Origin of the sequence: Stenotrophomonas maltophilia (assembly GCF_001676385.1) — a bacterium.
GTDB lineage: Bacteria > Pseudomonadota > Gammaproteobacteria > Xanthomonadales > Xanthomonadaceae > Stenotrophomonas > Stenotrophomonas maltophilia_J.
The window spans coordinates 1-114526 of the sequence record NZ_LYVJ01000002.1 but is presented as its reverse complement, the minus strand read 5'-3'; the positions used below and the strand labels follow the sequence as shown (position 1 = coordinate 114526).

Annotated in this window: 94 protein-coding genes, 3 tRNA genes and 3 pseudogenes (1 of these 100 cut by a window edge); 38 read left to right on the top strand and 62 right to left on the bottom strand. The window is 67.2% G+C overall.

Annotated features, from left to right (window positions below):
• Positions 1-839, bottom strand: the 5' portion of a protein-coding gene (locus A9K58_RS02850) for a polyhydroxyalkanoate depolymerase (RefSeq protein WP_065197897.1). 469 nt of this gene lie to the left of the window's left edge; 839 of the gene's 1308 nt are visible here — the first part of the coding sequence; it begins with the start codon at positions 837-839; its stop codon lies off the left edge, out of view.
• A 93-nt stretch (positions 840-932) separates the two neighbouring features.
• The gene (locus A9K58_RS02845) at positions 933-1523 is read right to left on the bottom strand and encodes a class I SAM-dependent DNA methyltransferase (RefSeq protein WP_065197896.1); all 591 of its coding nucleotides are present in this window, start codon (positions 1521-1523) and stop codon (positions 933-935) included.
• 149 nt (positions 1524-1672) lie between these two features.
• Between A9K58_RS02845 and A9K58_RS02840 the strand changes: the two genes are divergently transcribed.
• Complete coding sequence (locus tag A9K58_RS02840; protein WP_065197895.1) at positions 1673-2128, top strand: CopD family protein; 456 nt, start codon at positions 1673-1675, stop codon at positions 2126-2128.
• A gap of 284 nt (positions 2129-2412) precedes the next feature.
• Here the strand turns inward: A9K58_RS02840 and A9K58_RS02835 are convergent, their stop codons facing one another.
• The 18 genes and pseudogenes from A9K58_RS02835 to rpsB form a co-directional block, all read right to left on the bottom strand.
• The gene (locus A9K58_RS02835) at positions 2413-3372 is read right to left on the bottom strand and encodes an acetyl-CoA carboxylase carboxyltransferase subunit alpha (protein WP_065197894.1); all 960 of its coding nucleotides are present in this window, start codon (positions 3370-3372) and stop codon (positions 2413-2415) included.
• A 113-nt stretch (positions 3373-3485) separates the two neighbouring features.
• Positions 3486-4355: a hypothetical protein gene (locus tag A9K58_RS02830; protein ID WP_065197893.1), complete on the bottom strand. Its 870-nt coding sequence runs from the start codon at positions 4353-4355 to the stop codon at positions 3486-3488.
• A 64-nt stretch (positions 4356-4419) separates the two neighbouring features.
• A complete protein-coding gene (gene dnaE, locus A9K58_RS02825; RefSeq protein ID WP_065197892.1) occupies positions 4420-8010 on the bottom strand; it encodes a DNA polymerase III subunit alpha in 3591 nt (1196 codons plus the stop codon).
• A 237-nt stretch (positions 8011-8247) separates the two neighbouring features.
• On the bottom strand, positions 8248-8916 hold the full coding sequence (locus A9K58_RS02820; RefSeq protein ID WP_065197891.1) for a ribonuclease HII: 669 nt from the start codon (positions 8914-8916) through the stop codon (positions 8248-8250).
• A pseudogene (lpxB, locus tag A9K58_RS02815) lies at positions 8913-10076 on the bottom strand (lipid-A-disaccharide synthase); the annotation flags it as partial. The pseudogene lpxB and the gene A9K58_RS02820, both read right to left, overlap by 4 nt.
• A 92-nt stretch (positions 10077-10168) precedes the next feature.
• Entirely contained in the window at positions 10169-10960 is a 792-nt protein-coding gene (gene lpxA / locus A9K58_RS02810; protein ID WP_065197889.1) for an acyl-ACP--UDP-N-acetylglucosamine O-acyltransferase, read from the bottom strand.
• A 16-nt stretch (positions 10961-10976) separates the two neighbouring features.
• The gene (fabZ, locus tag A9K58_RS02805; RefSeq protein ID WP_012479607.1) at positions 10977-11435 is read right to left on the bottom strand and encodes a 3-hydroxyacyl-ACP dehydratase FabZ; all 459 of its coding nucleotides are present in this window, start codon (positions 11433-11435) and stop codon (positions 10977-10979) included.
• Entirely contained in the window at positions 11432-12454 is a 1023-nt protein-coding gene (gene lpxD / locus A9K58_RS02800) for a UDP-3-O-(3-hydroxymyristoyl)glucosamine N-acyltransferase (RefSeq protein ID WP_065197888.1), read from the bottom strand. The genes fabZ and lpxD overlap by 4 nt, the downstream gene beginning before the upstream one ends.
• A gap of 566 nt (positions 12455-13020) precedes the next feature.
• The gene (gene bamA, locus A9K58_RS02795; RefSeq protein WP_065197887.1) at positions 13021-15384 is read right to left on the bottom strand and encodes an outer membrane protein assembly factor BamA; all 2364 of its coding nucleotides are present in this window, start codon (positions 15382-15384) and stop codon (positions 13021-13023) included.
• 74 nt (positions 15385-15458) lie between these two features.
• Entirely contained in the window at positions 15459-16817 is a 1359-nt protein-coding gene (gene rseP / locus A9K58_RS02790; RefSeq protein ID WP_065197886.1) for an RIP metalloprotease RseP, read from the bottom strand.
• A 54-nt stretch (positions 16818-16871) separates the two neighbouring features.
• Positions 16872-18062, bottom strand: a complete 1191-nt coding sequence (locus A9K58_RS02785) for a 1-deoxy-D-xylulose-5-phosphate reductoisomerase (protein WP_065197885.1) — start codon at positions 18060-18062, stop codon at positions 16872-16874.
• A gap of 2 nt (positions 18063-18064) precedes the next feature.
• A complete protein-coding gene (locus tag A9K58_RS02780) occupies positions 18065-18901 on the bottom strand; it encodes a phosphatidate cytidylyltransferase (RefSeq protein WP_065197884.1) in 837 nt (278 codons plus the stop codon).
• Positions 18898-19665: a polyprenyl diphosphate synthase gene (uppS, locus tag A9K58_RS02775; RefSeq protein WP_065197883.1), complete on the bottom strand. Its 768-nt coding sequence runs from the start codon at positions 19663-19665 to the stop codon at positions 18898-18900. The genes A9K58_RS02780 and uppS overlap by 4 nt, the downstream gene beginning before the upstream one ends.
• Positions 19666-19670: 5 nt before the next feature.
• A complete protein-coding gene (gene frr / locus A9K58_RS02770) occupies positions 19671-20225 on the bottom strand; it encodes a ribosome recycling factor (protein ID WP_065197882.1) in 555 nt (184 codons plus the stop codon).
• A gap of 94 nt (positions 20226-20319) precedes the next feature.
• The gene (pyrH, locus tag A9K58_RS02765; protein ID WP_065197881.1) at positions 20320-21048 is read right to left on the bottom strand and encodes a UMP kinase; all 729 of its coding nucleotides are present in this window, start codon (positions 21046-21048) and stop codon (positions 20320-20322) included.
• Between the two features lie 117 nt (positions 21049-21165).
• Entirely contained in the window at positions 21166-22698 is a 1533-nt protein-coding gene (locus A9K58_RS02760) for a sensor domain-containing diguanylate cyclase (RefSeq protein WP_065197880.1), read from the bottom strand.
• Between the two features lie 258 nt (positions 22699-22956).
• Positions 22957-23832, bottom strand: coding sequence for a translation elongation factor Ts (gene tsf, locus A9K58_RS02755; RefSeq protein ID WP_065197879.1), 876 nt, complete (start codon positions 23830-23832; stop codon positions 22957-22959).
• Between the two features lie 126 nt (positions 23833-23958).
• Complete coding sequence (rpsB, locus tag A9K58_RS02750) at positions 23959-24765, bottom strand: 30S ribosomal protein S2 (protein ID WP_005408748.1); 807 nt, start codon at positions 24763-24765, stop codon at positions 23959-23961.
• A gap of 394 nt (positions 24766-25159) precedes the next feature.
• Between rpsB and map the strand changes: the two genes are divergently transcribed.
• The 8 genes from map to A9K58_RS02710 all read left to right on the top strand — a co-directional run bounded on the left by map (position 25160) and on the right by A9K58_RS02710 (position 35581).
• Positions 25160-25936, top strand: coding sequence for a type I methionyl aminopeptidase (gene map / locus A9K58_RS02745; RefSeq protein WP_065198133.1), 777 nt, complete (start codon positions 25160-25162; stop codon positions 25934-25936).
• Between the two features lie 20 nt (positions 25937-25956).
• Positions 25957-28566 (top strand): [protein-PII] uridylyltransferase, encoded by a 2610-nt coding sequence (locus A9K58_RS02740; RefSeq protein ID WP_475282631.1) that lies wholly within the window; start codon positions 25957-25959, stop codon positions 28564-28566.
• Positions 28566-29624, top strand: a complete 1059-nt coding sequence (dapD, locus tag A9K58_RS02735; protein ID WP_065197877.1) for a 2,3,4,5-tetrahydropyridine-2,6-dicarboxylate N-succinyltransferase — start codon at positions 28566-28568, stop codon at positions 29622-29624. Before A9K58_RS02740 ends, dapD begins: the two co-directional genes overlap by 1 nt.
• Before the next feature lie 2 nt (positions 29625-29626).
• Positions 29627-30493, top strand: a complete 867-nt coding sequence (locus A9K58_RS02730; protein ID WP_065197876.1) for a hypothetical protein — start codon at positions 29627-29629, stop codon at positions 30491-30493.
• 31 nt (positions 30494-30524) lie between these two features.
• Positions 30525-30896, top strand: a complete 372-nt coding sequence (locus A9K58_RS02725; protein ID WP_196769146.1) for an arsenate reductase — start codon at positions 30525-30527, stop codon at positions 30894-30896.
• Positions 30893-32020 carry a succinyl-diaminopimelate desuccinylase gene (dapE, locus tag A9K58_RS02720; RefSeq protein ID WP_065197875.1) on the top strand — a complete coding sequence of 376 codons (1128 nt, stop codon included), beginning with the start codon at positions 30893-30895 and terminating at the stop codon, positions 32018-32020. Before A9K58_RS02725 ends, dapE begins: the two co-directional genes overlap by 4 nt.
• A gap of 375 nt (positions 32021-32395) precedes the next feature.
• The gene (gene asnB, locus A9K58_RS02715; RefSeq protein WP_065197874.1) at positions 32396-34087 is read left to right on the top strand and encodes an asparagine synthase B; all 1692 of its coding nucleotides are present in this window, start codon (positions 32396-32398) and stop codon (positions 34085-34087) included.
• Positions 34088-34192: 105 nt separating this feature from the next.
• Positions 34193-35581, top strand: coding sequence for a cation:proton antiporter domain-containing protein (locus A9K58_RS02710; protein WP_065197873.1), 1389 nt, complete (start codon positions 34193-34195; stop codon positions 35579-35581).
• A 120-nt stretch (positions 35582-35701) separates the two neighbouring features.
• Here the strand turns inward: A9K58_RS02710 and A9K58_RS02705 are convergent, their stop codons facing one another.
• On the bottom strand, positions 35702-38029 hold the full coding sequence (locus A9K58_RS02705; RefSeq protein ID WP_065197872.1) for a penicillin acylase family protein: 2328 nt from the start codon (positions 38027-38029) through the stop codon (positions 35702-35704).
• A gap of 123 nt (positions 38030-38152) precedes the next feature.
• Here A9K58_RS02705 and bfr point away from each other — a divergent pair, with 123 nt between their 5' ends.
• Positions 38153-38641 carry a bacterioferritin gene (gene bfr, locus A9K58_RS02700; protein WP_065197871.1) on the top strand — a complete coding sequence of 163 codons (489 nt, stop codon included), beginning with the start codon at positions 38153-38155 and terminating at the stop codon, positions 38639-38641.
• A 334-nt stretch (positions 38642-38975) separates the two neighbouring features.
• Here the strand turns inward: bfr and parC are convergent, their stop codons facing one another.
• Positions 38976-41219 (bottom strand): DNA topoisomerase IV subunit A, encoded by a 2244-nt coding sequence (parC, locus tag A9K58_RS02695; RefSeq protein WP_065197870.1) that lies wholly within the window; start codon positions 41217-41219, stop codon positions 38976-38978.
• 59 nt (positions 41220-41278) lie between these two features.
• Positions 41279-42160: a helix-turn-helix domain-containing protein gene (locus tag A9K58_RS02690; protein ID WP_065198131.1), complete on the bottom strand. Its 882-nt coding sequence runs from the start codon at positions 42158-42160 to the stop codon at positions 41279-41281.
• A 172-nt stretch (positions 42161-42332) separates the two neighbouring features.
• On the opposite strand from A9K58_RS02690, the gene emrR reads away from it, so the two are divergent.
• From emrR to emrB, 4 genes are read left to right on the top strand one after another with little or no spacing between them, the layout of a single operon-like run.
• A complete protein-coding gene (gene emrR, locus A9K58_RS02685; RefSeq protein ID WP_053518351.1) occupies positions 42333-42776 on the top strand; it encodes a multidrug efflux system transcriptional regulator EmrR in 444 nt (147 codons plus the stop codon).
• Complete coding sequence (emrC, locus tag A9K58_RS02680) at positions 42773-44266, top strand: multidrug efflux transporter outer membrane subunit EmrC (RefSeq protein ID WP_065197869.1); 1494 nt, start codon at positions 42773-42775, stop codon at positions 44264-44266. Before emrR ends, emrC begins: the two co-directional genes overlap by 4 nt.
• An 11-nt stretch (positions 44267-44277) precedes the next feature.
• A complete protein-coding gene (gene emrA / locus A9K58_RS02675; RefSeq protein ID WP_065197868.1) occupies positions 44278-45456 on the top strand; it encodes a multidrug efflux MFS transporter periplasmic adaptor subunit EmrA in 1179 nt (392 codons plus the stop codon).
• Between the two features lie 7 nt (positions 45457-45463).
• Positions 45464-47050 (top strand): multidrug efflux MFS transporter permease subunit EmrB, encoded by a 1587-nt coding sequence (gene emrB / locus A9K58_RS02670; RefSeq protein ID WP_065197867.1) that lies wholly within the window; start codon positions 45464-45466, stop codon positions 47048-47050.
• Between the two features lie 144 nt (positions 47051-47194).
• Here emrB and A9K58_RS02665 read toward each other — a convergent pair.
• A tRNA-Leu gene (locus A9K58_RS02665) sits at positions 47195-47279 on the bottom strand.
• A gap of 50 nt (positions 47280-47329) precedes the next feature.
• On the bottom strand, positions 47330-48229 hold the full coding sequence (locus A9K58_RS02660) for a LysR family transcriptional regulator (RefSeq protein ID WP_065197866.1): 900 nt from the start codon (positions 48227-48229) through the stop codon (positions 47330-47332).
• 99 nt (positions 48230-48328) lie between these two features.
• Between A9K58_RS02660 and A9K58_RS02655 the strand changes: the two genes are divergently transcribed.
• Positions 48329-49075, top strand: coding sequence for a sulfite exporter TauE/SafE family protein (locus A9K58_RS02655; protein WP_065197865.1), 747 nt, complete (start codon positions 48329-48331; stop codon positions 49073-49075).
• Positions 49076-49131: 56 nt separating this feature from the next.
• Here the strand turns inward: A9K58_RS02655 and A9K58_RS02650 are convergent.
• Positions 49132-49216, bottom strand: a tRNA-Leu gene (locus A9K58_RS02650).
• 121 nt (positions 49217-49337) lie between these two features.
• Here A9K58_RS02650 and A9K58_RS02645 point away from each other — a divergent pair.
• Together A9K58_RS02645 and A9K58_RS02640 are read left to right on the top strand one after the other, a co-directional pair.
• Positions 49338-50162: an AraC family transcriptional regulator gene (locus tag A9K58_RS02645; protein WP_065197864.1), complete on the top strand. Its 825-nt coding sequence runs from the start codon at positions 49338-49340 to the stop codon at positions 50160-50162.
• Between the two features lie 112 nt (positions 50163-50274).
• Positions 50275-50625, top strand: a complete 351-nt coding sequence (locus A9K58_RS02640) for a cupin domain-containing protein (RefSeq protein WP_231109240.1) — start codon at positions 50275-50277, stop codon at positions 50623-50625.
• A gap of 55 nt (positions 50626-50680) precedes the next feature.
• Here A9K58_RS02640 and A9K58_RS02635 read toward each other — a convergent pair.
• Positions 50681-50765, bottom strand: a tRNA-Leu gene (locus tag A9K58_RS02635).
• Between the two features lie 23 nt (positions 50766-50788).
• Here A9K58_RS02635 and rnr point away from each other — a divergent pair.
• From rnr to rlmB, 3 genes and pseudogenes are all read left to right on the top strand, one after another.
• Positions 50789-53355: pseudogene (rnr, locus tag A9K58_RS02630) on the top strand (ribonuclease R).
• A gap of 80 nt (positions 53356-53435) precedes the next feature.
• The gene (locus A9K58_RS02625) at positions 53436-53918 is read left to right on the top strand and encodes a GFA family protein (RefSeq protein ID WP_065197861.1); all 483 of its coding nucleotides are present in this window, start codon (positions 53436-53438) and stop codon (positions 53916-53918) included.
• A gap of 158 nt (positions 53919-54076) precedes the next feature.
• Positions 54077-54820, top strand: coding sequence for a 23S rRNA (guanosine(2251)-2'-O)-methyltransferase RlmB (rlmB, locus tag A9K58_RS02620; RefSeq protein WP_065197860.1), 744 nt, complete (start codon positions 54077-54079; stop codon positions 54818-54820).
• A gap of 95 nt (positions 54821-54915) precedes the next feature.
• Here rlmB and A9K58_RS02615 read toward each other — a convergent pair whose 3' ends face one another.
• The 3 genes from A9K58_RS02615 to A9K58_RS02605 are packed head-to-tail and all read right to left on the bottom strand — an operon-like array spanning position 54916 to position 59545.
• Entirely contained in the window at positions 54916-56355 is a 1440-nt protein-coding gene (locus A9K58_RS02615) for a TolC family protein (protein WP_065197859.1), read from the bottom strand.
• The gene (locus A9K58_RS02610; protein ID WP_065197858.1) at positions 56352-58307 is read right to left on the bottom strand and encodes a MacB family efflux pump subunit; all 1956 of its coding nucleotides are present in this window, start codon (positions 58305-58307) and stop codon (positions 56352-56354) included. The genes A9K58_RS02615 and A9K58_RS02610 overlap by 4 nt, the downstream gene beginning before the upstream one ends.
• Complete coding sequence (locus A9K58_RS02605; protein WP_065197857.1) at positions 58304-59545, bottom strand: efflux RND transporter periplasmic adaptor subunit; 1242 nt, start codon at positions 59543-59545, stop codon at positions 58304-58306. The genes A9K58_RS02610 and A9K58_RS02605 overlap by 4 nt, the downstream gene beginning before the upstream one ends.
• A 204-nt stretch (positions 59546-59749) precedes the next feature.
• Between A9K58_RS02605 and A9K58_RS02600 the strand changes: the two genes are divergently transcribed.
• The 3 genes from A9K58_RS02600 to A9K58_RS02590 all read left to right on the top strand — a co-directional run bounded on the left by A9K58_RS02600 (position 59750) and on the right by A9K58_RS02590 (position 65097).
• Positions 59750-60478 (top strand): response regulator, encoded by a 729-nt coding sequence (locus A9K58_RS02600; RefSeq protein WP_065197856.1) that lies wholly within the window; start codon positions 59750-59752, stop codon positions 60476-60478.
• Between the two features lie 6 nt (positions 60479-60484).
• Entirely contained in the window at positions 60485-61894 is a 1410-nt protein-coding gene (locus A9K58_RS02595; protein ID WP_065197855.1) for an ATP-binding protein, read from the top strand.
• Positions 61895-62070: 176 nt separating this feature from the next.
• Positions 62071-65097, top strand: coding sequence for a ligand-binding sensor domain-containing diguanylate cyclase (locus A9K58_RS02590; protein ID WP_065197854.1), 3027 nt, complete (start codon positions 62071-62073; stop codon positions 65095-65097).
• Between the two features lie 322 nt (positions 65098-65419).
• Here A9K58_RS02590 and rnt read toward each other — a convergent pair whose 3' ends face one another.
• The 15 genes from rnt to A9K58_RS02515 all read right to left on the bottom strand — a co-directional run bounded on the left by rnt (position 65420) and on the right by A9K58_RS02515 (position 78504).
• Positions 65420-66004, bottom strand: coding sequence for a ribonuclease T (gene rnt, locus A9K58_RS02585; protein ID WP_065197853.1), 585 nt, complete (start codon positions 66002-66004; stop codon positions 65420-65422).
• A 221-nt stretch (positions 66005-66225) separates the two neighbouring features.
• A complete protein-coding gene (locus tag A9K58_RS02580; RefSeq protein ID WP_065197852.1) occupies positions 66226-66747 on the bottom strand; it encodes an HvfX family Cu-binding RiPP maturation protein in 522 nt (173 codons plus the stop codon).
• A gap of 22 nt (positions 66748-66769) precedes the next feature.
• Entirely contained in the window at positions 66770-67525 is a 756-nt protein-coding gene (locus tag A9K58_RS02575) for an HvfC family RiPP maturation protein (RefSeq protein WP_065198130.1), read from the bottom strand.
• Positions 67518-68393: an HvfB family MNIO-type RiPP peptide maturase gene (locus A9K58_RS02570; protein ID WP_065197851.1), complete on the bottom strand. Its 876-nt coding sequence runs from the start codon at positions 68391-68393 to the stop codon at positions 67518-67520. Before A9K58_RS02570 ends, A9K58_RS02575 begins: the two co-directional genes overlap by 8 nt.
• Complete coding sequence (locus tag A9K58_RS02565; RefSeq protein WP_065197850.1) at positions 68380-68766, bottom strand: HvfA family oxazolone/thioamide-modified RiPP metallophore; 387 nt, start codon at positions 68764-68766, stop codon at positions 68380-68382. The genes A9K58_RS02570 and A9K58_RS02565 overlap by 14 nt, the downstream gene beginning before the upstream one ends.
• Before the next feature lie 223 nt (positions 68767-68989).
• Entirely contained in the window at positions 68990-69697 is a 708-nt protein-coding gene (gene phoU / locus A9K58_RS02560; protein ID WP_053518201.1) for a phosphate signaling complex protein PhoU, read from the bottom strand.
• 76 nt (positions 69698-69773) lie between these two features.
• A complete protein-coding gene (gene pstB, locus A9K58_RS02555; RefSeq protein WP_065197849.1) occupies positions 69774-70604 on the bottom strand; it encodes a phosphate ABC transporter ATP-binding protein PstB in 831 nt (276 codons plus the stop codon).
• A gap of 19 nt (positions 70605-70623) precedes the next feature.
• On the bottom strand, positions 70624-71487 hold the full coding sequence (gene pstA / locus A9K58_RS02550) for a phosphate ABC transporter permease PstA (RefSeq protein WP_065197848.1): 864 nt from the start codon (positions 71485-71487) through the stop codon (positions 70624-70626).
• Complete coding sequence (gene pstC, locus A9K58_RS02545) at positions 71487-72455, bottom strand: phosphate ABC transporter permease subunit PstC (protein WP_065197847.1); 969 nt, start codon at positions 72453-72455, stop codon at positions 71487-71489. Before pstC ends, pstA begins: the two co-directional genes overlap by 1 nt.
• A gap of 82 nt (positions 72456-72537) precedes the next feature.
• Positions 72538-73623, bottom strand: coding sequence for a phosphate ABC transporter substrate-binding protein PstS (pstS, locus tag A9K58_RS02540; RefSeq protein WP_065197846.1), 1086 nt, complete (start codon positions 73621-73623; stop codon positions 72538-72540).
• Between the two features lie 409 nt (positions 73624-74032).
• Entirely contained in the window at positions 74033-75049 is a 1017-nt protein-coding gene (gene pstS, locus A9K58_RS02535) for a phosphate ABC transporter substrate-binding protein PstS (protein ID WP_065197845.1), read from the bottom strand.
• Positions 75050-75250: 201 nt separating this feature from the next.
• Complete coding sequence (locus A9K58_RS02530; RefSeq protein WP_065197844.1) at positions 75251-76462, bottom strand: OprO/OprP family phosphate-selective porin; 1212 nt, start codon at positions 76460-76462, stop codon at positions 75251-75253.
• 212 nt (positions 76463-76674) lie between these two features.
• A complete protein-coding gene (gene nth, locus A9K58_RS02525) occupies positions 76675-77364 on the bottom strand; it encodes an endonuclease III (RefSeq protein WP_065197843.1) in 690 nt (229 codons plus the stop codon).
• Positions 77364-77717: a hypothetical protein gene (locus A9K58_RS02520; protein ID WP_065197842.1), complete on the bottom strand. Its 354-nt coding sequence runs from the start codon at positions 77715-77717 to the stop codon at positions 77364-77366. Before A9K58_RS02520 ends, nth begins: the two co-directional genes overlap by 1 nt.
• A gap of 4 nt (positions 77718-77721) precedes the next feature.
• Positions 77722-78504, bottom strand: coding sequence for an enoyl-CoA hydratase/isomerase family protein (locus A9K58_RS02515; RefSeq protein ID WP_065197841.1), 783 nt, complete (start codon positions 78502-78504; stop codon positions 77722-77724).
• 167 nt (positions 78505-78671) lie between these two features.
• Here A9K58_RS02515 and A9K58_RS02510 point away from each other — a divergent pair, with 167 nt between their 5' ends.
• The 3 genes from A9K58_RS02510 to A9K58_RS02500 all read left to right on the top strand — a co-directional run bounded on the left by A9K58_RS02510 (position 78672) and on the right by A9K58_RS02500 (position 81201).
• Complete coding sequence (locus A9K58_RS02510) at positions 78672-79373, top strand: FKBP-type peptidyl-prolyl cis-trans isomerase N-terminal domain-containing protein (RefSeq protein ID WP_065197840.1); 702 nt, start codon at positions 78672-78674, stop codon at positions 79371-79373.
• 125 nt (positions 79374-79498) lie between these two features.
• A complete protein-coding gene (locus A9K58_RS02505; RefSeq protein ID WP_065197839.1) occupies positions 79499-80302 on the top strand; it encodes a CoA pyrophosphatase in 804 nt (267 codons plus the stop codon).
• A complete protein-coding gene (locus A9K58_RS02500) occupies positions 80299-81201 on the top strand; it encodes a sulfurtransferase (protein ID WP_065197838.1) in 903 nt (300 codons plus the stop codon). The genes A9K58_RS02505 and A9K58_RS02500 overlap by 4 nt, the downstream gene beginning before the upstream one ends.
• A gap of 376 nt (positions 81202-81577) precedes the next feature.
• On the opposite strand, the gene A9K58_RS02495 is transcribed toward A9K58_RS02500, so the two are convergent.
• Positions 81578-82144, bottom strand: a complete 567-nt coding sequence (locus A9K58_RS02495; protein ID WP_065197837.1) for an N-acetylmuramoyl-L-alanine amidase — start codon at positions 82142-82144, stop codon at positions 81578-81580.
• Positions 82145-82210: 66 nt separating this feature from the next.
• Here A9K58_RS02495 and A9K58_RS02490 point away from each other — a divergent pair, with 66 nt between their 5' ends.
• Complete coding sequence (locus A9K58_RS02490) at positions 82211-82738, top strand: alpha/beta hydrolase (RefSeq protein ID WP_065197836.1); 528 nt, start codon at positions 82211-82213, stop codon at positions 82736-82738.
• A 145-nt stretch (positions 82739-82883) separates the two neighbouring features.
• Entirely contained in the window at positions 82884-85022 is a 2139-nt protein-coding gene (gene rlmKL / locus A9K58_RS02485; protein ID WP_065197835.1) for a bifunctional 23S rRNA (guanine(2069)-N(7))-methyltransferase RlmK/23S rRNA (guanine(2445)-N(2))-methyltransferase RlmL, read from the top strand.
• 90 nt (positions 85023-85112) lie between these two features.
• On the opposite strand, the gene A9K58_RS02480 is transcribed toward rlmKL, so the two are convergent.
• The 6 genes from A9K58_RS02480 to aptA form a co-directional block, all read right to left on the bottom strand.
• The gene (locus A9K58_RS02480; RefSeq protein WP_065197834.1) at positions 85113-85442 is read right to left on the bottom strand and encodes a DUF3325 domain-containing protein; all 330 of its coding nucleotides are present in this window, start codon (positions 85440-85442) and stop codon (positions 85113-85115) included.
• Positions 85439-87073, bottom strand: a complete 1635-nt coding sequence (locus tag A9K58_RS02475; protein ID WP_065197833.1) for a PepSY-associated TM helix domain-containing protein — start codon at positions 87071-87073, stop codon at positions 85439-85441. The genes A9K58_RS02480 and A9K58_RS02475 overlap by 4 nt, the downstream gene beginning before the upstream one ends.
• Entirely contained in the window at positions 87070-87384 is a 315-nt protein-coding gene (locus tag A9K58_RS02470; protein ID WP_065197832.1) for a DUF3649 domain-containing protein, read from the bottom strand. The genes A9K58_RS02475 and A9K58_RS02470 overlap by 4 nt, the downstream gene beginning before the upstream one ends.
• A gap of 254 nt (positions 87385-87638) precedes the next feature.
• Positions 87639-88925 (bottom strand): DUF445 domain-containing protein, encoded by a 1287-nt coding sequence (locus tag A9K58_RS02465; RefSeq protein ID WP_065197831.1) that lies wholly within the window; start codon positions 88923-88925, stop codon positions 87639-87641.
• A 121-nt stretch (positions 88926-89046) separates the two neighbouring features.
• The gene (locus tag A9K58_RS02460) at positions 89047-89925 is read right to left on the bottom strand and encodes a ParB N-terminal domain-containing protein (RefSeq protein WP_065197830.1); all 879 of its coding nucleotides are present in this window, start codon (positions 89923-89925) and stop codon (positions 89047-89049) included.
• A gap of 62 nt (positions 89926-89987) precedes the next feature.
• Complete coding sequence (gene aptA, locus A9K58_RS02455; RefSeq protein ID WP_065197829.1) at positions 89988-91340, bottom strand: omega-aminotransferase AptA; 1353 nt, start codon at positions 91338-91340, stop codon at positions 89988-89990.
• Between the two features lie 104 nt (positions 91341-91444).
• On the opposite strand from aptA, the gene A9K58_RS02450 reads away from it, so the two are divergent.
• Together A9K58_RS02450 and A9K58_RS02445 are read left to right on the top strand one after the other, a co-directional pair.
• Positions 91445-92941, top strand: a complete 1497-nt coding sequence (locus A9K58_RS02450) for an aldehyde dehydrogenase (protein WP_065197828.1) — start codon at positions 91445-91447, stop codon at positions 92939-92941.
• A gap of 217 nt (positions 92942-93158) precedes the next feature.
• Positions 93159-94460: an MFS transporter gene (locus A9K58_RS02445; RefSeq protein WP_065197827.1), complete on the top strand. Its 1302-nt coding sequence runs from the start codon at positions 93159-93161 to the stop codon at positions 94458-94460.
• On the opposite strand, the gene A9K58_RS02440 is transcribed toward A9K58_RS02445, so the two are convergent.
• The 3 genes and pseudogenes from A9K58_RS02440 to A9K58_RS02430 all read right to left on the bottom strand — a co-directional run.
• Positions 94441-94902, bottom strand: coding sequence for a bacteriohemerythrin (locus A9K58_RS02440; RefSeq protein ID WP_065197826.1), 462 nt, complete (start codon positions 94900-94902; stop codon positions 94441-94443). The genes A9K58_RS02445 and A9K58_RS02440 overlap by 20 nt on opposite strands.
• A gap of 71 nt (positions 94903-94973) precedes the next feature.
• Complete coding sequence (locus A9K58_RS02435; RefSeq protein WP_065198129.1) at positions 94974-96326, bottom strand: GGDEF domain-containing response regulator; 1353 nt, start codon at positions 96324-96326, stop codon at positions 94974-94976.
• A 96-nt stretch (positions 96327-96422) separates the two neighbouring features.
• Positions 96423-96794: pseudogene (locus A9K58_RS02430) on the bottom strand (MASE1 domain-containing protein); the annotation flags it as partial.
• Between the two features lie 486 nt (positions 96795-97280).
• Here A9K58_RS02430 and A9K58_RS02425 point away from each other — a divergent pair.
• Positions 97281-97739 (top strand): hypothetical protein, encoded by a 459-nt coding sequence (locus A9K58_RS02425; protein ID WP_065197824.1) that lies wholly within the window; start codon positions 97281-97283, stop codon positions 97737-97739.
• Between the two features lie 159 nt (positions 97740-97898).
• Here A9K58_RS02425 and A9K58_RS02420 read toward each other — a convergent pair whose 3' ends face one another.
• Together A9K58_RS02420 and A9K58_RS02415 are read right to left on the bottom strand one after the other, a co-directional pair.
• On the bottom strand, positions 97899-99527 hold the full coding sequence (locus A9K58_RS02420; RefSeq protein ID WP_475282630.1) for an MASE1 domain-containing protein: 1629 nt from the start codon (positions 99525-99527) through the stop codon (positions 97899-97901).
• Positions 99528-99713: 186 nt separating this feature from the next.
• On the bottom strand, positions 99714-100991 hold the full coding sequence (locus tag A9K58_RS02415; RefSeq protein WP_065197823.1) for an NAD(P)/FAD-dependent oxidoreductase: 1278 nt from the start codon (positions 100989-100991) through the stop codon (positions 99714-99716).
• 160 nt (positions 100992-101151) lie between these two features.
• On the opposite strand from A9K58_RS02415, the gene A9K58_RS02410 reads away from it, so the two are divergent.
• The 3 genes from A9K58_RS02410 to A9K58_RS02400 all read left to right on the top strand — a co-directional run bounded on the left by A9K58_RS02410 (position 101152) and on the right by A9K58_RS02400 (position 104507).
• Complete coding sequence (locus tag A9K58_RS02410; protein WP_065197822.1) at positions 101152-101913, top strand: gamma-glutamyl-gamma-aminobutyrate hydrolase family protein; 762 nt, start codon at positions 101152-101154, stop codon at positions 101911-101913.
• A complete protein-coding gene (locus A9K58_RS02405; RefSeq protein WP_065197821.1) occupies positions 101910-103307 on the top strand; it encodes a glutamine synthetase family protein in 1398 nt (465 codons plus the stop codon). The genes A9K58_RS02410 and A9K58_RS02405 overlap by 4 nt, the downstream gene beginning before the upstream one ends.
• Positions 103308-103397: 90 nt before the next feature.
• On the top strand, positions 103398-104507 hold the full coding sequence (locus tag A9K58_RS02400; protein WP_065197820.1) for a polyamine ABC transporter substrate-binding protein: 1110 nt from the start codon (positions 103398-103400) through the stop codon (positions 104505-104507).
• Positions 104508-104546: 39 nt separating this feature from the next.
• Here the strand turns inward: A9K58_RS02400 and A9K58_RS02395 are convergent, their stop codons facing one another.
• Positions 104547-105911 (bottom strand): flavin-containing monooxygenase, encoded by a 1365-nt coding sequence (locus A9K58_RS02395; protein ID WP_065197819.1) that lies wholly within the window; start codon positions 105909-105911, stop codon positions 104547-104549.
• Between the two features lie 303 nt (positions 105912-106214).
• Between A9K58_RS02395 and A9K58_RS02390 the strand changes: the two genes are divergently transcribed.
• From A9K58_RS02390 to A9K58_RS02375, 4 genes are all read left to right on the top strand, one after another.
• The gene (locus A9K58_RS02390) at positions 106215-107351 is read left to right on the top strand and encodes an ABC transporter ATP-binding protein (RefSeq protein ID WP_065197818.1); all 1137 of its coding nucleotides are present in this window, start codon (positions 106215-106217) and stop codon (positions 107349-107351) included.
• Entirely contained in the window at positions 107348-108280 is a 933-nt protein-coding gene (locus A9K58_RS02385; protein ID WP_065197817.1) for an ABC transporter permease subunit, read from the top strand. Before A9K58_RS02390 ends, A9K58_RS02385 begins: the two co-directional genes overlap by 4 nt.
• Complete coding sequence (locus A9K58_RS02380) at positions 108277-109119, top strand: ABC transporter permease subunit (protein ID WP_065197816.1); 843 nt, start codon at positions 108277-108279, stop codon at positions 109117-109119. The genes A9K58_RS02385 and A9K58_RS02380 overlap by 4 nt, the downstream gene beginning before the upstream one ends.
• A gap of 82 nt (positions 109120-109201) precedes the next feature.
• Positions 109202-110566, top strand: coding sequence for an NAD-dependent succinate-semialdehyde dehydrogenase (locus A9K58_RS02375; protein WP_065197815.1), 1365 nt, complete (start codon positions 109202-109204; stop codon positions 110564-110566).
• Positions 110567-110686: 120 nt separating this feature from the next.
• On the opposite strand, the gene A9K58_RS02370 is transcribed toward A9K58_RS02375, so the two are convergent.
• The 4 genes from A9K58_RS02370 to A9K58_RS02355 all read right to left on the bottom strand — a co-directional run bounded on the left by A9K58_RS02370 (position 110687) and on the right by A9K58_RS02355 (position 114487).
• The gene (locus A9K58_RS02370) at positions 110687-111709 is read right to left on the bottom strand and encodes a magnesium and cobalt transport protein CorA (RefSeq protein ID WP_065197814.1); all 1023 of its coding nucleotides are present in this window, start codon (positions 111707-111709) and stop codon (positions 110687-110689) included.
• A 6-nt stretch (positions 111710-111715) separates the two neighbouring features.
• On the bottom strand, positions 111716-112966 hold the full coding sequence (locus tag A9K58_RS02365) for a lipoprotein N-acyltransferase Lnb domain-containing protein (protein ID WP_065197813.1): 1251 nt from the start codon (positions 112964-112966) through the stop codon (positions 111716-111718).
• Complete coding sequence (locus A9K58_RS02360; protein ID WP_065197812.1) at positions 112963-113844, bottom strand: HlyC/CorC family transporter; 882 nt, start codon at positions 113842-113844, stop codon at positions 112963-112965. The genes A9K58_RS02365 and A9K58_RS02360 overlap by 4 nt, the downstream gene beginning before the upstream one ends.
• A 64-nt stretch (positions 113845-113908) precedes the next feature.
• Positions 113909-114487: a hypothetical protein gene (locus A9K58_RS02355; RefSeq protein WP_065198127.1), complete on the bottom strand. Its 579-nt coding sequence runs from the start codon at positions 114485-114487 to the stop codon at positions 113909-113911.
• Between the last annotated feature and the right edge of the window lie 39 nt (positions 114488-114526).

The following is a 114526-nucleotide window of genomic DNA, read 5'->3' as shown; positions in this document are numbered from 1 at the left end:
TAGAAATCCCAGTGCGAGCTGAAATGGCGGCTCGGGTTCATCGACAGGAAGCCGGCGTGCTGCAGGAACCCCGGATACACGCGGCGGCCGGCACCGGGATAGCTGGCCGGCACGGTGTGGATGACGTTGTTCTCGAACCACGACAGCGGGTTCTGCGTAGCCAGGTTGTTCACGGCGGTCGGGCTGCAGCGCGCATCGATCGGGCCGCCCATCATCACCAGCGTGCGCGGCGTTGGTTCACCGCGGCTGGCCATCAGCGATACCGCTGCCAGCACTGGCACGGTCGGTTGGCAGACACTGACTACGTGCAGGCGCTCCACGCCGAGGTGGCGGATGAATTCCTGGATGTAGGCGACGTAGTCGTCCAGGCCGAACTCGCCTTCGCTGGCCGGCACCATGCGTGCATCCACCCAGTCGGTGACGTATACGCGATGGTCGCGCAGCAGCGTGCGCACGGTGTCGCGCAGCAGCGTGGCGTGATGGCCTGACAGGGGCGCCACCACCAGAACGAACGGCTGGTTGAGCATGGTGTGCAGCTGCTCGGCTTCATTGCTGTGGCGCTTGAAGCGCAGCAGCTTGCAGAACGGCTTGCTCACTTCCTCGTGCACGACGATCGGCACGCGCTCGCCTTCGACGTCGATTTCGTTGATGCCCCATTCGGGCTTCTCGTAATCCTTGCCGATGCGGTGGAACAGCTCGTTGACCGCCGCCAGGCGATCGGCGCCCGGCATCTGCGACCACCAGTGGCCCGGGTTGGTGAAGAACCTGGCGTTGGCCTGGGCCTGGTGCACCCAGGGGGCGAGCAGGTTGCGGGTCAGTTCGTGCAGTTGATAGAGCATGCCGACCGAATATGTATGGTCATATGTTGCCGCGCAGCATATCCCATCCGGGTGTCCCGCAGGTTAAGTCGGCTGAAAATAATGAATCCGGATTCACATCCGTTCCAACGCGGCCGCATCGCCTGCCAGGGCGGGGCCAAGCCAGCAGTGCGACCCGACCGGCAGCAGGCCGTGCCGGGCCAACGTCCGCCGGTACCAGCGCGCCGGGCGGGCCTGGAAACCGTCGTGGTCGCCCTCGAACGCATCCTCGGCGGCGAAGGTCTCCAGGAAGGCCACGCCGCCGGTCAGCTCAGCCACGCCGGCCAGGCCGGCGCGCAGCTCGCGGTCGGGCACGTAGTGCATCACGTCGGAGCAGACCAGCAGGTCGACCGGGGCGCAGGGCCGCAGCCAGGCGAAGTCGCCGAACCGGGCCAGGTGCAGGTTGCGGGTTCGGCCGTAGCGGCGCACAGCGTACTCGCTGCTGTCAAAGCCCAGGTATTCGACCTTCGGACGCAGCTTCAGCAGCGGCGCGCGCCAGGCGCCTTCGCCGCAGCCGATGTCCAGCACGCTGCGGATCGGCCGCTCGAGGTAGTACTCGGCACTGGCCACGGCCAAAGCGACCTTGCGTGCCAGGCGGGCGCTGCCTCCGATGTCGGCGCGGCGATACCAGCGCTGGAAGTAGGCGGCGTCGTAGGTCTTGTCCATGGGGCGGTGCGTGATCGGTGAAAACGGCGCCTATCCTAAGGCGTTGCGGGGCACCATGCGTCGACATGCCGCAGCGTGCGTGCCTGCGGCGGCTTCGCCATGGCATGCGAGAATGGCCGCCAACCTACGCCAGCCGCCGGAGCGAGCGCATGCAGAGCTACTACTGGGTCAAGACCTTCCACATCGTCTTCGTGGTGGCGTGGATGGCCACGGTGTTCTATCTGCCGCGCATCCTGGTGAACCTGGCCGAGACCGCAGGCCAGCCGGCGGTGACCGAGCGCCTGCAGCTGATGGGCATGCGCCTGTACCGCTTCGGCCACTCGATGTTCGGACTGGCATTCCTGCTCGGCCTGGTGCTGTGGCTGGGCTACAAGGTCATCCCGGATTTCCCGACCATGGTCGCGCCAGGGGCTGCCGGTTGGCTGCACGCCAAGCTGGGTCTGGTGGTGGTGCTGCTGGCGTATTTCATCTGGATCGGGCGCCTGCTCAAGGGCGTGGCCAAGGGCCGGGCGCTGCCGTCGTCGCGCGCGCTGCGCTGGATCAACGAGATCCCGCTGCTGGCCTTCATTCCGATCGTGTGGCTGGTGCTGGCCAAGCCGTTCTGAACGGGGCGCGCTGCGCGCGCGGCGCATCGCACAGATGCATCCACGCATGGCGTGGCTCTACTGGGTGCAGCTGTGGTTTTTGATGTTCAGGTCCGCCATGAGCGAGCCGAGCATCGCAGGTGAAACAGGGGCGAAGAGGCGCCGATGTGTGAGCGCAGCGAGTTCGGCGCCGTCCCCTGATTCACCGAGAAGCGCAGGGAACCGGTGCACAGCACCGGCTCGCGTTCGGCGGCGTGTTCTTTGGTTACTTTCTTGCACGAGCAAGAAAGTAACAAGCCGATGAATCAGGCTGCTTCGTACGTGCCGTAGCTGCGCAGGCGCGTGTAGCGCTGTTCCAGCAACTGCTCGGTGGACAGCTTGTCCAGCGCGTCCAGCTCGTTCAGCAGCACCGCCTTCAGCCGCTTGGCCATCTGCGTCGGGTTGCGGTGGGCGCCACCGGTCGGCTCGCGCACGACCTTGTCGACCAGGCCCAGGCTCTTCAGGCGCGGGGCGGTCAGGCCCAGCTGCTCTGCCGCTTCCTTGGCCTTGCCCGCGTCTTTCCACAGGATCGAGGCGCAGCCTTCCGGGGTGATGGTCGAGTACACCGCGTATTCCAGCATCACGGTGCGGTCGCCCACGCCCAGCGCCAGTGCGCCGCCGGAGCCGCCTTCGCCGATCACGGTGCAGATGATCGGCACCTTCAGTTCGGCCATCTCGATCAGGTTGCGGGCGATCGCCTCGGACTGGCCACGCGACTCGGCGTCGATGCCCGGCCAGGCACCGGCGGTATCGATCAGGGTCAGCACCGGCAGGCCGAAGCGCTCGGCCATCTTCATCAGGCGCAGTGCCTTGCGGTAACCCTCCGGCTTGGGCATGCCGAAGTTGCGCTTGATCTTTTCCTTGGTGTCACGGCCCTTCTGGTGGCCGATCACCATCACCGCACGGCCGTTGATGCGGGCCAGGCCACCCATGATGGCCTTGTCGTCGGCGAAGGCGCGGTCGCCCGCCAGCTCCTGGAACTCATCGCAGATGATGCGGATGTAGTCGGCGGTGTACGGGCGCGACGGGTGGCGGGCCAGCTGCAGGACCTGCCAGGACGTCAGGTTGCGGAAGATCTGCGCGGTGCGCGCGCGCAGCTTGTCCTGCAGCGCATTCACTTCCGCCTCGACATTGACCGCCGGCCCGGCGCTGGCGTTGCGCAGTTCCTGGATCTTGGCTTCCAGGTCGGCGATGGGTTGCTCGAAGTCGAGGTAGTTCGGATTCATCGGAAGCCGTCGTGTAAAGAAGAGGGCAATTCTAGCCGAATGCGTGCGGACCACCCGTACGCCTTCGTCTGGAAGGCGACGGTAGCGCAGCCGGGCGGGGCGCGCCAGTCAGCTCAGGGCACCACCAGGGCGCTGCGGCCCATCAGCTGGCTGCGTTGCGAGACAAAGTCGTTGTAGGCCTCGTTGGCGTCCCGCCCCAGCTTGGCTCCCAGGGTCGCGGTGGCCGAAGTGAAGGCCATCTGCGCGTCGAAGTCCTGCTTGCGCAAGGCCTTCTGTTCATCGGCGGTGGTGGCCTTCAGCCAGCGCGCGTAGACCTCGCGCAGGGGGCCGGCATGCGCTTCGAAGGCCGGGTCCAGGGCTGGCAAGGTGGCCGGGGCCCGCTCCAGCGCATGGACCGGGGCAACGTAACCTGCCGGCTGCTCGCGCTTGAACGCGCCAGGCTCGCCCATGCCTTCTTCCACGTAGGCAATGAAGTCCGGGGCGGTGAACACCTTGGCAACGATCTGGCCGCCACTGGAGTCGACATGGGCCACCACTTTTTCCTTCGGGAACGGCTCACGCACGCCGTAGGTCCAGGTCTTGTCGATGAACAGCTCGTGGCTCTTCTCGAATGGACCTTCGAAGCTGACGCCTCCCAGCTCGATGCCGGTGTTGCCGACGCCGAAGTTCTTCAGCTTGCTCTCGTCCGTGACATAGATCTCGCGGGCGATCACGTACTCGCTCAGGGTCGGGTTGATCAGGCCGCCACGACCGTCCACATAGACGATGAACCGCACGTCGCCGAGCCTGTCGGTGTGCAGGCGATGCTCGCCGATGGCAAGCGAGACCGGGCGCGAACCGTGCGCGGTCACCGGCAGGTCCTGGCCGTCGATGCTCAGCGCCAGCGGCGTGTCGGTCGGGTTGTCGATCTGGAACTCGATCTTCGACGGCGAGCAGGCGGCCAGGGCCAATGCGGCGGCAAAGGGGAACAACAGGGTCTTCATCGGCAATCGTCCTTGATATCGGGAACGCGAAAAGGGGCAGGGCAGGGAAACGACGGGGCCGGCCTCAGCTGGCCCACGGCGGGCTGTAACGCACCTTCAGCGTGCGCACGGCCGGGTCGGCGCGCAGCGCCTCCATCAGTCTGGAATCGATGCGTACCGCGCTCTGGCCAGAGACGTCGAGCATGCCGGCGACGCCGCCCTGTGGACCGTTGAGCAGCAGGTCCAGGCGAAGTGGCGTGCGGCCCGGGCGATGACGGTCGAGCAGCGCGTTGATGCGCTCCCACACCGGGCGCTGCTGGCGCAGGTCCAGGCGCAGCGAAAGGCGGGTGGCGTAGTTGGCGCAGACCTCGTCGAAGTCCCAGCACTGGCGGATGCGCAGCGCGTACCCGCCGTTGAACTCGTCTTCGCGCAGGCCGCCCTTGACGACCAGGATGCGGTCCTTGGTCATCAGGTGGCCGAATTCGGCCATCGCGTCGGAGAACGCGCTGCACTCGACACGGCCGCGTCCGTCCTCCAGCTGGATGAAGATCTGGCTCTCACCCTTGCGGCGCACGCCGACCACCTGGCCGGCCAGTACCGTCTGCACTTCCGGGCGCCAGCGTTTCTCGCCGCCACCACCGCCCCCACTGTTGGCGCTCCAGATCTTCTCCACCGAGCCCAGATCGTTGCCGACCAGGTCGCGCACATCGTCGCGCCAGGGGTCGAAGGGATGGCCACTGAGGTAGAAGCCGAGCGTGTCACGCTCACCGTTCAGGCGTTGCAGCAGCGGCCATTCGTCGGTTTCGGGCAGGTCCAGCTGGATCGATACCGTGCTGGGGTCCGGGCCACCGAACAACGAGTTCTGGCCGGAGGCGCGCTCACGTGCCATCTGGTCGGTGGCCTTGATCACTTCCGGCAGCTGCAGCATCAGCGATGCACGGTTGCGACCCAGCTCGTCCAATGCACCGCAGTTGATCATCGCTTCCAGCGTGCGCCGGTTGAGCTTGGCCGAGCCGACGCGGGTGCAGAAATCAAGCAGGTCCCGGTATGGGCCGCCCTTCTGGCGTTCTTCGACCACGGCTTCGCAGGCACCCTGGCCGACGCCCTTGATCGCACCAAGGCCATACTGGATGGTGTCCGGTGTCACCGCCTCGAACATGAAGGCCGACTGGTTCACCTTCGGCGGCAGCACGGTCAGTCCCAGGTTGCGCACCTCGTCGAGGAAGCCGACCACCTTGTCGGTATTGTCCAGATCGGACGACAGCGTGGCTGCCATGAATTCGGCCGGGTAATGCCGCTTCAGCCAAGCAGTCTGGTAGCTGACCAGCGCATATGCGGCGGCGTGCGACTTGTTGAAGCCGTAGCCGGCGAACTTCTCCATCAGGTCGAAGATCTCGTCGGCCTTGGGACCGTCGACACCGCCCTTGGCCGCACCCTCGCGGAAGATCTCGCGGTGCTTGGCCATCTCGGCCGGCACCTTCTTGCCCATCGCGCGGCGCAGCAGGTCGGCGCCGCCCAGCGAGTAGCCGCCGACGATCTGCGCCATCTGCATCACCTGCTCCTGGTACACCATGATGCCGTAGGTGTCCTTCAGGATGGCTTCGGTGCGCGGATCGGGATAGATGATTTCTTCCTGGCCGTGCTTGCGCGCGTTGAAGGAAGGAATCAGGTCCATCGGGCCAGGGCGGTACAGCGACACCAGCGCGATCAGGTCTTCGAAACGATCGGGGCGCGCGTCCTTCAGCAGGCGGCGCATGCCGGAGGATTCGAACTGGAACACCGCGCCGGTGTTGCCGTTGGCGAAGATGTCCTTGTAGGTGGGCGCGTCGTCGAGCGGGATCGCGGCGATGTCCACCGGCGGAATGCCCGCGCGTTCGTGGCGCTTGTTGATCGCCTTCACCGCCCAATCGATGATGGTCAGCGTGCGCAGGCCGAGGAAGTCGAACTTCACCAGGCCGACTTCTTCCACGTCGTTCTTGTCGAACTGGGTGACCGGGTTCTTGCCGAGGCCGTTCTCGTCGTGTTCGGCGTACAGCGGGCAGAATTCGCTCAGCGGCTCGGGACCGATCACCACGCCGCCGGCGTGCTTGCCGGCGTTGCGGGTCAGGTCTTCCAGCTGCAGTGCCAGGTCGATCAGGTCGCGGACGTCGTCCTCGGACTCGTAGCGCTGGATCAGTTCGGGCGAGGCCATTTCCGAGCTGGGGCCTTCCTTGCCCTTGCCCAGCGCATCCTTCAGGTGGATGCCCAGGATGTTCGGGATCAGCTTGGAGACGCCGTCGACCAGGCCGTACGGGAAGCCCAGCACGCGGCCGGAGTCGCGCACCACTGCCTTGGCCGCCATGGTGCCGTAGGTGATGATCTGGCTGACGCGTTCGCGCCCGTACTTGCGCGCGACGTAGTCGATCACTTCGTCGCGGCGGTCCATGCAGAAGTCGATGTCGAAGTCGGGCATCGACACGCGTTCCGGGTTCAGGAAGCGCTCGAACAGCAGGTTGTATGGCAGCGGGTCCAGATCGGTGATCTTCAGCGCCCACGCCACCAGCGAACCCGCGCCGGAACCACGGCCGGGGCCGATCGGGATGCCCTGGCCCTTGCCCCACTGGATGAAGTCGGCCACGATCAGGAAGTAGCCGGGGAAGCCCATCTTGATGATGGTGTCGAGCTCGAACTCCAGGCGCTCGAAGTAATCCTCGCGGGTCTTGCCCGGCGCCAGCGGATTCTTCGCCAGGCGTTCTTCCAGGCCATCGCGCGACATCTTCTGGATCCAGGTGTCCAGGGTCTCGTCGTCGGGCACCGGATAGTTGGGCAGGAAGTAGGTGCCCAGCCGCATCTCGATGTTGCAGCGCTCGGCCAGCGCCAGCGTGTTGTCGATCGCATCGGGAATGTCGGCGAACAGCGCGCACATCTCCTCGGCCGACTTCAGGTACTGCTGGTCGCTGTATTCGCGTGGGCGCTTGGGGTCGTCCAGCACGCGGCCGGTGGAAATGCACACGCGCGCTTCGTGCGCGCTGAAATCCGACGGCGACAGGAAGCGCACGTCATTGCTGGCCACCACCGGCAGGCCGCGCTGGCCTGCGGCCATCAGCGCGAACTGGTTGAAGGTCTCCTCGCCCTCGCGGCCGGTGCGGGTCAGCTCCAGGTGCAGGCCATCGCCGAATACCCGTTGCCAGTCGGCCAGCTGCTGCTCGGCCAGTTCATGCTTGCCATCCAGCGCCAGGCGCCCGGCCAGGCTCTGCCGCCCGGCCAGTGCGAACAGGTTGGCGTTGCCGGCCTTCAGCCAGTCCGGGTGGATGGCTACGCCGCCTTCGGGGCGATGGCCTTCCATCCAGGCACGGGTCAGCAGCCGCGACAGGCTCAGGTAGCCCTCGCGATCACGGCACAGCAGGGTCATCCGCCACGGGTCCTGGCCTTCCTCGGCGATCAGCACGTCGGCACCGGCGATCGGCTTGATGCCCACCCCTTCGGCGGCCTTGTAGAACTTGACCAGGGCGAACAGGTTGTTGAGATCGGTCACTGCCAGTGCGGGCAGGCCGAGTTCCACCGAGCGCGACAGCAGGTTGGCCTGCTTGGCCTTCTTCGGGTCTGCCTGATCCGGCTTGGCCGGCACGCGGATGGTCGAGTCCGCCAGCGAGAACTCGGTGTGGACGTGGAGATGTACGAAGCGGGAGTTGGACATGCCGGACCAGGTTGGAGCGCGCGGGCCCCGGGTGCTGACGGAGGTTCGTCGCCGGGGTCGGGAAGCGCTGGAATGCCCGGTCAGGGTAGCGAGGGCGGGGGGAGGCGACAAGCTCTTGACATGCCGGGGAACGCAGGCAGGTTCAGGCGTGCGGGAGAGCGTTTCCTGTAGAGCCGAGCCGATGCTCGGCTGCTGCGGACAGCCGAGCATGGGCTCGGCTCTACGATTCCAGCCGACTCAGGCAATGGCTGCGATGGCCGCCGCCTGCGTCAGGTCCAGGCACTCCCGCACCGGGGCGAAGCTGCGCCGGTGCTCGGCACAGGGCCCATGCTCGCGCAGGGCGGCCAGGTGGGCCGGCGTGCCGTAGCCCTTGTGCTGGTCGAAGCCGTACTGTGGATGCCGGGCGTGCAGGTCCTGCATGTAGCGATCGCGCGACACCTTGGCCAGGATCGATGCCGCCATGATCGCGCGGTCGATGCCATCCCCGCCGACCAGCGCCTGTGCCGGCAGCGCCAGGCCCTTGGGGACCACGTTGCCGTCGATACGCGCGAAGCCGGCGACATGGGCCACCGCGGCGGCCACCTCGCGCATGCCCTGCAGCGTCGCCTGGTAGATGTTCAGGCGGTCGATGGTACCCACATCCACCAGCACCACGTGCCAGGCGAGTGCACGCTCGATGATGCGGTCATGCAGCTGCTCTCGTCGGCTGGCGGCGAGTTGCTTGGAATCGTCGAGGCCGTTGATGCGTGGCCTGGAGGGGTCGAACACCACCGCGGCGACGGCGACGGGTCCGGCCAGCGGGCCACGGCCGGCTTCGTCGATGCCGGCGACCAGGCGACCAGGCTCGACCACGGCCGCGCCGTCGAACAGTGCCAGGCTGGCCGCTGCGGCGCGACGGCGGTTCATCGCTGTTCCTGGCCGCACATCAGCAGTTCGCTGACGGCGTCTGCAGCGCGGGCCGAGGCATTGCGCCGCAGGCGCTCATGCAGGTGGACGTAGGTGCCCTGCAGGTCGGTCACCCGTTGCGGATGGTCGAACCACTGCAGGATGGCGGCCGCCAGCCTGTCCGGCGTGCAGTCGTGCTGCATCAGTTCCGGGGCCAGGTCCTGGCCAGCCAGGATGTTGGGCAGGGCGAAGCGGTCCACCTTGATCAGGCCCAGTGCCTTGACCAGACGGTAGGTCAGTTCGTTGACCCGGTAGCCGACCACCATCGGGCGCTTGACCAGCATGGCCTCCAGGGTCGCCGTGCCGGACGCCAGAACCACGACGTCAGCGGCGATCATCGCCGTGCGTGCCTGGCCGTCGAGCACATGCGAGTACGCCACCGGCAATGCCGAGCGGGACAGCTGTTCCTCGATCAGCCGCTTGCATGCGGGATTGGCGGCAGGCACTACCACGTGCAGGCCCGGGATGCGTTCGGAGACCTGCCAGGCGGCTTCGAAGAACGGCTCGCCGAGCCGCGAGATTTCGCCCAGGCGGCTGCCTGGCAGTACCGCCAGTACCTTGGCCGAGGCGGGCAGGCCCAATGCCGCGCGGGCTTCGTCGCGGCTGCCCTGCAGGGGAATGTCGTCGGCCATCGGATGGCCGACGAAGCGCGCGTCGATGCCATGCCTGGCATAGATCGGCGGTTCCATCGGGAACAGGCAGAGCACCAGGTCGGCGCTGCTGCCGATTTTCTCGGCGCGCTTTTCGCGCCAGGCCCAGACCGACGGGCTGACGTAATGCACGGTGCGCACGCCACGCTGTTTCAGCCAGCGCTCGATGCCCAGGTTGAAGTCGGGGGCGTCGATGCCGATGAACACGTCCGGCTGCCATTCCAGCGCACGCTGGCGGAACGCGGAGCGCAGCTTCAGCAGGCGCGGCAGGTGGCGCAACACTTCGGTCAGGCCCATCACCGCCAGCTCGCTGGCATCGTGCCAGGTCTGGCAACCGGCGCTGCGCATGGCATCGCCACCGATGCCGGCGAACTCGGCGTTCGGGAAACGCGCCTTCAGTTCGCGTACCAGGCCGGCACCGAGCAGGTCGCCGGACGCCTCACCGGCGACCAGCGCGATCCGCAGCGGGCGCTCGCTGGACACCCGCTGCGCAGGACCGCTGCCGGCGACGGAAGCCAGTGGGATCACGGCGGCGCTGCCGGGCGCCTGGCCGGTCGTGCCGCTCATCGCAGCAGTGGCCTCTCGGCGTGTTCGATGAAGTCCAGCATCGCCTTGACGTCGTCGCTGTCGCGCGCCTGCTCGGTCAGCTGCTGCTTGGCCTCGGCCAACGGCAGGCCGGCCACGTACAGGGTGCGGTAGGCGCGCTTGATCGCGGAAATGCGCTCGGCATCAAAGCCACGGCGCTTCAGGCCCTCGCTGTTGATGCCGCGTGGGCGACCCAGTGAATCGGTGCCGACCATGGTGAAGGGGGGCACGTCACCATTGGTCAGCGCGCCCATGCCGAGGAAGGCATGGGCACCGATGCGGCAGAACTGGTGTGCACCGGCGAAGCCGCTGATGATCACGTAGTCGCCCACGGTGACGTGGCCCGCCAGCGTGGTGTTGTTGGAGAACACGCAGAAGTTGCCGACGTGGCAATCGTGCGCCACGTGCGTGTAGGCCAGCATCCAGTTGTCGTTGCCGATGGTAGTGGTGCCGCCACCGCCGCCGGTGCCGCGGTTCAGGGTGACGAATTCGCGGAACACGTTGCGGTCGCCGATCACCAGTTCGGTGCGCTCACCGCCGAATTTCTTGTCCTGCGGCTCGCCACCGACCGCCGCATGGCCAATGAAACGGTTGTCGCGGCCGATCCGGGTCGGGCCATGGATGCTGCAATGGGGCCCGATCACCGTGCCGGCGCCGATTTCGACGTCGGGGCCGATCAGGGTGAAGGCGCCCACCTGCACATCATCGGCCAGGCGTGCGGCCGGATCGATGACGGCGGTCGGGTGGATCCGTGGTGCGTTGTCAGTCATTGCAGCCTCCGCTGGGTCAGCCCTTGGCGCCGGCGCACATGACCTCGGCCGAGGCAACGACTTCACCGTTGACCTTGGCTTCGCCGTAGTACCAGCCCATATTGCGGATCAGGCGCTTCATCTGCACGTCGAGCATCAGCACATCGCCGGGCACGACCTGCTTGTTGAAGCGGGCGTTTTCCACCTTGACCATGTAGAACAGCTTGGACTGCGCATCGCGGCCCAGCGTGAGCTGGGTCATCACGCCGCCGGCCTGGGCCAGTGCTTCGATGATCAGCACGCCAGGCATGATCGGGCGGCCCGGGAAGTGGCCCTGGAAGAAGGGTTCGTTGATGCTCACGTTCTTCTGGGCCAGGATGCGCTTGGCCTCGATGTCGAGTTCAAGCACCCTGTCCACGAGCAGGAACGGGTAACGGTGCGGAAGCAGTTCCTGGATCTGGCAGACGTCGATCGGAAGCTGCAGCGTGTCGTTCATTCTTTCTCCTTGCCAGCGGCCAGGACGCGGCGGGCGAGTGCGTCCAGCTGCTTGAAGCGCGCGGCGTTCTTGCGCCACGTGCGGTTGTCGGTCAACGGGGTACCGGACGAGTACTCGCCCGGCTCATGGATGGAGTTGCGGACCACCGATTTGCCGGTGATCACGACCTTGTCGCAGATCTCGAGGTGGCCGACCACGCCGACGTGACCGCCGAGCAGGCAGTAGCGGCCGATCCTGGCACTGCCGGCGATGCCGGTGCAGCCGGCGATGGCCGAGTGCGCGCCGATCTGCACGTTGTGGGCGATCTGCACTAGGTTGTCCAGGCGCACGTCCTCGTCCAGCACGGTGTCTTCCAGCGCACCACGATCGACGCAGGTGTTGGCACCGATCTCGCAGTCATCGCCGATGCGTACGCCCCCCAGCTGCGGCACCTTGATCCACTTGCCGGCGTCCATCGCCAGGCCGAAGCCATCTGCGCCGAGCACGGCACCGGGATGCACGCGCACACGCTTGCCGAGCTTGACCCGGGTAACCAGGGTGACCCGCGCGATCAGCTCGCAGCCGTTGCCAAGGCTGCAGTCTTCGCCGATCACGCTGCCAGCACCGATGACGCAGTTCTCGCCGACCACGCTGCGTGCGCCGATCGAGACGAACGGGCCGATGTGGGCGCTGGCTGCAACCTGGGCACTGGGATCGATGACGGCGCTGGGGTGAACGCCGGGCGGGCGCGCCGGCGCGATATCGAACAGCGCAGCGATCTTGGCGAACGTGGTGTAGGGATCCTTGGCCACGAGCGCGGTGCCGGGGGCGGCCTCGGCATCGTCGGCGCGCAGCACGACCAGCGATGCCTGGCTGTCGGCCAGCTGGGCGCGGTAGCGCGGGTTGGCGAGGAAGGTCAGCTGGCCAGGACCGGCATGGGCGAGGGTGGCCACGCCGTGGATGGCGGTGGCGGGGTCGCCATGGACCTGCAGGCCGAACTGCTCGGCGAGTTGCTGGGCGGTGTAGGTGGGAGTATTCACGGCGGGAGTTTAACGTGTGACGCCACTGCGGTCATGCGGGGGGCATATGCAGCCAACGGCAGGGCCCCTCGCGGCCGGCAGAGCCAGTGTCATGGGCTGGGTCGGACGGGCGGGACTGCGGGGGGCGGCGCAAGTACGTCCATGTAGCCTTGGTCGCCGCTTGCTCGCATGCGCTGTCCTGCTCACGCGGCGAGACCTGGGTTGGGCGTCCTGCCCAACCCGCCCGAGGCATGCCTCGGGCCCATGCGGCTCACACCCCCGCAGCCCCACCCCGTCCGACCTGCGACGGCCTGGCGCGAGTGCCAGCCACGGAAAAACAGAAAAGATCAAAAGCAGAGCGGGCGCTTCCGGCATCCAGGCCAAACGAAAACGCCGGGCAATGCCCGGCGCTTCGCACCCCGTCTGGTGGAGAGCCCCCCCTTTGTTAAGGGGGCGCGCCCCTGGGAATCGCAGGAGCGATTCCCAACGTTGCTAAGCAACGGCCCGAAGGGCGCATGCCATGGATGGCATGCGTAACGGCGCGGGGGATATGCGCATGCGGTTCTGATGAACCGCAGGGCGGTTCGTCAGAACTGCCCACCGAACGTGAATTGCAGGCGCTCGATCTTGTCGCCGTCTTCCTTCTTCAGCGGGAAGGCATAGCTGATCGAGATCGGGCCGACCGGGGCGCGCCACAGCAGGGCGACACCGGTCGACACGCGCAGCTCGTTGGCCTTGAAGTTGTCCACGCCGGTGTAGACGTTGCCGAAGTCGACGAAGGCCGAGACACGCGCCGACGGGCTGTCGAACAGGCGTGGGAAGTAGGCTTCGACCGAACCGACGGTCTTCAGCGAGCCACCCAGCGGCTGGCCATCCGGATAGCCGTCCGTGGCCTCGCGCGGGCCCAGGGTGTTGTCCTCGAAGCCGCGCACCGAGTTGGTACCACCGGCATAGAAGTTCTCGTAGAACGGCAGTCCGCTGGCAGTGACCGAGCGCAGGTTGCCATCCTTGTCCGGCACCATCGCGGTCTTGTCCTTGCCGTAGCTGTCACCGTAGCCGATTTCGGCACGGGTGTTGATCACCAGCGACGGCATGATCGGCCAGTACTTGCTGATCTGGTAGTTCAGCTTGTAGTACTCGATGGTCGAGCCCGGCAGCGTGGTTTCCAGACCGACGCGCTGGTAGGTGCCGCGGGTCGGCATGAAGTAGTCGTTGCGCGAGTCGCGTGCCCAGCCCAGCTCGGTGCGCCAGGCATGGAAGGTCTTGCTGCCGAGCACGTTGATGTAGTCGATGATCGACTGTGGGGTTGAGCCCTGGTAGGTGGTGATCTGGTTGCTGTCGATGCCGAACATCAGCGAGACGGTATCGGTCTCGGTCAGCGGCACGCCGAACACCACCTGCGCGGCACCGTTGGTGCTGTTGTACTGCGCGGTATTGAAGTCGGAGTAGTCCAGTTCGCGCCAGGACAGGTTGTAGCCCAGCGACACGCCGTCATCGGTGAAGTACGGGTTGGTGTAGCTGAAGCCGTAACGCTGCAGGTAGCTGCTGCGCGAGGCTTCGACCGACACGCGGTTGCCGCCGCCGAGGAAGTTGTTCTGCGACAGCTGTACCGAGGTGGTCATGCCATAGGACTGCGAATAGCCCAGGCCGAACACGAAGCTGCCGGAGGTGGTCTCCTTGACGTTGTAGACAACGTCGACCTGGTCGTTGCTGCCGCTGACGGCCGGGGTTTCCACTTCCACCGACTCGAAGTAGCCCAGGCGCTGCAGGCGGATCTTGGAACGGTCGATCGCGGCCTGCGAATACCAGGTGTTCTCGAACTGGCGCATTTCGCGACGCATCACTTCGTCGGAGGTGCGGGTATTGCCGCGGAACAGGATGCGTCGCACCGACACACGCGGGCCGGGCACGACCTGCATGTTGATGGCCACCGTCTGCTCGGCGCGGTTGGTGGTCGGAATCGGGTTCACCCTGGCGAACGCGTAGCCGATGTTGGACAGCGAGTTGGTGATGGTGTCCGAGCTGAATTCCAGCAGCGCACGCGAGAACGTATCGCCGGGCTTCTGGACCACCATGCGCTCGACGTCTTCCTGCGGGAGGATGGTGTCGCCACTGACCTTGATCTCGGAGATCTTGTACTGCGCACCTTCGGTCACGCCGGCGGTGAGGAACATGTCGCGCTTGTCGGGGCTGATCGATACCTGGGTCGAATCGATGCTGAAGTCGACATAGCCGCGGTCCAGGTACCAGGAGTTGAGCTTCTCCAGGTCGCCGGACAGTTTTTCCTTGGAGTACTGGTCATCACGGCGGTACCACGACGCCCAGTTGTGCTCCTTGGATTCCCAGGTCTTCAGGATGTCCTCGCTCTCGAACTTCTCGGTGCCGACCAGGTTGACGTGGCGGATCTTGGCCGCCTTGCCTTCCTTGATGGCGATCGCGATGTCCACGCGGTTGCGGTCCAGCGGACTCACCGTCGGGGTGATCTCGACGTTGTACTTGCCGCGGTCGTTGTACTGGCGACGCAGTTCCTGGGTCACGCGGTCCAGGCTCAGCCGGTCGAAGGTGCCGCCCTCGGACAGGCCGATGTCGGACAGGCCCTTGAGCAGCTGCTCGGACTTGATGTCCTTGTTGCCGGTCACGGTCAGCTTGTTGATCGCCGGGCGTTCCTTGACCGTCACCACCAGGATGCTGCCCTGGCGGTCCAGCTGCACGTCTTCAAAGAAGCCGGTCTTGTACAGGGCGCGGATCGTTTCGCCGACCTTGCTGTCAGTGATCGTCTCGCCACGCTCCACCGGCAGGTAGGTGAACACCGTGCCCGAGCTGATGCGCTGCAGGCCATCGACGCGGATGTCGCTGACAGTGAAGGGCTCGGCTGCCTGGGCCAGGGCGGGGGCGCCGGTGACGGCGGCGAGGGCGAGGGCCAGCAGGCGGCGATTGGGGAGTCGCGTCATGTCACGTCCGGTAGGAAGGTCGATTTCATTGGTGCGGGATGCCGACGCTGTAGACGGCAACAACGTGGAAAAGTTCATCGCGGGACCAGGCCGAGGATGTCGTTGTAGAACGCCAACCCCATCAGCCCGGCCAGCAACGCCAGGCCGATGTACTGGCCGGCGGCGATGGCGCGCTCGCTCAGCGGGCTGCCCTTGACCAACTCGATAAGGTAATACAGCAGGTGCCCGCCGTCCAAGATCGGAATCGGCAGCAGGTTGATGATGCACAGGCTGAGCGAGAGCAGGGCAAGGAACTGCAGGAACCAGTCCAGGCCGCGCTTGGCCGAGACGTTGGCTACGCGGGCGATGGTGACCGGTCCCGAAACGTTCTGCAGCGAAGCCTTGCCGGTGATGATGCGGCCCATCATGCCCAGCGAATCGGCGGCCAGGCGCCCGGTTTCGCGCACGGCCGCGGTCACCGCATCCAGTGGCCCGTAGCGCAGCAGGGTGTCATAGGGAGGGCTGAACGTGGTCGGGAACTCCACGCCGATCTGCCAGGCCGGCTGACCCTGGGGGTCCTTGCCCTGGCGCGGGGTGACTTCCAGCGCAAGGCGCTCGCCGCCGCGCAGCACCTCGATCATGCCGGGGCGGCCGGTGCGACCGAGTGCCTGGATCCCGCCGACGACCTGTTCGGCGCTGTCGATGGGCTGGCCGTCGATCGCCACGATCAGGTCGCCCGGTTGCAGTTGCCCGGCCACCACCGAGTCCCGGGTCAGTGATTTCACCAACGCCGGCTGCAGCCATGATTTCCAGTGCAGGCCGGCCAGGATCGGCACGCGCCGCTCATCGAATCCAGCGGGCAGCCGCGACATCGGCAGCACGCGCAGCCGGACCTGGTCGTCGGCCGAGATGACCTCGAGCGTCACGTCGCGCCGGTCCATCGCCGCGGCGGTCAGTGCCATGCTGGCCTCGCCGAGGGTGGCCACCGGGCGCTCGTCCACGCGCAGCACGCGGTCACCGCTGGCCAGGCCGGCACTGGCGGCGATGCCGGTGACCCGGCCGAGGGTCGGCGAGTAATCCTGCTTGCCGATGACGAACATCGCCCACAGCAGCAGGATGCACAGCAGCAGGTTGGCGAGCGGGCCGGCGGCGACAATGGCGATGCGCTGCCAGACCGTCTTGTGGTTGAAGGCCTGGCCACGTTCGTGCGGGTGCACCTCGACCTCACGCTCGTCGAGGAACCTGACGTAGCCACCCAGCGGGATGGCGGCGATGGCGAACTCGGTGCCGTGCCTGTCGCGGCGTGACCACAGCGGCCGGCCGAAGCCGACGGAGAAACGCAGCACCTTGACCCCGCACAGGCGGCCGACCCAGTAATGCCCGAATTCGTGGAAGGTAACCAGCAGCCCGAGGCTGACGATCATCCACCAGACCGAACCGATGAAATCAGTCATGCAGGCTCACAGTGGTGGGCGAGGGCGGCGTCATGCTGGGCGGGATGTGGTCGTTCAGGCGGCGTCGATGGCGTTCAGGGTCAGCTGGCGGGCCCGCTGGTCGGCGGACAACAGGACCTCCAGTGTATCGGCTGGCTGGGCCGGCAGTGTTGAAAGTGCGTTAGCAACCAGCCCGGGAATCGTCAGGAAACCGATCCGGCCCTGAAGAAATGCTGAAACCGCCTCTTCATTGGCAGCGTTGAGCACCGCCGGGGCGGTGCCACCGGCCTGCATGGCCTGCCAGGCCAGGGCCAGGCACGGGAAGGCGTCGGTGTCCGGCGCCTCGAAATCCAGCCGGCCCTGCGCCAGCAGGTCCAGCCCTGCCACGCCCGATTCGATGCGTTGTGGCCAACCCAGGCCGACGGCCAGGGTCGTGCGCATGTCCGGCAGGCCCAACTGCGCCAGGGTCGAACCGTCGACGAATTCGACCAGCGAATGGACCAGGCTCTGCGGGTGCACCAGCACCTCGATCCGCTCGCCAGGCACGGCGAACAAATGATGGGCCTCGATCACCTCCAGGCCCTTGTTCATCAATGTCGCCGAGTCCACGGAGATCTTCGGGCCCATCGACCATTTCGGGTGCGCCACGGCCTGCGCCGGGGTCACCTGCGCCAGCTCGGCGCGGCTGCGGCCGCGGAACGGGCCGCCGGATGCGGTCAGCAGGATGCGGCGGACGCCGGCGCCGTCGATGCTGGCGTCGCGCGAACGCAGGCACTGGAAGATGGCGCTGTGCTCGCTGTCGATCGGAATGATCTCGGCACCGGCACGTTCGGCGGTGCGGGTCAGTAGCTCACCGGCCAGCACCAGCGATTCCTTGTTGGCCAGCAGGATGCGCTTGCCGGCTCCCGCCGCGGCCAGGGTCGACGACAGCCCCGCGGCACCGACGATGGCCGCGACCACCGTGTCGCACGCATCACTGGCGGCCAACTGGTCCAGGGCAGCAGCGCCGGCGTGGGCCTCGGTGGCGAGGCCAGCGTCGCGCAGGCCGTCACGCAGGTCGGCATACAGCGATTCATCGGCGATCACGGCGTGGGCCGGCCGATGCTGGCGGCACAGGGCCAGCAGCGCCTGCACCTGGCGTCCAGCGGCCAGCACGCTGGCCCTGTAGCGCTGCGGATGGCGGGCGATCACGTCCAGCGTGGAGGTGCCGATCGAGCCGGTGGCGCCGAATATGGCGACCCGGCGCAGGTCTGCGGCAGTATTCATGATCAGAACCCGAAGATTTCCTTGCCGAGCGCAAACACCGGCACGGCGGCCAGGACACCATCGACACGGTCGAGAATGCCCCCGTGGCCGGGGATCAGGTTGCCGGAGTCCTTGGCGCCGGCGTGGCGCTTGATCAGACTCTCGAACAGGTCACCCAGCACCGAAGCGAAGACGGCGATCACCGAAGTGGCCAGCAGGCCGGGCAGGTGGGCGGTATCGATGCCGGCCATCCAGCCCAGGCCGGCGGCAACGGCAACGCCGGCCAGCAGGCCACCGAACAGGCCTTCCCAGGTCTTGTTCGGGCTGATCCGCGGGGCCAGCTTGTGCCTGCCGAAATGGCGGCCGGCAAAGTACGCGCCCGAGTCCGCGGCCCAGACCAGCGCCAGCGCTGCCAGCAACCACAGATGACCCTGCTGGCCCGGCGGATCGCCACCGGCATGGATCAGCACCAGCGCGGCCCACGCCGGGACGATGGCGAGGGTGCCGGCCAGCATTTTCATGATCCGCGAGGGGGCCGTGGGCTCTGCGCCGAAATTGAAGAAGCGCAGCCAGGCCAGTGCCGCCAGCCACCAGCCGACACCGACCAGCGTGGTGATCTGGAACAGCACCAGGGTGCTGCCATCAGCCCATACCAGCAGCACCATCAGCAGCAGGTTCAGCACCAGCAGGACGGTACGCGCCAGGGTGTCTTCGATGCCGGCCAGCTTCAGCCATTCCCACAGGCCGATCAGCAGTACCGCGGCGGCCGCGGCGGCCAGCCATTGGGTCGGCAGCAGCAGGATCGCGGCAATGGCGACCGGCGCCATGATCAGCGCGGCGAGGACTCGGGTCTTGGTCATGGGCTGGAGGTCTCGGTGGCCAGTGCGGCGATCTGGGCGCTGGTCAGGCCGAAACGACGCTCGCGGCCCGCGTAGGCATCCAGCGCCAGTTGCAGCAGATCGGCATCGAAGTCGGGCCACAGGGCCTCGGTGAACCACAGCTCGGTGTACGCGAGCTGCCACAGCAGGAAATTGCTGATGCGGGTGTCGCCGCCGGTGCGGATGAACAGATCCGGTGGCGGCAGGTCAGCCAGGGCGACCTGGCTGCCCAGCAGCGATTCGTCGATCTGCTCGGGCAGCAGGCGACCGGCCGCCACTTCGGCGGCCAATGCGCGCGTGGCACGGGTAATGTCCTGGCGGCCGCCGTAGCTGGCGGCGATCGACAGGGTCAACGTGGTGTTGTCGGCAGTGCGCTGCTCGGCCAGCTGCATGCGGCTGACCAGCCCTGCGCCGAAGCGCTCGCGTTCACCGATGAAGCGTACGCGCACGCCCCGGCGGTGCAGTTCGTCCACTTCGCGGTCGAGTGCGCCGAGGAACAGCTTCATCAACGCATCGACTTCCTCCTGCGGCCGGCCCCAGTTCTCGCTGGAAAAGGCGAACAGGGTCAGCGCGGGAATGCCCAGTTCAAGGCAGCGCTCGATGGTGCGGTTGACCGCGCGCGCGCCGGCACGATGGCCGATGACGCGCGGGCGGCGGCGCTGCTGTGCCCAGCGGCCATTGCCATCCATGATGATGGCAATGTGGCGAGGCAGGGCGGCCGGCAACGGAGGCGGGGCTGAAGGCATCGACTTCAGACCGACAGCAGTTCTTTTTCCTTCTCGGCGACGACCTTGTCGACGTCCTTGATGTTGGCGTCGGTCAGCTTCTGGATGTCGTCTTCGCCGCGCTTCTTCTCGTCTTCGCTGATGGCCTTGTCCTTGACCAGCTTGGCGATTTCCTTGTTCGCATCCTGGCGGATGTTGCGGATCGCGATCTTGGCGCCTTCGCCTTCCTTCTGCACCTGCTTGACCAGCTCTTTGCGGCGCTCCTCGGTCGGCGGCGGCATGTTGATGCGGATCGCGGTGCCCAGGGTGTTGGGGGTGAACTCCGCGTTGTAGAGCCCCTTTTCGATCTCCTTGATCATGCCCTTGTCGAACGGGGTGACCAGCAGCGAGTGGGCGTCGGCGTTGGAGATCGACGCCACCTGGTTCAGCGGGGTGCTGGGGTTGCCGTAGGCGCTGACGGTGACGCGGTCCAGCAGGGCCGGGGTCGCGCGCCCGGTCCGGATCGAGGTGAGGGTGTGCTTAAGAGCGTCGATGCTCTTGGCCATGCGCGTCTGCGCGTTGTTCTTGATGTCGTTGAGCATCGCCCGGTCCTGGGTGTAACTGGAATCGGGCGATTATAGGCGAATATGGGAAGCTGCCGGGCCCCGATCGGCCCGGTTCCGCCCGGTGCCGGCCTCAGGCCGGGTCGCGGCCCTGGACCAGGGTGCCGATATTCTCGCCGTTGAGGATCTTCAGCAGCTCGCCGGGCTGGCCCATGTCGAACACGCGCATCGGCAGGTCGCTGTCGCGGGCCAGCGCGAAGGCGGCGGTATCCATGACTTCCAGGCCACGGCGGATGACTTCGTCGTAGCTCAGGCTGTCGAAGCGCACGGCGTCGCTGTGCTTGTTCGGATCCTTGTCATACACGCCATCGACCTTGGTCGCCTTCAGCAGCAGGTCGGCGCCGATCTCGATCGCACGCAGCGCGGCGCCGGAATCAGTGGTGAAGAACGGGCTGCCGACACCGGCAGCGAAGATCACCAGGCGGCCCTTTTCCAGGTGCCGGATCGCGCGGCGGCGGATGTAGTCCTCGCACACGTCGTTGATCTTGATCGCACTCATCACGCGGGCCTTGGCACCGAGCTTCTCGAGCGCGTCCTGCATGGCCAGCGCGTTGATCACGGTGGCCAGCATGCCCATCTGGTCGCCGGTGACCCGGTCCATGCCGCCGGCAGCGAGCCCGGCGCCCCGGAAGATGTTGCCGCCGCCGATCACCAGGGCCACTTCAGCGCCTGCCTGCTGGGCTTCGATGACTTCGCGGGCCAGGCGGTTGATCACCTTCGGGTCGATGCCGTAGTCCTCGTCTCCCATCAGCGCCTCCCCGGACAGTTTCAGCAGGATGCGGCGATAGGCGAGCTTGGACATGGGGACCTCGGGTGCGTGGAAATCGCGGGCGATTCTACGCGCATGCGGCGTCGGGCCAAAGTGTTTTGTGCACTGCGGCGCAGAATCGGCCGGCGGCCCGGCCATCGGGATTGCCGTTCAGCCCAGTTCGGCGCCGGCCGTGGCCGACAGCTCGTCCTGGCCGAGGGCCCCGGGCGAGCGGGCGATGACCCGGTTCCGGCCCAGGTTCTTGGAGCGGTAAAGCACGTCATCGGCCGCCCGCAGCAGGTCCTGCACGTCGGCGAAGCGCTCATATCCGCCCTGGGTGGCCACCCCGGCGGAGAACGTGACGAACAGTGGCCCGTCTTCCAGCTCGGCCATCGGCGTGGCAACGATGTTGGCCAGTACCCGGCGGATTACATCCAGCGCCACCGATTCACTGGTATTGGGCAGCAGCGCGACGAATTCCTCGCCACCGAAGCGGGCCACGGTGTCGCTGTTGCGCAGTTGGCCCTGCAGCTTGCCGGCGAAGGCGCGCAGCACTTCATCACCGGTCAGGTGGCCGTGGGCATCATTGATCTTCTTGAAGTCATCCAGGTCGATGAAGGCGACCGACAGCGGCCAGCCGTGGCGGGCGGCGCGCAGGAACTCCTGCTCCAGTACGGCTTCCAGCTGGCGGCGGTTGAGCACGCCGGTCAGTGCATCACGATGGGCCTGGTCGGCCAGGCGCTTGGCCCGGGCCTCGAACTCGTCGGCGCGACGGCGCGCCTGGTCGGCGTCCTGCAGCTCGCGCAGGTTGCGCAGGGTGGCCAGCTCCTGGGCGTGGTCGATCAGTTCACGCACCCGGGACGGCGAACTGAGGCCGGCCTCGAACAGGCTGGCGATGTCCGGCAGTGCTTCGCTGATGCGGGCCAGGACCTGGTCGAAGCGGGCGCTGTCCAGATCCAGGCGGTTGTGCACCTGCTGCAGGGCGCGCTCACGCGCGGCATCGGCATCATCGTCCAGCCAGATGTCGGCCACGGCACCGGACAACTGCACGCAGGCCTGGAACGGGGATTCCGCGGTGCCCTCGTCCTCGCTGTGGCTGATGCTTTCCACCAGGTAGCGTGGCAGGCCCCACTGTTCGGCCACCCAGGCACCGACGTCGGCGTGGCTGCAGCCCAGCACGTTGCGCTCGCGGGCGACGAGGTCGGTATTGTCGCGTGCCTCGCGCAGCAGCGGCAGGTAGCGCTCCGCTTCGGCCTGGGCCAGGCACAGCACGCCCAGGTCCTGCAGCAGGCCGGCCAGCATCAGTTCTTCAAGTCGGCGCAGGCCCCGGGCCTGGCCCAGCTGGCTGGCAGCCAGGGCACTGAGGATGCTGCGTTTCCAGGCCCGCTGGCGCAGGTCGTGGTCGGCGCCGCCGGTCAGGCCCTGGGTGACGGTGAAGCCGAGGGCCAGGCTGATCGTCGCATTCAGGCCCAGCATGGTCAGCGCCTGGCCAAGGTTCTCGATGCGGCGGCGGCTGGCGTACAGCGGTGAATTGGCGATGCGCAGCATGCGAGCGCTCAGCGCCATATCGATGGCGATGATGTCGGCGGCGGTGGTGATGTCCGCTTCCGGATCCTGGGCCAGTTCGATGATGCGCAGGGCAATACCGGGTGGCGAGGGCAGGTTGCGGCAGAGCGCCAGGGCAGCTGTCAGCTCGGGAGGCATGTCGGGTCGTTCAATTCCATTGGGACAAGAATACCTAGGAATGCATCACAGTCCGCGATTTTCGTTCCTGCTATGTGACCACTCATTCCGTGGGGCGAGTATCGGCTTGATTCGCGCGCAACGCAAAGGTGCCGGTTGTGCGCACCAACGGTGCGCACCCACCGATGGGCCATGGGTTAATCCCTGGGCCCATGCATAAAAAAAGAGCCGCGGTTTCCCGCGGCTCTTTCTGGTCGCTTCACGGCCAGCAGGCCGCAATCAGACCTGCATCGCCTTGGCAACTTCGGCGGCGTAGTCTTCCACCACCTTCTCGATGCCTTCGCCGACGATCAGCAGCTTGAAGCCGGCCACGTCCGCGCCAGCGGCCTTGACCACCTGCTCGACCGTGGTGTCGCCCAGCACGTAGGTCTGGCCGTACAGGGTCACGTCGCTGACGATCTTGTTGATCTTGCCGCTGATGATCTTTTCCAGGATCTCGGCCGGCTTCGCCTTGTCCTTTTCGGACATCTTGGCCAGTTCGATTTCCTTTTCCTTCTCGACGAACTCGGCCGGGACGTCCGCAGCCTTGTTGTGCGGCGGCTTAAGCGCAGCCACGTGCATGGCCAGGCCACGGGCCAGCTCGGTGTCACCGCCGATCAGGTCGACCAGCACGCCGACCTTGCCGTTGGTGTGGACATAGGCACCGATGTTGCCGGTGGTGTCGACCTTGACCATGCGACGGATCTGGATGTTCTCGCCCAGGGTCTGCACGGCAGTGGCGCGGGCTTCCTCGACGGTGCGGCCGTCGGCCAGCGTGGCGGCCTTCAGGGCTTCGACGTCGTTGGCGCCCGAAGCCAGCGCGGCAGCGGCGACGGCGTTGACGAAGGACTTGAAGTTGTCATCGTTGGCGACGAAGTCGGTTTCCGAGTTGACTTCGACCAGCACGGCCTTGCCGCCATCCTGGGCCAGGCCCAGGCGGCCTTCGGCGGCCACGCGGTCAGCCTTCTTGTCGGCCTTGGCAGCGCCGGACTTGCGCATGGCTTCGGCCGCGGCGTCGATGTCGCCGTTGGCTTCGGTAAGCGCCTTCTTGCATTCCATCATGCCGGCGCCGGTGCGCTCGCGCAGTTCCTTGACCAGGGAAGCAGTGATTTCCACGGGATTACCTCACGAAAGAAAGGGGTTGGGCCGGCATCGTGGCCGGCCCGTGTGACACGGTCCTGTCACGCGCCAGGGGCTGCGTGCAGGGAGGGTGGACGCCGGGCGTCCACCCCGGGGCCTGGATCAGGCCTGGGCGTCGTCGCCCTTCTTGGCAGCCTTCTTGGCCGGAGCGCGGCGGGCCGGCTTCTCTTCGCCTTCGGCAGCGGCTTCAGCGAACTCTTCCTCACGCACCGAAGCGGCGTGCGGGGCAGCGGCCTTGCCTTCCAGCACGGCGTCGGCAGCGGCGCGGGCGTACAGCTGCACAGCGCGGATGGCGTCGTCGTTGCCCGGGATGGCGTAATCAACCAGTTCCGGGTTGTAGTTGGTGTCGACCACGGCGATGACCGGGATGCCCAGCTTCTTGGCTTCCTTGATCGCGATGTCTTCGTGGCCGATGTCGATCACGAAGATGGCGTCCGGCAGGCGGTTCATGTCCTTGATGCCGCCCAGCGAGGCTTCCAGCTTGTCGCGCTCGCGACGCAGGCCCAGCACTTCGTGCTTGACCAGCTTCTCGAAGGTGCCGTCGGTTTCACCGGCTTCCAGTTCCTTCAGGCGGGCAACCGACTGCTTGACGGTACGGAAGTTGGTCAGGGTGCCGCCCAGCCAGCGCTGGTTCATGAACGGCATGCCGCAACGCTCGGCTTCTTCCTTGATGGTTTCGCGGGCGCTGCGCTTGGTGCCCAGGAACAGGACGGTGCCGCGCTTCTGGGCCACCGACGAGATGAAGTTCATCGCGTCGTTGAACAGCGGGACGGTCTTTTCCAGGTTGATGATGTGGATCTTGCCGCGGGCGCCGAAGATGTACGGAGCCATCTTCGGGTTCCAGTAGCGGGTCTGGTGGCCGAAGTGGACGCCGGCTTCCAGCATCTGACGCATGGTGACCTGGGGCATTGCAATACTCCTGATATGGAACCGGCGATTCCGCCCGCGGGTTTGGGTATGCGGGCGCGTGGAAGCGCGATCGGTTCCGGGGTTGGGCTTCCCAGCTGCCTCCGTGGCCGAACTCCTCGCGGAGCACCCCGGCACGGATGGGGGCAGCAGGTGTGGATTCACCGGTGACGTCCGGTGTGGACGGCCTCCCGCGCACGCAGGCGGCAGGAATCCGGTCGATTATAGCCCGCTCGGCGAGCGCGCTGCAATTGCCGGGCGGCCTGGCAACTGCACTGCGGTGCAGTCGCAGCCGGCCCTGCGACGCGCCGGGCGTTCCTCCGGCAGCGACCCTGCCTCCAACACCAGTTGGGCGGCGTTCGTTCAGATTGTGGCCGGATCGGCGATAATGGGTGCCATGAGCGTGAATCTGAAAACCCCGCAGGAAATCGAGATGATGCGCATTGCCGGCCGCCTGGCCAGCGAAGTGCTCGACATCGTTGCCCCCCACGTCAAGCCCGGCGTCACCACCGAGGAACTGGACCGCATCTGCCACGATCACATCGTGAACGTGCAGGGCGCCATTCCGGCCAACGTCGGTTACCGCGGCTTCCCGAAGACCGTGTGCACCTCGGTCAACAACGTGATCTGCCACGGCATCCCCAGCGAAGGGAAGGTGCTCAAGGATGGCGACATCATCAATATTGATGTCACTGTCATCAAGGATGGCTGGCACGGCGACACCAGCCGCATGTACTTCGTCGGCACCCCGTCGGTGATGGCCCGCCGCCTGGTGGAAACCACCTACGAAGCCATGTGGCGCGGCATCCGCGCGGTGAAGCCGGGCGCCACCCTGGGCGACATCGGCCATGCCATCCAGAGCTATGCCGAAGGCGAGCGTTTCAGTGTGGTGCGCGAGTACTGCGGCCACGGCATCGGCAAGGTCTACCACGACGAGCCGCAGGTGGTGCATTACGGCCGCCCGGGTCAGGGCCTGGTGCTGCAGCCGGGCATGACCTTCACCATCGAGCCGATGATCAACGAGGGCACCCGCTACAACAAGGTGCTGCCGGATGGCTGGACCGTGGTGACCAAGGACCGCAAGCTGTCGGCGCAGTGGGAGCACATGGTCGCGGTCACCGAGACCGGCGTTGACGTGCTGACCCTGTCGCCGGGCGAATCGCAGGTTTCCTGAGGATGTTGCCGGCGAGTTCGCTGCTGGACACGCCGGCCGCGTCGCTCAACGACCCGGACTGGGCGGCCGCTGCGCGCCAGGCGCAGCAGCAGGCCGACGCGCGCCTGTACCGCCGCTTCGACCAGGGCGACAACATCGAGCGCCTGCTGGCGTTGCGCGCGCGCGCGGCAGACCACCTCATCCGCCTGGCCTGGCAGCGCTGCCTGCCGGCCGACAGCGGCCTGTCACTGTTCGCGGTGGGAGGCTACGGCCGGGGCGAGCTGTTCCCGCACTCGGACATCGATCTGCTGGTGTTCGGCGAGCTGCCGGCGCAGCGGGGCCATGAGGCGGCGCTGGCGCGGTTGTTCGCATTGCTGTGGGATTGCGGCATGGCGATCAGCCACGCGGTGCGGTCGGCCGCGCAGTGCCGCGAGGCCGCTGCCGACCAGACCGTGCTGACCGCGCTGATCGAGGCGCGCCCGATCCTGGCCGACGACGCCGCGCGTCGCGCGCTGCGCGAGGCCATCGACGACCGCGAACTGTGGCCGGCAAGGGCGTTCTTCCTGGCCAAGCTGGAGGAACTGCGCAATCGCCACCAGCGCTTCGGTGATACTGCCGACAACCTGGAGCCGGACCTGAAGGATGGGCCCGGTGGCCTGCGTGACCTCAATACGCTGGGCTGGATGGCGCTGCGTGCGTTCGGCGTGCGTGACCTGGAAGCGCTGGTCGGGCTGGGCCATCTGGGTGCCGATGAAGCCGCTGCATTGAAGCGCGAGCGTGCCGTCCTGGCGCGCTTGCGCTTCGGCCTGCACCTGGTGGCGCGCCGTCCGGAAGAACGCCTGCGGTTCGACTACCAGAAGTCCCTGGCGGCACGCCTGGGCTTCGAGGACGATGCCGAGAATCTCGGCGTCGAAAAGATGATGCAGGGCTTCTATCGTGCCGCTTCCGTGGTGCGCCGGATCAGCGACCGCCTGCTGCAGCGCTTCGAGGAGCAGTTCGATGGCGAGGCCCAGCCGGAGCCGCTGACCGTGGGTTTTTCCCTGCGGCGCGGCTACCTGGCCGCGAACCAGGCCGAGTGGCCATGCGCTGACATCGGCCAGGTATTTTCCCTGTTTGCCAGCTGGGCCAACAACCCGCAGGTGCGCGGCCTGCATTCGCTGACCGCACGTGCGCTGGCCGAGTCGCTGCCGTTGCTGCCGGCCTATGACCAGGCCGATGGCGATGCGCGCGAGCAGTTCCTTGCGCTGCTGCGGGGCCAGCGCCCGGTCGATACGCTCTCGCGCATGGCGCGGCTGGGCGTTCTGGGCCAGTGGATTCCCGCCTTCGCGCAGGTCAGCGGCCGCATGCAGTTCGACCTGTTCCACGTCTACACCGTCGACCAGCACACGCTGATGGTCCTGCGCAACATCGGCCAGTTCGCCAGCAGCCGTGCCGATGAACGTTTCTCGATCGCGCATGAAGTGTGGCCCCGCCTGCGCAAGCCGGAGCTGCTGCTGCTGGCCGGCCTGTTCCATGACATCGCCAAGGGCCGGGGCGGCGACCATTCCGAACTGGGCGCGGTGGACGCGCGCGCATTCTGCCAGGCACATGCGCTGAGCGCGTCCGATACCGAACTGGTCGCGTGGCTGGTTGAACAGCACCTGCGCATGTCGGTGACCGCGCAGAAGCAGGACATCGCCGATCCGGAGGTGATCCATCGTTTCGCCACCCTGGTCGGGAGCCGCGACCGCCTGGATTACCTGTACCTGCTGACCTGTGCCGATATCGCCGGCACCAGCCCGAAGCTGTGGAACGCCTGGAAGGACCGCCTGTTGGCCGACCTGTACTTCGCCACCCGGCGCGCGCTGCGCGAAGGGCTGGAGCATCCGGTGCCGGTTGCCGAGCGGGTGGCCGAGGCGCGCGACAGCGTGCGCGCGCTGGTGCGCGAGCAGGGCTACGACGACGCCACCATCGACCGCCAGTTCGCAGTGATGCCGGACGAGGGCTTCATGCGGCTGCGCCCGGAGCAGCTGGCGTGGCAGGCCGCTGCGCTGGTACCGGTGAAACAGGGCCACACGCTTGTGAAGGTGCGCCGGATCAGCGTCGATGACCCGGCACTGGAAGTATTCGTGCACTCGCCCGACCGCGACGGATTGTTTGCCGCGATCGTGATGACGCTGGACCGCAAGGGCTACGGCATCCATCGCGCCCGCGTGCTCGATGGTCCGGCCGGCACGATTTTCGATACGTTTGAAGTGAGCCCGGCCGACAGCTTTGCCGATGGCAGCAGCGCCCACCTGGAAGCAGCGCTGCGCGAGGCATTGGGCGGTGACCTGGGCCGCCTGCGGCCCTCACGCCGGGCGGTGCCACGGCAGTTGCGCCACTTCCGCTTCGCCCCGCGCATCGAGTTCCGCGACGAGCCCGGTGCGACCCGATTCGCCCTGGTCGCCCCCGACCGCCCCGGCCTGCTGGCCGACGTCGCGTTCGTGCTGCGCAACCAGGGCCTGCGCGTGCATGATGCGCGCATTGCCACCTTTGGCGAACGCGCCGAAGACACCTTCGTGATCAGTGACGAACACGACCTCCCCCTTACTGAAACTGCCCGGCAGCAGCTGCATGACGCGATGCTGGCCTGCCTGGATCCTGATCGAAACGCCGGAGACCCCACCTGATGGCCACCAAGCCCGCCAAGAAGACCGCCGCGACCGCCAAGAGTACGGCGGCCCGGAAAACCGCTGCCACCCCGGCCGCGAAGAAGACCGCTGCGCCGAAGAAGGCCGCTGCAGTGAAGGCCCCGGCGAAAAAGGTGGCGGCGAAGAAGGCACCGGCCCGGAGCGTCGAAGCCGCACGTGCCGAAACCATCGCCCGCAAGTCGCTGCGCAAGCCGGCGGCGCCCGGCGTGGAAGAGTTGAAGTTCGGCATCGAGAGCGCGTTCGAACGCCGCGCCACGCTGACCCTGCACGAACTGGAAGGCTCGACCCGGCCGCTGGTCAACCGCGTGATCGATGGCCTGGAGAGCGGTGAGTTCCGCGTCGCCGAGCCGGACGGGCAGGGTGGCTGGAAGGTCAACGAGTGGTTGAAGAAGGCGGTGCTGCTGTACTTCCGCGTGAACGACATGGCGGTGGTCGACGCACGTCCGGCACCGTTCTGGGACAAGGTCGAATCGCGCTTCGCCGGCTACGACGAAGCGAAGTTCCGCCGGAGCGGCGTGCGCGTGGTGCCGGGCGCGATTGCCCGCCGCGGCTCGTACTTCGGCAAGGACGTGGTGTTGATGCCGAGCTTCACCAACATCGGAGCCTACGTCGGCGAAGGCACCATGGTCGACACCTGGGCCACGGTGGGTTCGTGCGCGCAGATCGGCAAGCACTGCCATCTGTCCGGCGGTGCCGGCATCGGCGGCGTGCTGGAACCGCTGCAGGCCAGCCCGACCATCATCGAGGACCACTGTTTCATCGGTGCGCGCTCGGAAGTGGTCGAAGGCGTGGTGGTCGGCCACCACAGCGTGATCGGCATGGGCGTGTTCCTCAGCCAGAGCACCCGCATCTACAACCGTGCCACCGGCGAGATCAGCTACGGCTACATCCCGCCGTACAGCGTGGTGGTGTCCGGCTCGCTGCCGAGCAAGGACGGTACCCATTCGCTGTACTGCGCGGTGATCGTCAAGCAGGTTGATGCCAAGACCCGCAGCAAGACCAGCGTCAACGACCTGCTGCGCGGCCTGGCCGACTGAAGATGACTGCGCCGGAGGATCTGGCGACGTCCGCGATCTACCGGCATCCGTCCGGCACCCTGTTCGGGCGGATGCTGCCGCGCCTGCTGCACGCCCCGCGCTGGACCCGGTTGCGCCGCGCGCTGTCGCGGCGCTGGCCGATGCCGGTGCTGGCCAGCGATGTGCGCGACGTGGTGTACGTGAGCTGGTGGGTCGACGTAGGGCACGCGCCAACGCCTCCGCCGGGCCACCATTACGTGGTGCATGCCGGACGCACGCCTTACACCATCCTCAGCTACCGGCACGGCCATTTCGGGCCAGCGCTGGCCGGGCCACTGCGGTCGCTGATGCCGTCGCCCAGGCAGAGCAACTGGCGCTGGTACCTGCGCCGTGACGATGATCCGGACGGGACGCCGGTGGTGCTGTTCGATCGCAACGTGATGGACCAGCTGGCCTTCGTCGCCGGCGCGCGCGCCTTCAGCGATGCCATGCAGCCACATCTGTCCACGCGCTTCGCGCATGTGGTGTGCGCCGATGGCGGTGGGCACACCGTGGTCGAAGGCGGGCAGGGCAGTGCGCCTGCGCTGCACCTGCAGTGGCAGGCTGCTGCAGGCTGGGAGGATGCAGCGTGGGGGGCGGCCTTCGGCGGCCACCAGGCCCTGCTGCGCTTCCTGACCTGCCAGCACCAGGCCATCGCCCGAACCTGTGACCGGCACTGGGCCAGCACCCGCATCGCGCTGCTGGTGGAAATCGCCCACCTGCAACCGTTGCGGCTGGACGGCGAGCCGCAGTGCCCGAGGCTGCAGGCAATGGGCGTGGCGTTGCACGAGGGGCTGGCCTTCCGGTTGCCCCAGGTCCCGTTCCGGGTCGTGTCCGAGCGCCTGTTGTGAGATTCTGGCCGTCTGTTTTCCAGCATCACGGATGGCCATGAGCACTACTGTCTACGGTTTGAAGAACTGCGATACCTGCAAGAAGGCGACCAGGTGGCTGGACCGCTTCGGTGTGCCGTACACCTTCGTCGACTACCGCGACACCAAGCCGAGCCCGGAGACGTTGCTGGCGTGGGCCGCGCAGCTGGGAGGGCTGGCCGCGATGGTCAACAGGTCCTCCACCACCTGGCGCCAGCTGCCGGACAACCGCAAGGCGGCCGAGTCCGATGCCGAATGGAAGCTGCTGCTGCGCGAGTACCCGCAGCTGATCAAGCGCCCGGTGGTGGTCACCGCCGACGGCATGGTCAGCCAGGGTTTCAGCGACAACGGCTTCAAGGCACGCTTCGGCGTCGGTGACGCATGAGCGCGGTCCTCGACCTGGCCTGCGAACTGATCGCACGGCCCTCGGTGACGCCGGACGATGCTGGCTGCCAGGCACTGCTGGCGGCGCGCCTGGAGCAGGCCGGGTTCCAGTGCGAGCACCTGCGGCTGGGCGAGGTCGACAACCTGTGGGCCACCCACGGCCAGGGGGCGCCGGTGCTGGTGCTGCTGGGCCACACCGACGTGGTGCCGCCGGGCCCCCGTGAGGCCTGGGCCAGCGATCCGTTCAGCCCGCAGATCCGTGATGGGGCGCTGTATGGCCGCGGCGCCGCCGACATGAAGGGCAGCGTGGCCGCGTTCGTGGTGGCTGCCGAGCAGTTCGTTGCTGCGCATCCGGATCACCCCGGCACGCTGGCGGTGCTGCTGACCAGCGACGAGGAGGGCGATGCCATCGATGGCGTGCGTCACGTCGCGCGCCTGTTCGCCGAGCGCGGCCAGCGCATCGACTGGTGCATCACCGGTGAGCCGTCCTCGACCGCGACGCTGGGTGACCTGCTGCGCGTGGGGCGTCGTGGCAGCCTGTCGGCCAAGCTGCGGGTGCAGGGCGTACAGGGGCACGTCGCGTATCCGGACAAGGCACGCAACCCGATCCACCGGGCGGCCCCGGCCCTGGCCGAGCTGACTGCGCGACGCTGGGACGAGGGGTATGAGAGCTTCCCGCCGACCAGCCTGCAGATCTCCAACATCCACGCCGGTACCGGTGCCAACAACGTGATTCCCGGCGAGCTCGAAGTGGATTTCAACATCCGCTACAACCCGCACTGGGATGCGCCGAAGCTGGAAGCGGAGATCACCGCACTGCTGGATCGCCATGGCCTGCAGTACGCGCTGAAATGGCATCGAAGCGGCGAGCCGTTCTACACCCCGGAAGGCACGCTGCGGGCCACCGCGCGCGCGGTGCTGGCCGAGCACATCGGTGGTGCCCCTGAGGAAAGTACCGGCGGTGGCACCTCCGATGCCCGCTTCATCGCGCCGTTGGGTGCGCAGTGCATCGAAGTGGGGCCGGTCAACGCCAGCATCCACCAGGTGGATGAGAATGTACGCGTGGACGAGCTGGAGGCACTGCCGGGGCTGTACCAGCGGCTGGTGGAGCGACTGCTGGTGTGAGGCATGGCGCCGGGCACGGCCCGGCGCTACCCCTGTGGGCGCCGACTGCTGGGTGCCGACCGTTGGTCGGCACACCTTCACCTGGTTGCCAACGCAACGGTTGCGCCGTGCCGGAAACCGGGTTAGGGTCGGTGCCATGTCGATCCGCCTGGCCACCGCCGTCAATAACAACAACCGCAATAATCTGCGCGCGAATAATCGTGCGTGGCCGATGCGGGACTGCGCCCTGGGTAGATAGACAGCAACACACGCCCGGACACCAGAAAACCCGCATCGGTCGATGCGGGTTTTTTTGTGCCCGGGCGCAGCCCCACCCGGGCCTGGATGGCCGGTCGAACACCCCCACCCGTGAAATCCCCAACAGGAGCTTCCCCCATGTGTTCGATCTTCGGACTCTTCGGCCTGCAGGCCGGTGACGATCTTCCTGCCCTGCGCCGCCACGCGCTGGAACTGTCGCAGCGCCAGCGCCATCGGGGCCCGGACTGGAGCGGCGTGTACCTCGACGATGGTGCGTTGCTGGTCCACGAGCGGCTGGCCATCGTCGATCCCGCGGGTGGCTCGCAGCCGCTGCTCTCGGCCGATGGCCAGCTGGCGCTGGCGGTGAACGGCGAGATCTACAACCACCAGCGGTTGAAGGCGGCACTGACCACCGCCTATGACTTCCAGACCGGCTCGGACTGCGAGGTGATCAACGCGTTGTACCGCCAGGGTGGATCGCCCGCGCAGTGGCTCGAGCAGCTCAACGGCATCTTCGCCTTCGCGCTGTGGGACCGCGACGCCGGTCGTGTGCTGGTGGCGCGCGACCCGGTCGGTGTGGTGCCGCTGTACTGGGGCCACGATGCCCAGGGGCGCCTGCGCGTGGCTTCGGAAATGAAGGCATTGGTCGACACCTGCGCCGATGTCGCGCAGTTCCCGCCGGGCCACTATTTCGACAGCGCCAGCGGAGAGCTGGTGCGCTATTACCAGCAACCGTGGCGCGACTATGCCGACGTGCAGGGTCGCCAGGCCGATCTGGGCGAACTGCGCCAGGCCTTCGAGCATGCGGTGGAACGCCAGCTGATGAGCGACGTGCCGTATGGCGTCCTGCTGTCCGGCGGCCTGGATTCGTCGCTGGTGGCGGCCGTCGCGGCACGCTATGCGCGTCGCCGCATCGAGGACGGTGGCCAGAGCGAAGCGTGGTGGCCGCGGTTGCACTCGTTCGCGATCGGTTTGAAGGGCTCGCCCGATCTGGCCGCCGCTGCCATCGCCGCCGAAGCGCTCGGCACCGTGCACCACGGTTTCGAGTACACCTTCGAGGAGGGCCTGGATGCGCTGCCGGAAGTGATCCGCCATATCGAGACGTACGACGTCACCACCATCCGCGCGTCGACGCCGATGTTCCTGCTGGCGCGGCGGATCAAGGCGATGGGAGTGAAGATGGTGCTGTCGGGCGAGGGCAGCGACGAGATCTTCGGTGGCTACCTGTACTTCCACAAGGCGCCGGATGCGCGTGAATTCCACGATGAGCTGGTGCGCAAGCTCGATGCGCTGCACAACTACGACTGCCTGCGCGCCAACAAGTCGATGATGGCCTGGGGCGTGGAGCCGCGGGTGCCGTTCCTCGACCGTGAGTTCCTTGATGTGGCAATGCGCTTCGATGCTGCGCACAAGATGGTGGATGCCGGCTTCGGCGGCCGTCGCATCGAGAAGGCGGTGCTCCGCGAGGCGTTCGACGGCTACCTGCCGGACAGCATCCTGTGGCGGCAGAAGGAACAGTTCAGCGATGGGGTGGGTTACGGCTGGATCGATGGGCTGAAGGCGCACGCCGAGGCGCAGGTCAGCGACCGCGTGCTGGCGGCGGCGGGCAAGCGCTTTCCGCACAACCCGCCGCAGACCAAGGAGGCGTATTACTACCGCCATCTGTTCGAGCAGTTCTTCCCGAGCCGGGCGGCCGCCGAGACCGTGCCGGGAGGCAAGTCCATCGCCTGTTCATCGCCGGCGGCCATTGCCTGGGATGCCAGCTTCGCCGCGGCTGCCGATCCGTCGGGCCGCGCGATCGCCGGCGTGCACGAGCAGGCCCTGGCCTGAGCCCCCAAAAGGGGACGGAGGGGATTAAGTCGTTTGTGGCATGAACGACGTGATGCTCTCCATCCCCTTTTTGCGACGTATCATCGCCCCCCTGCACATTGGGGAATGTTCATGGACGTACGGGCAGGCGGCGATGTGCCGCCGAAGAAATGGGGGAGGCGCTACCTGGCCTGGGCGGGTGCACCGCTGCTGGCCGGGGTGTTGCTGGCCCGCTATGCGGGCCCCGAAGCCCCCCGGGCGGTCGCGCGCGCGGCAGTCGCCTCCGAAGGTAGCTGGGCGCACCACCTGGCGTCACCGCTGGGCCTGTTCCTGTTGCAGTTGCTGGTGCTGCTGCTGGTGGCCAAGGGCGCGGGGGCGATGCTCAAGCGCCTTGGGCAACCGGCAGTGATCGGCGAGATGGCCGCCGGCCTGATGATGGGCCCGCTGGTGCTGGGGAGCCTGCTGCCACAGCTGCATGGCGCCCTGTTCCCGGCCAGCTCGCTGGGTCCGCTGGGCATGCTCAGCCAGCTGGGCGTGCTGATGTTCCTGCTGGTGGCCGGTGCCGAGCTGGACCTGGCGGCGCTGCGTGGCCGCCGGCGTTTCGCCTTCACGGTCAGCCATGCCGGCATTGCAGTGCCGTTCGTACTCGGCGTTGCCCTGGCGATCTGGCTGTATCCGCAGCATGGCCCGCAGGGCGTGGGCTTCACTGCATTTGCGTTGTTCGTCGGCATCTCGATGAGCATCACCGCGTTCCCCGTGCTGTTGCGCATCCTTGCCGATCGCGGGACCACGCACACGCCGCTGGGCCAGACCGCCATCGCCTGCGCGGCATTGGGCGATGCCACGGCATGGTGCCTGCTGGCGCTGATCGTGGCTGCCGCCCAGGCCAGCGGATGGCTGCCGGCCAGCCTCAACCTGCTGTGCGTGGTTGCATTCGTGACGCTGATGCTGGGGCTGGTGAAGCCATGGTTCGCCCGCCAGCAGATCGCGCCGGGACGTGAAGGCCGCTGGCTGCTGGGCATCCTGTTGCTGTCGCTGGGCAGTGCGTTGGTCACCGAGGTGCTGGGCATCCACGCGCTGTTCGGCGCGTTCGCAGCGGGCGTCGCGGTATCGTCCAACGCGCAGCTGCGCGACCTGCTGATGGCCCGCGTCGAACCGTTCGCGGTCACGCTGCTGCTGCCGTTGTTCTTCGCCATGACCGGGCTGCGCATGCGCGCCGACGCGCTGCAGGCCAGTGACATCGTGCTGTGCGTGGTGGTGATTGCGGTGGCCACGACGGGCAAGCTGCTGGGCACCTTCAGCGCCGCACGCAGCGCGGGCATGCCATCACGCGAAGCGTGGCGGTTGGGCGCGCTGATGAACACCCGTGGCCTGATGGAGCTGATCGTGCTCAACCTCGGGTACGAACTGGGCCTGCTCGGCGACCGCCTGTTCGCGGTGCTGGTGATCATGGCGCTGGTGACCACCGCGATGACTGGGCCACTGCTGAACCTGATCGAGCGGCGCAGGAGCTGACCCGGAGCGCCGCGGGCATTCTGTGGAGCCGAGCCCATGCTCGGCTCCGCGCCAGAAGCAGCCGAGCGTGGGCTCGGCTCTACAGCGTGCAGTGCGCCCCCGGCCTTTTGGGCGCCGCCGTCAACGGGTCGGCGCCAGCGTCATGACATGCTGCGCCTTGCCCGGCAGGAATGGTGTCGGCCGCCCGTGCGCCCAGTCCTCATGGCCGGCGCCCCAGTACGGTGACAGTGGATGACCGCTCTGGCCACCCGGCATGTTCACGATGCCGTCAGCCTCGTGCCCGGGCGAGACCACCATGCGCTGGGAGGCGCCGAAGCTCGGCGTCTGCACGCGCGGCATGTCGCGGTCGCCGGGCAGGTGGTCGGCGGGCATGCACAGCCAGTGCCTGGCAATCTCCGGCAACGCGCGAGCCATCGGATGGCAGATCGCTGCCGTGTTGCGTTCACCCCAGGTGCGCTGGGCCAGCGGGCCCTGCCTGGCAAGCTCGCCCTCGGTGCGGCGTGCGGCATCAAGCAACAGCGCGTCCCAGCTGTCGAAGGCCGGTGGCAGAAGGTTGGCGGGGCGCTGCTGCAGCATCGGCCAGGCCACACCTTCCAACTGCGCCAGGCGCGGGTCCAGGTAGTCATCGCCGAGCTGCGCGTTGGCCGGGGCCAGCAGTGCATCGGACAGGGTATCCATCACCTGCGTGCGGAACTCGCGCACCACCCGGTAGCTGACCGAGCTGGCCGAGGCGCGGCCGCTCCATTGATGGCTGGCCACCTTCAAGCGCCTCAGTGCGGGATCGTCGCTGCGATCGATGACATCGTGCAGCAGCGCCCACCAGCGCTGCAGGAACACCGCGCGGTCATCGAGCTGGATCGCCAGCAGATCGTGCTCGTCGAAGCGGTCCTGGCTGGCGAGCAGGTCGCGGATCTGCCGTGCTCGTGCACCCAGGTCATAGCCGCCGTTGCCAGCGTTGGCCAGTGCCTCGCCGTCGAGAACGCGGCCATTGGCGGTCCACAAGCGATGGTCGGGCGGATCGACCAGCGCCGGTGAAGCGTCGCTACGGATCGGCCAGGGCGCGCAGTCCTGGTTGTTGGCGGCGGTGAAGCCCGCCGGTGCGCAGCCTGGACCACGATCCGGGCGGGCGCCGATCAGGCGCCAGGCAATGCGCCCGCTGCGGTCACCAACCACCAGGTTCTGCGCGGGGATGCCGGCGCGGTCGGCGAACTGCAGTGCGCTCTCCAGATCGCCGGCACGGGCCAGATCGCCGAAGTCCAGGCGCACCGCGCCGGGCAGGTGGGCGACCCAGCGCAGGGCGTCACCGCTGCCATCGGCATGCGTGTGCAGGATGGGGCCCCAGGCGGTTTCGCGTACGGGGAACCGCACGTCGGCCTGGCCGGCTACCGCGATGCGTTCTTCATGCACGGTCACCGTGGCGTTGGCCGCTTCAGTGCGAAAGTCCGCTGTATCGATGTAGCTGTTGGTGAAGCCCCAGGCCACGTGCCCGTTGCTGCCGACGATCACTGCCGGCAGGCCGGGCAGCGAGAAGCCGGTGACATCGACCTGGCCGCCGGCAGCCTGCGGGTCGGGATAGCGCAGGCGCACGCGGAACCAGAGGCCGGGTGCGCGCAGGCCCAGGTGCATGTCGTCGGCGATGATCGCGCGACCGTCGGCGGTGAGTGCGCCGGCCACGGCGAAGTTGTTGCTGCCGACGGCGTCTGCGTCTTCCTGCTTGGCGCCCGGTTTTGCCCTCAATGAGCGCAGATCGAGCTGGCCCGCGTCGGGCAGCACGGCGTTCCCGGTGGGTCCGCCGAACAGCGGTGCGTCCCATTCGGTGCCGCCGTGGGCGACCAGTGCATGCAGCGCCGGCGGCACCACCGCGCGGATGCGGTTCAGCGCAAGCTCGGTCTGGTTGCCCGGGTCCTGCAGGTCGGCGTACATGGCCAACCCGGCCAGCACGCTGTCGCTGGCCTGCCAGGGCTGCGGTGACTGCCGCAGCAGCAGGTAGGGCCATGGGCGCACGGAGAGATCGGTCAGCCCTTCGTTGACACCGTCCACATAGGCGCGCACGGCATCACCGTTGGCGCCCAGCGCGGCGTCCAGGTGCGCTTCGGTGCGGGCGCGCAGGCGATGCACGCGCATGCGCTTGTCGGCGTCGATGGCTTTCGGCCCGAACAGCGCTGACAGTTCGCCGGCGGCGCTGCGGCGCATCAGGTCCATTTCGAAATAGCGCTCCTGCGCATGCACGCGGCCCAGTGCGCGCATCGCGTCGGCCTGGCTGCCGGCAGTGATGGTGACCACGCCCAGCGCGTCGCGCTCGAGGGTGACCGGCGCGGCCAGGCCCGGCAGGGCGTGCTCGCCGTCAAGGTCGGCCAGGCTGCCTCGCAGCAGCAGCCACAGGACCAGTGCGGTGACCAGTACGACGACGATCAACACGCCCAGCACCCAACGCCATGTACGTCGCATCGCACGTCCTTTCCACGCTTGTGGGTCGATTGTAGCCGCAGGCGCAACTGCGACTGATTCCGATTAGATCACCGTATTCTGAAATGCGGCACCCTAGGCCGCATCGATTCACAGGAGCCCCCCATGAAAGGCAACCCGGACGTCATCGCCTGCCTGAAGGAACTGCTGCGCGGCGAGCTCGCCGCCCGCGACCAGTACTTCATCCATTCCCGCCGTTACGAGGACCAGGGCCTGTTCGCGCTGTACGAACGCCTCAACCACGAGATGGAAGAGGAGACCCAGCATGCCGATGCGCTGCTGCGCCGGATCCTGTTCCTGGGCGGCGACCCGGACATGCGCCCGCATGCCACCGAGCCGGGCAGGACCGTGGAAGAGATGCTGCAGAAAGACCTGGATACTGAATACGCCGTTCGGAACAATCTGGCCGCCGGCATGAAACTGTGCGAAGAGAAGGGCGACTACGTGAGCCGCGACATCCTGCTGGCGCAGCTGAAGGACACCGAGGAAGACCACGCCTGGTGGCTGGAGCAGCAGCTCGGCCTGATCAAGCGGATCGGCCTGGAGCTGTACCAACTGAGCAAGATCGACGGCAGCGGCGCCCCGGCGCACTGAACCGGCACCCCGACCCGGTAGGGCCGACCGCTGGTCGGCCGCTTTTCGGTAAAGCAGCCGACTAACAGTCGGCTCTACCAGGAGCAAAGAGCAGCCGACCAGCAGTCGGCTCTACCAGGAGCAAAGAGCAGCCGACCAGCAGTCGGCTCTGCCGGAAGAAGCACAGCGTCCTGTCGCCCGCCAGCGCCGGAGCACCGCCCGCCAGCCTACGCCAGCCAGCCGCTCCACCGCCCGCCAGCCGACAACGAAGAAGCCGGGGAATTCCCCGGCTTCTTCGTGTCTGACGTCCGCGAAAGCGTGTCAACCAAGGTTGACACCTACCAGGAGCGGTGCCTCATTCCACCGACAACCCTTCCACCTTCTGCCAGCCGCGCGGCAGCAAGTGGCCGCGGGTGGCGCGGGCGCCGAGATAGGCGTCGAGCTCGTTGAACTTCAGGCCCATCGTGCGCTGGCCGCTGCGGACCAGCAGGGTCTGCCCCGGGCTGATCGCCACGACGGCGACCACGCGTTCGGTGGCGAGCTTGGCCTTGGGGATCTCGATGATCTTGTTGCCCTTGCCCTTGTCCAGTTCCGGCAGGTCGCTGGCGGCGATCGCCAGCAGGTTGCCCGAACTGGTCACCGCCACGATGCGGTCGGTCGCCACGTTGGCCACGGCCGACGGGGCCAGTACCGAGGAACCGGCCGACAGATTCAACATCGCCTTGCCGGCCTTGTTGCGGCCGATCAGGTTCTCGAAGCGGGTGACGAAGCCATAGCCGTGGCTGGAAGCCAGCACGAAGCGGGTGTCTGGTTCGGCGCTGGCCAGGGTCACGAAGCTGGTACCGGGTGCCGGCGAGAAGCGGCCGGTCAGTGGTTCGCCATTGCCACGCGCGGAGGGCAGGGTGTGCACCGGCGTCGAGTACGCGCGGCCTTCGCTGTCCAGGAACGCGACCTGCTGGGTGCTGCGCGCACGCACCGCACCCTGCAGGCCGTCACCCTCGCGGTAGGACAGCGCCGACGCATCGACGTCGTGGCCCTTGGCGGCGCGGATCCAGCCCTTCTCGGACAGCACCACGGTCATCGGCTCGCTCGGCACCAGCTCGGTCTCGTCGATGGCCTGCGCGGCCTGGCGCTGCACCAGCGGCGAACGGCGTGCGTCGCCGAACTTCTTGGCGTCGGCGGTCAGTTCGTCGCGGATCAGCTTCTTCAGCTTGGCCTTGCTGTCGAGGATGCCGAGGATCTTCTCGCGCTCCTTGGCCAGCTCGTCCTGCTCGCCGCGGATCTTCATCTCTTCCAGGCGGGCCAGCTGCTTCAGCTTGGTTTCCAGGATGTACTCGGCCTGTTCCTCGGACAGGCCGAATCGCGCCATCAGCGCGGCCTTCGGCTCGTCCTCGGTCCGGATGATGTGGATCACCTCGTCCAGGTTGAGGAAGGCGACCAGCAGGCCTTCCAGCAGGTGCAGGCGGCGCTCGACCTTCTGCAGGCGGTGCTGCAGGCGGCGGGTGACGGTGTTGCTGCGGAAAGCCAGCCATTCGCTGAGCAGCATCTTCAGGTTCTTCACCTGCGGACGCCCGTCCAGCCCGATCACGTTGAGGTTGACGCGGTAGCTGCGCTCCAGGTCCGTGGTCGCGAACAGGTGGCCCATCAGCTGCTCGGCGTCGACGCGGTTGGAACGCGGCACCAGTACCACGCGCACCGGGTTGGCGTGGTCGGACTCATCGCGGATGTCTTCCAGCCACGGCAGCTTCTTGGCGCGCATCTGCGCGGCGATCTGCTCGATCACCTTCGACGGCGACACCTGGAACGGCAGCGCGGTGACCACGATGTTGCTGGCTTCCCTGGTGAAGGTCGCTCGTGCGCGCACGCTGCCGTTGCCGGTCTCGTAGATGTTCCGCAGGTCGTTGGCCGAAGTGATGATCTCGGCGCTGGACGGGTAGTCCGGGCCCTGCACGTGCTCGCACAGGTCGCGCACGCTGGCATCGGGATTGTCCAGCAGGTGCAGCAGTGCGCTGACGATCTCGTTGAGGTTGTGCGGCGGCACGTCGGTGGCCATGCCCACGGCGATGCCGGTGGTGCCATTGAGCAGCAGGTGCGGCAGCCGCGCCGGCATCCAGGTCGGCTCCTGCAGCGTGCCGTCGAAGTTCGGCGCCCAGTCGGTGGTGCCCTGGCCCAGTTCGCCCAGCAGCACTTCGGCGATCGGGGTCAGCTTGGATTCGGTGTAACGCATCGCCGCGAACGACTTCGGGTCGTCGCTCGAGCCAAAGTTGCCCTGGCCTTCGATCAGCGGATAGCGGTACGAGAACGGCTGCGCCATCAGCACCAGCGCTTCGTAGCACGCGCTGTCGCCGTGCGGATGGTATTTACCGATGACGTCACCGACGGTGCGCGCGGACTTCTTCGGCTTGGACGCAGCATTCAGGCCCAGCTCGCTCATCGAATAGATGATGCGGCGCTGCACCGGCTTCAGGCCGTCGCCGATGAACGGCAGGGCGCGGTCCAGGACCACGTACATCGAGTAGTCGAGGTAGGCGCGTTCGGCGTACTCGCGCAGCGGCAGTTGTTCGAATCCGTGGAACACGGGGCGGGCAAGTTCGGTCATGCGGCGTTGTTACCTATGTCGGGAGGCGGCGACGGCAGTCGCCGCTCGCAATCCTGTGATTATCCGGATGCGGCGGGGGATGCCAAGCCGCGCGCGGGGTCGAGCCCGGTTTCCAGGCCGTGCCCGGCCCGCGCCAGGTAGCGTCCCGGCGGCAGCCCGAAGTGGCGTCGGAACACGGTGACGAAGGCGCTGGCGCTGCTGAAGCCCAGTGCGTGGGCGATGTCGGCCACGCTGCGGCCGTCGGTCAGCTGGCGCAGCGCCTCGGCCAGGCGGGCCTGCTGCCGCCACTGGGCGAAGCTGAGCGTGGTTTCGTCGCGGAAGTGGCGGGTCAGGCTGCGCGGTGACAGCCCGGCCCAGTGTGCCCACTCGGCCAGGCTGCGCTCGTCGGACGGATCGGCCAGCAGCTGCGAGGCGATCTTCAGCAGGCGCCGGTCGTGCGGCATCGGCAGGTGCATGCGCTGGCGTGGTGCCGCGCGGATCTCATCCTGTAGCACATGGATGATGTGCTGGCGCTCAGGCGTGGTGTCGTAGCCCGGCGGCCAGTCGCAGATGCGGTCGGCCAGCGCCTGCGCCAGCTTGGACAGGCCCAGCACGCAGGGGGCGGCGGGCAGGGTGGCGCACACCGGCGCCGCCAGGGCCATGCCCCAGCCGCGCAACGGGCCGTCCAGGGTGACGGTGTGGGGTTCCAGTGCGGGCATCCAGCCGGCCGAGCCCGGCGCCAGCGACCAGGTGCCATGCGAAGTGCGGGTGGTCAGCAGTCCGCGTTCGACACAGATCAGCTGCGCGCGCTGGTGGTGGTGCCAGTCCACTTCCCGGAGAAGCCCCTGCGGACTGTCGAAGCGGAATCCGACGACCGGTGGGCCGTCGTTGCGCTCGAACCAGTCCAGTGCCTCATCACGCAGCAAGCGCCTGGGAGCGGGAATTTCTGCCTTGTTCATCATCATTCACTGGCTGAAATATGTCATTCCATGGCTGGATTGTACTACCGGGCCACGCCGGGGGGCCATTAAGGTGGTGCCTTCATTGATCGAGCCCGTTGCTGCAACACAGCATTCGATGCCAGATCGAATATTTCCATTGAGAAATATTTTTTTTGGAAGAGAATGCTCCACCATGATCTGCCCTGCAACCACTCCCCCCAGCTTCGGCCTGCTGCTGCGCCAGGTGCGCGACGGCCTGGTCCGCCAGCTCGACGCCTCCATGGCTGAAGAAGACCTGGGGATCGGCTTCACCCATTACATCGGGCTGAAGGTGCTTTCCAACATGGCGCCGTGCACTGCCAATGAACTGGCCCAGGCCATCGACCAGGTGCCCAGTGCGGTGACCCGCCTGCTGGACAAGCTGGAAGCCCTGGGCTGCGTGCGCCGCGAAGCGCACGCGCAGGACCGGCGTGCACTGCAGATCGTGCTGACCGACGAAGGCCGTGCCTTGTGGGCGCGGCTGAAGCTGCGTGGCGATGCGGTGATGGATTACGCCCTGCGCGACCTCTCCGCCGATGAGCGCACGCTGCTGCTGTCCCTCCTTACCCGAATCCGCGATTCCCTGACGACCCCATGAACCCGATCCTGCATCCCACTCTCCGCCGGTCCGGGCGCGCGCTGCTGGTGTCAGCGCTGGCCCTGGCCCTGGCCGCCTGCGCCAGCAGTCGTGGCCTCACCCCGCAGGGCCACCTGCTCGATGTGGACAACCTGCACAGCGAACGCACGCTGGCTGATACCGACCTGAGCGCCACCGGCTTCCCGGCGCAGGACTGGTGGAAGGCACTGGGCGATGCACAGCTGGATGCGCTGGTCGCTGAAGGGCTCGCCGGTCATCCGAGCCTGGACGCCGCCGATGCGCGCCTGCGCCAGGCCCAGGCCCAGGTCGGCACTGCGCGTGCCGATGAGCTGCCCAGCCTGTCGGTGTCCGGGGGTTACACCGGCCTGCGCCTGCCTGAATCGATGGCAGGCAGCGAAATGGGCGGGCACTACGCGGGCAGCAGCCAGATCGCCTTCGACTTCAGTTACGGCGTGGACCTCTGGGGTGGCAAGCGCGCCGCATGGGAAGCCGCCGTGGATGGCGCGCACGCCGCCACCGTGGAAGCGCAGGCCGCGCGCCTGAACCTGTCCACCGCCATCACCCAGGCCTATGCTGACCTGGCCTATGCGTGGCAGCTCAATGATGTGGCCGAGGAAGAGCTGACGCGTTCGCAGAAGTCGCTGGAACTCACCCGCCAGCGTCGCCGCGCCGGCATCGACAGCGACCTGCAGGTGCGCCAGGCCGAAGCCCGCGTGCCGGCCGCGCAGCAGCAGGTGCAGGCCGCGCAGCAGCGTATCGACGCGGCCCGCACCGCGTTGGCCGCGCTGATCGGCAAAGGGCCGGATCGTGGCCTGTCGATCCAGCGCCCGCAGCCGCTGAACCCGGTGGCGCTGCAGCTGCCGGGCGTGCTGCCCAGCGAACTGCTGGGCCGCCGCCCCGACATCGTGGCCGCGCGCTGGCGTGTGGAAGCGGCCGACAAGCAGATCAAGGTCGCCAAGACCAAGTTCTACCCGAGCTTCAACCTGACCGCGCTGGCCGGCGTGGTTGCCCCGAATGTGGGCGACCTGCTGAAGAGCAGCTCCACCTTCGCCTACATCGGTCCGGCGCTGAGCCTGCCGATCTTCGAAGGCGGCAAGCTGCGCGCCAACCTCGCCAATACCGATGCGCAGTACGACCTGGCGGTGGCCAACTACAACCAGGCGGTGCTGGACGCGCTCCGCGACGTGGCCGACCAGGTCAATGCGGTGCGCTCGCTGGCGCAGCAGGCACAGTCGCAGCAGCAGGCGGTGGACACGGCGCGTTCCGCCTTCGACCTGGCGCAGCAGCGCTACCGCGCGGGCATCGGCAGCTACCTGGACGTGCTGACCGCGCAGTCCACCCTGCTGCAGTCGCAGCAGCAGCTGGCCAGCCTGCAGTCGCAGCAGGTGCAGTCATCGGTGCGCCTGAGCAAGGCGCTGGGCGGTGGCTTCCAGCCCAGCGACGCCGACCGCGCGCCGATCGCTTCCCATTCCGTTTCCTCGCATTCCTGAAGACTTCCGCCATGAGCCAGACCCAAGACACTGCGGCCCCGGCCGCCCCCAACCGCCGCGGCCACCTGCTGCGCGGCCTGTTCGTGATCGTCGTGCTGCTGCTTGCCGCACTGGCGCTGTGGTACTTCATGTTCGGCCGTTGGTTCGAAGAGACCGACGATGCCTACGTGCAGGGCAACCAGGTGCAGATCACCCCGCTGGTGGCCGGTACCGTGGTCGCCATCAACGCCGATGACGGCATGCGCGTGGAGCGCGGCCAGCTGCTGGTGCAGCTGGACCCGTCCGATACCGCAGTGGCACTGCAGCAGGCCGAAGCCAACCTGGCCAAGACGGTGCGCCAGACCCGCGGCCTGTACCGCAGCGTGGAAGGTGCGCAGGCCGACCTGAATGCCCGCCAGGTGACTCTGAAGCGCGTGCGCGAAGACTACGCCCGCCGCAAGGACCTGGCCGCCACCGGTGCGATCTCCAACGAAGAACTGGCTCACGCCCGCGATGAGCTGGCCGCCGCGGAAGCGGCCGTGGCCGGTTCGCGCGAGACCGTCGAGCGCAACCGTGCGCTGGTCGACGACACTGTGATCGCCACCCAGCCGGATGTGCAGGCCGCTGCTGCGCAGCTGCGCCAGGCCTTCCTCAACAACGCCCGCGCCGGCATCGTCGCACCGGTCAGCGGCTACGTCGCCCGTCGTTCGGTGCAGGTCGGCCAGCGCGTGCAGCCGGGCAATGCGCTGATGGCCGTGGTGCCGACCGAGCAGATGTGGGTCGAGGCCAACTTCAAGGAAACCCAGCTGCGCCACATGCGCCTGGGCCAGGAAGTGGAACTGAAGTCGGACCTGTACGCCGGCGACGTGAAGTACAAGGGCCGCATCCAGAGCCTGGGCCTGGGCACCGGTTCGGCGTTCTCGCTGTTGCCGGCGCAGAACGCCAGCGGCAACTGGATCAAGATCGTGCAGCGTGTACCGGTGCGCATCGCCATCGACCCCAAGCAGCTGGCCGAGCACCCGTTGCGCATCGGCCTGTCGATGAAGGCTGAAGTGAGCCTGCGCGACCAGAAGGGCGAAGTGCTGCCCAGCGCGCCGGCCAAGGGCACGGTGTTCGACACCGATGTGTACGCCAAGCAGCTGCATGATGCCGACGAGGTGATCCATACGATCATCCAGGGCAACCTGCCGCAGCAGGCGAAGGTGGGCTGAGGTCGCCATGTCCGCACAAGCTCCAGCCGCGCCCGGCGCTCCGGGCGCACCGGCGGCGCCGGGTGCGGCCTCCGGGTTCCTGCCACCCAGCGTGGCCCTGTGCACCGTGGGCCTGGCGATGGCGTCGTTCATGCAGGTGCTCGACACCACCATCGCCAACGTCTCGCTGCCGACCATCGCCGGTAACCTCGGTGCCAGTTCGCAGCAGGCGACCTGGGTCATCACCTCGTTCGCGGTCAGCACGGCCATCGCGCTGCCGCTGACCGGCTGGCTCAGCCGCCGCTTCGGCGAACGCAAGCTGTTCGTCTGGGCCACGCTGGCCTTCGTCATCACCTCGCTGTTGTGCGGCCTGGCGCAGAGCATGGGCATGCTGGTGGTGTCGCGGGCGCTGCAGGGGTTCGTGGCCGGCCCGATGTACCCGATCACGCAGTCGCTGCTGGTCTCGATCTATCCCCGCGAGAAACGCGGGCAGGCCTTGGCGCTGCTGGCGATGATCACGGTGGTGGCGCCGATCTGCGGCCCCATCCTCGGCGGCTGGATCACCGACAACTACAGCTGGGAATGGATCTTCCTGATCAACGTCCCCTTGGGCATCTTCGCCGCGCTGGTGGTCGGCAACCAGTTGAAGGGGCGCCCGGAACAGATCGAGAAGCCGAAGATGGACTACATCGGCCTGGTCACCCTGGTGATCGGCGTCGGTGCCCTGCAGCTGGTGCTCGACCTGGGCAACGACGAGGACTGGTTCGCGTCGACGAAGATCGTGGTGCTGGCCTGCGTGGCGGTGGTCACGCTGACGGTGTTCCTGATCTGGGAGCTGACCGACAAGGATCCGATCGTCGACCTGAAGCTGTTCCGCCATCGCAACTTCCGCGCCGGTACGCTGGCGATGGTGGTGGCCTATGCGGCGTTCTTCAGCGTGGCCCTGCTGATCCCGCAGTGGTTGCAGCGTGACATGGGCTACACCGCGATCTGGGCGGGTCTGGCGACGGCGCCGATCGGCATCCTGCCAGTGATCATGACCCCGTTCGTGGGCAAGTATGCGTCGCGCTTCGACATGCGCATGCTGGCCACGATCGCGTTCGTCGTGCTGTCGCTGACCAGTTTCCTGCGCTCGAACTTCAACCTGCAGGTGGACTACATGCACGTTGCCGGCGTGCAGCTGATCATGGGTATCGGTGTTGCGCTGTTCTTCATGCCGGTGCTGCAGATCCTGCTGTCGGACCTGGATGGCCGCGAGATCGCGGCGGGCTCCGGCCTGGCCACCTTCCTGCGCACGCTGGGGGGTAGTTTCGCTGCATCGCTGACGACCTGGCTGTGGGCACGGCGTACCCAGGTGCATCATGCCGACCTGACCGAGCACATCTCTGCCTACCAGCCGGGCATGCAGGATCAGGTGGCCGCCATGGGGCAGGGCGACTTGCAGCACGGCGCAGCGGTGCTGAACAACATGATCAACCACCAGGCATCGCAGATGGGCTTCAACGACATCTTCTTCCTGCTGGGCTGGATCTTCCTGGCGATCATCACCTTCCTGTGGCTGGCCAAGCCGCCCTTCGGTGCAGGCGCTGGCGCGGCTGCCGGCGGCGGGCACTGATCGAACATGCAGCCGAATGCAGAAGCCCCGCCGCAAGGCGGGGTTTCTGTGAGTGCATTGCGCTGCGCTCGCCGGGCATGGCCGGCGTTACCCGGTCCCGGAAACGAAAAAACCCGCTTTCGCGGGTTTGATCATCTTGAGTCGTGGTGCCCAGGAGAGGACTCGAACCTCCACGGTTTTACCCGCTAGTACCTGAAACTAGTGCGTCTACCAATTCCGCCACCTGGGCGACTCAGGAGAGAAATTCTGGGCTACCGGCGGCAGTGTGTCAACAACATTTCACGCTTTTCCGTGCGGCCGCACGCCCAGGTGCTGCAGCAGGCTGCGCATCGCCGGCGACAGTTGTGCCCAGTCGCCGAAACAGGCGCACAAACGGCGTTGCGCCCACGCATCGGCGAGCGGCACGGCAACGGCCTGGGTGCTGCGCCGATGCTGGCGGGCGATGGTACGCGGCACGATGCCGACGCCGATGCCGTGGCCGACCATGATGCAGACCCCTTCGAAGGTCTTCATGCGGATGCGCACGTCGAGGCGGCGGCCGATGATGCGGGCCTGGTCCCCGATATAGGCCTGCAGTGCATTGCCATCGGCCAATGCAACGAAGGCGTCGCCCGCGATGTCCGCGAAGGCCAGCGTGCGCCGCGACGCGAAGCGATGGCTGGACGGCAGCAGCATGACCAGCGGGTCTTCGGCGACCACGTGCTGCTCCAGGCCGTCGGCCGCGACCGCATCACTGATGATGCCGGCCTCGGCCTGGCCGCCGCTGATCGCACGCACGATCTCGGGACTGGTGCGTTCCAGCAGCTCGACATGCAGGCGCGGGCGCGCGGCCAGCCAGGGCGCCAGCCGCGAGGGTAGATAATGGGTCAGTGCCGCGGTGTTGGCATACAGGTGCAGGGTGCCACGCGCGCCATGCGCGAACGCCTGCAGTTCGTCGCGCAACTGCGCCTGCTGCTGCAGGATCAACCGCGCATGGTGGGCGAGGGCGGCACCGGCTTCGGTCAGGCTGACCCCACGCGGATGCCGGTTCAACAATGGGGTGCCGGCATCCGCCTCGATCGTGCGCAGGCGCTCGCTGGCAGAACCCAGTGCCAGGTTCGCCCGCGCTGCGCCCGCGGTGATGCTGCCGGCGTCGGCGATGGCCAGGAACAGGCGCAGGTCGGCGATGTCCATCCGCATGTCGTGCCCTCATCGCAGCGTCGTGGCCTTCGGATCCGCCGAAGGCATGGGCGGGAAGACCGCATTGTGCGCCGGCGGGCTTCCCGATCCAATGACGGCATGAGCGAATCGATGTACTTCTATGGGCTGCTGGTGGTGGTGTTCGTGCTGGCCGGTGTGGTCAAGGGCGTGACCGGCATGGGGCTGCCGACGGTGGCGATGGGGCTGCTGGGTGGGGCGCTTTCGCCGGTGGCGGCCGCCTCGATGCTGTTCATTCCGACCTTCGTCACCAATGCATGGCAACTGCTGTCCGGGCCATCGCTGGGCCACATCGTGCGTCGGTTGTGGCCGATGATGCTGGCCGTGGTGGTGGTGACGCTGGGTTCGGCAGCGCTGCTGGTGCGGGTCGATCGCACCGCGTCGCGCGTGGCACTGGGCCTGGCGCTGGTCGCCTATGCGGCCTATGCGCTGCTCGCGCCGGTGTTCCGCGTGCCGCAGCGACGCGAGCGCTGGCTGGGGCCGCTGGTGGGGGCGCTGTCCGGTGTGGTGACCGGAGCCACCGGCGTGTTCGTGATGCCGGCCGTGCCGTACCTGCAGTCGCTGGGGTTGCCGCGCGAAGAGTTGGTGCAGGCGCTCGGGTTGGCGTTCACCGTGTCGACGATTTCGCTTACGGCAGGCCTGGTCGCGCATGGCGCATTCGGCATCCAGCAGTTGGGGCTGAGTGCGCTGGCGGTGCTGCCTGCGCTGCTCGGCATGTGGCTGGGGCAGGTGATCCGGCAGCGGATCAGTGCGCGGGTGTTCCGCGCCTGTTTCCTTGGGTTCCTGCTGCTGCTTGGGCTGGAACTGGTGCTGCGGCCGCTGGTCTGATGCCGGATTGCGGGCATGAAAAAACCCGCTTCCGCGGGTTCTTCTCATTCTCGACGTGGTGCCCAGGAGAGGACTCGAACCTCCACGGTTTTACCCGCTAGTACCTGAAACTAGTGCGTCTACCAATTCCGCCACCTGGGCGTCGAGGAGCGAGATTATGGGGTGCGGCCAGAGCGGTGTCAACACCTGGGAAAGCCGGTAGGGTGGAAGCCGGGACCGTTGGGGTCCGCGTGACAGGGAAGGCCGCCGTGCCAGATTGCAGATGAATGATCCATCCACTTCCCACGACTGGGTGCGTCGCGGCCGCAGCACCGAAGCCATTGAGCGCTTCGAAGCCTTCTTCCGTGGCCATGGCTATACCCCGCACCGCCACGATACCTATGCGGTCGGCTACACGGTCTCAGGGGTACAGAGCTTCCGCTACCGGCGCAGCCAGAGGCATGGATTGCCGGGGACGGTGCTGGTCCTTCATCCCGACGAACTGCATGACGGCCACGCCGGTACCGCAGAGGGCTTCCGCTATCGCATGGCGTATGTTTCGCCGTGGCAGATGCAGCAGGTGCTGGGCGGCACCGTGCTTCCGTTCATCGAGGGAGCAGTGTCGCGCGATCCCCGCCTGCGCGCGTCGATCGTTGCCCTGCTGGCGCGGTTGGATGGCGGGCTGGACCCGCTTGAGGAGGCCGACGGGCTTTACGATCTGGCGCGCAGTCTCGTTGCCGCCGCTGGGCATCGCCTGCGGAAGAGTGCGCCGGACGTTGCCGGCGTGGCGCGTGCGCGCGAGTACATGCTGGATGGTCTCGGCAGGCCGAAGACGCTTGAGCAGCTGGCGCATGCCAGCGGCATGGATCGTTGGCAGCTGAGCCGCGATTTTCGCGCTGTCCTGGGCACCAGCCCCTATCGCTTCCTCATTCTGCGCAGGCTCGACCAGGTGCGTGCACACCTGCTGGAAGGGAGGACGCTCGCTTCCGCGGCGCTGGATGCCGGCTTCTTCGACCAGAGCCACATGACGCGACAGTTCGTCGCGGCCTACGGAGTCGCACCGGGGCGCTGGTTGCAGCGAACCGGTGCGACGGTGTGGGGCGACTGAGGCTGCACGATCGTGCAAGAGGCCGGGTGGCCGGGCCCGGAAACTGGCGATCCCTTCAAGAGCGCAGAGCCTCCGCATGGACCTTCACTTCCCGCCTCCGGGCCGTCGCCCGGTGAACGTTGCCGACAAGTTCGCCCTGCTGACCGAGCAATGGTCGCCCCGGGTAATCGCCGAGATGAACGATTACCAGTTCAAGGTCGTGCGCCTGCAGGGCGAATTCGTCTGGCATGCCCATGCAGCGACGGACGAAGCCTTCCTTGTCATTGCCGGCCGGCTGCGCATCGAAATGCGCCAGGAGCATGTTGTGGTGGGACCGGGCGAGCTCTATGTCGTGCCACGGGGCGTCGAGCACAGGACGTGTGCCGAGGAGGAGGTGCAGTTGATGCTGATCGAGCCCCGTGGCGTGCTCAACACGGGGGATGCCGTCGGCGACCGTACCGCCAGGAATGATGTGTGGATCTGAGGCCGGTGGCGCGGGCAACAAAAAACCCCTGATCGCTCAGGGGTTTCTTCAAGTGTGGTGCCCAGGAGAGGACTCGAACCTCCACGGTTTTACCCGCTAGTACCTGAAACTAGTGCGTCTACCAATTCCGCCACCTGGGCGTTCCAGAGGCGCAATTGTGAAGATGAATCCGCAGGCTGTCAACGACTTCCTGGTTTTTTTTCACATGCTGCCTTGATGAGACTGCTGACCCGTTCTGCACGCCCTCACCGGCTACCATGTAGGGCGATGACTACCAAAAAACCAAGCAAGGGCGGGGGCACGTCCCGCAGCCAAGCCCCGAAGAAGGGGAACAAGGCGGGCGCAGCCCGCACCACCCAGCCGGGCAAGCCGCTGCCGGGCTGGTTCCCCGAATTGAATGAGGGCGGCGCAGCGCCGCGTGGCGGCCGCAACCGCAGCGCCGAGGCACCGGGCCCGGCCCCGGGCCGCAAGCTGCCTCCGGCCGGCAAGGTGATCGACGATCCCTATGCCGCCCGTGAGGCCGAAAAGTATGAACAGCCCATTGCCAGCCGCGAGGCCATCCTGACCCTGCTGGAACGGTGCGAAGGGCCGCAGACCGCCGAGGAACTGGGCGCGCGCCTTGGCTTGACTGCGCCGGACCGGGCCGAGGCGCTGTCGCGCCGGCTCGGCGCCATGGTCCGCGATGGCCAGCTGGTGCAGAACCGCCGTGGCGGCTTCGCCCCGATCCAGGCCCTGAACCTGGTCACCGGCGTGGTCATTGCCAACCCGGAAGGGTTCGGCTTCCTGCGCCCGGTCGAGGGTGGCGACGACCTGTTCCTGCCGCCGTATGAAATGCGCAAGGTCATGCACGGTGACAAGGTGCTGGCCCGGGTGACCGGCATCGACCACCGTGGCCGCCGCGAAGGCAGCATCGCCCGCGTGCTGGAGCGCGGCATGACTCGTCTGATCGGTCGCTTCAGCGTCGAGATGGGCATCAACTACGTGGTGCCCGACGACAAGCGCGTGCAGCGCAACGTGCAGGTGCCGCCGGACCAGACCGGTGGTGCGCGCGACGGCCAGCTGGTGGTCTGCGAACTGACCCAGGCGCCAGACAGCCGCCGCCCGCCGATCGGCCGCATCATCGCGGTGCTCGGCGACAAGCTGACCGCCTCGCTGGTGGTGGAGACCGCCATCCACGGCCACGAGCTGCCGTTCGAGTTCCCGCAGGAGGTGCTGGACGAAGCCGCCTCGGTACCGCTGGTGGTCGAGCCGGCGATGATCGGTGGCCGCGTCGACCTGCGAAGCACGCCGCTGGTCACCATCGACGGCGAAGACGCCAAAGACTTCGATGACGCGGTGTACTGCGAGCCGAACGCCGATGGCTTCCGGCTGGTGGTGGCGATTGCCGATGTCTCCAACTACGTCCGGCCCGGCACGCCGCTGGACGAAGAGGCGCAGAAGCGCGCCACTTCGGTGTATTTCCCGGGCTTCGTGGTGCCGATGTTGCCGGAGACGCTGTCCAACGGCATCTGCTCGCTGATGCCGAAGGTTGACCGCATGTGTTTCGTCTGCGACATGCAGATCGACCGCGATGGCGTGGTCACGCATTCGCGCTTCTACGAAGCGGTGATGAACTCGCACGCGCGCCTGACCTACACCCAGGTGTGGAAGGCGGTGGGCGAGGACGATGCCGATACCAAGGCCTGGATGGGCGGCCTGCTGCCGCAGGTGCAGCGCCTGCACCAGCTGTACAAGGTGCTGTCCAAGGCACGTGCCAAGCGCGGTGCCATCGAGTTCGAAAGCAGCGAAGTGCGCTTCGTGCTGGACAACCGCGGTGAAGTCACCCAGGCCGGCATGCTGGTGCGCAACGACGCGCACAAGCTGATCGAGGAATGCATGATCGCGGCCAACGTCGAGGCGGCGAAGTACCTGCTGTCGCGCCACGTGCCGGCGCCGTACCGCATCCACGAGAAACCACCGGAAACCAAGTACGCCGACCTGCTCGAATTCCTCAAGGAGTTCAAGCTGAGCCTGCCGCCGTGGTCGAAAGTGCGCCCGGGCGATTACACCAAGCTGCTGAAGAAGATCCGTGACCGCCCCGATGCCACGCTGCTGGAGTCGGTGCTGCTGCGCAGCCAGAGCCTGGCGATCTACAGCCCGGACAACCACGGCCACTTTGGCCTGGCGCTGGAGGCGTACGCGCACTTCACCTCGCCGATCCGCCGTTACCCCGACCTGCTGGTACACCGCGCGATCAAGCATGCGCTGTCCGGCAAGCCACTGGACAAGTTCACCTACAACGCCCGCGAGATGGCCGCTCTGGCACTGCAGTGCTCCGAGCGCGAGCGCCGTGCCGATGAAGCCGAGCGCGAGGTCGATGAGCGCTACCGCGCGGCGTGGATGGAAAAGCACGTGGGCGGCCAGTTCGACGGCGTCATCAGCGGCGTGACCAGCTTTGGCCTGTTCGTCGAGCTGGATGACTCGAAGGTGCAGGGCCTGGTCCACGTGACCCAGTTGCCGCACGATTACTATTCGTTCGATGCCACGCGCAAGACCCTGACCGGCGAACGCCGTGGTGCCAGCTACCGGCTGGGTGACCGGGTGCGGATCCTGGTGCTGAAGGCCAGCATGGAAGAGCGCAAGATCGACTTCCGCCTGGTCGAGCACAAGGGAGAGGAAGACGGTGACGGCCTGCCGCCGTTGCCCGAGCGTGGCAAGCCGGCCAAGCGCACGAAAAAGCCATATCGATAGGTATGCCAACCCACGGTCGGCACCCACCTCACCCGGTAGGTGTCGACCTGGGTCGACACGACGTTACGGAGGAGTCCACCATGCAGGGCCAACTCGAGTTCAGCGGCGGCTGCCAGTGCGGCGCGATCCGTTTCCAGGCGCGCGGGAAACTGACGCACAGTTCGATCTGTCACTGCCGGATGTGCCAGAAGGCGTTCGGTGCCTATTACGCGCCGCTGGTGTCGGTGCGTGGTGCGCAGTTCAGCTGGACCCGGGGCCAGCCGCGCTACTTCCAGTCCTCCAACGTGGTACGGCGTGGATTCTGCGCTGACTGCGGTACGCCGCTGACCTACGAGGCCCCGGATGGCATGGCCGTCGCGGCCGGCGCCTTCGACGAACCCGGACGATTGCCGCCGACGATCCAGTATGGCGTGGAGCGCAAGCTGCCGTTCGTCGATACGCTGGCCAGCCTGCCGGCACGGCGTACCGAGGAGGACATCGCGGCGTCGCAGTTCCTGGCCACGATCGTGTCCCACCAGCACCCCGACCACGACACGCCGCATTGGCCGCCACGCAGCCGGTAACGCAACTGTAGAGCCGAGCCCACGCTCGGCTGCCCTGGGGGGGCAGGCTTCATCGGCGCCCGCCGGCCGCGCATGGGCCTGGATCCACAGGAGGCAGGCCGCAGCGCCCGGTCCGCCGATGCTCTACCATAGCCACCCCCTTTCCGGTCCCCGCCCGCATGAGCAAGAACAGCCAGTGGATCGTCGGCGTGAACGCCGTCGCCTCCTCCATCGAGAACGACGCAGAGAACGTCCGTGAAGTTCTGGTGGAGGCGGGCGCGAAGAACCCGCGCCTGACCGAGATCGAGGAAAATGCCCGCCGCAAGGGCATCGACGTGCGCAAGGTGAACAGCCAGGCGCTGGACGGTGTCGGTGGTGCGGTGCGCCACCAGGGCGTGGCGGCGCGCTACGCTGCTGCCCGCACCTACAGCGAGAACGAACTGGAAGGCCTGGTCACCGCGGCCGAGGGCAAGGCCCTGCTGCTGGTACTGGACGAGGTCCAGGATCCGCACAACCTCGGCGCCTGCCTGCGCTCGGCCGCTGCTGCCGGTGCGACCGCAGTGATCATTCCGAAGGACAAGTCGGCCACGGTGAACGCGACCGTGCGCAAGACCTCGGCCGGTGCCGCCGACCGCATCCCGGTGGTGGCGGTGACCAACCTGTCGCGCTGCCTGAAGGACCTGCAGAAGCAGGGCGTGTGGATCTACGGCCTGGCCGGCGAAGCCACGGCTTCGCTTTACGACCTGGATCTGAAGGGCAACATCGCCCTGGTGCTGGGTGGAGAAGCCGACGGCCTGCGCCGCCTGACCCGCGAGAACTGCGATGGCCTGGTCAAGATCCCGATGCCGGGTGAGATCGAGAGCCTGAACGTATCCGTCGCGGCCGGCGTCAGCCTGTTCGAGGCCGTGCGCCAGCGCGGTTGATCGGGCCCCAGCCCCTGTAGAGCCGAGCCCACGCTCGGCTATCCAATACCCGATCAAGAAAGCAGCCGAGCATGGGCTCGGCTCTACAGAAGTCGCTACCCGGCGCTGCCGCCCAGCGCCTTGAACAGGGTCACATCGTTGTTCAGCTGGCTCTGGCGAACGCGCGCCAGGGACAGCTCGGCCTCGCGCCGCGTCTGCTGCGCTTCCAGCCAGGTACGCAGGTCGGTGGCACCCACCCGGTAACGCACCTCCTGCGCGCGCTCCACTTCCACTGCTTCATCGTACGAAGCCTGCGAGGCGGCCACCTGGCGTGCCAGCTGCTCGCGTGCCGACAGTGCGTTGTCCACTTCCGACAGCGCGGTATACAGCGTCTTGCGGAAGTTGGTCGCGGCGATCTGATAGCTGGTGCCGGCGATATCGGTATCCAGCTGCGCGCGCTGCAGGTTGAGGAACGGCAGTGACAGGCCGGCCCCCAGCGTGGCCACCGGGTTGCGCAGCACATCGCCCAGCGAGGTCGCGCTGGAACCCAGGCTGCCGGTCAGGCTCAGCGCCGGGTAGTACTGGGTGGCGGTGACCTTGATGGTCTTCAGGCTGTTGCGCAGGCGCAGTTCGGCCGCGCGCAGGTCGGGCCGGCGACCGAGCAGGTCGGCCGGCAGGCCTTCGGCGATGCCTGGGCTGCGTGCGCCCAGCAGGTCCTGCGGCTCGTCCTGCTGCGGCCAGGGCGTGCCGTCCAGCAGCACGGTCAGTGCATTGCGTACCTCCACCCGCTGCTGCTCCAGTGCACTCTGCGAGGAACGCTGCGACTGCAGGTTCTGCAGCGCCTGGCGCACTTCCAGGCGCGACGCCGCACCGGCATCGAAGCGCGCCTGCACCAGCTGACGGGTACGTTCCAGGCGCTCCAGGTTGGCTTGGCCAGTGGCGATCGCCTGGTTGAGGTAGGCCAGGTTCCAGTACTGGGTGATGGCGTCGCCGATCACCAGCAATGCGGTGTTCTGCCGATCCTCCTCGCTGGCCTCGGCTTCCCAGCGGGCGATGTCGCGCTGGGTGCGCAGGCGGCCCCACAGATCCACTTCCCAGCCCAGCGAGACGCCGGTGGAGTAGCTGCGGCGCCAGTCGTCAGACTGGTCGGTGGCGCGGCTGGCGCTGCCGCTCACGCCGGAGGACGAAGGCTGCGGCCACAAGGCGTTGCTGGCCAGGCCGGCCTGCAGGCGCGAACGCTGCACGGCCAGGCCGGCGGCCGCCAGATCGCTGTTGGCGGCCAGCGCCTGCGCCACCAGGCGGTCCAGGCGTTCATCGGCGAAGCCGGTCCACCAGCGGTCCTGGCGGATGTCGCGGCCCGCTGTGTCCAGGCTGCTGCGTGGTTCGCCCACGGGGGCGTTGAGCATGGCGTCGCCTCGCCCGTAGCGGGCTGCCACGCTGGGTTCCTGCACCGGATAGCGGCCGACCGAAGCGCAGCCGGACAGGGCGAGCAGCACAGCACCCGCCAGCAACTGGCGCAACGGAGCAGGGAAGGGGAGTCGGGTCATCATCTTCATTCGCGGGCCAGCGCCTCCACCGGGTCGAGCTGCGCGGCGTTGCGCGCCGGCAGGAAGCCGAACGCCACCCCGATCAGGGTCGAGCAGGCGAACGCAGCGATGATCGAGGCGGTGGAGAACAATACCTGGAAGTCGCTGGAGAAGCGGCCGATCATCGAGCCCAGCAGCAGGGCCAGGCCAATGCCGAGCATGCCACCGATCAGGCACACCAGCACCGCTTCGATCAGGAACTGCTGGCGGATATCACCCTGCCGCGCGCCCACGGCCATGCGCACGCCGATCTCGCGGGTGCGCTCGGTCACCGACACCAGCATGATGTTCATCACGCCGATGCCGCCGACCAGCAGCGCGATGGCCGCGATGGCACCGATCAGCAGGGTCATCGTGCGCGTGGTCTGCTCGATGGTCTGGCGGATCTCGGCACTGTTGCTGAGGAAGAAGTCCTCGCTGCCGTGGCGCAGGGTGAGCAGCCGGGTGATTGCTTCCTGCGCCGCATCCATCGGCGTGTCATCGTCCACGCGCACGGTGATGCTGGAGACGTGGCGCTGGCCGAGCATGCGCGACATCACCGTGGTGTACGGCACCCACACGTTGAGGTTGGTGCTGCCGCCGAAACCGAAGCTCTGGCGCTTGGCGACGCCGACCACCCGTGCCGGCACGTTGCCGAGCAGGATCACCTGGCCGACCGGATCGGCACCGGGGAAGAACTGGGCCTGGGTGTTCTCGTCGATCACCGCCACCTGGCCCAGGGCTTTCACCGCATCGGCATCGAAGTAGCTGCCGCTGAGCAGGGTCACGCCCTTGACCCGGAAGAACTGCTCGCCGACGCCGCTGACCTGGGCGGTGGCGGACTGGTTGCGGTAACGCGCGGTCACCGAGGTCGATACGCTGGGGGTGGCGCTGTCCACGTAGCTCTGCCTGGCCAGGGCGTCGGCATCGCCGGCCTTCAGCGTCTGCACCCGTGCCGAGCGCATGTCGCCAAAACCGCGGCCTGGATAGACGTCGATGGTGTTGGTGCCGAGCGCACTGATGTTCTGCAGGATCTGCTGCTGCGATCCATTGCCCAGCGCGACCACCGAGACCACCGAGGCGATGCCGATGATGATGCCGAGCATGGTCAGGAAGGTGCGCAGCCGATGTGCGTTCATCGCCAGCAGGGCCATGCGGAACGCTTCGGTGAAGCGGTCGCGGGCGGCGCGCCAGCTGTTGCCGCGGGCGACGCCGGTGCTGGCATCGCGCTGGGCGCGATAGGCCGGTGCGTTCGGGTTGGCGCGGTCGGCAATGATCTCGCCGTCGCGGATCTCGATGATGCGCTGTGCGTGCTCGGCCACGCTCATGTCGTGGGTGACGATGATGACGGTGTGGCCTTCGGCATGCAGCTCGCCGAGAATCGCCATCACTTCCTCGCCGGATTTCGTGTCGAGTGCGCCGGTCGGTTCGTCGGCCAGGATCACCTCGCCACCGTTCATCAGCGCCCGTGCGATCGATACGCGCTGCTGCTGGCCGCCTGACAGCTGGCCCGGCTTGTGATGCATGCGGTCGCCCAGGCCCAGCCGCCTCAGCAGCTGTTCGGCGCGGGCGTTGCGCACTGCGCCCGGGCTGCCGGCGTATACCGCCGGCACCTCTACGTTGCCGCGCGCATCCAGGTCGCCCAGCAGGTGGTAGCGCTGGAAAATGAAACCGAAATGCTCGCGGCGCAGTTCAGCCAGTTCGTCCGGCTCCATCTTTCCGGTTTCACGGCCGGCCACCCGGTAGCTGCCACGGGTGGGACGATCGAGGCAGCCGAGGATGTTCATCAGCGTCGACTTGCCGGAGCCGGACTGGCCGACGATGGCCAGCATCTCGCCAGCGTGGATGTCGAGATTGACGTCGCGCAGCACGGCGATCACGTCCTCACCGGCCGGGAACTCGCGGCGCAGGTCGCGCAGGCGCAGCAGTGGCGCCATGCTCATCGCCGCGGGCCCATGCCCGGGCCACCGACCCGCACCGGCATGCCGCCCCGGCTGCCGCCGGGGTGGGCTGCGCCGGCGGTGGCTTCGCCGACCACCACGCGCTCGCCTTCTTCCAGGCCCGAAACGATTTCGGCCGAGGCACCGTTGTTGATGCCGACTTTCACCGTGCGCGGCTGCGGCTGGCCGTTCGCGTCGACCACGCGCACGACGTGCCCGCCATCACGTGTCTTCGGGCCCAGCGCCACCGACGGCACCAGCAGTGCCGCCCTGGCCTGGTTCAGCAGCACCGAGACCTGCGCGGTCATGTCAATGCGCAGGGTGCCATCCGGGTTTTCCACATCGAACAGTGCGTTGTAGTAGACCGCACTGCTGGAGCTGGAGCCGGACGAACCGCTGGAGCCGGACGTGCTCTCGCTGGCGATCGACGCGGGCGCGGGATTGATCTGCCGCAGGGTGGCGTGGTACTTGCGGTCCGGGTCGCCCAAAGTGGTGAAATAGACCGGCATGCCGGGCTTGATCTTGACCACGTCGGCCTCGGAGATCTCGGCGTTGACGGTGACCACGTCCAGCCGCGCCAGCATGACAATGGTCGGTGCGGTCTGGTTGGCATTCACGGTACGTCCTTCCTCGGCCACCACCGCCACCACGGTGCCGTCCATCGGTGCGGTGATGCGGGTGTAGGCCAGGTTGGCGCGAGCGGTCCCCAGTTCGGTCTGGCGGCCCTTGATCTGTGCCTCGTAGGACTGCAGCTGGGCACGCGCAGTCTTCAGCTGGGCCTCGGCAGCATCGTATTCCTGGCGCGATGTCGCTTCGGCGGCCAGCATCTGCTGCTGGCGCGCGAATTCCAGTTCGGCCTGGCGCAGGGTGGCCTGCTGCACGGCGCGCTGGGCGCTGACCTGGTCGAGCGCGGCCTGGGCATTGAGCACCTGGTTCTGCTGGGTGGTGGCGTCGATTTCGGCGATCAGGTCGCCTTCCTTCACGGTATCGCCCAGCTGGACTTTCAGCGACCTGATCTGGCCGGAGGCCTGCGCACCGACGCTGACCAGCTTGTAGGCATCAATCACGCCGGTGGCTTCCACGGTCTGCTCGATGTCACCGCGGCTGACCGGCGTGGTTGCCAGGGCCGGTGCCTCGGGCTTGCGCAGCCACCACCAGGCCGCCGCGGCGACGACCAGGGCGGGCAGGGCGAGCAGGATCAGGCGACTCCGGCGGGTCGCGGGCAACAGGCGGAATGTCACGTCGTGGCTTCACTCTCGGGGCCGCTGCTGCGGCGTTGGCGGGCATTGTGAAGACCGGGCGGCGGGCGGCTCAATCCTCGGGGTGTGTCCCTGTGTAACACTGTCGGCAAATGCGCGTAACCACAGGTATCCGGTTGTCGGGTGGATACACTGGTACGTATTGCCCCGGATGCGGTTCAGCGGCCGACACGGGATGATTGCGACATGGAGACCGAAACCCCGATGCATCGACTGCTGATTGTCGACGACGACAACGACATCCGTACCCTGCTGGCGGAACAGCTTGGCCGGGCCGGCTACCAGGTGAGCATGGCCGCGGACGGGACGGCCATGCGCCAGCTGCTGGACCGTGAGCACGTCGACCTGATCGTGCTCGACCTCAACCTGCCGCGCGAGGATGGCCTGACATTGTGCCGCGACCTGCGCGCGCGCTCGAATACGCCGGTGATCATGCTGACCGCGCGCGCCGAGCCGATCGACCGCGTGCTGGGCCTGGAAATGGGCGCCGATGATTACCTGGCCAAGCCGTTCGAGCCGCGCGAGCTGCTCGCCCGCATCCGCAACGTGCTGCGCCGGACCGAGGCGCTGCCGGCCAACCTGGAGCCACTGGCGGTGCGCCGTGCGCGCTTCTCGCGCTGGGTGTTCGACCTGGAGCATCGCCATCTGGTGGATCCGGACGACCGCGTGGTGGTGTTGTCCGGTGCCGAATTCCGCCTGCTGCGGGTATTCGTCGCCCATGCCAACAAGGTGCTGTCGCGCGAGCAGCTGGTGGCCCTCAGCAGTGGCCGCAACTATGAGGCGCAGGACCGTGCGATCGACCTGCAGGTCAGCCGCCTGCGCAACAAGCTGGGCGACGACGGCGGCCCGGACGGACTGATCAAGACCGTCCGCAACGAAGGCTACGTACTGGCCTCGTCGGTCAGTCTCGAATAAGCCGCGATGAAGCGCCTGCGCCATTTCCTGTCCTCGATGGTCGGGCGGCTGTTCGTGATCCTGCTGCTGGGCATGAGCGTGGCCGCGATCGGTGCGACCATGCTGGCCACCTCCAAGCGGCAGCAGGAGTTCGAGCGGCAGAACCTCAATCGCATCGCCGACCGCCTGCAGGGCTATGTGAATCTGCTTGATGGCAACCCGGAGCTGCGCGAGCGCCTGCTCGAGATCGGCGGTCCGAGCGTGCGTGCGCTGGAGCCCGGTGCACGGCTTGGGCGGGCCGACACGGCCCTGATGGAAGTGCTGGAAGACCGGCCCGGCCCGGTATCTCGCGCGCACGTGCACTTCACCTCGTTCCGCTCCTGCATTCCCCGGCTGCAGGAACTGCTGCCCCCGCCACCGCCCGGATTCCGCAAGCCCCCGCGCGAGCGTGATCCGGCGTTCATCCCGCCCAAGTGCCGGGCGGTCGACGTGACCCTCAACGACGGTACGCTGCTGAAGCTGGCGCTGGACTCACCGGCCGTGGCGCATAACGGCATTCTTGCCGTGGACCCCTGGTTCCTGACCCTGCTGGTGCTGGCCATTGCGGTGCTGGCCTACATCGTTGCGCGCATCGCCAGTGCGCCCCTGCAGGAACTGGCCGCCGCCGCCGAGGATCTCGGTGACGACCTGCAGCGGGCCCCGCTGCCACTGCGCGGCCCACGCGAAGTGCAGCGTGCCGCGGAAGCCTTCAACGCCATGCAGCACCGCCTGCAGCGGCACCTGGCCGAGCGCACGCAGATGCTGGCGGCGATCACCCATGACCTGCAGACCCCGCTGACCCGGCTCCGCCTGCGCCTGGAGAATGTCAGCGACGAAGCGCTGCGCGAGCGCCTGATCGGTGATCTGGCGGCCATGCAGGCGCTGGTGCGCGAAGGCCTGGAACTGGCCCGCAGCGCCGAAAGCGCCGAGCAGCGCGCCGCGCTGGACCTGGACTCGCTGCTGGAGAGCATCGTCGAGGACACCGCCGAGGGGGGGGGCGACGTGGTCTTCGAAGGCGGGACCGGGGCGGTGCTGATGTTGCGCCCGCTGGCCATGCACCGCTTGTTTTCCAACCTGGTGGACAACGCGGTGATGTACGCCCATCGCGCACGGGTGCGGGTGCAACGCAGTGGCGGCGCGATTACCGTGACGGTGGCCGACGACGGTCCGGGCCTGGCAGACGAGCAGCTGGAGGCGGTGTTTGATCCGTTCGTGCGGGTGGAGACGTCACGCTCGCGCGCGACCGGGGGCGCGGGTCTCGGCCTGACCATCGCCCGTGCACTGGCCGAGAAGGACGGCGCCCGGCTGTGGCTGCGCAACCGGGCCGAGGGCGGCCTTGAGGCCGTGGTGCAGTGGCCGGCCAGCGCCCAGGTCATGCCACCGGGCCGGGCGGGCTGAGCCCTTCCCCCTGTCATGGTGACGCCAGAGAAGGGCTTTCGCCTATCATCTGCGCACCTCCCCAGCCTCCCCACGATGAGTCAGCCCATTCCCGCAGGCATGCCGTCCCGCGCTGCCCGGTTGTACCCGCACGCTGCCGGCCTGGCCGGCCGCACCTGGCTGCCACCGCTGCGCTGATGGGCGGGCAGGGGGGCGACCGGCGTGGGCGGGAGCGCCGTGGGCCAGGACTGGCCCGCGCGCTGCGGCTGGGCCTGCTGTGGCTGATGCTGGCGATGGCCCTGCCGCTGGCAGCACAGGAGGGGGCACCGCCGCTGCGCGATTACGCCATCGACGTATGGACCTCGCGCAATGGCCTGCCGCACAACTCGTTGCGCGACATCGCACAGACGCCGGAAGGGCATTTGTGGTTCGCCACCTGGGAAGGGCTGGTCCGTTACAACGGGCTGGATTTCACCGTGTTTGACCGCAGCACGCGGCCAGGCCTGCGCGACAACGGCATCGGTGCACTGTTCGTCGATCGCCAGGGCGGCCTGTGGATCAGCGATTCGCGTGGCAACGTCAGCCACCGGGGCAGCGACGGCCAATGGCGGGTCTGGGAACACCGGGCCGATACCCCGCAGGTACTGATCCAGTCCATGCAGATGGACAGCCAGGGCCGCCTGTGGCTGCTGTACGAAGGCAAGGGCATCGGCTACCTGCTGCCGGACAGGGGCATTGCCTACCAGGCGCCCGCGCCCGAACTGCCGATGGCCATGAGCTTCACCAAGCTGGCGGTCGATGCGCAGGACCGGGTCTGGATCGGAACGCTCGACGGGCTGGTACTGCGCGACAACGACGGCGTGCTCAAGCGCGCGCCGGCGGCATGGGGCCTGGGCGCCGGCAGCGGCCTGTCTTGGCCATACCGGGCGCCGGACGGCACGCTGTGGATCGTCGCCGGCGAGCGCCTGTACCGCCTGGAGGGCGACAGGCTGGTGCTGGTGCACCGCCTGCCGGGCCAGCTGCACATGACGTCGATGTTGCAGGACCGCCACGGCGACCTGTGGCTGGGCACCGAGAACCAGGGCCTGCTGCGCATCTCTTCGCATGGACTGGAGCGGTTGCCGGCCGGCCTGAACCTGCCGGGCGGGCGCGTGGTGAGCCTGCGCGAGGACGCCGAAGGCAGCATCTGGGTCGGCGCCAACGGCGGCCTGTACCGCCTGCGTGAAACGCTGTTCAGCAGCTACACCGAGCGTGACGGGCTCAGTGGCGACTATGTGCGCACCGTGTTCGAGGACCGCGACGGGCAGCTGTGGGTCGGCAGCGCCAGCGGCCTCGACCTGCAGACGCCGGATGGCCGCTTCCGTGCGGTGCCGCTGCACAATCGCGGCGGCAAGGCACCGTCGGTCCTCAGCCTGGCGCAGGGACCGGATGGCGACCTGTGGGTGGGCACCTTCGGCGACGGTGTCTACCGCCTCGGCCGGGATGGCCGCCTGCGCCACGCCTACGCTGCGGCCGACGGCATGCCCGGTGGCAACATCCGCGCGATCAGCGTCGATCCACAGGGCGTGGTCTGGGCCGGCACGCAGAAGGGCGTGGTGCGCATCGACGGCGACCGGGTCCAGGTCTCGAGCGTGCCGGGCATGCCGGGTGGCCTGATCACCGCGCTCGAACATGACCCGCGGGGCAACCTGTGGATCGGCACCATCGAGGGCATCCGCGTGCTGCGCGGCGGCCGGGTGCAGTCGATCGACCTGGCGCCCCTCGGTGGCGGCCGCAGCGTGTTCGGTTTCCATCAGGTGGGCGGCGCGATGTGGATCAGCAGTGACCGCGGCCTCTATCGTTGGCAGGACGGCACGCTTGCGCGGGTCGGGCTGGAGCAGGGGATGCCGGTGGACGCGGTGTTCCAACTGGTGCCGGACAGGCTTGGAAACGTGTGGATCAGCAGCAACCGCGGCGTATTGCGCACCGACATGGCGGCGCTCAACGCGGCAGCCGATGGCCGCGTGCCACGGGTGGTGGTGGAGCGTTACAACGAGATCGACGGCATGGCCAACGCGCAGGCCAACGGCAGCTCGGGCCCGTCGGCGATCCTGCGCCAGGACGGTACCTTCTGGGTGGTCACCGCCGGTGGCCTGAGCATGGTCGACCCGAAGCGCCTGCAGCGTTTCCGCGAACGCCCTTCGCCGCCGGCGGCGATCGAAAGCGTGCAGGTGGATGGCGCACCCGTGCACTGGGAAGGATCCGAGCGCAACCACATTGCGGGGGGGCGCCGGCTGTCGGTCAGCTATGTCGGCCTCAGCTACCTGATGTCCGACCGCATCCGCTATCGAACGCGACTGGATGGGCTGGATGCCGGTTGGGTCGAGCGCGGCCCGCAGCGCAGTGTTGAATTCGTCGGCCTGCCGCCGGGCGACTACACGCTGCACGTGGCCGCTGCCCATCCGGGCGGCAGCTGGGGCCAGCAGGAAGCGATCTGGAGCTTTACCGTGGAGCCATTCTGGTGGCAGCGACGCAGCGTGCAGGTGCTGGGCGGGCTGTTGCTGCTGGTGGGACTGGTCGTGCTGTACCGCCTCCTGCTGCAGCAGTTGCAGGCCAGCAACCTGCGCCTGGCGCGGCGCGTGGACGAGGCGACCTTCGACCTGCAGGCCAAGACCGTGCACCTGCAGGCGCTGAACGAGGAGAAGACCGAGCTGGCCGAGCGCCTGGCGCGGCAGGCCGAGGCCTTCGAACGGCAGGCGCGCGAAGATGCCCTCACGGGCCTGGCCAACCGCCGCGCCTTCGACGAAACGTTGGCGCGCGATTTCGCCCGCTCGCAACGCAGCGGCCACCCGCTGTGCCTGGTGGTGCTGGATATCGATCGTTTCAAGGACGTCAACGATCGCTACAGCCACAGCGTCGGCGACGCCGTCCTGGTCCAGGTGGCAACGCTGATTGCGGCGGCCAGCCGTGATTCGGACCTGCCGGCGCGTACCGGTGGCGAGGAATTCGCGCTGCTGCTCAACGACACCCGCCTCGAGGAAGCCGCGCAGCTGTGCGCGCGCCTGCGCGGCCTGTTCCACGACCACACCGACTGGGCCGGCATCGATGGGCTGCGCGTGACCTTCAGTGCCGGCCTGGTCGAGCTGGCTGCGGATGATCGCACGCCGGCACTGCTGTACCAGCGCGCCGACCGCGCGCTGTATCGTGCCAAGAGCGACGGACGCGACCGCACGAGCATTGGTTGATCGCATCCACGCACGGCGTGGATCTGCTGGTGTTGCCGTACCAACGGTCGGCGCCCACCAGGGAAGTGATCCACCACAGAGGTGATCGGCAGCCCAACGAGCGCAGCGACCCGCTGTTGCTCCCGCTTTGTCTGATCTTTCCGTGGCGCTCGCTGGAAACTGTCCGTGGCCGGGCGGGTGGGCTGCGCAGGGGCGTGAGCCGCATGGATGCGGCGACCGAGCTTACAGGGATGTACTTGCAGCGCCCCCTGCGCAGTCCACCCGCCCGGCCCTACCAGGAATCGCTGTCAGCCCGCCACGAGGGGCTCCGCCGTTGGCTGTCTCACCGCGGCCAGGCGTTGGCGATCGTGCAGAACAGGCGCGCGGTCTGCTCGGTGTCGTACACCGCGCTGTGCGCCTCGTTGGCATCCCAGCCCAGCCCGGCGGCATTGGCCGCGCGCGCCAGCACTGTCTGGCCGTAGGCGATACCGGCCAGGGTCACTGTGTCGAACACGCTGAACGGATGGAACGGATTGCGCTTGTGGCCGGTGCGCGCCACGGCGGCATTGACGAAGCCAAGGTCGAAATGCGCGTTATGGCCGACCAGGATCGCGCGCTGGCAACCGTACTTCTTCATCGCCGCGCGCACCGGGACGAAGATGTGGTCCAGTGCCGCCTTCTCTTCCTTGGCCAGGCGGAACGGGTGATCGAGGATGATACCGGTCACTTCAAGCGACTTCGGGTCGATCTCCAGCCCCTCGGCCGGAACCACATGGGCGCTGGCGGTCTGCCCGGGATAGAGCAGGCCGTTCTCGTCCATCTCGATGGGCACCGCAGCGATTTCCAGCAGGGCGTTGCGCTGGCTGTCGAAGCCACCGGTTTCCACGTCCACCACCACCGGCAGGAAGCCGCGGAAGCGCTGTGACATCGCACGTTGCGCCTGCGGTATTGCGGAATCAAGGGCGGCGGCAGGTGCGGGGGGGGGAGCTGTCATGAGTGAATTCTAGCAGAGCGGCCCTGAGCGCCCGGCGGGCCCATGATGTACGGGGCCCTGCGTGGGCGTGTGTCGAGCCAGGCCGACACCTTCGGAGTAGCAGATGCCCGGGACGCCGGTAGGTGCCAACCTGGGTTGGCACACGGCGTACCGACCTACCTGGCCGCGGGCCGTGCCACCGTGGCCGAGGGATACCAGCGCGCCAGCCAAGCATCCAGGCTCAGCTTTCCGCCACCGGTGAACAGCAGGGGCAGCAACATGGCCATGAACAGCACGGGCAGCTTGAAATTGCCGAAGCCCTGGTCGCTGATCGCGTAACCCATCGCCAGTTCACCCAGCGAATTCCATTCCGCCGGCCAGTGCACCGCATAGGTGGCCACCACCGTCAGCGCCAGCAGGCTGGCTGCCGCGAACCGGGTGCCCAAGCCCAACAGCAGGCAGGCTGCGCCCACCAGTTCGAACCAGGTCGCCAGCTGCCAGTTCAGCGTGGCCGGCAATTGGTCGAACGGGAACGGAAACGCGTCCTGCAGGTCGGAAAACCAGTTCTGGCCCAGCAGTTTCTCGCGGCCGGACTCGAAATACTCCCACGCCAGCAACAGGCGCAGGCCGAGCGGGGCAAGCCAGGGGCCAAGGCGGTCCAGCTGGCCACGCGCGCTGGCCAGGGTCGGAAGTTTCATCGGGCTCTCTCCGTGGAAGGGGTCAGGGCGGGGGGGCGATCGGGCCGACCACACCGGCCCGCAGGAACTGCAGCAGCAGCGCCGAGCCCGGCCCCGCCAGGGTTTCTTCGTCCAGGCCATGGGTGATGGCGAGCTGCTGCAGGTAGGCGCGGCCAGGCAGGCCGGGCTGTTCACCGATGCTGGACAGCAGATGGACGGCCAGCGGGCTGAGCGTGGCGAACCGCACCTGGCCGTCGGCTTCGCGGCGTACCAGCAGGCCGGTCGGTTCGGGCGGCGGTTGCGAGGGCGCATCTTCGGCACCGAGGCGATGGACCGGCCACCGGTAGAGCAGCGGCCAGGCCACGGGCGAGCGCCGCAGCGGTTCCTCCAGCGGATCGATGTCACCGGCCGGTGGAAGCGGTTCGGCGGGCAGCTGGTACAGCGCCGTTTCAACCCACTCGTAATGCGCCAGCTCGGCCAGTGCCGGATGCGGCAGCTGGGGCTGCGCCTGCAGCCACTCCACGAATTCGGCGGCCAGTTCGGTGAACAACGGGGTCTGGCAGTGATGCGTGGCGAAATACCGGCGCACCAGTCCGCTCCAGGCCGGTTCGCCCAGCAGGCGCACGCAGACCGGAAAGCCGTTGCCCAGCAGGCCGAGCAGGTTGTTGAACAGCAACCGCTGGTATATCGCCACCCGCCGTGGCTCCAGCCCGGGCGGTGCGGCGACCGCCTGCGGGTCGCGCAGGTGCGCGGTGAATGCCTGCTGCTGCGCGCGCAGTGTTTCCGGTGCATCAGCCATGTGCGCCCCCGGCATGGGTCGCCTGCAGCCGGCGGATGGTCTCCAGTTCCGCCAGCAGTTCGACGTAGGGCGGGAAATTGAAATCGCGCTCGAGCAGGGTGGGACGTGCGCCGATGCGCGCGTAGGTGCGCGCCAGCAGCGCCCAGACCGGGTCGATCACCGCACTGCCATGCGTATCGATCTTCAGGTCCGGAGCCTCATCCAGGTGGCCGGCCACGTGCAGGCAGACGATGCGCTGTGCAGGCAGGCCGGCGATGAAGGTGTCGGCGTCGTAGCCGTGGTTGCACGCGTTGACATAGACGTTGTTGACGTCCAGCAACAGGTCGCAGTCGGCTTCGGCAAGCACCGCATTGGTGAAGGCCAGTTCGTCCATCGCCGGTTCCGGTGCGAGGTAGTAGGACACATTCTCCACCGCGATACGGCGGCCGAGCAGGTCCTGGACGCGGGCGATGCGCGCGGCGGTATGGCGTACCGCCTCGTCGGTGAACGGAATTGGCAGCAGGTCGTACAGGTGGCCGTCGTCACTGCAGTAGCTCAGGTGCTCGCTGTACAGCGGTACGCGGTGCTGCTCCAGGAACTGGCCGATCTTCTCGAGCAGCTGCGTGTCCAACGGTGCGCTCCCGCCCAGTGACAGCGACAGGCCATGACAGCTCAGCGGATGGCGCTGTGCCAGTTCGGCCAACGCGTCGCCGGCCGGACCGCCGACGCCGATCCAGTTCTCCGGCGCGCATTCGAGGAAATCGAAGTCGCCGCCTTCGGCGTCACGCAGATCCTGCAGCAATGCGCGGCGCAGGCCCAGCCCGGCGGCCGCCGCAGGGAGCGGCGACCGCGGGTGGACGACGCCGGCGCGTGCGTCAGTGCTTGCCACCGCACTTGCCTTCGCCACACTTGCCTTCAGCCGACTTCGTGTCGCCGGTCCTGGCACCGGCGGCAGTGCCGGTTGCGGTCTTGCCCTTGTCTGCGCCGCACTTGCCTTCCCCACACTTGCCCTCGACGGCCTTGCCCGCAGCGGCACCGGCAGTGGCGTGCTCGCCGGCCGTGCCCTTGTCGGCACCACACTTGCCTTCGCCGCACTTGCCTTCGGCGGTCTTGCCGGCGGCCTGGCCGGCCGCCTGGCCTGCAATCAGATAGCCCTGCGCCAGATCGCTCATGCTCAGGGCCGAGGCATTGGCGGCCATGCCCAGGCCGGTGGCCAGGGCGGTAGCGGTCAGCAGGGACAGGGTCTTGTTGGGACTGCTCATCAGTCTTGCTCCTGGGTGGTGGGCGGGTGCGCCCGGGGTGAGTCGATGGTGTAGCGATCCTACTCAACGAATCCTCGCCAAGAACTCAAATTTTCGTGAGATTTGCCGCCGACGGGCATCCAGGCGTAGCGTGCGGGGCAAGACCAGCCCCCCGGAAACACAGAGGGCCGCTGTCATCAAGACAGCGGCCCTCTGTGGCCGACCCGGCTGTTGCGATGCAGCATCAAGGCTGGCCGGTGCTGGACGTCTCGTCGCGCTTCTCACGCGGCGGCAGGGGCTGCTCGCCATGCACCAGGAACCACACGTTCTCGGCGATGTTGGTGGCATGGTCACCCACGCGCTCCAGATTCTTGGCCATGAACAGCAGATGAGTACACGGCGTGATGTTGCGCGGATCTTCCATCATGTAGGTCAACAGCTCGCGGAACAGCGCGGTGTACTGCGCATCCAGGCGCGCGTCGTCTTCGCGCAGGGCCAGGGCGGCCTCGGCATCGTTGTCGCGGTAGGCGGCGATGGCACGGCGGACCTGCTGCGCGGCCAGCCGGCCCAGCGCACGCAGGCCCTGGATCTGCGGCAGCGGCGGTACCTTGCCCAGCGCGATCGAACGCTTGGCAACGTTGGCCGCATAGTCGCCAATACGCTCGATGTCGGCCGGGATGCGCAGGCCCGCCAGGATCTCGCGCAGGTCGCGCGCCATCGGGCCGCGCAGCGCCAGGCGCATCACGTCATGGCTGATCTGCTGTTCCAGCGCGTCGATCGCTTCGTCGTTGGCGATGATCCGGTGGGCGGCGTTCTCGTCGCGCTTCTCGATCACGTCCATCGAGGCTTCGAGCTGGGCGACGGCCATCTCGCCCATGCGCACGATTTCGGCCACCAGGCGCTGCTGCTCTTCGTCGTAGCTCTTGACGATGTGGTCGTTGGGAAGATTCATGGTTGTTCCACTCTGTAGAGCCGAGCCATGCTCGACTGGCGTTGTCTGCGGAGTCGAGCCATGCTCGACTGACGTTTCAGCCGAAGCGGCCGGTGATGTAGTCCTCGGTCTGCTGCTTGGAGGGCTGCGAGAAGATCACTTCGGTGCGGTCGTGCTCGATCAGGTCGCCCAGGTACATGAAGGCCGTGTAGTCGGATACGCGCGCGGCCTGCTGCATGTTGTGCGTCACGATCACGATCGTGTAGTCGTTCTTCAGCTCTTCGACCAGCTGCTCGATGCGGCTGGTGGAGATCGGGTCCAGCGCCGAGGTCGGCTCGTCCAGCAGCAGCACGTCCGGGCGCAGTGCGACGGCACGCGCGATGCACAGGCGCTGCTGCTGTCCGCCGGACAGGCCCAGCGCGCTCTGGTTGAGCTTGTCCTTCACTTCGTCCCAGAGCGCACCCTGGCGCAGCGCCTGCTCGACGCGGTCGGCCATGTCGGCCTTGCTCAACTTCTCATGGTGGCGGATGCCATAGGCGACGTTCTCGAAGATCGTCATCGGGAACGGCACCGGCTTCTGGAACACCATGCCGACCTTGCTGCGCAGGCGGTTCATCGGGTACTTCGGTGACAGGATGTTCTCGCCGTCCAGCAGCACCTCACCGCGCGCTTCCAGCTTCGGGTACAGCGCGTAGATGCGGTTGAAGATGCGCAGCAGGGTCGACTTGCCGCAACCGGAGGGACCGATCAGCGCGGTCACGCGCTTTTCCGGAATCTCGAGGTTGATGCCCTTCAGGGCGTGGAACTTGTCGTAGTAGAAGTCCAGTCCACGCGCGGCAAGCTTGACCGGGGCCGGCGTGTGCAGGTTCTCGTGCGAGGCCGGCACGGCGATGCGCTGCATCGGCACGGCGTTGGAGAGGTCGTTCATGGCGGTTTCCACGGAAAGGTCAGTCATGGGAGATACGGTTGCGCAGCAGGATGCCGCGGGCGGCAAGGCTGACCAGCAGCACGAAGACGGTCAGCACCAGGGCGCCGGCCCAGGCCAGCACCTGCCAGGATTCATACGGGCTGCCGGCGAACTGGTTCATCACCACCGGCACCGAGGCCATCGGCTGGAAGATGTTGTTGTTCCAGTACTGGTTGCCGAAGGCGGTGAACAGCAGCGGGGCGGTTTCGCCCGAGATGCGGGCCAGGGCCAGCAGGATGCCGGTGATGATGCCGGCCGACGCACTGCGGTACAGCACCTGCACGATCACCTTCCACTGCGGGATGCCCAGCGACAGTGCTGCCTCGCGCATCTGCGAGGGCACCAGGCGCAGCATCTCGTCGGTGGTACGCACCACCACCGGCAGCACGATGAAAGCCAGCGACAGCGCACCGGCGAATGCCGAGAAGTTGCCGCCGGTCTGCATCACGTACAGGGTGTACACGAACAGGCCGAGCACGATCGACGGCGCCGACAGCAGGATGTCATTGACGAAGCGGACCACGGTACCGGCCTTGCGGGCGTTGCCGTATTCGGCCAGCCAGGTGCCGGCGAGCACGCCCAGCGGGGTGCCGATGCCGATGGCCAGCGCACACATCACGGCGCTGCCGAAGAAGGCATTGGCCAGGCCGCCTTCCTGCATCGGCGGCGGCGTCATCTGGGTGAACAGGTTCCAGTTGATGCCGGCCAGGCCCTTGGCCGCCAGGGTGAACAGGATCCAGCCGAGGAAGAAAAGGCCGAACAGGGCAGTGGCGCAGGACGCGGCGATGGCAACGACGTTGCCGATGCGGCGGCGCAGGTACAGCGAATCAGCAGTAGTGGACATCAGTTGCCCTCCTTGCGGGACAGGCGCATCAGCATCAGGCGGGCAATCGCCAGTACCACGAAGGTGACGATGAACAGCACGAAGCCGAGCAGGAGCAGGGCCGAACGGTAGGTTTCGGTTGCTTCGCCGAAATCGTTGGCGATCAGTGCGGCGATGGTGGTGCCCGGTTCCAGCAGCGACGGCGACAGGCGCACGCTGTTGCCGATCACGAAGGCTACTGCCATCGTCTCGCCCAGGGCGCGGCCGAGGCCGAGGAAGATGCCACCGATCACCGCAGAGCGGGTATAGGGCAGGACGATGTCCCAGCTCACTTCCCACTTGGTGGAGCCCAGCGCGTAGGCCGACTCCTTCAGGCGGGTCGGCACGGTCAGGAATACTTCGCGCATCACCGAGGAGATGAACGGGATGACCATGATGGCCAGCACGAAACCGGCGGTGAGCATGCCGATGCCCAGTGGCGGGCCCTGGAACAGCGGGCCGATCACTGGCCATTCACCCAGAGTCTCGTTGAGGAACGGGGTTACGTATTCGGTCATCACCGGCACCAGCACGAACAGGCCCCACATGCCGTAGATGATCGACGGGATGCCGGCCAGCAGTTCGATGGCGGTTCCGACCGGGCCACGCAGCCAGCGCGGCGCGACCTCGGTCAGGAAGAAGGCGATGCCAAAGCTGACCGGCACGGCGATGACCATCGCGATGACGGCGGTGACCAGGGTGCCATAGATCGGCGCCAGGGCGCCGAATTTGTTCTCGACCGGATTCCAGTCGGCGGAGAAGAAGAAGCTCAGGCCCTGCATCTGCAGGGCATGGCGGCCGCCCCACAGCATCGACAGCGCGGCGCAGGCCAGGGCGATCAGGACGAAGATGACGGTGCCGACCAGCACCCATCGGAACAGTTTGTCGTTGCGGGCATCACGCGCATCGCGCGTGGACGGGACGGCTGCAGGCTGGGCGATGGCATTCATGGGGACGGCAGGGCCAGGAAAGGGCGGGGCGTTACGGCGTGGAAGCGACGGTGCCCGCACGCGGCGGGCACCGTGGTGTCCCTCACTTCAGGTCGGTCGCCCAGTAGGCCTCGATCTGCTTGACCAGCTCGGCCGGCAGCGGCACGTAGTGCAGTTCGTTGGCCTGGGCCTGGCCGTTCTCGAAGGCCCACTTGAAGAAGGCCAGGGTGTCCTGGTTGCGCTTGGCGTCCTTCGGCTGCTTCTGCATCAGCATGAAGTTGGTGGCGGTGATCGGCCACGCCTGTTCGCCCGGCGCATTGGTGATGACCAGGTTGAAGTCCTTGGCGTTGGCCCAGTCGGCGCTGGCGGCTGCCGCAGCGAAGGTCTCCGCGTTCGGTTCGACCCAGTTGCCGGCCGCATTCTGCATGGCGGTGTACGGCATGCCGTTCTGCAGCGCGTAGGCCAGCTCGACGTAGCCGATCGAGCCCTTGATCTGCTTCACGTACGAGGCGACGCCTTCATTGCCCTTGCCACCGACACCGTCCGGCCACTGCACCGAGGTGCCTTCGCCGACCTTGGTCTTCCATTCCGGGCTGACCTTGGACAGGTAATTGGAGAAGTTGAAGGTGGTGCCAGAACCATCCGAGCGGTGGACCAGGGTGATCTTGCCGTCAGGCAGCGTCACGCCCGGGTTGGCGGCAGCGATGGCGGGGTCATTCCAGGTCTTGACCTTGCCCAGGAAGATGTCGGCGAGCAGGGCGCCGCTCAGGCGCAGCTTGCCGGCTTCCAGGCCTTCGATGTTGACCACCGGCACCACGCCGCCGATGGCGGACGGGAACTGGGCCAGGCCAGCCTGGGCCAGCTCTTCGCTGGCCAGCGGCTTGTCGGAGGAACCGAAATCGACAGTGCCGGCCTTGATCTGCGCGATGCCACCGCCCGAACCGATCGACTGGTAGTTGATCTTGGCGCCGGTGGCGGCGTTGTAATCAGCCGACCACTTGGAAACCAGCGGGAAAATGAAGGATGCGCCCGCGCCGGACACTTCGGCGGTCACCTTGGCGCCGGCAGCAGCCGGGGCGGTGGTACCGTCGGCGGCCGGCTGCGCAGCCTGCTTGTCGCCACCGCAGGCGGACAGGCCCAGGGCGATGGCCAGGGAAAGGGCGGCAAGGCCGGCCGAGTGCAGTTTCATGGTCACTCCATAGCGGGGAAGAGCCGACGTCGTCGGCGGATGCGGCTATGAAATGATGTTTTTGTTACAACCGTATGACGTCCATGACAGAGGTGTCCTGGATCACGTTCTGACAAGGGTTTCACAGGGTCGGCGCCGATCCGGCCGGGGCCCGGAAACCCCGGATCTGCGCACCGATATGACGGCCGGTGCAAGGTGGAGCCGAGCCCTCGCTCGGCTGTTCCCTGCCCTCGGTAGCTGCGGATCGTTGGTCCGTGCGCTCCAGAGCGCAGCCGAGCGTGGCTCGGCTCTACAGAGGCAGGTGCATCCCCGAAAACAAGAAGAGCGCGAGATCTCGAGGATCTCGCGCCCGGTTGGGGCCGGCGGGGGAGAGAGGACCCGCCGGCCCCGCTCCTGCGGGGGAAAGTGCTTACTTCAGGTTCTGCGTCCAGTAGGTCTCGATCTGGCGGACCAGGCTGTCGGGCAGCGGCACGTAATCCAGCTGGCGGGCCTGTGCGTCGCCGTTGCTGTAGACCCAACGGAAGAACTCCTGGGTGGCCTTGCCGTTGGCAGCGCTCTTCGGCGTCTTCTGCACCAGGATGAAGTTGGTGGCGGTGATCGGCCAGGACTCGGCACCCGGGGCGTTGGTCATCACCAGGTAGAAGTCGCGGGCATTGGCCCAGTCGGCGCTGGCGGCGGCGGCGGCGAACGAGGTATCGCTCGGCTGTACGAAGCGGCCGGCGGCGTTCTTCATCGCGGTGTACGACAGCCTGTTCTGCAGCGCGTAGGACAGTTCGACGTAGCCGATGCCGCCCTTGATCTGCTTGACGTAGGCGGCGACGCCTTCGTTGCCCTTGCCGCCGATGCCGGCCGGCCACTGCACGGACGTGCCTTCGCCGACCGAGTTCTTCCACTCCGGGCTGACCTTGGACAGGTAGTTGACGAAGTTGAACGTGGTGCCCGAGCCATCCGAACGGTGCACGACGGTGACCTTGGCGTTCGGCAGGGCCAGGCCGGGGTTCAGTGCGGCGATGGCCGGGTCGTTCCAGGTCTTGATCTTGCCCAGGAAGATGTTGGCCAGCACCGGACCGTCCAGTTTCAGGGCACCCGGCGCGATTCCGGCGACGTTGACCACCGGCACCACGCCGCCGATCACCGACGGGAACTGGGCCAGGCCCGAAGCAGCCAGGTCTTCCGGCTTCAGCGGCGCATCGGAGGAGCCGAAATCAACCGTCTTGGCCTTGATCTGGGCGATGCCGCCGCCGGAGCCGATCGACTGGTAGTTGACCTTCTTGCCGGTGGCGGCGCTGTAATCGGCCGACCACTTGGACATCACGGGGTAGATGAACGATGCGCCCGCGCCGGTGATGTCGGCGGCATTGGCGGCGAACACGGACGACGCTGCCAGGATGGCGACAGCGGCGCGTGACTTGAAGGCGTGGATCACGGGAGGAACTCCTGGAGTGGTCGAGGGGCGGTGGCCCGACGTTTCGGTGCACATTGCATAACGATCACGTGACATCGGAAGGTCTGTCATATGACGGCGATGTGACATGGACGAGGCCTGGGAAAGGCGAGTGCGACCTGCGTGGCAGGGGCATGGCGATCCGCCATGCCCCTGGAGAGTGCGACGCAGCGGCGCGATGGCTTACCAGAAGAACTGCGCGCGGGCTTCCAGGATGTTCGGATCGTCATTGACGAAGCCGCGGGCGCTGGAACTGTACTTCTTGCTGTCGACCATCACGTAGTTCAGCATCAGCTTGAAATTGGAGCGCCAGTACCAGTTGGCGCCGACGGTCCAGATGTCCATCTTGCCGCCGAGCACGCCGTCGACGATCGGCGGACGTCCGGCGACCGGGTTGGCGGCGAGGTTGCCGTCGTTCAGGTCCATGTGGTCGTAGCGCACGCCCAGCTGCCACTGGCCGCCGGCCGGGTTGTTCGGCAGGCCGGTACCCGGGGTGCCGCCCTTGTAGCTCCAGCTCTCGCCGGTCACGTTCCACACGCCGCTGACGTAGTAGCCGTCGCTGGTGTAGTTGTCGTGGTCGTAGCGCTTGGCCTTGCTGGTGTAGTACTCGGCCTGGGCCTTGAACGGGCCCTGGAAGTACATCGCCTCGGCGCCGATGGTGCGGACGCGATCGGTGTCGGTCATGTTGCCGCTGTCGACCAGGCGCACGGTGGCCAGGTCCGCATTCGGGCGGGCACGCACGCGCAGGGTATCGGCGTCAGCGTCATAGTCGACATAGCTCAGGCCGAAGTGCAGCACCTGGCCCTTCTCGTTGATGGGCGCCCAGGTGCCGCGCGCGCCGTAGCCGCTGCCGTGGGCCAGGTTGCGGGTCAGCTCGCGGCCGAAGGCGCTGGCGGTGACCGACCAGTTGTCCTGCCCATAGCTGTAGGCGCCACCCAGGCGGCGGGCCACGGCGTAGGTATTGGTGACCGCCGCCTTGGAGATGAAGTCGTTGTTCTTGGTGCTGGACAGTTCTTCCAGGCTGTTGGGCTGCTTGAACTGGCCGACCTGGATGAAGTGGCTGGCGTTGCCCAGCAGCTTGTACTTGACGTTGGTGTCGAGGAACTTGTCGGCCTTGGCGTCGTAGCCGACGACCCACTCCATGTTGCCCGGGCCCTTGCCCTTGAGCACCAGCTCGGCGCGGCGCAGCTCGAACTCGCTGTTCTTGCCGTTGCCGGCGTCACCGCCGTTGAGGTCGGCCACATCGTTGTCGAACCAGTTGCCATCGGCCTGGACCAGGCCTTCGAAGGTGATTTCCGAACCGCCGATCACATCGATGGCGACTTCGGCGTGGGCGGCCGGCACGTACAGCGCAGCGACCACGGCGGCAGTCAGAAGGTGGTGATGCAGTTTCATGGAGAGGAGCCTTGCAGGCGGGTGGGAAGATGCGCGCAGGCTAGAAGGTGAAGATTGCGTAAATGTGACAGCCCGCGCGCGGCCGTGCGCCGCCGCAGGCCCCATGGCGTTGGGGCGCTCCAATGAAACCGGTTACGTGTGACGCCTGCATTGCGTCCCGGTTGCAGTAGCTCCACGCCCGGCAGGGGCGGATCTTCCGGGCGCGGCGCGGCTCACGCCGCCACGGTCTTTTCCTTGAACCGGCACAGGTCGGCGATCACGCAGCCGGGGCAATCCGGCTTGCGTGCCTTGCAGACATAACGGCCGTGCAGGATCAGCCAGTGGTGCGCGTCAAGCAGGAACTCGGCGGGAATCACCTTCACCAGCTTGTCTTCCACTTCGCGCACGTTGCTGCCCGGGGCCAGCCCGGTACGGTTGGCAACACGGAAGATGTGCGTATCCACCGCCATCACCGGCTCGCCGAACGCGGTATTGAGCACGACGTTGGCGGTCTTGCGGCCGACGCCGGGCAGCGCCTCCAGCGCTGCCCGGTCGCGCGGCACTTCGCCGCCATGCTTGTCCAGCAGGATTGCGCAGGTGGCGATCACGTTCCTTGCCTTGGCATTGAACAAGCCGATGGTGGAGATGTACCGCTTCAGTCCTTCTTCGCCGAGCGCGAGGATCTTCGCCGGCGTGTTGGCGACCGGGAACAGGCGACGCGTGGCCTTGTTGACGCCGACGTCGGTGGCCTGTGCCGAAAGTGCGACGGCCACCAGCAGTTCGAACGGCGTGCTGTATTCCAGTTCCGTTTTCGGATGCGGATTGAGTTCACGCAGGCGGGTGAACATTTCCACCACGTCGGCGCGCGGCATCGTGCCGCCGCGCCGAACCGGTGCACGCGGGGTCTTCTTCGCAGGGGGCATTACGGTTCCTTGCTGGCGGCGCGGGCCTTGGCCCGGGCGAGGATGGCAGCAGCTGCGGCGGGCAGGGCAGGCTTCACGTCCGGTGCCGGGCGCGGCGTGCGGCGCGCATCGCGCTCCGCCTCCCGGCGCGCCAGGCGTACCGCACGGGCGCGGTAGCGTTCGCGCGCGGCCCAGGCACGACGCAGCTGTTGCTGGGCCTGGCCGAGGCGATGCGGAAGATCCGGGTGCCCGGGCAGCAGCCGGTCATCACCAGGCTGGGCGACGTAGTCCATCAGCCCGGCCTGCAGCGCGCCATCGATATCGTCCGCCTGGACCTGGGCAAACAACTGGGCGGGATCGGGTCGGGAAGCCATGCCGTCAGCGGTTCTGGAAAGCGGGTGGGCGACGCTGCAGGAAGGCGCTGGTGCCTTCGCGCATGTCTTCGGTGGCGAACAGCAGCCCGAACTGCGCGCTTTCGTACTCCAGGCCCGCGTCCAGGCTGCATTCGCCGCCCACATGCACGGCGTCGAGCAGGCCGCGCAGGGCCAGCGGCGCCGAGCGCGCGAGCTGGCGGGCGACCTCCTGGACACGATCATCCAGCCCGGCGGCGGGGACCACCTCGTTGACGATGCCAAGCGCCAGCGCACGCGCCGCGTCGACCGGCGCGCCCAGCAGGCACAGTTCCAGGGTGGCGGCACGCCCGCACAGGCGCAGCAGGCGCTGGCTGCCACCGAAGCCGGGGATCAGGCCGAGGTTGATTTCCGGTTGGCCGAGCCTGGCGCTATCAGCCGCGATGCGAAGGTGGCAGGCCATCGCCAGTTCAAGGCCACCGCCCAGCGCGAAACCGTTGATGCGGGCGATCACCGGCTTGGGCATGCGTTCGATCTGGCGCATCAGCGCCTGGCCGAGCAGCGAGAAATCACGTCCCTGAACCGCGCTGAGGGTGTTCATCTCCGCGATGTCGGCGCCGGCGACGAACGCCTTGGCCCCGGCGCCGGTCAGTATCAGCACGCGCACGGCCGGATCGTCGGCAGCGTCCTTGAACGCCCCGGCCAGGGCCTGCAGGGTCGCAGCATTGAGGGCGTTGAGCTTGTCCGGGCGCTGCACGGTCACGGTGCGGATGGCGCCGTCGTCGGCAACAGCGATCAGGGCATCGGCCACGGGGAAACTCCTGAAACGTTAAAAATAAGTGATTTTGAACTCTCGGAACGCAGACGGGTCATAGCCTGCGCGGTGAGTAGCGGTTACACGTTGTGGCCGTTATCCTAACCCGTCGCCTCAGGGCGGCGCAGAACGTCCCTGAGTTACCACCCCTGGAGAACTGTTTGATGAAGTTGCGTTCTATCGCGGTCGCCGTCGCGGCCCTGGCCCTGACGGGCAATGCCTTCGCCCAGGACGTTTCGTCCGAAAAGGGCAAGCTGAGCTACTACTTCGGTTACGACTACGGCAACAACCTGGCGGAGCTGACCGGTCGTGGTGAGCAGCTGGACATCAACTCGGTGGTGAAGGGCCTGCAGGATGCCTACGCCAAGAAGCAGCCGGCGATCACCGCCGAGCAGCTGAAGCCGGCCGTTGAAGCTTTCCAGAAGCGCGAGCAGGGCCGTGCCCAGGCTGCCAAGGCCGAGTACGAAAAGGCCGCTGCCGAAAACAAGACCAAGAGCGACCAGTTCATTGCGGCGAACCGGGCCAAGGCCGGCGTGCAGTCCCTGCCGAGCGGCGTCCAGTACCGCGTGATCGAAGCCGGCAAGGGCGCCAAGCCGACCCAGGCCAGCACCGTGCAGCTGGAAGTGGCCGGTCCGTTCCCGTACGGCCAGCGCCCGACCGAGGCCCGCCCGGCCCAGCAGATCCCGTCGATCAAGGTCAGCGAAGTCGAAATGAAGGCCATGCGCGAGACCCTGCTGCAGATGCCGGCTGGTTCGAAGTGGGAAGTCACCCTGCCGCCGGACCAGGCCTACGGTGCCGACCCGCGCACCCCGTTCCCGCCGAACGTGGCCGTGCAGTTCGAGATCAAGCTGGTCAGCGTCAAGTAAATCCAAGCAGTAAACGAAACGCGCCGGTGATCCCACCGGCGCGTTCTTGTTTGCGCAGGGTGCTGCGCGCTGCATGATCCCGCGCAAATTCAGCCCGATCGCGCTACTGTTGCCGGGTGCAAACAATGGAAGAAACGGCGCGTGTTGTCGCAAGTCCCTGCATCGGAGTGTGCACGCTGGGTCCGGACCGGCAATGCACCGGCTGCGGGCGGCATATCGATGAGATCGCGCGGTGGTCATCGATGAGCAACGCGGAACGCAGCCGTATCCTGCGTCGCGTGCAGCCGCTGCGCGAGCAATTGCAGCAGTCACTGCGCGGATCGCTGGCCGACCACGAGCGCTTGATGCGCGCGTTGCACCCGTTGGCCGAACCGCCTGCCGGCGACGGCTGGAACCGCAGCGAGCTGATCGACCTGCTGCCCCCCGGTCCGCCCGTGGAAGCGGCGGTGCTGGCCGGCATCGTGCCGCGCGCCAACGGCGCGCAGGTGATCCTCACCCGTCGCACCGAAACACTGCGCACCCATGGTGGCCAGGTCGGGTTCCCCGGGGGCCGCACCGAACCCGATGACCGCGACGCGCTGGCGGCCGCACTGCGCGAGAGCCAGGAAGAGATCGCATTGGCGCCGGGCCAGGTGCAGGCACTGGGGTATCTTGACCCCTTCGTGACGATCACCGGCTACCGGGTGACACCCGTGGTCGCGGTGGTCGATCCGGATTTCGTGGCGGTGCCGCAGCCCAGTGAAGTGGCCGAAGTGTTCGAGGTGCCGTTGGATTACCTGATGGCCCCCGACAGCCTGCGCCAGGTCGAAATCAATCATCGTGGCCGCGTCCGCCACGTTCTTGAATATGGCTGGCCGGGCCAGCGCATCTGGGGTGCGACCGCGGCCATCCTCTACAACCTGCGTCGTCGCCTGGAGCAAGTGCAATGAAGCCGATCGATCCGCCGTGGACCACCCTGGTCGATGTCGCCACCCTGGCCACTGCATTGGGCGGAGGCGTGCGCGTGGTCGATGCGCGCGCCACCGCCAGCACCGCCGTGCGCGTGGTCGATGCCCGTGCTTCGCTCGCCGATCCGCAGGCAGGAAGCAGCCAGTATCTGGCAGGGCATGTTCCGGGCGCGGTATACGCCGATCTCAATCGCGACCTGTCCGACCTGGGACGTGTTGGCCACGGCCGCCATCCGCTGCCGGACAGCGATGCCTTCGCCGGGAAGCTGGGCCAATGGGGTATCGGGCCCGACACCCAGGTGGTGGTCTACGACGGCAGCGACGGCAGCATGGCCGCCGCACGCCTGTGGTGGCTGCTGCGCCTGATCGGGCACCGCAAAGTGGCGGTGCTCGATGGCGGCATTGCCGCCTGGCAGGCCGCCGGCCACGCGCTGGCGACCGGCCAGAGCAACGTCGCGGCGCTGCCGGCCTACCCGGGCCGTTTCGACTCCACCCAGATCGCCAATGCCGATGAAATCACCACACGTCTGAAGCACGCGCCGGGCTGGCTGGTCGATGCCCGCGCGGGCGAACGCTTCCGTGGGGAAGTGGAGCCACTGGATCCGGTCGCCGGCCATGTACCGGGCGCGGTCAACCGTCCGTTCGCGCTGAACGTGCTCGACGGCCGCCTGCGCGATGCACAGGAACTGCGCGCCGAACTGCAGGGCGTGATCGGCAATCGCGACCCGCAGCAGGTGGTGCTGATGTGCGGCTCCGGGGTGACCGCCTGCCACCTGCTGCTGGCCATGGAAGCGGCCGGCCTCTCTGGCGCGCGCATCTATGCCGATTCGTGGAGCGGTTGGGTGAGCGACAGCAGCCGCCCGGTGGCGACCGGCGCCTGAGCGGTCCTGGCAAAAAGCAGTCGAGCATGGCTCGACTCTACAAAAGCAGATTCCGATCGATTCTACTCCGTGCCGACCAACGGTCGGCACCCACCAACAGCGGCAGAAATCTGTCGAAGGCGGGGTGGGTCCGGTTGCGGGTGTCCGCGGCATGGATGCCGCGGCCAAGCCCCCATGGGTGAGGGCGCTTTGCTTGCGAAGCACTGCTTCGCAAGCGCCCGAACGCACAGCCGCCAGCGGCTGGGCCGGACCGCGGAGCGGGGTTTACGGCGTCCCCCGCAACCGGACCCACCCCGCCATCCCACGGAATGCCAGCGTTTGACGTTGCCGTTGCCGTTGCCGTTGCCTCTGCGGGTGCAGGGCGCAGCCCTGCCGCTTACCCAACCGGCTGCAGTGGCACCTTCGCCAGCACCCGCGCCCAAGGGAACAACGGGCCCGGGTCGCGTTTGCGCGCCACCCTCAGCGCCGGATCGTCGCTGGCCGCTACCTGCTCCAGGTCCAGCTGGTCGTGCCCGGCAATCCGCCGCAGCGACGGGTAGCGCGCCACCAGCGCCAGCAGCAGCCGTTCCAGCGCCTGCAGCTGTGCTTCGGTGTACGGCTCGTCCATCGCCTGGTGGCGGCTGTCGAACCAGTCCGGATAGCGCCCGGTGTTGACCAGCTCGATGCCCAGCGTATGCGCGTTCATGCCTCGCACGTGGTGGGCCACGCGTTCCGGTGCCACGTACTGCACCACGCTGCCGTCGCGGTCGATGTAGAAGTGGCCGCTGTTGCCGGCGCCGCTTTCATACAGCACGCGCTCGCCGTACTCGCGGGCGGTTGCCAGGTCGGGCAGCTCGGTGCAGTGGATCACCACCATCTCCAGCGTGGCCGGATCGCGCTGCGGCAGGCGGTCTTCGTAGGGCAGGGGCTGCAGCAGCAGGCCAGGCAGGAGCGGGTTGGGCATGCGGCGATGCTAGCATTGGCGCATGAACCTGCCTTCTTTTTCGATCCGTGCCCACGGAGCGCTCGCATGAGCCGCGGCCACTGCATCCTCTCCCACGGCTTCGAGAGCGGCCCAGAGGCGACCAAGGTCACCGCGCTCGCCGACGTGGCGCAGCGCCTGGGCTGGACCCACGAGCGCCCCGATTACACCGACCTGGACGCAATGAGCGAAGTCAGCCGGGTCGGTGACGTACCCACGCGCCTGGCGCGCCTGGTCGAGCGTGCCGCCGCTGCTGCCCAGCGTGGCCCGGTGGTGCTGGCCGGTTCCAGCCTCGGCGCGTACATCTCCGCCATCGCCTCGTTGCAGGTGCCGGTGGCCGGCCTGTTCCTGATGGTGCCGCCGACCACCATGGGGCCGATGCCGGCGCTGGATGCCGCGGCCGTGCCGATCAGCGTGGTTCAGGCCTGGCATGACGACCTGGTTCCGGCGGCGGGGGTGATCGCCTGGGCGCAGGCGCGGTCGGCGCAACTGCTGCTGGTCGACGACGGGCACCGCCTTGAGCGGCACGTGGAGGCCGCAGCCCTGGCCTTCGAGTGCCTGTTGCGGCAGCTGTGATGGCCCGGCGCACAGCGCGCCTGCCCGCATTGACTACAATGGTAGCCCCGCCGTTCCCGGCGCGGGCCTGCCGGTCGTACCGGCGCCCCTCCTTCCCGACTGGCCCGGCTTCCCTGCCGCGCCCGACCACCTGCGAACCGATCCCGTGAAATTCTTCGTCTCCTGCGCCAAGGGCCTGGAATACCTGCTTGCCGATGAACTGTCGGCCCTGGGCCTTGGCAAGGCCACCGCCACCATTGCCGGCGTCAACGCCGATGGCGAACTGGAGCAGGCGCTGCGGATCGTGATGTGGTCGCGCCTGGCCAGCCGCGTGCTGTGGCCGATCGACGAATTCGACTGCCCGGACGAGCAGGCCCTGTATGACGGCGTGCGTGCGCTGCCGTGGCACGAGCACATCAAGCCGGAGATGACCCTGGCGGTGGACGCGCACGTCTCCGGTGACAAGATCACCCATGCGCGCTTTGCCGCGCAGCGGATCAAGGACGCCATCGTCGATCGGATGCGTGATGAAGGCCTGGAGCGCCCGTCGGTCAACACCGATCTGCCCGACGTGCGCGTCAACCTGTCGCTGCGCAAGGGCCGTGCCTCGCTGTCGATCGATCTCGGGGGCGGCCCGCTGCACCGGCGTGGCTGGCGCGGCGCGGCCCACGAGGCACCGCTGAAGGAAAACCTGGCCGCCGCGCTGCTGCTGCGCGCGCAGTGGCCGCGCCTGCATGCCGCCGGTGGTGGCTTGCTGGACCCGATGTGCGGCAGCGGCACGCTGCTGATCGAAGGTGCGCTGATGGCCGCCGACGTCGCGCCTGGCCTGATGCGCCATGGCAGCCTGCCGCCGAGCCGCTGGCTGGGCTTCGACAAGGCGGCCTGGAAGGCGATCCTGATCGAAGCGCGTGAGCGCGAAGCCGCCGGCCTGGCTGCGTTGAAGCCGGTCATCCATGGTAGCGACATCGATCCGACCGCCATCCAGTCCGCGCGGGAGAATGCAGAGGTTGCCGGCGTCGCCCACGCGATCCGCTTCACCCGGGCCGATGTGGCCGACCTGGCCGCCCCGGAGCAAGAGATCGGTGCGGTAGTCTGCAACCCGCCGTACGACGAGCGCCTGGCCGCTGATCCAGCGCTGTACCGCGCATTGGGCAACGCCCTGCAGAAGGCGGTGCCGCAGTGGCGCGCCAGCCTGCTGTGCGGCAATGATGAACTGGCCTTTGCTACCGGCCTGCGCGCCAGCAAGAAGTACCAGATGTTCAACGGTGCGCTGGAATGCGTGCTGATCGTCTGCGATCCGATTGCCGTGCCCGGCCGTGACCCGGCGCAGCCGCGTGAGCTGAGCGAAGGGGCGCAGATGGTGGCCAACCGCCTGCGCAAGAACCTGAAGAAGTTCAAGAGCTGGCGCGCCCGCGAGGACGTTACCTGCTTCCGCGCCTATGATGCCGATCTGCCGGAGTACGCGGCGGCCATTGATGTCTACGAGGAAGACGGTGGCAAGCGCCGCACCTTCCTGCACGTGCAGGAATACGCGGCACCGGCGGCGATTCCGGAGAGCGATGTGCGCCGGCGCCGCAACGAGCTGCTGGCCGCTGCGCGCGACGTGTTCGACGTGCCACCGGAGCAGGTCTCGATGAAGTCGCGCGAGCGCGGCAAGGGCGGCAGCAAGTACGGCCGCTTCGAGCAGCGTGACGAATTCATCGTGGTGCGCGAGAACCACGCGCTGCTGCAGGTGAACCTGTTCGATTACCTGGATACCGGCCTGTTCCTCGACCACCGCCCGCTGCGCCGGACGATGGCCGAACAGGTGCGTGGCAAGCGTTTCCTCAACCTGTTCTGCTATACCGGCGTGGCCAGCGTGCAGGCCGCCGTCGCCGGTGCGGCCAGCACCACCAGCGTCGACCTGTCGGCCACCTACCTGCAGTGGTGCTACGACAACCTGGCGCTGAACGGGCAGGGCGGCAACCAGCACCTGCTGGTGCAGGCCGATGCGATGGCCTGGCTGGAGGGCGACCGTGGCCAGTACGACGTCATCTTCTGCGACCCGCCGACCTTCTCCAACTCCGCACGTGCCGATGACTTCGACGTACAGCGCGAGCAGCTGAAGCTGCTGCGCGCGGCAGTGGCACGATTGGCGCCGGGCGGCGTGCTGTACTTCTCCAACAACTTCCGGCGCTTCAAGCTGGAAGAGAATGCGATCGCCGAATTCGCCCAGTGCCGCGAAATCACCGCGCGCACCATCGGTCCGGACTTCGAGCGCAATCCGCGCATCCATCGCGCGTGGGAACTGAAGCGGTTGGGGTAACGCGACGCCCGGGGCCGGATCCCCTGCGCCGCGCGCAAGGGATCCGACCCCGACGACTATCAGCACATCCGTACCCTGCGTGGACGGCGGTTACAGCACCGCCATCACCAGGCCCAGCACCGGCAGCGCGATCGCCAGTGGTGCGATCCAGTTCGGGCGGTACGGGTACAGCCCGAATGACAGTGCCAGACCGCCCAGTGTCATCGTGCCCAGCCACAGCACCGGGCCCATCGCCCAGCCGTGGTCGATCACGCACAGCGCGAACGCCACCGTCAGCAGGGCCCAGCCCAGCACGCGCCACTGGGTGCGCCGTGCGGGCGTGGCTGCGGCCCTGCCGTGCAGGTTGTGCTGGTGCTTTTCCATCGCAAGCGACAGCGCGGTGAACGCAGAAAAGGACAGGGCCAGCGCCAGCAGCATCATGCGCTGGCCTCCGCTTCGGCTGCTTGCGCGACGTCCACCGGGGTCCTGGGCGCGGCGGCGGCCGCGCGCTTCTTCTTCTCGGCCGCAGACAGCGGTGGCGTCCAGCGCTGCATGCGCCAGCCGCACAGCGCCAGCATCGCACCGAACGCGATCATCGACAGGTCGAAACCGGCCAGCACCCAGTCACCGCTGCGCAGGGTGACGCCCAGGTGCGCATGCGTGGTCAGCGCATTGATCACCGGCACCAGCGCGAAAGCGGCCGCACCCAGGTACAGCTGCCATGCCCACATCATCCGCTTGGGCCAGAGGAAGGCGGCGAGCAGTGCCGCGCCCCAGGCGCAGAAGAATGCGTTCGCCTCGGCGCTGGGGCGCTCGGCGATGTCCAGCGGCAGCAGGCGGTTGCCCCAGAAGTAGGCAGCGAAGGCAATCGGCAGGCCGGCTACGGTGCCGATGTTCAACGCATCGACCAGGCGCAGGCCGAAACCGGTGCGGCCGCTCTTGGCATGCTTGGGCCGCTCCTTGACCGCCCACAGCACCACGCCGCTGGCGACCATCAGGCAGCCGACCAGGCCGGACAGGAAGAACAGGGCGCGCAGGCCCCAATCGGCGAAGCGCGCCAAGTGCAGGCCGTACAGCACGCCGCGGGTCGCGGTGGCTGCGCCGGAAGCGGGTGTCTCTTCCAGCAGCCTGCCAGTGGCCATGTCGTAGCGCACGACGGGCGTGTTGGTGGACAAGCGCTTGCCGTCGCGCTGGCGGATGTCGATCACCGCATTGGCCGCACCCGGATTGGACACGGTGAAGCCGGCCACTTCCACGCCGTGCCAATGCGCGCGCGCGCTGTCCAGCAACTGCGCGACCGGCAGCGGCGCGGCGCGGCCTTCAGCCGGGGCGGTGACTTCCGGCATGCCGCCGAAGGCCTCGCCGACGAACTTGTCCTCGTCCTGCGGGTAGGCGACTTTCACTCCCCACGGCAGGTACATGATCATCAGGGTGACGAGGCCGGTGTAGGTGATCATCGCGTGGTAGGGCAGGGCCATCACCGCGCTGACGTTGTGGAAATCAAGCCATGAGCGCAGGCCCTTGTCCCTGCGGAAGGTGAAGAAGTCCTTGAATATCTTCTTGTGGGTGATGACGCCGGTGATGATCGCCACCAGCATGAACATCGCACAGAAGCCGACCAGATAGCGCGCCCAGTACACCGGGATGTAATGCAGGTCGAAGTGCAGCCGGTAGAAGAAGTCGCCGCCACGGGTCTCGCGGGCCTTGAGCGCCTGGCCGGTGCCCGGGTCCAGGGTGGCATCGCCGAACGCACCACGGCGGCCACGGGCAGGATCAGCCAGTTCCGGGGGCAGCCGCCAGAACAGCTGCATGGCCGGATTGCGTGGCTGCGGCAGGGTGACGAACCAGGCCTGTGCCTGCGATGCGTTGGACTGCAGGTAGTCCACCGCGCGCTGCGCGGCCACGTCGATGCTGACGTTGCTGGAAGGCAGCTCCGGGCGCATCCAGCGGCTGATTTCCTCGCGGTAGTAGCTGGCGGTGCCGGCCATGAAGATCAGCAGCAGCAACCAGCCCACCAGCAGGCCGGTCCAGGTGTGCAGCCAGGCCATCGACTGGCGGAATCCGTTCTTCATGCCCAGGCCCCCAGCAGGCGGGCGACGGCTGCCATCAGCAACGCGGGCACGAGAATACCGGCCCAGGCGCGCAGCGCGCTGCGCGTGGCGAATGCCCACAGCGCTGCACAGGCGGCGACGAGGATGCCCAGCAGCATGCCGGTCAGCACGGTCTGGCCACGCGCGCCGGGCAGGGCCACCGCGCAGAACACGCTGGTCACCGAAGCCAGCGCATAACCGCCGAGAATCGCGGCCAGCGAGCGTGACAGCACGCCCCAGCGCGGGTTGGAAAAGAGCGGGCGGGGGCGGGCGGTTACGGGCGAGCGTTCCACGGTGATCCTGCTGGTTGAAGGGGGAATGCGCCCGCGGCCCCTTGCGCGCTTGCGCATGCCGCCCAGCGTGTTCGGTCGACGAAACACTGCCGCTGCAGGCGGCCAGCGATCCGGGATGTACACGGGCGACGGGCACGCTTTCCGCACTCGCTTGGCGGAGCGCACAACCGACAAGTAAATGATAGGCATTCGCATTTCATGAATCAAGCGTGACGATGCCGGAAGAGGGAACCCCTTGGTTCCGAAGCTGCGTCCTAGAACCTGAGCAGCACCGCCGCCGCATGCAGCAGCAGGCCGATAAGCCCGCCCACCAGCGTGCCGTTGAAGCGGATGAACTGCAGGTCGCGGCCTACGCTCAGTTCCAGCTGCTCGACCAGATGGCGTTCGTCCCACCCCTTCACGGTCTGCGCGATATGCGTGGTCACGCCTTCGCGGAGGCGACCGGTCAGGCGCTGCGCGCCTTCCAGCAGGTGCTGGTTGAGAGCGTCGCGCAGGCCAGGATCGGCCTGCAGGCTGGTGCCCAGCGAGGCCAGGCTGCGCTGCAGGTGGCCGACCAGGGCCGAGTCCCCGCGCTGCAGGTCCGCACGCAGGCTGGCGTGGATGCGCGCCCACAGCCCCTGCACGTAGTCCTGGAGGGCGGGATGGTCGATCATTTCCTGCTTGAGTTGTTCGATACGCGCGGCCAGCGCCGGGTCCTCGCGCAGGCGCTGCACATGGTTCTGCAGCCAGGTCTCGTAGTCCCGGCGCAGCGGATGCTGCGGCTCGGCCAGCACTTGCTGCAGTTCTTCCAACACTGCGTGCGCCAGGCGCTCGGCGAGGCTGTCGCCGATCTCGTCGATCGGCTTGACCCAGTTCACCGTGCTCGACAACGTCGGCCACTCGCGCTGGATGTACCGCACGATCAGCTGCGAGGCGCGCTCCTTCACTTCCGGTTGTTCCAGCCAGCGCCCAAGCCGCTGCAGCCCTTCGTCCAGTACGCGCTGGTGGCGCCCGTCGGCAGTCAGCAGCGCCAGCAGTTCACCGACGGTGGCGGCGGCATTCCACTGGCGCAGCTGCTGCACCACGAAGCCGTGCAGCTGCCGGCGCACGGCGGTCTCGTCGAAGAAATCCAGCGCCTGCAGCGCCCAGCCGCGGGCCATGTCGGCCAGCATCCGCGAACGTGCCGGATCAGCCAGCCAACTGCCGAGACGGCTGGCAGGGTCAAATACCTGGAGCTTGGCCAGCAGCACCTGCGGTTCCAGGAACTGGTCACGGACGAACAGGGCGAGGCTGTCGCCGATGCGTTGCTTGCTACGCGGGATGATCGCCGTGTGCGGAATGGGCAGGCCCATCGGTCGCCGGAAGAGGGCAACGACCGCGAACCAGTCGGCCAGCGCACCTACCGCAGCGGCTTCGCAGAAGGCTGAAACCCACGCCCAGATGCCGCGCTCGCCCTGCCAGTGGCTGACCGCGAAACCGGCCAGCATCAACAGCAGCAGGCCCAGTGCGAGGGCCTTCAGGCGCCGCAGCCGGGCGCGGCGTGGATCGTTGGCAGGCGTCATGTCGGAAGTCTAACCGCACCCCGGTGACGCCTGCCTGTAGCCGAGCCCATGCTCGGCTGCTGTTTGCCGCGCGCAAGGCAGCCGAGCATGGGCTCGGCTCTACAGCGATGTGATGCGACCGTTACACCGCTTCCAGCTGCTTGCGCAGCGCGGCCAGCTGCGCGCGCAGGGTGTCGTTCTCGCGGGTCAGCGCGACGATGCGGCGTCGCAGTGCCGGCGCATCCTCGCCCAACTGCTCCAGCGCCGACAGCACCTCGGCATCGCGGCTGGCGATCTGTTCTTCGTCCGGCTCCTCGAAATCCATCTCGGCTGCTTCCGCCTTCGCTGCGCGCGGTTTGCGCTTGGACTCGCGCACGCGCTTGGCGGCCTGCTTCAGTTCGTCCTTGCCACCCGCGGCGGCGGCGCGCTGTTCTTCTTCGGGCAGGTCGGCCACGGCGGCGGCCGCGCTGATCGAGATCACCCCCGCCTTCACCGCTTCCACCACCTCGGCCGCAGCCTGCGCATGGATGCGTTCGATCATGCCGACCTGGCTGGTGCTCAGCTTCGCCTCGCGCGCCAGCTCGGCGCGGCTGAGCTTCGGTGCCGGTTCCCACGGCGGGCTGTCCTCGCCGGCATCCTCGGTGATCCCGGCGGTGCCGTCGCTCTCGCGCTGCAATTGCGCCTGTTCGGCCTGCTTGCGCGCGGCCAGGATGTCACGCTTGCGCAGCGCCAGCACGCCGCGCTGGAAGTCGGACACGCTGCGCCGGCCCAGGTGCTGCTCGATCATCCACAGGTGCACGTCCTCCATGCTCTTGAAGCGGGTGTTCTGCACGGTGTTGAACGGCAGGCCGTGCTTCTGGCAGATGCCGAAGCGGTTGTGGCCGTCCACCAGTACATTGCCCCACAGCACCAGGGCGTCACGGCAGCCTTCGGCCAGGATGCTGCGCTCCAGCGCGTCATGTTCGTCCGCGGTCAGCGGGTCGATGTAGGCCTTGAGTTCTTCTTTGACGACGATTTCCATGGGCAGGCGGCGAGCAGGAGCGGAACCGACCATTGTACCTGCTCGCCACGGCTGGCCCGGGCTCAGGCAGTGACCCGGATCATCTCGCCCAGGGTGCCGGTGATCTGGTCGATCTGCGCCTTGTCCACGATCAGCGGCGGCGACAGCGCGATGATGTCGCCGGTGCAGCGCACCAGCAGTTGGCCATCATGGAAACAGCGCCGGAACACCTCGTAGCCGCGGCTGCCGGCCGCATCGCGGCGCGGCGCCAGCTCGACTGCGCCGACCAGGCCGAAGTTGCGGATGTCGATCACGTTCGGCAGGTCCCGCAGCGCATGCAGCCTTTCCTGCCAGTAATCGCCCAGCTCGATGGCACGCTCGAACAGGCGCTCCTCGGCGTAGACGTCCAGCGTGGCCAGCGCCGCCGCGCAGGCCAGCGGATGGCCGGAGTAGGTGTAACCGTGGAACAGTTCGATCATCTGTGGCGGGCCCTGCATCAGTGACGCGTGCACGGCATCGCTGGCCAGCACACCGCCCAACGGCACGGCTCCATTGCTGACCGCCTTGGCGAACGTCAGCAGGTCCGGGGTGACGCCGAAGCGCTGCGCCGCGAAGGGCATGCCGACCCGCCCGAAGCCGGTGATGACCTCGTCGAACACCAGCAGGATGCCGTGCTGGTCGCAGATTTCGCGCAGCCGCTGCAGGTAGCCGGGCGCCGGCAGGATCACCCCGGCCGAACCGGCAATGGGCTCGACGAACACGGCAGCAATCGTCGAGGCGTCATGCAGGGCGATCAGTCGTTCCAGGTCCTCAGCCAGCTCGGCGCCATGGCACGGCAGGCCCTTGCTGAACGCATTGCGCTGCAGGTCCAGCGTGTGGCGCAGGTAATCCACGCCGCCCAGCTGCAGGCTGAAGGCCTTGCGGTTGTTGGGCAACCCGCCCAGCGCCATGCCGCCGAACCCGACCCCGTGGTAGGCCTTCTCGCGGCTGATGAAGCGGGTACGCTGGCCCTCGCCACGCTGGCGGTGGTAGGCCAGCACGATCTTCATCGCGGTATCCACCGCCTCGGAGCCGGAGTTGGTGAAGAACACATGGTTGAGCGCGCCCGGTGCCAGCGCCGCCAGGCGCTCTGCCAGCGCGAATGCCGGTGGCGATCCCATCTGGAAGGCGGGCGAGTAATCCAGCGTGCGTGCCTGATCGACGATGGCCTCGACGATGCGCGGCCGGGCGTGGCCGGCGTTGCAGCACCAGAGCCCGGCGGTGCCGTCGAGGATCTGGCGGCCGTCGGCATCCTCGTAGTGCATGCCCTCGGCGCGCACCAGCACACGCGGTGCGGCCTTGAACTGGCGATTGGCGGTGAACGGCATCCAGTACGCGTCCAGGGATTCCGGGCGCTGGGTGGCCAGGTCGTTCAGGTCGCTCGCGGAACGTTTCATGCCAGCTCCATCGGGGTCCGATGGGCTGAATGTAGCGCAGCCGCGTCACGGTGGAGTCGCGGACACGCCGGTATAACCGGGGAAACTGTTCCGAGGAGCCCGACATGGCCGAATTCCCCGACCGCAGCCACTGGCAGGCGCTGTCCCAACAGTTGTCGATGCCGAACCAGGCATTCATCGATGGCCGCTACGTCGATGCTGCCAGCGGTGCGCGCTTTGACTGCATCAGCCCGATCGACGGCCGGGTGCTGGCCGCGGTCGCCGACTGCGATGCGCAGGACGTGGAGCGCGCGGTGCTGGCCGCGCGGCGTGCCTTCGAAGCTGGCCACTGGTCGCAGGCCAGCCCGGCCCATCGCAAGCGCGTGCTGTTGGCCTTGGCGGCGTTGGTGGAAAAACACGCCGACGAGCTGGCCCTGCTGGAGACCCTGGACATGGGCAAGCCGGTGCGTGATGCGCGGCGCATCGACCTGCCCGGCGTGGTGCGCTGCCTGACCTGGACCGCCGAGGCGGTGGACAAGCTGTACGGCGAAATCGCACCCACCGGCCCGCACGAGCTGGGGCTGGTCACGCGCGAGGCGGCCGGCGTGGCAGCCGCCATCGTGCCGTGGAACTTCCCGTTGCTGATGGCCTGCTGGAAGATCGCGCCCGCCCTGGCCATGGGCAACTCGGTGGTGCTCAAGCCTTCCGAACGCTCGCCCTTGAGTGCGCTGCGGCTGGCGGCGCTGGCGGCCGATGCCGGGCTGCCCGACGGTGTATTGAACGTGCTGCCGGGCCAGGGCGCGCGCGTCGGCGAACCGCTGGCCCTGCACATGGATGTGGACGTGCTGGCTTTCACCGGCTCCACTGCCACCGGCGCGAAGCTGCTGCAGTATTCAGGGCGATCCAACCTCAAGCGGGTCTGGCTGGAATGTGGTGGCAAGAGCCCGCACCTCGTGTTCGCCGACGCGCCGGATCTGGACGCAGCGGCCAGGGCGGTCGCCCAGGGCATCTTTTTCAACCAGGGCGAAGTCTGTACCGCCGGTTCGCGGCTGCTGGTACAACGTTCGATCCGCGAGGAATTCGTGCACCAGGTGGTCGCCTATGGCCAGCACATGCAGCCGCGGCATCCGCTTGAGCCCGACGCTCCGATGGGGGCACTGGTCGATGCTGCACATGCCGGGAAGGTGCTGGGCGACATTGCTCGCGCCGAAGGCGAGGGCGCCCGCTTGCTGCTGGGCGGGCGTCGTGCGGAGGTGGAAGCGGGGGGGCACTACGTGCAACCCACGGTGTTCGACCAGGTACGTCCCGATCAGGCACTGGCGCGCGAGGAAGTGTTCGGGCCAGTGCTGGCCGTGCTTGGCTTCGAGGACGAGGCCGAAGCCGTGCGCGTGGCCAACGACAGCCGCTATGGACTGGCCGCCGGCCTGTGGACGCGTGACCTGGGGCGCGCCCATCGTGTCGCACGCCAGTTGCGCGCCGGCAGCGTGTGGGTGAACGGCTGGGATGGGGGTGACATGACGGCACCCTTTGGCGGTTACAAGCAGTCCGGCAATGGTCGTGACAAGTCGTTGCACGCGTTCGACAAATACAGCGAGATCAAGGCAACCTGGATCCAACTGTAGCGACGCCCGGCCCCGCGCTCACCTGTAGGGCCGAGCGCATGCCCGGCTGCTATCCGCGGAATGCTGCCGAGCGTGGGCTCGGCTCTACACAGGTGCTTGCTGCGATCGGGCGCGCGGGCGGATACGCGCGCAGGCATCGGTGTCTGCTGAAACCATCGCCCCGTACGGCCGCCGGCCCGTGGCAGAATCGGGCGATCCGCCGTTATCCGTGTTGCCGATGCCGACCATCGCTGCTGCTGCACCATCCGTGAATTCGCCTCGCCGTGTCCTGCTGGCCAGCCTGATCGGCACCACCATCGAGTTCTTCGATTTCTACATCTACGCCACAGCGGCGGTACTGGTGTTTCCGCACCTGTTCTTCCCGGACAGCAGCGAACAAGCAGCGTTGCTGCAGTCCCTGGCGACCTTCGCGGTGGCGTTCGTTGCGCGTCCGGTGGGTTCGGCCGTGTTTGGGCACTTCGGCGACCGCATCGGCCGCAAGGCCACCCTGGTGGCCGCACTGCTGACCATGGGCCTGTCGACCGTACTGATCGGCCTGCTGCCGACCCACGCGCAGATCGGGCTATGGGCGCCGGCGTTGCTGGCGCTGTGCCGCTTCGGGCAAGGCCTGGGGTTGGGCGGCGAGTGGGGTGGGGCGGTGCTGCTGGCGACCGAGAACGCACCGCCGGGCAAGCGCGCCTGGTACGGCATGTTCCCGCAGCTGGGAGCACCGCTGGGCTTCCTGCTGTCGGCCGGCATCTTCCTCGTGCTCGGCCGCTGGCTGAGCCAGGACGACTTCCTGCAGTGGGGGTGGCGCATTCCGTTCGTGGCCAGCGCGCTGCTGGTCGGCCTTGGCCTGTGGGTGCGGCTGAACATCCACGAGACCCCCGACTTCAAGAAGGCGCTGGAGCGAAAGGCGCCTGTGCGGCTGCCCATGTGGACGGTGCTGCGTGACCACCCCGTGCCGATGCTGCTGGGTACGCTGGGCGCGTTCGCCACCTTCGTGCTGTTCTACCTGATGACGGTGTTCAGCCTCGGCCACGGCACTGCAGTGCTGGGTTACAGCCGCGAGCAGTTCCTGCTGATGCAGATGGCGGGCATGTTGTTCTTCGCGCTGGGCATCCCGCTGTCGGCGCGCTATGGGGACCGTTGGGGCACGCGGCGCACGATGATCGTGGCGAGCCTGCTCATCATCGGCTTCGGCGTGCTGTTCGCACCGCTGTTCCAGCCGCACAGCCCATGGCTGGTCACTGCGTTCCTGTGCCTGGGATTGTTCCTGATGGGCCTGACCTATGGACCATGCGGTACGTTCCTGGCCGAGATCTACCCGGTGGAAGTGCGCTATACCGGCGCTTCGCTGTCCTTCAACCTGGCCGGCATCCTGGGTGCGGCGCCGGCGCCGTACCTGGCCACCTGGCTGGCCGAGCGCTTCGGCCTGGTGGCGGTCGGCTATTACCTGTGCCTGACCGCGGCAGCGACCCTGTGTGCACTGGTCGCCCTGCACCGGCGTGCGCTGCGGGTCAGCCAAAGAAGCGCTTGAGCGTGCGTCCCAGCCAGCTGCCGCCCTGGTGCTCGCGGGCGAACTGGTTCAGATGTGCCTTGACCTGCTCGGCGTAGGCCTGGTCATCGCCACGGATGTGGTTGAACAGCCAGCGCGAGAGCATGGTGCGCAGTTCATCGCTGATATCCTCGCCGGCCTGGAAGCGCAGCCGGTACTCGGCCACGCGCTTGATGAAAATCTCATGCACGCGCTTGTGCGCCGCACAGAACGGGTAGCCTGCTTCTTCCATCAGTTCTTCTTCGAACGCGAAGTGGGACATGGTGTAGTCCACCACCTCGTCGATCACTTCCCCTACCGCCACACGCTGCATGCTGGCCTGGGCCACGTGCAGGTGGTTGAGCATCTCGATGATGCGACGGTGTTGTTGGTCGATCACATCGATGCCGATGTTCAGATCGTCCTGCCAGACCAGTAGTGCCATCCCCGGCTCCCCTCGATGCGTATGCCGGGGCCGACTGTAGAGGCGGTGCGCGCAGGCGGCGTTGATCTGGATCAAGGCATGCCGGTCAGGGCCGGTTCGCGCGGGCGCAGCGGAGTGGCCACCCGGGCACAGCTGACGCGGTTGCGGCCGCCGGCCTTGGCCAGGTAGAGCTGGCGGTCGGCCTCGGAGATCAGCCGGTGCAGCGCATCGCGCTGCGGATGCAGGCAGCACAGCCCGATGCTGACCGTCATGCGCAGGGTAGCGGTGCCGATGTCCACTTCCAGCGCGGCAATGCGCTGGCGCAGTTCCTCGAAGTACAGCAGCGCCTCGTCCTGCTCCATGCCTGGCACCAGCAGGCAGAACTCCTCGCCGCCGAAACGCGCGATCAAGTCCTGGCTGCGCGCATGCGCGGCCACCGCACCGGCCACCGCGCGCAATGCGTCGTCGCCGGCTTCGTGGCCATGGGTGTCATTGATGTGCTTGAAGTGATCGATATCGATCATGGCGACCGCAGCGCACTGCCCGTGCAGCTGCAGCTGTGGCAACTGGCGCTGGCTCTGCTCCAGGAAGCAGCGGCGGTTGGGCAGGCCGGTCAGGAAATCGCGGGTGGCCAGATCCTGCAGGGTACCGATCAGTTCCAGCTGATCCACGTTCTGCGAGACGCGGCAGAAGAACTCCTCGCGCGAGAACGGCTTGCGCAGGAAGTCGTTGGCACCGTTCTTCAGGAAACGCGGAATCAGCGAGGCGTCGGTATTGCCGGAGATGCCGATCACCGCCACCTTGTCGCGCGAGCGCAGGGTGCGCAGGCGCCGGGTGAATTCCACTCCCTGCATCCCGGGCATTTCCTGGTCGACCACGGCCAGGCGGATTGCCGGGTGCGCCTCGATCGCGGCCAGGCCCTCGCTGCCGTCGGCGGCCTCGTGGACCTCGTGGCCGTACATGCGCAGCAGCGCCGCGGCATAGCCGCGCGCGGATGGCGAGTCATCCACCACCAGCGCCGCGATACGGCGGTTGCGTTCCAGCCGCTGCACCAGCCACACCAGGTAGTCGATGCTGCCAGGGGTATTCTTCAGCACGTAGTCGATGATCTGCTGCTGCAGCACGCGCCCGCGCAGATCCTCGTCGTACACGCCGCTGACCACCACCGTCGGCAGGTTGCGCTTGAGGAAGAACTCGACCACCGTGTCGCGGTCGCCATCGGCCAGGACCAGTCCGGTCAGCACCAGGAACCAGCCGTCCTCCTGGCTGAGCAGGCGATCGGCCTCGGCCAGGGTGGAGGTGACGACCACCGGCAGTTCCAGGCGTTGCTCGATGGCTTCGCGCAGCATCCCGGTGAACGCGCGGGAGTTTTCAACCAGCAGGATCCGCTGCGGCAGCGGATCGTCCAGGTCGCCATCGGCGGCGACCTGCGGCGGCACGGGCATGATGCGGTGGCTCACGGGGGATGGGCTTGGCACGGATAGCGGCGGTTTCGGGTGTAACTTTAGCGGTGAGCGTTGCGCGCCGGACCAGGTTCCGCATCAGGCCGCGGTCGGCGAAGGGTGGGTGATCGACTCATGCAGGCCCAGTCGCAGCCGATTGCCCTGGCAGTGAACCGTACCGTCGTAGGCAAGCATCCGGCCGGCCAGGCGTTCGACGGCCTGGTGCGTGGCACGTGTCGACAGCGCGCAGCTACGGTCGAGCAGGCTCACGACAACAACGATGCCGCGACGTCCCTCCGCCCGGCCACTTCGGGCACGAATGCAGACCTGCCTGGTCTCCAACACCAGCAGGAGTGACACCGCCTCGATCAAGGAGCGGTAGACGGTCAATTGCCGATCCACGGTCAGCAGGCAGGGATTGCCCGCCAGCCTGGGTGGAATGACGCGATGGGTGTTGTTCAACATATTGCAGTGCAGCGGCATAGCCACCTGCGGACGCTGAATCATCCACAATCCGTATGGCCACACGCTGATCGCGTTCCAGCCTCTGCACCCGTCGCACCGGGCGGTTGATGCTGTCAGGCGTGTTCGCCATCAGACAATCGACGCATTTCTGCTGTTGCACGCGCTTGTCCAGGTCCCGGTCGCAGCTGCCGCCGACCCGCAGCATGGATGGGTTGCGCGGTTCGATCGCCTCGTGCCGCATGCCTGCGGACCTACCCGGATTTACCCCATTGGGATGCGCTACGGGAGCGTGTCACCGTGGTCGCCGTCGATGGCGACCTACAGAAAGGCAGGCTTGGGCGCTTGCTTGATTGCAGCGGTCTTGTTGAGGGCATTGGCAATTTCGGACGCAGTGTCGACGTGGCATGGGTTTGCATCGATCCAGTGGATTATGTCCGATAGGCACTATAGTCTGCGCCCGGTATATGCTGATGGAATTGGGTAGCATCCTTCATGATGCGTATTGCATCCAACCTGGAGGTCAGTGTGAGAAATTTCAAAATTCATGCATTTGCTGGCGCGTTGATGTTGGCACCGTTAGCCGTTTTTGCTTTTGCCCCGGGTGATGACCATGGAGTCAAGATGGCTACCCGAGGGCTCGGTCAGTCGATCCCGCTGGCGGAAAACCTGAGCGTGGATCCCGGTTGGCTGGTCTACGGGTTCGAGCGCGATGGCATGGATTATTTCCAGGTAAACGACCTCGCGGGGCGGGTGCACATTGTGATCGGCAATGCTGCCGGCACGTTCTGGGTGCTACCTGCAGGTGATCCATCCGCGAAGGTATCGTTGCCGGAGCAGCGCCTGCCCGTTCCCGCCAAGGCCAGCAGAACGATTGTCTATCGGGCTGCTGCATTCACGCTTGTCAGATATGCGAGCGGAACTGATACGTTGTGGGCGGTAGAAGCACCTTGATAGGGCCTCTCGCCGGGATATCGGCGAGCCTCAGTATCGGATTGCACGGGCACCTGATGTTCGCCGGGTGCCCGTGACATCTTGGAGCACGGTGGTGTGGGACATGCTGATGCCATTCCACTGCCTTGGCTCGATCCGGTCGCTTGGCTATGAAGCGCGCTACTGCAGAGCAGACGGTGCGGGACAGCTGTACTGTGGTGGAGCACTGGACGTGGCCTCAAGATTGGTTTCGCGATCGAGGAACAGAATTCTGACCCGGTTGCGATAGCAGTCCACGATTCCGTCATAGGCGAGGGTTCGTCCGGTCAGTCGCTCGAACGCCGACATGGTTGTCTGCTGGGAAAGGCGCACATGCGGATCCAGCAGTGACACGACCATGAGGATTCCGCGCTTGGTGCCCATTCTCCCACACCTGGCACGAATGCGGATCTGACCACCTTCATGCTTGAGAAGAATGGAGACCGCATCGATGAGTGTTCGGTAAGCAGCCAACTGCAGTTCCACGCTCAGGTTGCAGGGGTCGCCTTTCAGATCCGGGCGAAGAACGCGCTCCGTGAGCTTCCATGATTCACGGATGCCACCAGCCTGCAAGGCCACGTAAAGCCCTAGGTGCTCCAGACCTGATGGATAGACCATGCTTGTCTGCTCGCGAAACAGCCGCGAATGTACATTCGATGTATGCAGAAGGCTGCTGGCCACTGCGTGATGTCCCTGAGCCTTGAGCCATTCGGCCAGTTCAACCAGGGACGTATCAATGCCGTCGCCAAGCTTGCGAAGGTGCAGGGCACGTTCGCGCAGCTCCATCTCGCTGGCCAATTGCGAGCTCCTTGCAAGATGGATCGCGTCCCTTTCTCCCATCTCGCGCAGTCTGTAACGGTGGTAGAAGTGGGTAATGCGTGATCCGAGCAGTAGCAATACGATGCCGCTGATCGCCATGATCTGCTGAGTGATGAAGGCCGCGGGATCGAATGCGGTTGGATGGGTGTTGGGCGTGGTCAGGCCGATGACCATGTTGAGCACCGGCACTGCAAGGGCAGCACCCTTCCAGCCATACAGGCAGGTAAGCGCGGTCGCTGGGAGCGCCAACAGCAGCAGGAATGTTGCCTTCAATGCAATCCATTCTGTGGGCAGTTGAGTCGCTGTTATTCCGATCAGCAGCATCAATGAAAGTGATGCCAGCATCGGGACTTTCTTTAGCGCGCTCCACTGCTGCTCCACGTCCTGTCGCGCCCACAGCAGGGCGATGGGGGTCACCGTCAGAATGCCGATGAAGTCACCCACACTGTAGCGAGCCGCATTGGTCAGGAAGGGCGTGGTTGGGGGTGTCGGCCAAAGCAGATGCGAAAAGCTCAGGTTGAGCAGAGTAACGACGACGCTGGCAGCGGCTGCAATCAGCAGAAGGCCGATCGTCTGCGACTCTGCCATCAGTCGTCGTTGCAGCTTCACAATCAGCATCACCGCTGGCATGAGGAACGCGGAGGCAACAATGGCCCACGTCAGGCCATACTTCTCGATCATAGGCACGCGGGACTGTGCAAAGTACGCATATTCGCCCAGCAGCAGGTAGGGCCACAGGCGAGGCGGACACAACAGCACGGCCGCCACCCGGATTCCAGCTGGTAGATAAAATTGATCCAGCGACAACTGTCGGGTTGCCCAGTAGGCAACTGCATAAAGCAAGGCCAGCATCAGGCCAGCCGGACGAATGCGCACCTTCAGCAACAATCCTTCTTTCCACCAGTCCAATCGCACGTCCCCCTCTCCTACGTGTCCCCTGTCAGCATCCATTCGCCGCGGGGCCCGGTTCTTCAGGACGGTATCGGTCTGCGAACGATTATGCAATTGCACGACTGCGCATTTGGGGAACTGGTGAACCATCCATCACAGAAGTTGCGTGAAAATCTGTGACGCGTGCAGCACGATGAGCGCCCCGATTTGTTCAGAACGCTCCATACGGGCGTAAATGCAAAATGTTCACCACAAGGCATCCCGCAGCTTGTACCAGGACATCGCCGCGACCAGCAGGGGGGTGCGCAGCAGGCGGCCGCCGGGGAAGGGCGCATGCCGCAGGCGCTGGAACACGTCCAGGCGCTCGCTCTGGCCGGCAATCGCTGCCGCGATGATCTCGCCGGCCAGCCCGGCTGCGGCCACACCGTGGCCGGAGAACCCCTGCGCGAAGTACAGGTTGCCATCCAGCCGGCCCCAGTGCGGGGCGCGGTTGCGGGTAATGTCCACGTAGCCGCCCCAGACCTGGTCCAGTGCCACGTCGGCCAGTTGCGGGAACACCTGGTGCATGCGCCGCTGCATCACCCCGCGCAGGCCGGGAGGAGGCAGCGCCGAGTAGCTGGCACGGCCACCGAACAGCAGCCGGTGGTCGTGGCTGAGGCGGAAGTAGTCCAGTGCCCAGGCGGTGTCCGCCACGGCCATGTTGTTGCCGATCAGGGCGCGGGCGCGCTCGGCACCCAGCGGCGCGCTGGCGCCGATATAGGTGCCGACCGGCATGATCCGGCGTTCCAGCTCGGGCAGCAGGCCCTGCAGCCACGCATTGCCGGCGATCACCAGATGCGCAGCGCGCACGCTTCCCTGCGCGGTGTGCAGGGTGGGCTGGGTGCCGCGCTGTACGCGGGTCACTGCAGAGTTCTCGTGGATCACCACGCCGGCCGCACTGGCCGCATCGGCCAGTCCGCGGGCATAGGCCAGGGGCTGCAGGTGCGCGCTGAGCGGATCGAACATCGCGGCGCGGTAGCGCGGGCTGGCCAGCTGTTCGCGCAGGGCATCACGGTCCCACCACTGCATGGGGTAGTCGTAGTGGCGCTGCAGGTGCTCGCAGTTGGCGCGCAGGTCGCGCTCATGACGCTCGCGGATGGCGACGCTGGCGTGGCCTTCCACCCAATGGCAGTCGATGCCGTGGCGATCGATGCGCGTGCGCATGGCCTGCACCGCATCGCGTGACCAGTCGAACAGGTGGCGCGCATCGTCACGACCGAGCTGACGCTCCAGTTCGTCCACCTCGCAGCCATAACCGACCAGCGCCTGGCCACCGTTGCGGCCGGACGCGCCCCAGCCGATCCGCTGCGCTTCCAGCACCACCACGCGCTGGCCGCGCGCGGCCAGTTCCAGTGCGGCGGTCAGGCCGGTGTAACCCGCGCCCAGCACCGCGACATCCGCATGCACCTCCCCCCGCAACGCGGGCAATGCGGGCGGTTCGGCCAGGCTGGCCGCATACCAGCTGGGGGGGAAGGCGGCGTTCACTGCAGGCCTCGCGGGTGCAGGGCGGGAGGACGGAGCGTGGCAGTTCGATCAGCGTTCACCCGCGTAGTTTCGCCGATGCGCGACGGCATGGCGTGACGGCAGCGGCTTGCCGCGTGCGGTGAGCGACGGGTAACGTGTCCGCACGCCAAGGAGTCTTCCCATGCGCCGCCTGCCCTGGGTGGGCCTGCCCACCGACAGCATCGTGCTCGGCCATCACCGCTTCGCGGTGGCTGGCGAGAAGTACGTGCGCGCGCTGGCAGAGGCGGCTGAGGTGACCCCGGTGGTGCTACCGAGCCTGAAGCCACCGTTGCCGGCCGGCGACTGGCTGCAGGGGCTCGATGGCCTGCTGTTGACCGGCGCAGCCAGCAACATCGAGCCGCAGCACTACGAAGGCGGGCGCAGCTGGCCGGGCAATCCGCATGACCCGGCCCGGGATGCCAATGCCTTTGCGCTGCTGCGCCAGGCGTTGGCGCTGGACCTGCCGGTGCTGGCGATCTGCCGGGGCTTCCAGGAACTGAACGTCGCGCTGGGCGGGAGCCTGCATCCGCAGGTGCATGCCGTACCCGGCCTGGCCGACCATCGCGAAGACCTGCAGGCGCCGGTGGAGGTGCAGTACGGGCCAGCGCATGCCGTAACGCTGGCCGCCGATGGTTGGCTGGCGCAGTGGCACGAGGGTGGCCGCGCGCATGTCAATTCGGTGCACGGGCAGGGCATCGCCCGCCTCGCGCCGGGCCTGCAGGTCGAGGCCCGGGCCGATGACGGGCTGGTGGAGGCCGCGCGCAGCCTCCACCATCGTTTCGTGCTCGGCGTACAGTGGCACCCGGAGTGGCGTGTCATGCACGCGCCGTTCTATCACGCCATTTTCCGTGCATTCGGCCAAGCTTGCCGGCAGCACCAACAGGACCGACTGGAATCCCGATGAGTTCCCGAACGCGCCCGCGCAAGACGGCCACGCCTCCCGTACCGCAGGAAAGCAGCCTGCTGCGCTGGCTGAAGGAGCGGCGGATCACCGAGGTCGAATGCCTGGTGCCGGATATCACCGGCAACGCGCGCGGCAAGATCATCCCCGCCGACAAGTTCTCGCACGATTACGGCACCCGCCTGCCCGAAGGCATCTTCGCCACCACCGTCACCGGCGAATTTCCCGACGACTACTACGAGCTGACCTCGCCGTCGGACTCGGACATGATGCTGCGCCCCGACCCGGACACTGTGCGCATGGTGCCCTGGGCGGCCGATGCCACCGCGCAGGTCATCCACGATTGCTACACCAAGAACGGCGAGCCCCATGAACTGGCCCCACGCAACGTGCTGCGCCGCGTACTGGCCGCCTACGCCGAACTGGGCCTGCGCCCGGTGGTGGCACCGGAGCTGGAATTCTTCCTGGTGCAGAAGAACACCGATCCGGACTTCCCGCTGCTGCCACCGGCCGGCCGCTCCGGCCGTCCGGAAACAGCGCGGCAGTCGTACTCGATCGATGCGGTCAACGAATTCGACCCGATCCTCGACCTGATGTACGACTATGCCGACGCAATGAAGCTGGACGTGGACACGCTGATCCACGAATCCGGCGCCGCTCAGCTTGAGGTCAATTTCACCCATGCCGATGCGATGGACCTGGCCGACCAGGTGTTCCTGTTCAAGCGCACCATGCGCGAGGCGGCGATGCGCCATGGCGTGTATGCGACCTTTCTGGCCAAGCCGATGGAAAACGAGCCGGGCAGTGCGATGCACATCCACCAGAGCCTGGTGCGGGTTAGCGATGGCAGCAACGTGTTCGCCGGGGATGGCGACGCCGAGGGCGAGTTCAGCCCGGTATTCGGCCATTACCTGGGCGGCCTGCAGAAATATGCGCCGCAGGCGATGGCGTTCTTCGCGCCCAACGTGAATTCCTACCGCCGCCTGGTGTTCGGCGAGGTTTCCCCGAGCAACGTGCACTGGGGCTTCGACAACCGCACCTGCGGCCTGCGCGTACCGCTGGATACGCCGGAGAACATGCGCGTGGAAAGCCGGTTCGCGGGCTCCGACGCCAACCCCTACCTGGCGATGGCGGCAACCCTGGCCTGCGGCCTGCTTGGCATCCGCGAGCGGCTGGCACCGGACGCGCCTGTCACCGGCAGCGCCAAGGAACTGGGATACAACCTGCCGCGCTCGCTGGGCGAGGCGCTGGACGGGCTGGAACGGTGCAGCGAGCTGCAGGCCCTGCTGGGCGAACGCTTCTGCCGGGCCTACATCTCGGTCAAGCGCAAGGAATACGAGACTTTCTTCCGTGTCATCAGCTCGTGGGAGCGGGAGTTCCTGCTGCTGAACGTCTGAGCCCCGCAATAGAAAAATCCATCGGCCGGGGGTAGGCTGGCAGCCGTCACCGGCTACCGCCGGTCCTCTTTCTGCATTCTGGAGCACCCGATGAAGCTGCGTATCCTCACGCTCGGCCTGGCCTCCGCCATGCTCGCCGCCTGTGGCGGTGGCAACGGCGGCGCGCAGGACAGCCAGGTCCTGAACGTCTACAACTACAGCGATTACATCGCCGAGGACACCATCCCGACCTTCGAGAAGGAGACCGGGATCAAGGTGACCTACGACGTGTTCGACAGCGACGAGATGGTCGAGACCAAGCTGCTGGCCGGCAACAGCGGCTATGACGTAGTGGTACCGACCCTGAACTTCTTCGGCCGCCAGATCCAGGCGGGCGTGTTCCTGCCACTGGACAAGAGCAGGATCCCGAACCTGGCCAATCTCGATCCGGCGGTGATGAAGCGCATTGCGACCCAGGACCCGGACAACAAGTACGGCGTGCCGTACATGATCGGCACCACCGGCATCGGCTACAACGTGGACATGCTGAAGGAGCGTTTCGGTGGCAGCACCGACATCGCCAACAGCTGGGACCTGGTGTTCAAGCCGGAGAACATCAGCAAGATGAAGGACTGTGGCGTGGCGATCCTGGACACGCCGGCCGACATGATCCCGATCGCGCTGCATTACCTGGGCCTGGATCCGCACAGCGGCGATCCGGCCGAACTGCAGAAGGCCGCCGACCTGCTGAAGTCGATCCGCCCCTACGTGCAGAACTTCCACTCCTCGCAGTACGTGGGCTCGCTGGCCAATGGAGGCACCTGCCTGGTGGTCGGCTGGTCGGGCGACATCATCCAGGCCCGCGACCGCGCCGAAGAGGCCAGCAACGGCGTGCATGTGGCTTATTCCATCCCGAAGGAAGGCGCCCCGCAGTGGTTCGACATGCTGGCGATCCCGAAGGATGCCAAGCACCCCGAAGCGGCGTACAAGTTCATCAACTACCTGCTGCAACCGAAGGTCGCCGCGGCCAACACCAACTTCATCCACTACGCCAACCCGGTCCCGGCGGCGACGCCCCTGGTGGATGAGGCGATCCGCACGGATCCGACCATCTATCCGCCGGCCGATGTGGCCGAGAAGATGTTCACCTATTCAATCAACACGCCGGAGACCGACAAGCTCTACACCCGGCTGTGGACCGAGGTGAAGACCGGGCGTTGAGCCCTGCGGGTGCCGCCGGGCCATGCCCGGCGGAGCGCCTCACCCTTGACCGGGGGCGGCATCACCACCCCGGCCTAGATGCCGCTGGATGGCCGGCAACAGGTCACGTGCATCGCGACCGCCGTTGCACAGGAACGATGAACTCATCCGCTGCAGGTTGTGCATGCCGACGAAGAACAGCCCCGGCTGCGGTGAAACACCGAACTCGCCGAGCGGGTAGCCGTGTGCGTCCAGCACGCCGTCCACGTCCAGCCAGGGCCATTCGGCAATGAAGCCGGTGGCCAGCACCACCGAGTGGATGCCCGCAGCCTGCAGGTCCAGTTCGCGCGGTGAGGCGTCCGGTTCCCAGTGCAGGTAGACCTCTTCTGGGATGTAGCGGGCGTCATCCGTGCGTGGCTCGGGGTGCCTGGCGTAGTAGGCGCTGGCCAGGGCGTCGAGGTAGGCGTACTCGGCCCGCGTTGCCTCGATCGCCCTGTGCAGCTGCGGCCGGGCGTCAGCGAAGCGGGCGATGCCGTGCTCCAGGGCCTGCAGGCGGCCCAGCAGCGTGATGCCGTCCCGATGCATCGCCAGCAGGCTGATCGAGCTGCCCCTGCCCCGCGCACCCTTGCCGGAAATCAAGGGGAATTCGGCGGTCCGTGCCTTGCGCAGCGCGTCCGGTTCGCCGGCCAGCACGCCGGCGGTTTCGCCCACGTGCTGGTGGATGCGCCCGGCCATGTCCCACCAGGTCATCGAGTCCTTGCCGCGCAACCGTCGGGTATGCGAATGGCGTTCGGCCAGCGACCAGTACACGCTGCGCCCGGCGCCCTGCAGGTCCTGGGCGATCTGCGCACCCGACTGGCCGCCGCCAATGACCAGCACCGCGCCCGCTGGAAGCTGGCGCGGACTGCGGTAGTCACCCGAGTGCAGCACTGCCAGGCGGGACCCTGGTACGAAGGGGACCCGCGGCATCCGGGCGCGACGATACTCGCCGGTAGCCACCACCACCGCCCGCGCGTGGATCGGGCCCTGGCTGGTGTCGATGGCGTAACCACCGTCCCTGGCCGTAACCCGATGAACCGCGCAGCCTTCGCTGACCGGCAGGGCGCGCTCCCTCGCATAGTCGCGAAGGTGCCGGATCACCTCGGGCGCGCCCATGAAACCCTCGGGGTCGTCGCCCGCGTAGGCGTGGCCATGCAGGGCCATCGTGGCGTTGGCGGTATTGGTCTGGAAGGAGTCCCAGCGCCGCCGCCAGCTGGCGCCGATGGTTTCGGCCTCCAGCACGCGATGGCTGATCCCCGCGTCCTGCAGCACCGCACTGAGCGACAGGCCGGCCTGGCCGGCACCGATGACGGCCACATCCTGGCCCTGGGCCGATGACGGCAGTGGCGCGCGCCGGGCGAGGGGGGCGGTATCCGGGGAAATCATGCGTGTTCCTCATGCTGGGCGTTTGCACGGTCATTGCGCGCGCCGGCATTGCGAACGATCAAGGCCTGCCGTTCTGAAAAACGTTGCAGAGTCCCTCCGGTGCCGGCGCAACCGGGGCCAGGCGCCGGGGCAGGCAGGTGGGCGCGCGCGGGCCGCGAGCCTGGGCGCAGACCGCGGAGGGGAAAATCCGACAGCCCGCGAGGGGCGGCCCGGAGGACGCTCCGGCCCACTGCCGTCATATCCCCTTCGGCCCCTGGCCGGTAGAATGGCGGCCGCTGTCCATCGCCCGCTCCCGGAGCCTCCATGCCCGTTGAAGCCCAGCCGGCAGCCACCGTCGTCGACACGACCGGTGCGCCCGGCTATCTCTCCATTCGTGACCTGCGCAAGGAATTCGATGGTTTCGTCGCTGTCGACGACGTCAACCTGGACGTGCGCAAGGGCGAAATCTTCGCATTGCTCGGTGGCTCCGGCAGTGGCAAATCGACCCTGCTGCGCTGCCTGGGAGGCTTCGAGACACCCACCAAGGGCAGCATCACCCTCGATGGCCAGCGCCTGGACGCGCTGCCGCCGTACCAGCGGCCGGTCAACATGATGTTCCAGTCCTATGCCCTGTTCCCGCACATGACGGTCGAGCAGAACATCGGCTTCGGGCTGAAGCAGGATGGCCTGGGCAAGGATGCGATCAGCAGGCGCGTCGGCGAGATGCTGGAGCTGGTGCAGATGGGGCACCTGGGCAAGCGCAAGCCGCACCAGTTGTCCGGTGGCCAGCAGCAGCGCGTGGCGCTGGCGCGGTCGCTGGCCAAGGGGCCGAAGCTGCTGCTGCTGGACGAACCGATGGGCGCACTGGACAAGAAGCTGCGCTCGCAGATGCAGCTGGAGCTGGTCAGCATCATCGAATCGTCCGGCGTGACCTGCGTGATGGTCACCCATGACCAGGAAGAAGCGATGACCATGGCTACCCGCATCGCGGTGATGGATGCCGGCTGGATTCAGCAGGTCGGCAAGCCGGACGAGGTCTACGAGCAGCCGGCCAACCGCTTCGTCGCCGGTTTCATCGGCTCGGTGAACCTGTTCGACGGCGTGATCGACGAGGACCTGCCGGAGTACGTGACGGTGCGGTCGCCGCTGTTCCCGGCGCCGATCTACATTGCGCACGGCATCACCTGCTACGAAGGGCAGCCGGTCGCGTTCGCGCTGCGCCCGGAGAAGGTGATGATCGGCAAGGACGAACCGGAAGGGCACACCAACAAGGCGCAGGGCGTGATCGAGGACATCGCCTATTTCGGCAGCCACTCGGTCTACCACGTGCGCCTGCCCAGCGGCGCCAAGGTGCTGGCCAACTTCGCCAACTCGCAGCGTTGGGCCAGCGATGGCCTGACCTGGGGCGATGAGGTCTGGATGCACTGGCGCGACAACGACGGCGTGGTGCTGACCTCATGAGCGCCACCGGCCTGAAACGCTGGCGGCCGGGGCTGCGTGCCACGGTGATCGGCATCCCGTACCTGTGGCTGCTGCTGTTCTTCGCGGTGCCGTTCCTGATCGTGCTGATGATCAGCTTCTCGCACAGCCGGGTTGGCTCGCCACCCTATACCTGGCTGCTGCAGTACGTGGATGGTGCGTTTTCGCTGAAGCTGAACCTGGAAAATTACCTGGCGCTGTTCCGCGATTCGATCTACGCACAGGCGTTCCTGAGCTCGATCAGGATCGCGGCCATCTCCACCCTGCTCACCCTGCTGATCGGTTACCCGATGGCCTATGCCATCGCCCGCCTGTCGCCAGCCGCGCGCAACGTGGCGATGATGCTGGTGGTGCTGCCGTCATGGACCTCGTTCCTGATCCGTGTGTACGCGTGGAAGGCGATCCTGGACCGCAATGGCCTGCTCGACCAGTTCCTGCAGTTCACCGGCCTGCAGGCGCTGATGACTCACATGGGCCTGCCCCGGCTGCAGCTGATCGACACGCCGACCGCTGCCTATATCGGCATCGTCTACTGCTACCTGCCGTTCATGGTGCTGCCGCTGTACGCCAACCTGGTCAAGCATGACCACCGCCTGCTGGAAGCGGCCTACGACCTCGGTGCCAAGCCGTGGCAGGCGTTCGTGCGCATCACCCTGCCGCTGTCCAGGGCCGGCATCATCGCCGGCTGCATGCTGGTGATGATCCCGGCGGTAGGCGAATTCGTGATCCCGGAAATGCTGGGTGGCTCGGAAACCCTGATGGTCGGCCGCCAGCTGTGGAACGAGTTCTTCAACAACCGCAACTGGCCGGGTGCCTCGGCAATGGCGGTGGCGATGATCCTGCTGTTGCTGGTGCCGATCCTGCTGTTCAACCGATCCCAGCAGCGCCTGCTGGAAGGGAAGCAGGGATGAGCCCGCGTGCCGCCAAGGGGGTGGGGTTGGGCGTGTTGCTGCTCGGCTTCGCCTTCCTGTACCTGCCGATCCTGCTGCTGATGTTCTATTCGTTCAACAGCTCGCGGCTGGCCATGGTCTGGGCCGGGTTCTCCACCCGTGCCTACAGCGACCTGTTTGCCGACCGCGCGCTGATGGAGGCAATGTGGACCAGCCTGGTGGTGGCGTTCTGGACCGCCTGCACCGCCACCGTGCTGGGTACGCTGGCGGCGATGGTGATGACGCGTTTCAAGCGCTTCCGCGGCAAGCCGCTGTTCGGCGCGCTGGTTACCGCGCCACTGGTGATGCCGGATGTGATCCTCGGCTTCTCGCTGATGGCGCTGTTGGCCTCGATGGGCGCGATTCCCGGCTTCCCGGCACGCGGCCTGGCCACCATCTGGATCGCCCACGTCACCTTCACCCTGTGCTTCGTCACCGTAGTGGTGTCCTCGCGCCTGCAGGAAATGGACCTGTCACTGGAAGAGGCGGCGATGGACCTGGGCGCCAGCCGGCTGACCGTTTTCACTCGCATCACCCTGCCGATCATCGCGCCAGCGCTGGTGGCGGGCTGGCTGCTGGCCTTCACCCTGTCGCTGGATGACGTGGTGGTGGCCAGCTTCGTTGCCACGCCCGGTTCGACCACGCTGCCGATGAAGGTGTTCGCCTCGGTGCGCATGGGTATCAGCCCGAAGATCAACGCACTGGCCACGTTGCTGGTATCGGCGGTATCGATCGCCGCGGTGATCGGCTGGTACATCAATGCCCGCGCCGAGAAGCGGCGCCAGCGCGACCTGCAGCTGGCGCGGCAGGACAACGGCTGAGCGGATGATCCGTCGGCAGCGCCGGCAACGTGAGGCTCACAGCCGACGGGGCACAATGGGGGCACTTTGATGGAGATTCCCCATGACCGTCGAGATCATCGACCCGGCCACTGGCCGGGTGACCTACCGCCATGAACTGATGGGCGCTGCCGATATCGAGCAGCGCCTGCAGGCTGCCGCCGATGCATTCCCCGGCTGGGCCGAGCGCTCGTTGCAGGAACGAGGCGCCATCCTGCGCCAGATCGCCGCGCAGCTGCGCGCGCGCCGCGACGACCTGCAGCAGGCGATGACCCACGAGATGGGCAAGCTCAAGGCCGAGGCGCTGGCCGAGGTCGACAAGTGCGCGGCGGCCTGCGAGTACTATGCCGATCACGCCGCCGACTACCTGAAGCCGCAGCTGATCGACACCGAAGCGCAGCGCAGCTACGTGCGCTATGAACCGATCGGCTGCGTGTTCGCGGTGATGCCGTGGAATTTCCCGGTCTGGCAGGTGTTCCGTTTCCTGGCTCCGGCGCTCATGGCGGGCAACGTGGCCCTGCTCAAGCACGCCAGCAACGTGCCGCAGTGCGCCGACCTGATCCTGGCGGTGTGCCGTGACGGGGGACTGCCGGACGGTGTGTTCGATGTACTGCACATCAACAACGACCAGGCCGCCGAGGTGCTGCGCGATGCGCGGGTGAAGGCGGTGACGCTGACCGGCAGCGAGCGGGCAGGGCGCTCGATCGCCGCCAATGCCGGCAGCCAGCTGAAGAAGTCGGTGATGGAGTTGGGCGGCAGCGACGCCTTCGTGGTGCTCGACGACGCCGACCTCGACAAGACCGTGGCAGCGGCAGTGAAATCGCGCTTCGACAACAGCGGGCAGACCTGCATCGCCGCCAAGCGCTTCATCGTGGTCGACGCGGTGGCCGATGAGTTCACCCGCCGCTTCGTCGAAGCGGCCGGCCAACGCCGATACGGCGATCCCGACGAACGCGGCACCACGCTGGCACCCATGGCCCGCGCCGACCTGCGCGAAGAACTGCACAGGCAGGTGCAGGACAGCGTAGCGAAGGGCGCGCGGGTCCTGCTCGGCGGCGAACCGATTGCCGGCACGCATGCCGGTTATCCGGCCACCGTGCTCGACCAGGTTGCTCCGGGGATGCCGGCCTACGACGAGGAACTGTTCGGGCCGGTGGCTGCGGTGATCCGGGTCAGCGACGAGGCCGAGGCATTGCGCGTGGCCAACGATACACGTTTCGGCCTGGGCGGCAGCGTGTGGACGCGCGACCCGGTACGCGGCGAGGCCTTTGCGCAGCGCATGGAATGCGGTGCGGCGTTCGTCAACGCCATCGTCAAGAGTGATGCGCGATTGCCGTTCGGCGGCAGCAAGCAGTCGGGCTTCGGCCGCGAACTGGCCGACCACGGCATCCAGGAGTTCATGAACATCAAGACCGTGTACGTGGCTTGATGTGGTCGTCTGTGCAGAGCCGGGCCCATGCTCGGCTGCATGGCAAAATCAGCCGAGCATGGGCTCGGCTCTACATGAAGTGCCCACCTGCCTGGTGGGTATCAACCGTTGGTGGATGCGCTACAGCCAGCCCGAACGCTTGAACAGCCGGTACAGCGCCACGCAGACGCCGCCCACGCCGACAATCATCAGCGGATAGGCCCATGGCTTGTTCAGTTCCGGCATGTGGCTGAAGTTCATTCCGTACCAGCTGGTGATCAGCGTCGGTGCCGCCAGCAGCGCGGCCCATGCACCGAGGCGCTTGACGGTCTCTCCCTGCGCCAGTGTCACCAGCGACAGGTTCACGCTCAGAGCGGTGCCCAGCATCTCGCGCAGCGTATCGATTACATCGCTGATGCGCACGGCATGGTCATGCACATCGCGTACGTAGAGCTTCACTTCGTCGGGGATCAGCTCGCCCTGGTAGCGTCGCAGCTGTGCCAGCACGTCCTGCAGGGGGGCCACGGCCATGCGCATCTTGTTCAACTCGCGCTTGAGCTCGTACAGGCGCACGATCGTGCTGCGTTTGTAGCTCTCGGCAAAGATGTCCTTCTCGAGCAGGTCCAGGGTGTCGCGGAAGCGATGCACGATCGGCAGGTAGTTGTCGACCACGAAGTCGGTCACCGCATACAGGCAGTACGACGGGCCCATCTTCAGCAACTGCGGTTCACGCTCGACGCGTGCACGCACCGGCGCGTACGACAGCGAGGCCCCGTGGCGAACGGTCACCAGGAAGCGCGGGCCGAGGAAGGCATGGGTTTCGCCGTACTGGATGCGCTCGTCGACCATCTGCGCGGTGGTCACCACCACGAACAGCGAGTTGCCGTAGGTCTCGACCTTGGGCCGCTGGTGCGCATTGCGCGCGTCCTCGATGGCCAGGTCGTGCAGGCAGAATTCCTCCTGCAGTTTCAGCAGCACATCGTCGTTGGGATCGTACAGGCCGACCCAGACGAAGCCATTGCCACTGGCGATGACATCGCTGATGGCATCCAGGCCGATATCGTGGCGTTTGCCCTGGTCATCGTAGTGGACGCAGTTGATGACGCAGGCAGGATTGGCCGAGGCAGGTGCGGAAGCGGAGGCGGGCAATGACATGCCCGCCATCGTGCGTCACTGCCGTGTTTCGGACAAGTGAGGACGGTGCCCCAGCGCCCAGGCCAGGGCCGCGTGCACCGGCAGCAGCAGCACGATCCACTGCACGTTGTACTGCGCCTGCAGGCTCAGCCAGTGCAGCACCAGGGCCGCCACGGCCTGCACCGCCAGCAGCCACAGCACGATCCTGAACATGCGGCCCGGCACGCGCCGGCGCAGCAGCGCGATCGCGCCCGGCAGCAGCAGCGCGGCCAGCGGCGACAGCAGCAGCAGGTTGCGGTTGGCCCACGCGGCGTAGTGGGTACTGAAGCCCCACAGGAACACCAGCAGGCTGCCGGCGATGGCGCACAGCAGCCAGAACGGCAGGGCCAGCCCGGCCAGCAGGCGCGGGCGTTGGCGCAGTGCCAGCACGCCGGCGGCGATCACCAGGCCGCACAGCAGCCACGGCCACCAGCGGCGCGCGAACTCCTTCGGCTCCGGATCGATGCGGTGCGGCAGCAGTTCCTGTTCCGACTGCACCAGCGGCCGCCCGTCGCTGTTGCGCACCTGGCGCAGGGCATCGGCCAGCCGCATCGGCACGAACGCCTCCTGCCATCGCGACAGCGGCTGGTCGGCGAAGGGCCCGAGGCCGAGGTCGAAGCCCAGCCACATCCATGGTGCCGGGGAGGCCAGGCGAACCGATTCGCTGCGATAGGTGTTGCCGCGAGAGCGGCCTGACAGCTGCGACTGCAGGCTGCCACCCAGCGCCGTGTCCAGCGTGTCACGCACCATCGTCGCGCAGTTGGCGGTGTAGTAGTCGTAGTGGTAGCGCGCGTTCTCCGGCCTCGCCCGCTCAGCCAGGCCGGCGGCCAGCGCCCGTGCCTGCTCCGGGCGCAGGTCCAGCCACTGCACGCTGGCGCCCCGGCCGGTTTCGTCGTAGTACGACAGGTCCTGCTGCAGCGGCAGCGCTACCAGGTAATACATCATGTCGCCACGCACGAAGCGGCTGATGAAATCGTCCTCGGACGGGTCGAAGTAGCCGAAGTTGTACGAGGTCGCTTCGCCGCTGGCCGGATCGACCACGACGATGGCATCGTGGCCGAAGCGCTCGAAAAACACCGTGCCCGGCTGCATGGTCACCACGCCGATGCGGGGCGCAGCGGCTTCAACGCCCGTGGTGGGCGTGGCGGGTGCCGTTGCCGACGGTTGCGCGGACGCGGACGGTGGCAGCAGCGTGGCGAGCACGCTCACTGCCAGCCACAGGGTCAGGAGCAGGCCGGGGCGCTTCAAGCGTCGTCCTGCGCGTCCGGTGGCAGCACGGTCACGTGGAATGCCTGGACCCGGCGCGCGTCGGCGCGGGCCACGCGGAACATGAAGCGATCCAGCGCAAGCTCGTCTCCGACTTCCGGCAGGTGGCCGACGGCCTCGGTGATCAGGCCACCGATGGTGTCGTAGTCCTCGTCGGAGAAGCTGGCACCGAAACGCTCGTTGAAATCGCCGATCGGAGTCAGCGCATCCACCACGTACTGGCCGTCGGACTGCATGGCGATCTGCGCCGAGGGATCTTCGGCCTCGTCATGCTCGTCGTCGATCTCGCCGACGATCTGCTCCAGCACGTCCTCGATGGTGACGAGGCCGGCGACACCGCCGTACTCGTCGACCACGATGGCCATGTGGTTGCGCGACAGCCGGAACTCCTTCAGCAGCACGTTGAGCTTCTTCGCTTCCGGGATCAGCACCGCCGGGCGCAGCAGCTCGCGCACGTTGGCCGGGCCGTTGTCGGCGACCACGCCGCGCAGCAGGTCCTTGGCCAGCAGGATGCCAAGGATGTCGTCCTTGTTCTCGCCGTGCACGGGGAAGCGCGAATGGCCGGACTCGACCACCTGCTTCATCAGTTCCAGGAAGGGGGCTTCCACCGGCAGCGAGACCATCTGCGAGCGCGAGATCATCACGTCGCCCACGGTCAATTCGGCCACCGAGATGGCGCCTTCCATCATTTTCAGGGTATCGGCGGCGATCAGGCCTTCTTCCTGCGCCGTGTGCAGGACCGCGACCAGCTCGTCGCGGGTATGAGGTTCGCCGGAGAAGGCGGAGGTCAGGCGTTCAAGCCAGCCGCGCTTCTTTTCACTTTGCTCCGCGGGGAAGCTACTACTGTCGTCTTCTGACATCTCTGGAAAAAAGGCACCCGGCAGGCCGGGCGTTGGCCCAAGTCTAGCAGGATGTGGCGGCCTGTCAGTGACTGCCGGCGGACGGGCCGGGGGCGGTCGGGGCCGCTTCCTCCTCCGGCAGGTCCAGGCTGTAGGTGCAGCCGGCCAGGGTCTTGCCGGGATGGGAGGCCACCGTGGAGACGCTGAGAATGATCGACTCGATCTGGGCCTCGCCGCTCTTGGGGTCGGTGACGTCACGGCTGACCAGCTCACGCCCGGCCATGAACTTGCCGTCCTGGTCGTACCCGGTCTCCAGTTCCAGCCGCTTGGCCAGCGGCCGTGGATCGGCCTGGTCCAGGACGGCCAGGATGCTGGCGCCGGCCACCGCCACCTGCTCGGTGGTGGTGCCGAACACCGCGATCGGCCGGGCCAGCCGGTACTCGCTCATGAACGGGTTGCCCTGCGGCAGCGGCTGCAGCCCCTGCGCCACGGCCTTCAACGGGTCGGCCAGCAGGGGCGCCAGCGCAGCGTGCTCGGCCGCGCCCTGGCGGCATTCGATCAGGGCCGGCAGGTCCAGGGCAGCGGCCGGAGCGGATGCGGCAAGCAGCAGGGGCAGGGCAATACGCAGCAGCACGAAGAGTTCCCGTTGTAGAGCCGAGCCCATGCTCGGCTGCATTTCGGTCAGGTTTGCGGGGGGGGGGGG

Excerpts from the sequence above, each read along its gene's own strand:
- A9K58_RS02845 (WP_065197896.1), bottom strand. The coding sequence starts at position 1,523 with ATGGACAAGACCTACGACGCCGCCTACTTCCAGCGCTGGTATCGCCGC.
- A9K58_RS02840 (WP_065197895.1), top strand. The coding sequence starts at position 1,673 with ATGCAGAGCTACTACTGGGTCAAGACCTTCCACATCGTCTTCGTGGTG.
- A9K58_RS02835 (WP_065197894.1), bottom strand. The coding sequence starts at position 3,372 with ATGAATCCGAACTACCTCGACTTCGAGCAACCCATCGCCGACCTGGAA.
- A9K58_RS02830 (WP_065197893.1), bottom strand. The coding sequence starts at position 4,355 with ATGAAGACCCTGTTGTTCCCCTTTGCCGCCGCATTGGCCCTGGCCGCC.
- dnaE (WP_065197892.1), bottom strand. The coding sequence starts at position 8,010 with ATGTCCAACTCCCGCTTCGTACATCTCCACGTCCACACCGAGTTCTCG.
- A9K58_RS02820 (WP_065197891.1), bottom strand. The coding sequence starts at position 8,916 with ATGAACCGCCGTCGCGCCGCAGCGGCCAGCCTGGCACTGTTCGACGGC.
- lpxA (WP_065197889.1), bottom strand. The coding sequence starts at position 10,960 with ATGACTGACAACGCACCACGGATCCACCCGACCGCCGTCATCGATCCG.
- fabZ (WP_012479607.1), bottom strand. The coding sequence starts at position 11,435 with ATGAACGACACGCTGCAGCTTCCGATCGACGTCTGCCAGATCCAGGAA.
- bamA (WP_065197887.1), bottom strand. The coding sequence starts at position 15,384 with ATGACGCGACTCCCCAATCGCCGCCTGCTGGCCCTCGCCCTCGCCGCC.
- rseP (WP_065197886.1), bottom strand. The coding sequence starts at position 16,817 with ATGACTGATTTCATCGGTTCGGTCTGGTGGATGATCGTCAGCCTCGGG.
- A9K58_RS02785 (WP_065197885.1), bottom strand. The coding sequence starts at position 18,062 with ATGAATACTGCCGCAGACCTGCGCCGGGTCGCCATATTCGGCGCCACC.
- A9K58_RS02780 (WP_065197884.1), bottom strand. The coding sequence starts at position 18,901 with ATGACCAAGACCCGAGTCCTCGCCGCGCTGATCATGGCGCCGGTCGCC.
- uppS (WP_065197883.1), bottom strand. The coding sequence starts at position 19,665 with ATGCCTTCAGCCCCGCCTCCGTTGCCGGCCGCCCTGCCTCGCCACATT.
- frr (WP_065197882.1), bottom strand. The coding sequence starts at position 20,225 with ATGCTCAACGACATCAAGAACAACGCGCAGACGCGCATGGCCAAGAGC.
- pyrH (WP_065197881.1), bottom strand. The coding sequence starts at position 21,048 with ATGTCCAAGCTCGCCTATCGCCGCATCCTGCTGAAACTGTCCGGGGAG.
- A9K58_RS02760 (WP_065197880.1), bottom strand. The coding sequence starts at position 22,698 with ATGCCTCCCGAGCTGACAGCTGCCCTGGCGCTCTGCCGCAACCTGCCC.
- rpsB (WP_005408748.1), bottom strand. The coding sequence starts at position 24,765 with ATGCCCCAGGTCACCATGCGTCAGATGCTGGAAGCCGGCGTCCACTTC.
- map (WP_065198133.1), top strand. The coding sequence starts at position 25,160 with ATGAGCGTGAATCTGAAAACCCCGCAGGAAATCGAGATGATGCGCATT.
- dapD (WP_065197877.1), top strand. The coding sequence starts at position 28,566 with ATGGCCACCAAGCCCGCCAAGAAGACCGCCGCGACCGCCAAGAGTACG.
- A9K58_RS02730 (WP_065197876.1), top strand. The coding sequence starts at position 29,627 with ATGACTGCGCCGGAGGATCTGGCGACGTCCGCGATCTACCGGCATCCG.
- A9K58_RS02725 (WP_196769146.1), top strand. The coding sequence starts at position 30,525 with ATGGCCATGAGCACTACTGTCTACGGTTTGAAGAACTGCGATACCTGC.
- dapE (WP_065197875.1), top strand. The coding sequence starts at position 30,893 with ATGAGCGCGGTCCTCGACCTGGCCTGCGAACTGATCGCACGGCCCTCG.
- asnB (WP_065197874.1), top strand. The coding sequence starts at position 32,396 with ATGTGTTCGATCTTCGGACTCTTCGGCCTGCAGGCCGGTGACGATCTT.
- A9K58_RS02710 (WP_065197873.1), top strand. The coding sequence starts at position 34,193 with ATGTTCATGGACGTACGGGCAGGCGGCGATGTGCCGCCGAAGAAATGG.
- A9K58_RS02705 (WP_065197872.1), bottom strand. The coding sequence starts at position 38,029 with ATGCGACGTACATGGCGTTGGGTGCTGGGCGTGTTGATCGTCGTCGTA.
- bfr (WP_065197871.1), top strand. The coding sequence starts at position 38,153 with ATGAAAGGCAACCCGGACGTCATCGCCTGCCTGAAGGAACTGCTGCGC.
- parC (WP_065197870.1), bottom strand. The coding sequence starts at position 41,219 with ATGACCGAACTTGCCCGCCCCGTGTTCCACGGATTCGAACAACTGCCG.
- A9K58_RS02690 (WP_065198131.1), bottom strand. The coding sequence starts at position 42,160 with ATGATGAACAAGGCAGAAATTCCCGCTCCCAGGCGCTTGCTGCGTGAT.
- emrR (WP_053518351.1), top strand. The coding sequence starts at position 42,333 with ATGATCTGCCCTGCAACCACTCCCCCCAGCTTCGGCCTGCTGCTGCGC.
- emrC (WP_065197869.1), top strand. The coding sequence starts at position 42,773 with ATGAACCCGATCCTGCATCCCACTCTCCGCCGGTCCGGGCGCGCGCTG.
- emrA (WP_065197868.1), top strand. The coding sequence starts at position 44,278 with ATGAGCCAGACCCAAGACACTGCGGCCCCGGCCGCCCCCAACCGCCGC.
- emrB (WP_065197867.1), top strand. The coding sequence starts at position 45,464 with ATGTCCGCACAAGCTCCAGCCGCGCCCGGCGCTCCGGGCGCACCGGCG.
- A9K58_RS02660 (WP_065197866.1), bottom strand. The coding sequence starts at position 48,229 with ATGCGGATGGACATCGCCGACCTGCGCCTGTTCCTGGCCATCGCCGAC.
- A9K58_RS02655 (WP_065197865.1), top strand. The coding sequence starts at position 48,329 with ATGAGCGAATCGATGTACTTCTATGGGCTGCTGGTGGTGGTGTTCGTG.
- A9K58_RS02645 (WP_065197864.1), top strand. The coding sequence starts at position 49,338 with ATGAATGATCCATCCACTTCCCACGACTGGGTGCGTCGCGGCCGCAGC.
- A9K58_RS02625 (WP_065197861.1), top strand. The coding sequence starts at position 53,436 with ATGCAGGGCCAACTCGAGTTCAGCGGCGGCTGCCAGTGCGGCGCGATC.
- rlmB (WP_065197860.1), top strand. The coding sequence starts at position 54,077 with ATGAGCAAGAACAGCCAGTGGATCGTCGGCGTGAACGCCGTCGCCTCC.
- A9K58_RS02615 (WP_065197859.1), bottom strand. The coding sequence starts at position 56,355 with ATGAAGATGATGACCCGACTCCCCTTCCCTGCTCCGTTGCGCCAGTTG.
- A9K58_RS02610 (WP_065197858.1), bottom strand. The coding sequence starts at position 58,307 with ATGAGCATGGCGCCACTGCTGCGCCTGCGCGACCTGCGCCGCGAGTTC.
- A9K58_RS02600 (WP_065197856.1), top strand. The coding sequence starts at position 59,750 with ATGGAGACCGAAACCCCGATGCATCGACTGCTGATTGTCGACGACGAC.
- A9K58_RS02595 (WP_065197855.1), top strand. The coding sequence starts at position 60,485 with ATGAAGCGCCTGCGCCATTTCCTGTCCTCGATGGTCGGGCGGCTGTTC.
- A9K58_RS02590 (WP_065197854.1), top strand. The coding sequence starts at position 62,071 with ATGGGCGGGCAGGGGGGCGACCGGCGTGGGCGGGAGCGCCGTGGGCCA.
- rnt (WP_065197853.1), bottom strand. The coding sequence starts at position 66,004 with ATGTCACAGCGCTTCCGCGGCTTCCTGCCGGTGGTGGTGGACGTGGAA.
- A9K58_RS02580 (WP_065197852.1), bottom strand. The coding sequence starts at position 66,747 with ATGAAACTTCCGACCCTGGCCAGCGCGCGTGGCCAGCTGGACCGCCTT.
- A9K58_RS02575 (WP_065198130.1), bottom strand. The coding sequence starts at position 67,525 with ATGGCTGATGCACCGGAAACACTGCGCGCGCAGCAGCAGGCATTCACC.
- A9K58_RS02565 (WP_065197850.1), bottom strand. The coding sequence starts at position 68,766 with ATGAGCAGTCCCAACAAGACCCTGTCCCTGCTGACCGCTACCGCCCTG.
- phoU (WP_053518201.1), bottom strand. The coding sequence starts at position 69,697 with ATGAATCTTCCCAACGACCACATCGTCAAGAGCTACGACGAAGAGCAG.
- pstB (WP_065197849.1), bottom strand. The coding sequence starts at position 70,604 with ATGAACGACCTCTCCAACGCCGTGCCGATGCAGCGCATCGCCGTGCCG.
- pstA (WP_065197848.1), bottom strand. The coding sequence starts at position 71,487 with ATGTCCACTACTGCTGATTCGCTGTACCTGCGCCGCCGCATCGGCAAC.
- pstC (WP_065197847.1), bottom strand. The coding sequence starts at position 72,455 with ATGAATGCCATCGCCCAGCCTGCAGCCGTCCCGTCCACGCGCGATGCG.
- pstS (WP_065197846.1), bottom strand. The coding sequence starts at position 73,623 with ATGAAACTGCACTCGGCCGGCCTTGCCGCCCTTTCCCTGGCCATCGCC.
- A9K58_RS02530 (WP_065197844.1), bottom strand. The coding sequence starts at position 76,462 with ATGAAACTGCATCACCACCTTCTGACTGCCGCCGTGGTCGCTGCGCTG.
- nth (WP_065197843.1), bottom strand. The coding sequence starts at position 77,364 with ATGCCCCCTGCGAAGAAGACCCCGCGTGCACCGGTTCGGCGCGGCGGC.
- A9K58_RS02520 (WP_065197842.1), bottom strand. The coding sequence starts at position 77,717 with ATGGCTTCCCGACCCGATCCCGCCCAGTTGTTTGCCCAGGTCCAGGCG.
- A9K58_RS02510 (WP_065197840.1), top strand. The coding sequence starts at position 78,672 with ATGAAGTTGCGTTCTATCGCGGTCGCCGTCGCGGCCCTGGCCCTGACG.
- A9K58_RS02505 (WP_065197839.1), top strand. The coding sequence starts at position 79,499 with ATGGAAGAAACGGCGCGTGTTGTCGCAAGTCCCTGCATCGGAGTGTGC.
- A9K58_RS02500 (WP_065197838.1), top strand. The coding sequence starts at position 80,299 with ATGAAGCCGATCGATCCGCCGTGGACCACCCTGGTCGATGTCGCCACC.
- A9K58_RS02495 (WP_065197837.1), bottom strand. The coding sequence starts at position 82,144 with ATGCCCAACCCGCTCCTGCCTGGCCTGCTGCTGCAGCCCCTGCCCTAC.
- A9K58_RS02490 (WP_065197836.1), top strand. The coding sequence starts at position 82,211 with ATGAGCCGCGGCCACTGCATCCTCTCCCACGGCTTCGAGAGCGGCCCA.
- A9K58_RS02480 (WP_065197834.1), bottom strand. The coding sequence starts at position 85,442 with ATGATGCTGCTGGCGCTGGCCCTGTCCTTTTCTGCGTTCACCGCGCTG.
- A9K58_RS02475 (WP_065197833.1), bottom strand. The coding sequence starts at position 87,073 with ATGAAGAACGGATTCCGCCAGTCGATGGCCTGGCTGCACACCTGGACC.
- A9K58_RS02465 (WP_065197831.1), bottom strand. The coding sequence starts at position 88,925 with ATGACGCCTGCCAACGATCCACGCCGCGCCCGGCTGCGGCGCCTGAAG.
- A9K58_RS02460 (WP_065197830.1), bottom strand. The coding sequence starts at position 89,925 with ATGGAAATCGTCGTCAAAGAAGAACTCAAGGCCTACATCGACCCGCTG.
- aptA (WP_065197829.1), bottom strand. The coding sequence starts at position 91,340 with ATGAAACGTTCCGCGAGCGACCTGAACGACCTGGCCACCCAGCGCCCG.
- A9K58_RS02450 (WP_065197828.1), top strand. The coding sequence starts at position 91,445 with ATGGCCGAATTCCCCGACCGCAGCCACTGGCAGGCGCTGTCCCAACAG.
- A9K58_RS02445 (WP_065197827.1), top strand. The coding sequence starts at position 93,159 with ATGCCGACCATCGCTGCTGCTGCACCATCCGTGAATTCGCCTCGCCGT.
- A9K58_RS02440 (WP_065197826.1), bottom strand. The coding sequence starts at position 94,902 with ATGGCACTACTGGTCTGGCAGGACGATCTGAACATCGGCATCGATGTG.
- A9K58_RS02435 (WP_065198129.1), bottom strand. The coding sequence starts at position 96,326 with ATGCCCGTGCCGCCGCAGGTCGCCGCCGATGGCGACCTGGACGATCCG.
- A9K58_RS02425 (WP_065197824.1), top strand. The coding sequence starts at position 97,281 with ATGATGCGTATTGCATCCAACCTGGAGGTCAGTGTGAGAAATTTCAAA.
- A9K58_RS02420 (WP_475282630.1), bottom strand. The coding sequence starts at position 99,527 with ATGGATGCTGACAGGGGACACGTAGGAGAGGGGGACGTGCGATTGGAC.
- A9K58_RS02410 (WP_065197822.1), top strand. The coding sequence starts at position 101,152 with ATGCGCCGCCTGCCCTGGGTGGGCCTGCCCACCGACAGCATCGTGCTC.
- A9K58_RS02405 (WP_065197821.1), top strand. The coding sequence starts at position 101,910 with ATGAGTTCCCGAACGCGCCCGCGCAAGACGGCCACGCCTCCCGTACCG.
- A9K58_RS02400 (WP_065197820.1), top strand. The coding sequence starts at position 103,398 with ATGAAGCTGCGTATCCTCACGCTCGGCCTGGCCTCCGCCATGCTCGCC.
- A9K58_RS02395 (WP_065197819.1), bottom strand. The coding sequence starts at position 105,911 with ATGATTTCCCCGGATACCGCCCCCCTCGCCCGGCGCGCGCCACTGCCG.
- A9K58_RS02390 (WP_065197818.1), top strand. The coding sequence starts at position 106,215 with ATGCCCGTTGAAGCCCAGCCGGCAGCCACCGTCGTCGACACGACCGGT.
- A9K58_RS02385 (WP_065197817.1), top strand. The coding sequence starts at position 107,348 with ATGAGCGCCACCGGCCTGAAACGCTGGCGGCCGGGGCTGCGTGCCACG.
- A9K58_RS02380 (WP_065197816.1), top strand. The coding sequence starts at position 108,277 with ATGAGCCCGCGTGCCGCCAAGGGGGTGGGGTTGGGCGTGTTGCTGCTC.
- A9K58_RS02375 (WP_065197815.1), top strand. The coding sequence starts at position 109,202 with ATGACCGTCGAGATCATCGACCCGGCCACTGGCCGGGTGACCTACCGC.
- A9K58_RS02370 (WP_065197814.1), bottom strand. The coding sequence starts at position 111,709 with ATGGCGGGCATGTCATTGCCCGCCTCCGCTTCCGCACCTGCCTCGGCC.
- A9K58_RS02360 (WP_065197812.1), bottom strand. The coding sequence starts at position 113,844 with ATGTCAGAAGACGACAGTAGTAGCTTCCCCGCGGAGCAAAGTGAAAAG.
- A9K58_RS02355 (WP_065198127.1), bottom strand. The coding sequence starts at position 114,487 with ATGGGCTCGGCTCTACAACGGGAACTCTTCGTGCTGCTGCGTATTGCC.